The sequence below is a fragment of the Flavobacterium weaverense genome, assembly GCF_003688495.1.
Classification (GTDB): domain Bacteria; phylum Bacteroidota; class Bacteroidia; order Flavobacteriales; family Flavobacteriaceae; genus Flavobacterium; species Flavobacterium weaverense.
On record NZ_REFH01000008.1, the window covers coordinates 1 to 115,343 of the forward strand.

Consider the following 115,343-nt stretch of genomic DNA (forward strand, 5'->3'; position numbering starts at 1 on the left):
TAAATAAAATCTAAGCTAGTTATTATGCGACTCCAATTCTATCGGTTTTTTCAAATCTCTCAATTCTATTACTCTTATTCTTTTGTTCTAACATCTCTGTTAAAACGGCTGTCAATTCAATATGTCTAGGAACGTGTTCTTCTTAATTTTTTAAACTGAATTTATTTCAGTTTCTCGTCTCAATTAACACATATAATGTGTCTCTCAAGGCGGGTGCAAAAGTACAACCTCTTTTTAAATCTCACAAGGCTTTTTGAAAAGTTTTTAGAAAATAAATTTTATCCGCTTTTCAAGTGATAAGTTGATCGCTCCACTTCTCTACCTGCTCAATCTGTCTAAGAACTTGCAACCCGTTAGGGACGGCAAATGTAATTACTTCTTTTATTTCTGCCAAATCTTTTTTCTAAAACTTTCGCCTTAGTTTTGATTCGATTTCCATTAATTAAGTAAGAACGTCTGCGCTGTTGCGGGTGCAAAACTACAACGTTTATACCGTTATACAAGCTTTTTTGCGCACTTTTATTTAACAATTTAATACCGTTCTATTTAAATAGCTTAAAACGTGAAACTTGAATGGTGAAATATTTTACTGCAACTGTATTCTGATTGTAATATCTACTAGAAATTGAGGGTTTTCCCTATATTACTTTATATCATTACCGAAGCTTCAGATCCTAAATAGTGTCTACTACTACAAGTCAACCATAAAATAACCTTTGTTGTAAAAGCAGTGGATTATATAGGAGACGTTTTAACTACTATATATAAGGAAGCGTTTCAGTAATAATTTGACGAAACTACTATAAACGTTCAAAGTGGAGTATTATAAACAAACTATAATTATAAATTAAACACACCTTATATATAGGAGTGTTTAAAAGTCTTGATTCTAATTCTAGTCCGCGTTAGGGATAGCAGCGGATAGCCCACAGCAAAGTGAAGTGAAACAAAACTTTGCGAGGACTTGAAGCGAATAGCCCGACCCTTTATAAAAAAAGAGCCTGTTACCAGAAAAGGTAACAGGCTCTTTTTTTATAAAGGGTAACGCCCAAAAGAAAATCTAGCCGAGTGGAAATGTGTTTAAAATTGAATTTTAATAAATCTTCAAGAAGCAGTTATCAAAACGAAACTACAATTTTATAAAATTAGCTTCTCAATAACTACGACAGCATCAATCTTGTTTTTTAATTCAAAAGTATTAAAACAAAAAAAGTCTTTCTGTTACGAAAGACTTTTTTAAATACTGGCGGTCTGGACGGGACTCGAACCCGCGACCCCATGCGTGACAGGCATGTATTCTAACCAACTGAACTACCAAACCAATATTTTTAACCTAAACCCTTATACTGATGAAACTTAAATCTAATGGCCTCTAACTAATTATCACCTATTAAATGAAATTCCTTCTTCTTAAATCAAAAAAGCTATTCGCCGAAGCGAAAAGCTTTTCATTGGTCTAACTACTAAACCCGCTACGAGTTACAAATTCGCAGCAAACAACACAACTAACGTTAAAAACCTTATGGGGCAAAAAAGCCTTTCTGTTACGAAAGGCTTTCCCCAATATTGCGGTCTGGACGGGACTCGAACCCGCGACCCCATGCGTGACAGGCATGTATTCTAACCAACTGAACTACCAAACCTCTGCGTTATTGCGGTGGCAAAGATACAATAGATTTCCGTTTACGCAAGTGTTTATTTGAAAAATAATTAATAAATTTTTATTCTATTAGCCAAAGTTTTGTTTTTCAACCAAGTATGTTAAAAGTATTTTTTCAAAACTTTCATCCACACTTACCGGAACATACTTAATTCTATTTTGAGAACAGGTTAAAGCCAACTTTTTAAAGTATTTTTCAACTTCACTTTCGTATTCTTGCTTCACATTATCGGCAAAAACAGCGATTTCTTCACCAGTTTCTAAATCAATGAACTTTCTAGGCGCATTATCGAAGTCAAAATTCAGTTCCGTTTTAGCATCGACTACATGAAACAAAACCACTTTATGCTTATTATGCTTTAAATGTTGCAAGGCGTTAAATAGTTCTTCTTCCTTCTCTGCCTGAAACATATCAGTAAATAAAATGATCATCGAGCGACGGTGAATTTTTTCCGCTATTTGATGTATGAATGTAATTGTGTCTGTGAACTTTTGATTGTTAGTCTTTACTAACAATTCTTCAAGCGTATTCAAAATCATTCTATGATGGCGATCGCTACCTTTTTCAGGCGCATAGTATTCGTAAGTATTTGAAAAAACACTTAAACCCACCGCATCGCGTTGCTTTTTCAATAAATTCATTAATACTGCAGCTGCTAAAACAGAAAATCCAATCTTATTTTCAAAGAAATTTTGACCTTCTTTCAATTTAGGATAATGCATCGAGGAAGAATTGTCAATAATAATATGACAGCGTAAATTAGTCTCTTCTTCATATTTCTTAGTAAATAGACGATCCGTTTTGGCAAATAGCTTCCAATCGATATGTTTAGTGCTTTCGCCAAGATTATATACTTTATGCTCCGCAAATTCAGCTGAAAATCCATGAAATGGACTTTTATGCATTCCAGAAATGAAACCTTCAACAACTTGATTTGCTAATAATTCAAGATGCTGAAAACTCGATATTTTTTCTATTTGCGATTCTATTTTCATTCTGCTTCTTTTTTAATTATTTGAGCGCGTGATAAATTGTCGGTTGCTTGTAGCAATTTCCTTTTTAATATCGGACTGAAGTTAGGATTTTCTTTTAAAAAGTCAACCACTATTTCATACGCATCTACCGAAGAATATTTCCCCACACTGTTTACTAACCAACCTTTAGGAAAGAAAATATCTCCTGTAAGCTGAACCTCTTCAATCATTTCCAAGCCTTGTTTTAAATACTTCTTTGAAATTTCTTGGCGTAAAGGGTGATGAATGTTAGCTAAAGCTACTTGAACCCAGGCTTCCTTCTCTCTATTTTTCTGCGATTTTAGCGAAGTCATAAAATCATCTCTTACATTTATATCATTTGATATCGAAGGAAGTAAAAAATCAAAACGCTTTCGTTTATCAGCACTAGTTATAGATTCCCTCGTTTTTTTAAGAACCTCATCCGATTTATAATATTTATAAATCGCTAAATCCATAGCCATATTAATATAATCATCTTCATTTAATTTCAAATTAGGAATTGAAATCTCTTTACTCCAAATTTGGTATAACTTATCGCTAGCAGATTTAGAATAGGCCGTACTCTCAAACAAACCAAACAAAGTCTTTTTCACATTTGGAGGCAAACTTGATTCCAGTCTTTTATTAAGTAACAATTCTAATTCAGTTTGAGCGACAGCTTGCTGTTTAGGCGTTAGGAAATCCCAAAACAAAGAACTTATTTGATTAGAAAATAATCGTACAATTAATTCATTTTGCTCCTCGGCAATTCCTTTTAAAAAACTACTGAAAGCCACTACTGGAGGAATTTTACCTATTAATGTGTTTTCATAGACATTAATGTAACTATACGCCCTCGCTACTTCATCCTTTATATTAGGAATTTGCTCTAAATTATTAGCGTCAGTTGGAAAAACTCCATAGCCAAAACCATTATAATTATAAATAATTGAAATAGGTATCTCACTACCAATAGCATCAGTTACTTGAGTGCTTCGATCTTTAACATTAATTTTTATAGTTTTAACAGTATTTGGGTATACCAAACCTATTTCGAAAATTTGAGGCCATATATTCTTAGAGCCATCTTCTGCTTCTTGGTGAATTGTAAAGTTTGTAATTCGGTTTGCATCATCATACTTAATATCATCTGTAAATAGTGCTCGTCCTGATTGATTGACCCATACATCACTCCACTCCTTTATATTCACAGAAGTTTCCTTATCTAAAATCTCAACTAGATTTTCCCAATCGGCATTTGAATTTGCATAATTGTGAATGTATTTCCGAATTCCTTTTTGAAAATCAACCTTTCCCATCGTTGCTTCTAACTGTCGCATCATAATGGGAGCTTTATTATAAATTATATTCCCATAAAGAGAACCTGCATTTTTAAGATTTGCTAAATTCTGTCTAATTGGATGAGTACCCTTCGTACGATCTTCATCATAAGCACTTGAATAATGTGTTGCTAGGAACTGTAAATTGTGATTGATATCCGGAAACGCAGGATTCATTATTTTATCAGCCATAAAATTAGCAAACACTTCCTTCATCCAAACGTCGTTGAACCATTTCATAGTTACCAAATCACCAAACCACATATGAGAACTTTCATGTGCAATTAGTTTTCCTCTACTCAGCTTTTCGCTGTCAGTAGCGCTATTATCTAAAAACAACTTCGATTCTCGATACTGAATAGCACCTACATGCTCCATTCCTCCATACTGAAAAACTGGAATTGTAGCAAAATCTAATTTTTTAAATGGAAAAGGAAACTGAGTGTATTTTTCTAAAAAAGAGATTGATTGGCGGTGCAAATCGAAAATAGCATCCGTACTCTCGCTAATTTTTTCAACGTTATTTTCTCGATACAACATTGTCATCGGAAAGTTATTTACATTTTGAGAAACGCTCTTAAATTCACCCGCTACGAATGAAAATAAATACGTGCTCATCTTATCAGACTTTTCGAATTGATATGTAACATAATCTCCTTCACTCGTCTCTTTATACAATGGCGATCCTGCTAAAACTGACCATCCTTTTGGCGCCGATATTGAAAGTGTGTAAGTAGCTTTAATATCGGGCTGATCGAAACAAGGAAATAAAGTGCTAGCTCTATCTGGAACTAATAAGGTGTATAAAAAATCATCATTTCTATTTAAAGATAATTCTCCAGCGATGAAATTTACCTCAACAGAATTTTCTCCTTTATTCAAGTATTCTTTAGCAATAATTAAGTGCTCTTTTTCGTGTACTACTTTGATACTTGTGCCATTAACTACAACAGAATTTAGATTCTCTTTCTTTTCATTAAAATCTAAATATAAGGGTTGTTCAATATCTTGAAGAGTAACTTTTAACAGTAGCTTAGATAAGATAGGACTTTCTTTTTCTTTTGGAATAGCAAACGACAAATTATAGGATGCTTCAGTAATTTGACTTTTACGATACAAAGCCAGTTCTTGAGAAATTCCAGCTTCTAAAGCTACAGTCGTTTTCTTAACAGATTGACAAGAAAAAACAACCATAGTAAAACACAATAAATAGGAACTGATTTTCATTTGAATAAAGATTAATGTAGGCTAAAAATAAGAAAAGGCTTGACTTTCGCCAAACCTTTTTATACTATTATTGAGAGTACTTAGTTGATTAAAACTACAACAAAGCGTCTAAACTATCTGCGTAAGTTTGTTTAGGAGCAACTCCTACTTGTTTTCCTACTACTTCTCCGTTATGGAAAACTAAAACTGTAGGTATGTTTCTCACTCCGTATTTTGCAGCAAATTCTTGATTTGCATCAACATCAACTTTCCCTATAACAACTTTTCCTTCGTACTCGCTGCTTAGTTCGTCAATGATTGGACCAACCATTCTACAAGGTCCACACCATGCTGCCCAAAAATCTACCATTACCGGTTTGTCTGATTTCAAAACTACTTCTTCAAAAGTAGCATCTGTTATTGCTAATGCCATATTGTTTTATTTTAAGTTTAAAAGTTTTGATCATATTCAAAACGTAATTACAAATTTAGAAATTAAATACATATCAAACACCATTCAAAAATTAGTTTTAACTATAAATGTATTGACAATCTTTATAAATCAATTTTAATTTCTTTTTGATTTTATTTTAGGAGCTACTCCCGCTCTGCACTATATCTTTTATTTGCTTTTTGCTCGTTCCTCGCAATAAGCCATTAAAAGGATGCCGTTTCGATCAGGGCTAAAAAAAAGAGGCTGCCAATTAGACAACCTCTTTTTTTAATTGAAAAACGAAATGTTTACAAACTATATTTCAAACCTAAAGTTAATCCTAAACCACTAATTCCAACATATGAACTTAATTCGTCCATTGGTTTTGTGCTATCAAAACTTGCGTTTGTAGAAGCATTATTAGAGTTTACATTAATTTTATCTTGGTAATTAGTATGAATTTGCGCTTGAGTTCTAGTAGCAAGTGCATCATTCCCGTTTACAGTGTACTCAGTGGTTTCTTTAGTTTTACCGTGAACAGTAAAGTTACGGTACTCTAACTCAGCAAAAGCAGAAATATTTTTACCTAACTTATATGAAGTTCCTAAAGCTGACATAAAACCTAATGTTGGATTTGGTTTTACTTTATCAACGCTACGAACAGCCACAGTTGCAGGATTTGGAACACCAGTTGGTGCAATTGCATCAGTAGTAATTACTAAGTCACCATGAATAGGTACTAAAACACCAACTTTAGTATACGGCTCAAAACCTTTATGTTCTCCTAAAAACAACACTAAAGCAGGAGCTAAATCAAATGCTGTAATTTGACCTACAGATTTGAAATTAAATACAGGCTTACCTCCAGAAATAAAGATATTATCTGTCATTGTCTGCGCCATTGTTTTGTCGGTACTGTTGTAGTAGTTAACACCCATCTCAACACCTAAACGTTGATTAAAACGGTATCCTGCAGTAAATCCAGTTCTAAAACCTTCTCCAAAAGATCCAGTTACACTTTCTTCAGATATTAATTTTCCTCCTACATACACTTTGCTTAATGCAGCGTTACCTCCTACAGTAGGAAATTCAGTAGCAGCAGTCTGTGTAAAAAAAGATCCGCCTAATTTAAAATACCAGCTTTCGTTTTGGTCAGTTTGCCCCATCATAGTCATAGAGCAAGCCATAAATCCTAATAAAAAAAGATTCTTTTTCATAATAATGTTTTTTGTTTTACACAAATTTAAATGATTTCATCCACAGCTATACCTTATATTGTAAATAAAATAGCTCTAATTAGCTTGTTTTATATGCATGCATATAAAAATCAAGGCTTTACAAGTGAAAATTTAACATTTAGAAAATAAAAATTTCCGAATTAATCTAATTTAACTTGAAGTTTATTTGCATTTTTTCGAGCTCCATCAGCAATTCGTTCGAAATTTTAATTTTTAGTCTTCTACTCGGCATTGTTAATTTAGTGACCACTTTTATTTCCTCTACCTCTTCAACTTTTGCTTTAACCACTGATTCTGAACCCATCATTTCATCACCCTCTATATCTGAGTCTTCATTTTCATCAATAAATACCTCTTCTTCATTTTCAGATTCTATTGGCGCAACTTCAACTAAACGTTTTGTTTTTTCGATTTCCATAATTTCGAAAGCAACGGTATTATCCCCTTTATTTTCCTGAAAAAGATGACTTAACTTATGAATAAATTCTGCTTCTAAGTCACTTATATTAAGTAATAATATGAGTTTCTTAGCAAAAATACTCAAGACATCCTGCAGTTGCTTCGCGTCAGTAAATTGCATTCTAGGTTCTGATTTTTTACCCGTATCTCTATTTACCCATCCGTCTTTAATTAATATTTTAAAATAAACGAAATTATTAGGAAGCAAGAAGCGATGGAAATTTAAATACTCTTCATTGAATATTTTAAACTCAAAACTTTCGTCAAAACCTTCAAGGTTAAAAATCGCCCATTCCTTTCCATTCTTAGCAATTCTTCTTTGAACATTTGAAACAATACCACCAAAAGCGAGCGTTTTACCCACATGCGCTTCCATGTTTTTAAGTGCTTCTAACTTAGAATTACAGAAATACTTCATTTCAAATTTAAAATCGTCGAGCGGATGTCCAGAAATATAGATTCCCACAACCTCTTTTTCTTTGGCGAGTTTTTCCATCGTACTCCAATCTTCGCAGGGAGGAACGATTGGTTCAGCAATTTGGACATCACTACTTTCGCCAAATAAACTCACTTGAGACGAGTTTTCATTCTCTTGATATTTCGAACCATATCGAATCGCTTTTTCATAAAAAGTAATTCCGTCGCCATCATCATGAAAATATTGTGCTCTTGTGGTATTCCCAAAAGAATCAAATCCACCAGCTAAAGCTAAGTTTTCAATTGCTTTTTTATTGGCCGCACGCAAATCAATTCGCTTAGCCAAATCAAATATCGATTTATACTTTGTGTCTTTTCTATTCTCTACAATTGTTGCAACTGCGCCAGAACCAACACCTTTAATAGCTCCCATCCCAAAACGGACTGCATAATCATCATTTACAGTGAATTTATAAAAGGATTCATTTACATCAGGACCTAAAACTTGCAATCCCATTCGCTTGCATTCCTCCATAAAGAAGGAGACTTGCTTGATATCACTCATATTATTTGACAAAACCGCAGCCATATATTCCGCTGGATAATTCGCTTTTAAGTAGGCGGTTTGATACGCAATCCAAGCATAACATGTTGAGTGTGACTTATTAAATGCATATTCTGCAAATGCTTCCCAGTCTTTCCAGATTTTCTCTAATTTATCTTCAGCATGACCTTTGGCGGCAGCCTGATTAATAAATTTAGGTTTCATTTTATCTAAGACATCTTTTTGCTTTTTTCCCATCGCTTTACGCAAAACATCGGCGTCACCTTTAGAGAAATCTGCTAACTTTTGGGACAAAAGCATCACCTGCTCTTGGTAAACAGTAATTCCGTAAGTATCTTTTAGTAATTCTTCACAAGCATCAAGATCATAAATAATCTCTTCTTCACCATTTTTTCTCTTAACAAAACTCGGAATGTAAGCAATTGGACCTGGACGATACAATGCGTTCATCGCAATTAAATCAGGAAAAACCGTAGGTTTCAATTCCTTCATATACTTCTGCATTCCTGGACTTTCATATTGAAAAATACCAACTGTTTCTCCGCGTTGAAAAAGCTCATACGTCTTCACATCATCGATAGGAAACGCATCTGGATCGAGATCAATTCCACTTCTATATTTTACTAATTTTACGGTATCCTTAATTAACGTAAGAGTTTTTAAACCCAAGAAATCCATTTTTAATAAACCTGCACTTTCTACAACGGAGTTATCAAACTGCGTTACGTACAAATCTGAATCTTTGGCAGTAGCTACGGGAACAAAATCAGTAATGTCGCTAGGTGTAATAATCACACCACAAGCGTGAATACCAGTATTTCGTAAATTTCCTTCTAAAACTTTAGCTTGCTGAATGGTCTCTCCACCTAAATCATCTTCATTAGCAAGACTTATTAGTTCTTTGATATTAATATATTCCTCAGGACGAACAGCCTTTTTTATTAAGTCTTCTTTCTCATTTAAAAAACGCGCTAAATTCCATTTTGACGGCATCATGCCCGGAATCAATTTGGCAATTTTATCAGCTTCAAATAAAGGTAAATCTAATACTCTTGCAGTATCTCTAATGGCAGATTTAGTGGCCATTTTACCATAAGTGATAATTTGTGCTACTTGTTTTGAACCGTATTTTCTAATAACATAATCCATGACACTGCTGCGACCTTCATCATCAAAATCGATATCAATATCGGGAAGTGACACACGATCCGGATTCAAGAAACGCTCAAAAAGGAGATTGTATTTTAAAGGATCTATATTCGTAATCTTCAAACAATACGCCACTACAGAACCTGCTGCAGAACCCCTTCCTGGCCCAACAGAAACTCCCATGCTTCGAGCCTCAGCAATTAAATCTTGTACAATCAAGAAATATCCTGGATAACCAGAATTTGAAATTGTTAATAATTCAAAGTCCAGTCGTTCTTGAATTTCTTCAGTAATTTCAGGGTAACGTATATTGGCACCTTCAAAAGTTAGATGTCTCAAATAGGCGTTTTCTCCACGAACTCCTCCGTCGGCAGCATCTTCTGGAACTTCAAACTCAGTTGGAATTTCAAATTTGGGAAGTAATACTTCGCGCGCTAAGTCGTAAATTTCAATTTTATCTACAATCTCCGAAATATTCGAAATCGCTTCTGGTAAATTATTGAAAAGCTGCTTCATCTCGTCTCCCGATTTGAAGTAATATTCTTGATTTGGTAATCCGTAGCGATAACCACGACCTCGACCTATTGGCGTGGTTTGCTTTTCGCCATCGCGAACACAAAGCAAAATATCATGTGCATTCGAATTTTCTTTATCTATATAAAACGTATTATTAGTTGCTACAATTTTGACATCGTGTTTTCTTGCCAATGAAATCAAAGAGGCATTCACTCTATTTTCATCTTCTTGATTGTGGCGCATAACCTCAATGTAGAAATCACCTTTGAATTCGTTTTTCCACCAAATCAGTGCTTCTTCAGCTTGGTTTTCACCAATATTCAAAATCTTATTTGGTATTTCACCATAGAGATTTCCAGACAATACGATAATATCTTCTTTATACTTTTGAATTACTTTCCTATCAATTCTTGGTACGTAGTAAAACCCTTCTGTATATGCGATTGAAGACATTTTCGCCAAATTATGATATCCTTTTTTAGTTTTCGCCAAAAGTACTATTTGGTATCCGTTATCCTTAACCGACTTGTTTTTATGGTCTTCACATACAAAAAACTCACAACCTACAATAGGTTTCATAGTTACCTCAGTAGGTTCTTCTCCGCTTTCTACCGCTATTTTATTTTTGCCTTCAGCCGATTTATTATGATATAAAATATCGCGCACAAAATGAAAAGCACCCATTAAATTAGCATGATCCGTCATAGCAACTGCAGGCATTTTTTGCTGTGCCGCCGCTTTAACTAAAGCCGCAATACTAATGGTAGATTGCAATACCGAAAATTGTGTATGATTGTGTAAATGCACAAATTGGGTATCTACCAGTACTTTTTTATTATCGGAAAGCTCTTTCTTTGAAACTGCTGGCTCTTGCTTTTCCCCAAACTGCTGACGAATTTTCTCCGAAGCTGCCTTAAGATTAATATGTTTTAATCCAATAAGTTTAATCTCACTTGGATTCTTACTTTGGAACTCTTGAAAATAATTAGCAGGAACATCAAGCTCTTCTTTGGTAAAAATTTCTCTACGAATTAATTCTAAAAAACAACGCGTAGTTGCCTCCACATCGGCAGTTGCGTTGTGCGCTTCGCCAAAAGGTTTGTTAAATAAATAACTATGTAATTCTGTCAATGTAGGCAATTTGAATTTTCCTCCACGACCTCCAGGCAATTTCAATAAAGAAGCAGTAACCTCTGTACAAGTATCCAGAATTGGCATGGAGCTCATTTGGCTTTCCACTCCCATTCTGTAAAATTCACAGCCCATAATATTGATATCAAAACCTAAATTCTGACCTACAATATATTTGGTTTTACCTAATGCAATATTAAATTTCGCCAACACTTCGGCCAAAGAAATACCTTCTGCTTCGGATAATTCAGTAGAAATACCGTGAATTCTTTCGGCATCATACGGAATATTAAAGCCTTCTGGTTTTACCAAATAATCCTGATGCTCGACGAGTTTCCCCATATCATCATGCAGCTGCCATGCGATTTGAATACAACGTGGCCAGTTGTCAGTATCAGAAATAGGTGCGCCCCAACGCTTAGGTAATCCTGTGGTTTCAGTATCGAATATTAAGTACATATCTGGAATTGAAGTGTTTGTAATTATTTAAAATCACAAAAATTGAACTTCAAATTTAGGCTTTTTTTACACAAATAAGAACGCTTAGTTTTTAATATTGGAAAGAAAAACTACTACTCTTTTTTGTACAGCATTCTCCTATATTTTTAATCAGAAATCCTTAAAATTAATTTCGGTTTTCGAAATAAAAAGAATAGATCTACTTTTTTTCTAAATTTTGGATGTCGTAATATTTTGTAGAAATTTCTCTCGTTCATCCGACATTAATTAATATAATAATTAGTTTTAATGGGCCTAAAATGCTACTTCCAAATCGTAATTAAATGTGAGTCAAGCACTGCTACAATGAAAAATAATCAGATATTTTTCTTTTACATTTAATTATTCCTAAAATACACTACTAAATTTAACCTTATATTATGAATTTACTATAATTAATCAAATAACATATAAAACATCATTTCCACACTAACTTTAAAAATGTAATAAACTCAAAAGGCGTAACCACTACTAAAATGGCAAACCATATGACTACGCTACCATAAAAACTATTTGGGTATCGTATATAATCAATATTCGAAATTTTCTACTTTATCAATTTTTATAAATTTGCTTCGATTACTATTTTTCCAAAAAATAACTTGGATATTTAAAGAAGAAATACAATAAAAAAACTATTAAAATGAGTACTACATTATTTGACAAAGTATGGGATTCGCATGTTGTGCGTAAAATTGAAGATGGACCAGATGTGTTTTTTATTGACCGTCATTTCATTCATGAAGTTACGAGCCCTGTTGCTTTTTTAGGTTTAAAATCAAGAAATATTAAAGTTTTATATCCAGAACGCACATTTGCGACAGCGGATCATAATACACCAACGATAAATCAACATTTACCTGTTGAAGACCCTTTATCAGCTAATCAATTAAAAGCTTTAGAAGATAACGCTGCAGAATATGGAATTTCACATTGGGGTTTAGGCCATAAAAAAAATGGAATTGTACACGTGGTAGGTCCTGAAAATGGAATTACACTTCCAGGTGCAACAATAGTATGTGGTGATTCACATACTTCTACTCATGGTGCTTTTGGTGCAATTGCATTTGGGATTGGAACTTCTGAGGTAGAAATGGTAATGGCTACACAATGCATCATGCAGCCAAAGCCAAAGAAAATGCGTATCAACGTAAATGGCACATTGAGTAAAGGTGTTGGTCCAAAAGACGTTGCACTTTACATTATTTCCAAATTAACAACTTCTGGAGGAACTGGATATTTTGCTGAATATGCAGGAAATGTTTTTGAAGAAATGTCAATGGAAGGTCGTATGACTGTTTGTAACCTAAGTATCGAAATGGGTGCTCGTGGTGGAATGATTGCACCAGATCAAAAAACATTCGATTTCCTTGAGGGAAGATTATACGCTCCGAAAGGAGAAGCTTGGACTAAAGCGGTGGAATATTGGAAAACTTTAAAAACAGATACCGATGCGGTTTTTGATTCTGAATTAAATATTGATGCAGCTGATATCGAACCGATGATTACTTATGGTACAAATCCCGGAATGGGAATTGGTATTTCAAAAAGTATTCCCAGTGCGAACCAAGTTGAAGGCGGAGCTGAAACCTATAAAAAATCATTAGCCTACATGGGCTTTCAAGAAAATGACGTAATGATTGGTAAACCAATTGATTTTGTTTTCCTAGGAAGTTGTACTAATGGACGAATTGAAGATTTTAGAGCATTTACAGAAATTGTAAAAGGTCGAAAAAAAGCAGATAATGTTACGGCTTGGTTGGTTCCCGGTTCTCACGTTGTAGAAGCACAAATTAAAGAAGAAGGTTTGTTAGACATTCTAACTGAATCTGGATTTGTATTGCGTCAGCCAGGATGTTCGGCCTGTTTAGCGATGAATGATGATAAAGTTCCAGCTGGTAAATATGCGGTAAGTACATCAAATAGAAACTTTGAAGGCCGTCAAGGTCCAGGTTCTAGAACACTTTTAGCAAGTCCGATTATGGCTGCTGCTGCTGCCGTTACTGGAAAATTAACAGATCCTAGAGAGCTTTTTTAAAAGATTTAAGAATGTAGATCAACGATTTTTGACCCGAGCGCTAGCGAACTGGCGTCGCATTTCAGATTCCGTTAGAATACTAAATTTTTTATTAAAGTGACATTTTACAATATATTACATAAAAAAAATAGCGATTAAAAATAGGTCTCTTCGCAGAAATCAACAATCTAAAATCGTTAATCTAAAATCTAAAATTCCCATGGCATACGATAAATTTAATATCCTTACGAGTAGCGCGGTGCCGTTACCAATAGAAAACGTAGATACTGACCAAATTATTCCAGCTCGTTTCTTGAAAGCGACAGAGCGTGTTGGCTTTGGCGATAACCTTTTCCGTGACTGGAGATACAATGGAGATGATTCTCCAAAAGCAGATTTTGTTTTAAACAACCCAACCTATTCTGGAAAAATCTTGGTAGGTGGAAAAAACTTTGGGTCGGGATCCTCTCGTGAGCACGCAGCTTGGTCTGTTTATGATTATGGCTTTAGAGCGGTGGTTTCGTCTTTCTTTGCTGATATCTTTAAAGGAAACTGCTTAAATATTGGTGTTTTACCTGTTCAAGTAAGTGCAGAATTTTCAGATAAAATTTTTGCTGCAATCGAAGCTGATCCAAATACTGAACTAGAAATTAATCTCCCTGAGCAAACGATTACTTTAAAAGCTACTGGCGAGAAAGAATCTTTCGACATCAATGGTTACAAAAAGAATAACATGTTGAATGGATTTGATGACATAGACTATTTACAAAATATCAAAGAAGATATTATTGAATTTGCTGATAAGCTTCCTTATTAAAAAAATCTGTAAAAAATTAAATTACTTTTTTAGTTTCCTTCTCTTAAATAAATACATCGGTTTTACATTATAAAAATCGATAGCATCTTTACACTAATGAAAAAAAGAAAAATTGAAATAATGGATACGACGCTTCGCGATGGTGAACAAACCTCGGGAGTATCTTTTTCTGCTGCAGAAAAATTAACCATTGCACAATTACTCCTAGAGGAATTAAATATTGATCGAATAGAAATTGCATCTGCGCGTGTCAGTGAAGGTGAATTTCACGGTGTTAAAGGAATTATGGCTTGGGCCGAAGAGAAGGGATACAGCAAGAGAATTGAAGTTTTAACTTTCGTCGATGGAGGTCTTTCCATCGAATGGATGAAGAATACTGGTGCTAAAGTTCAAAATTTACTGACTAAAGGTTCGCTAAATCACTTGACGCACCAACTGAAGAAAACTCCACAACAACATTTTGATGAAATAGCACAAACAATTGCGTTAGCACAACAAAATAATATTGATACAAATGTCTATTTAGAAGATTGGAGTAACGGGATGCGAAATTCGCCAGAATATGTTTTCCAATATTTAGATTTTCTAACAAAACAACCGGTAAAAAGAATTCTGCTACCGGACACTTTAGGAGTTCTTATTCCTTCGGAAACATTTAATTTTATTTCCCAAATTACATCAAAATATCCTAATACGCATTTTGATTTCCATGCCCATAATGACTATGACCTAAGCATTGCTAATGTAATGGAATCAGTTAAAGCTGGAATTCATGGACTACATGTTACTGTGAACGGAATGGGAGAGCGCGCTGGTAATGCTCCTCTTGAAAGTACAGTCGCCGTTATTAATGATTTTATGCCAGAAATAGAAATGAACGTTAAAGAATCTTCACTATACTCAGTAAGTAAATTAGTCGAAACTTTTACAGGCTATAGAATTCCAGCAAATAAACCAATTGTAGGTGACAACGTTTTCACACAAACTGCGGGAATTCATGCAGACGGTGACAATAAAAATAATCTTTATTTTAACGATTTATTACCGGAGCGCTTTGGCAGAAAAAGACAATATGCTTTAGGCAAAACATCTGGCAAAGCCAATATTGAAAAAAACCTACAAGAATTAGGGCTGCAATTAAATCCTGAAGATTTAAAACTAGTTACGCAAAGAATCATTGAATTAGGTGATAAAAAAGAAACAGTTACTAAGGAAGATTTACCTTATATAATCTCAGATGTGTTGGACAGTCAATCTTATTTAGAAAAAATTGTGGTTGAATCGTACATTCTATCTCATGCAAAAGGAATGCGTCCCTCTACCACTCTATCTTTAAAAATAGATGGTGAAATTATTGAAGAGCATGCACAAGGCGACGGACAATTTGATGCTTTTATGAATGCATTAGCAAAAATTTATAAAACTAAAAATTTAGAGTTACCCAAATTGATTGACTACGCTGTGCGAATTCCCCCAGGAAGTAGTTCAGATGCACTGTGCGAGACGATAATTACTTGGACAAATAATGGAAAAGAATTTAAAACAAGAGGATTGGATTCTGATCAAACTGTAGCTGCTATTGTGGCAACACAAAAGATGTTAAATGTGATCCCCTCACCAACCCTCACCGAAGGGACGGGAGCCTAAATCAGTTAGACAAATAAAAAAAATACAAACATTATACTTTCCCATCTCGGCTCCCCCTCCTTCAGAGGAAGTCTGGTTAGGAATAAAACTATAAAACATGAAATACACTATTGCACTTTTAGCTGGAGACGGAATTGGACCAGAAGTAATTAACGAAGCTGTAAAAGTTTCGGATGCTATTGCAAAAAAATTTAATCACGAAATTACTTGGACTCCTGCGCTTACAGGAGCTTGTGCTATTGATGCGGTTGGCGTGCCTTATCCTGATGAAACGCATGAAATTTGTATGGCTGCAGATGCTGTATTATTCGGCGCAATTGGTCATCCCAAATATGATAATGATCCATTGGCACCAGTTCGCCCAGAGCAAGGTTTATTATTAATGCGTAAAAAATTAGGTTTGTTTGCTAACGTTCGACCTACATTCACTTTTCCTTCTTTGATTGATAACAGTCCGTTGAAAAGAGAAAGAATCGAAGGTACCGACTTAGTTTTCCTAAGAGAATTAACTGGCGGAATATATTTTGGAGAAAAAGGTAGAAGAGATGGTGGTGAAACCGCTTTTGACAACTGCGTATATACGAGAGCTGAAGTGCAACGCTTAGCTAAAAAAGGATTTGAATTAGCAATGACTAGAACTAAAAAGTTATGTTGCGTTGATAAAGCAAATGTTCTAGAGACATCACGACTATGGAGAGAAACAGTTCAAGCAATGGAGAAAGATTATCCTGAAGTTACTGTCTCTTATGAATTTGTCGATGCGGTTGCTATGCGTTTAGTTCAATGGCCAAATTCATATGACGTATTAATCACCGAAAATTTATTTGGAGATATATTAACTGACGAAGCGTCTGTGATTTCTGGTTCAATGGGATTAATGCCATCTGCATCTGTGGGAGAGCATACGTCTTTGTACGAGCCAATTCACGGTTCGTATCCACAAGCTACAGGATTAAATATTGCTAATCCACTTGCAACTGTATTATCAGCAGCAATGATGTTTGAGGATGCTTTTGGATTAAAAGAAGAAGCAGAAGCCATTAGAGCTGTAGTTAATAAATCATTACAACAAGGAATTGTAACCGAAGATTTAGTTGTTAAAGGAGCTAAAGCATATTCAACTAGTGATGTTGGAGACTGGTTAGTAGCTAATTTATAAACCAACGTACATATAATATTATGAAAACCATTCTATAAAAGGGATGGTTTTTTTATGATCAGCTATTATTAAACTATTAAATCAACTACTTAGATTCTACTAAACACAATTACAATCTTGCTAATCTAATAATCAATAATCAAAGTAGAAAAAGAAATGTATTCTTAAAGATAAAAAATTTAAGAAATTAGAAAAGCTTTATTATTTAAAACAAAAAAGGTGTCAATTTACATTGACACCTTTTCTTATAGTTGTAGAAAAAAATATTAATATCCTCCTCTGTTTCCACCACCACGGTTTTCTCCACCACGGCTGTTTCCACCACCATAACCACCGCGTGAATCTCCACCACGACTGTTATTGTTAAAACTTCTTCTTTCGCCTTCTGGTTTTGGCTCAGATTTGTTTACAACGATTGCACGTCCTTGAACAGTTGCACCGTTCAATTCGTCAATTGCTTTTTGAGCTTCGTCATCATTTGCCATTTCAACAAAACCAAATCCTTTACTTCTTCCAGTAAATTTATCAGTAATAATTTTAACTGAATCAACTGCTCCGTAAGCCTCGAAAGACTCTCTTAAATCTGCTTCCTCAATACTGAATGGAAGGCTTCCAACAAAAATATTCATATGTACTTATTTAAATAATACAACAAATGTAGTGCATTTATTTTGTAATCTACTATATATTAGCTTATTTATGATTTATAACGAAATTAGAATGCGGATAAAATCACTATTTTAATCATTTCATGCAATCGTAATAGCAATAGTTCCAGCGAATAAAGCATTTTACATTATAGTTATGCGAGATAAAATTTATTTAAGGAATTTGTAAACCCACCGGAATTTTATAAAAAACTCCTTGCTGCAAGCTTAATATAGGATCAACTAATTCAAACGCATCTATATTTTTCGCATTAAATTTAAAAGTTCCTGTAACAGTTTTATTAATTTCGTCGTATTTTTCGATGATAATTTGGCCTGCACCAATATCAGTTCCAGTTCTGTACATAACTTGATTCCCTTCTTTGGAAGACAAAAAAACTGCAGTTTCTAAATTATTTTGTCCTAATTGATAGAGATCTAAATTATTAGAAGAAGTTTTTAAAGTTAGAACTTCATTTGCTGTGTACGCTTCTATTAATAAAGATCCATCAGACAATAAAGTTGCCCTTGAATCTACTGCTCGCCAAAAAACATTGTTTTTCATTCCCTGAATAGAAGGATTATTAAACTTAACATCCTCCTCACATGAAAACAATGAAAAAAGCACTAATAACAAAAGAGTTGTTTTTTTCATACGACTGAATTTGAACAAACAAAAATAAACTATTTACCTATATAAATAGAATGCGATTTATAAAATGAAAACAGGCAAAGAATTGCTAAAGCATTACCCTTGATTAAAATAGATTTCACTGTAGTAGAAACCAATAAAAAATGTATCTTTGCACCCTTAATTAATCGAGGTCGAGTACCTCAAAATTTAATCACAAGATTATGTCAGTAAAAATTAGATTACAAAGACACGGTAAAAAAGGAAAACCTTTTTACTGGGTTGTAGCTGCAGATGCACGCTCAAAAAGAGATGGTAAATACCTAGAGAAAATTGGTACTTACAATCCAAACACAAACCCAGCAACTATCGACTTAAACCTTGATGCTGCAGTTAGATGGTTGCACAATGGTGCTCAACCAACTGATACTGCTAAAGCAATTCTTTCTTACAAAGGAGCTTTGTTGAAACATCACCTTGATGGAGGTATCCGTAAAGGAGCTTTAACTCAAGAGCAAGCTGATGCAAAATTAACAACTTGGTTAGATGCAAAATCTGGAAAAGTTGATGCTAAAAAAGATGGTTTAACTAAAGCGCAAGCTGATGTTAAAGCTAAAGCTTTTAAAGCAGAACAAGATGTAAACGCAAAACGTTTAGCTGCAGCTGCACAAGCTGAAGCAGATGCTATTGCTGCTGCAACTCCAGCTGTAGAAGAAGAAGTTGAAGCTTCGGCTGAAGAAACTCCTGCTGCAGAAGAAAATAACGAAACAACTGAAGCATAATTTTAATAGCGAGAAATGCGTAAAGAAGATTGTTTCTATTTAGGTAAAATCGCTAAAAAATTTAGTTTCAAAGGAGAAGTTCTTGCCTATTTAGACACGGACGAACCTGAGTTATACGAAAACTTGGAATCAGTGTTTGTTGAATGCAACAAACACTTGGTTCCTTTTTTTATTGAAAGCAGCTCGCTGCACAAAAATGATTTTCTTCGTATTCGTTTTGAAGATATCAATAATGAAGAAGATGCCGATGCTGTAATAGGTAATGACTTATATCTTCCTCTAAAAATGTTACCAAAACTTAGCGGTAACAAATTCTACTTTCATGAAGTAATTGGTTTTGAAGTTGAAGACAAGCGCCTTGGCATTGTTGGAAAAATAGAATCAATAAATGATACCACTGCTCAACCACTTTTTGAAGTTTTAAATGGTGAAGTAGAAATTCTTATTCCTATGATTGATCATTTTCTTGTTAAAATTGATCGGGAAAATAAAAAAGTCGTGATGGACTTGCCAGAAGGACTTATCGAAATGTATCATTAAGAAAAGTAATTCTTAGGCTCTTTTTAGTGATCAGATTTACAAAATCTAAAATGCTTCGGAAATTCTCTAATGCTCGAGTCACTATTTTTTAATCTTCAATTTTCAATCACTTTGTTTCAATTCAAACAATTTTCTGTAAATCAAGACCGCTGCGCGATGAAAATCGGGACTGATGGTGTTTTACTTGGCGCTTGGACTCCTATAAATAGTAATTCAATTAGTATTCTTGACATTGGATCAGGAACAGGAATCATTGCTCTAATGCTTGCGCAAAGAAGTAACGCTGAACAAATTGATGCGTTAGAAATTGATGAAGAAGCGTACGAACAATCAGTAGATAATTTTGAAAACTCTCCTTGGAGCGATCGTTTATTTTGCTTTCACGCTGGTTTAGACGAATTTATTGCTGAGCCTGAAGACGAATACGATCTGATAATATCAAATCCACCATTTTACACAGAAGATTACAAAACTGACAATAAACAAAGAGATTTAGCTCGTTTTGCTGACTCCATGCCTTTTGAAGACTTAATCGAAGCTGCTGATTTATTACTTTCTGAGAACGGAATTTTCTCTTTAATAATTCCTTTCAAGGAAGAGATTGTTTTTTTGGCTTTAGCCAAAGATTACGAATTATATCCAATAAAAATCACTCGCGTAAAAGGAACACCAACTAGCGAAATAAAGCGAAGTTTGTTAGCTTTCAGTAGATTTGAAAGCACTAATTTAGAGATAGATGAGCTAATTATTGAAACAGCGAGACATATTTATACTCCAGAATATATCGCCTTGACTAAGGATTTTTATTTAAAGATGTAATTGTAAACTCTATTCTAAAAAGACTTTATTTAATTAATAATCTTTTCCTTTTTCAATTCATTTTATTGTAGCTTAGTACATTAAATACTTTTATTATGCTTATTGGCTAAAAAAAATATTATAAATTATAAAAATATAACATTTGTTAATGCAATTGTTATATTTCTTTATGTAGATTTGTTCTATTAAAAATTAACAATCATGAAACCAGACTTATTTCAAGCCCCAGATTATTATAATTTAGATGATTTATTAACAGAAGAGCATAAATTAGTCCGTGACTCAGCACGTGCTTGGGTAAAACGAGAAGTATCTCCTATCATAGAAGAATACGCTCAAAGAGCTGAATTTCCAAAGCAAATCATAAAAGGTTTAGGAGAAATCGGTGGTTTTGGTCCTTATATTCCTGAAGAATATGGAGGAGCTGGATTAGACCAAATATCTTATGGATTAATCATGCAAGAAATAGAACGTGGTGATTCTGGTGTACGTTCTACCTCATCTGTACAGTCTTCTTTGGTAATGTATCCTATTTGGAAATATGGAAATGAAGAGCAAAGGGTAAAATATTTACCAAAATTAGCTACTGGAGAATTCATGGGTTGCTTTGGATTAACTGAACCTGATCATGGTTCAAATCCAAGTGGAATGACAACTAATTTTAAAGATATGGGTGACCACTATCTTTTGAACGGTGCTAAAATGTGGATTTCCAATGCGCCATTTGCTGATATTGCGATCGTTTGGGCAAAAAATGAAGAAGGTAGAATACACGGTTTGATTGTTGAAAGAGGAATGGAAGGATTTACTACTCCTGAAACACATAATAAATGGTCGCTTCGTGCGTCATCGACTGGAGAGTTGATATTTGATAATGTAAAAGTTCCTAAAGAAAATTTGTTGCCTAATAAATCTGGATTAGGTGCTCCACTTGGTTGCCTTGATTCAGCACGTTATGGAATCGCTTGGGGCGCTATTGGCGCTGCAATGGATTGTTACGATACTGCTTTGCGTTATGCTAAAGAAAGAATACAATTTGACAAACCTATTGCTGGAACACAATTACAACAAAAGAAATTAGCTGAAATGATTACTGAAATCACAAAAGCGCAATTGTTGACGTGGAGATTAGGTGTTTTAAGAAATGAAGGAAGAGCTACTACTGCTCAAATCTCAATGGCCAAGAGAAATAATGTTGATATGGCAATCCATATCGCTCGTGAAGCGAGACAAATGTTAGGCGGAATGGGAATTACTGGAGAATACTCTATCATGCGCCACATGATGAATTTAGAATCTGTAATTACATATGAAGGAACACACGACATTCATTTATTAATTACAGGAATGGACGTTACTGGAATACCAGCATTCAAATAATATAGTAAATAATTATAGTTTAAGTAAAGCTTCTTGGAAACAAGAAGCTTTTTCTTTTTATGGTAATTCTAGCATTTTTGTTGAGGAGGGAATTACTTTGAATTACTGAATAGTGATGTAATTCTAATTTCTACGTTTTAAAAAAATAACAAATTTAGAATTTGATCAATGAAAAATAATAGGTTGGTATTAGAGAATTTAATATTTTTATTAAAGTGTTGATTTCAAGAAATAGGCAGAACAAACTAAAAAATTTTGTTCTCTTATTTAAGCAACATCGTAATCGCTAAAAAAAGCATAATGAAAAATATAATTCAAGTAGTGACATTCCTATTGATAACATTAAGCATAACGAGCTGTAGTGTAGAAAATTCAATTATTGATACAAAACCTAATGCAAACAATAGCAATCAAACAATAGTAACAGCAATACCAGCGGTTAAAACGAGAGAACAGACTATCAATTATTTAGCGCTAGGTGATAGTTATACTTTTGGCGAAAGCGTTTGCGAAAAATGCACTTTTCCATTCCAATTAAAGACTGCATTACAAAATACTAATTTGAAAAATAATTTTAGTTCAAAAGTAATTGCGCAAACGGGTTGGACAACAACAAATCTTCTTGATGCAATAAATAATCAAAATTTAAATCCGACTTACGATCTAGTCACTTTATTGATTGGCGTTAACAATCAATTTCAGCGTCAGTCGTTTTCTCTGTATCAAGTAGAGTTTCCAGCATTAGTATCTAAAAGTATTGCACTTGCTAAAGGAGATAAATCAAATTTAATTGTAATTTCCATTCCTGATTATGCTTACACGCCTTCGAGTCAAGCATTAGGAAACATGGTGTCAATTTCATCCGAGATTGATAATTATAATAGATTTGCTAGAAATTATTGTCAAGATAATGGCATCCTCTTTATTGATATTACCGAAATAACAAGAGGTGGAATTATTGACAAAGATTTAGTTGCAATAGATGGATTACATCCCTCTGAAAAAGCGTATCGTTTGTTTGTGGAACGCATCGCACCAATTGCTGCAAATGTACTCAACAAATAAAAAAAGCGTCACTTGAGGTGACGCTATGATTTAATTCTCAGGAGCAAGTTCTAGTTCGAGTCCTTCAAGACTTTCAGTTATTGGGATTTGGCATCCCAATCGGCTATTTGACTTGACGTAAAATGCTTCTGAAAGCATTGCCTCTTCATCCTCTCCCATTTCTGGTAATTCCACGTCATTTAAGACGTAACATTGACAGGAAGCACACATTGCCATTCCGCCACAAGTTCCTTCAACAGGAAGTTCGTATGCTTTACACAATTCCATGATATTCATCGCCATATCAGTAGGCGCTTGTAATTCATGAACAACTCCTTCTCTATCTTTAATTTTTATTAATACATCCATCAATAGGTTGTGGTTTATAAGTTTTAAGACTTACTAAAAAGCAAATCATAACCTTGTATTATAGAATATTTACAACAGTTTCTATTTGTGGAGCAAACTTTTTAATAGTAGTTTCAACTCCTGCTCTTAATGTCATTTGATTTACACTACAGCTGGTACAAGCACCTTCAAGACGCACTTTTACATGTTTATCATCCTCAATAGAAATAAGCGTAATATCTCCACCATCTGAATTCAAAAAAGGTCTGATTTCTTCAAGTGCTTTTTGAACTTCTATCGTTAATTCTTCTGTTGTCATACTAATTTTATTATTGCTCGTCGTGACGCAGTTACTGGCCTTATTTTTTAACCGATGAACAACCCGCCATTGTTGTTATTTTAACCGCTTCGGTAGCTGGTAAGTTTTCATTTCTACTGATCACTTCTCGTACTACATTTCGCGTAATTTCTTCAAAAACATTTGCTGTAACTGAACCCGTTTGCATTGCTGCAGGACGTCCGTAATCACCAGCCTCGCGAATTGATTGTACTATTGGAACTTCGCCAAGGAATGGAACCTCTAAATCTTCTGCAAGATTTTTAGCACCTTCTTGTCCAAAGATGTAATATTTATTTTCAGGTAGTTCTTCAGGTGTAAAATAAGCCATGTTTTCAACAATTCCTAAAACAGGAACATTAATTGCATCAGACATGAACATCGCTACTCCTTTTTTGGCATCAGCCAAAGCTACAGCTTGAGGCGTACTTACAATTACAACTCCGGTAATAGGTAATGCTTGAACAATTGAAAGGTGAATATCTCCAGTTCCTGGAGGTAAATCTACCAACATGAAATCAAGTTCTCCCCAATCAGCATCAAATATCATCTGGTTCAACGCTTTAGAAGCCATAGGGCCTCTCCAGATAACCGCTTGACTTGGCGATGTGAAAAAACCAATTGAAAGTATTTTTACTTCATAACTTTCAACAGGTTTCATTTTTGATTTTCCATCAATCATAACAGAAACTGGTTTCTCGCTTTCTACGTCAAACATTATTGGCATTGACGGCCCGTAAATATCTGCATCAAGTATTCCAACAGAGAATCCCATTTTTGCTAATGAAACGGCTAAGTTTGCAGTAACAGTAGATTTCCCTACTCCACCTTTACCAGAAGCTACTCCAATAATATTTTTTATTCCTGGAATTGCTTTTCCTTTAATCTGATTTGGGTTTTCAGCAACTGCAGCTTCTACTTTAGTATTTACTTTTACTTTCGCATCAGGAGAAACTAAGTCGTGAATCGTCTTTTTAATATCTTCTTCTGCTCTTTTCTTGATGTGCATTGCAGGAGTGTGCAAAACTAAATCTACTACAACCTCATCGCCAAAAGTGATTACATTCGCCACTGCACCACTCTCCACCATATTTTTTCCTTCTCCAGCTACAGTTATTGTTTCTAAAGCTTTTAGAATATCTTTTCTATCTAATTTCATTTTTATTCAACTTTTTTCTATTGGTATTTTACACCAGAATATTATCTTTATTTAAACTGATTTCAGATTACAAAGATAGCTGATTAACTTCTTAAAATAAAGGAATTACATTGGATTTATTGATGCAAGAATTGCTCACTCTTATATGCTTATTTATTTAAATTATGACTATTAAAGTTGAATGATAACTATTGATATTTCTGTCGAATTCGAAAAAAGTGAAGTTTCAAATAACGAATTTAAAAAATCGCCTTATCGAAAGTTTTATGATTTAATCTCAATGCTTGTATTGGAATGAGTGAAATAAAGATTCTGCTTAAAAGCTAGTTAAAACTGTACTTCAGGTGCCCAGAAAATATTCTTGAAATCTTGCACTTGATTATCAGTGACCACAATGCCTTCATTTTCCAACAATTGTTGCATTAAATTTGTTCCGTCAAAATGAAGTTTTCCAGTCAATAATCCATTTCGATTAACAACTCGATGAGCTGGAACATCATCTAAAGAATGAGAAGCGTTCATCGCCCAGCCAACCATTCGAGCAGAACGAGCGGTTCCCAAAGCTTTTGCAATAGCTCCAAAAGAAGTTACTCTGCCATAAGGTATTTGCCTCACAACTGCATAAACTCTTTCGAAAAAACTCTCTTCAACCATGCCATTAATATTAAGGTTTAAAGATTTTAATTCAAGTAATATTTTATGATATTGATCAAAGTAATTACTGATATCAGTCCCGTTATGCTCCCAATGATAGTATTCATATTTCGCATGAAATAATCGGTTTTATCCTGAATTTTTTGGAAGAAAGTAATGTAAAGATAAAATACCAAAAAAGAACCTAAAACTACTCCGGCGACAAACACTAAAATATGCGTTAAATCAAAGTAGAATAAATTGTAAGAAGCTAAGGTTACACTAACAAAAACGTAATAAGGAATTGGAAAAAAATTCAATGCCGATAATAACATTCCAAGAAAAAATCGAGTTGTGGTACTCTTCTTTTTAATTTTTCCTTTCTTCTTTTTAGGCTTTTTTGCAATAAATAAGAAATAAATTGACAAAGCAGAAAAGATTGCAAAACCGATTTCACGCAGTATAACAATCACATTAGGATGCTCCTTTATAAACTGAGAAAATAAGATCGCCAAAGAAGCTTGGAAAAAAATTACTAAAACAGCACCTAAAACAAACCAGTACGCACTTCGCTTTCCTTCCTTTAGATTTACTTTAGCAGCTGTCATATTGATTAAGCCCGGAGGCGTAATCCCAATCATAGCTGTAATAAAACCCAATAACAAAGAAGTGATTAAATTCATAGTCAAAATGCACGTGTCAAAAAAAAGGGAACTTATTTCAAAAATAAACTACTGCTTAATTTTGAATCGAATATACGTAATTGCTTTGTTAAATTCCAAATATTGTTTTTCGTAAAAAGTTTGAAAAGCAGTCACTTCTTCAGGGCTTCCCTCGTTTACATAAACATTATGATTAGCATATAAAACTTCGTGTCCTTCTCCATGCAACAACCCTAAAGTATAACCATGCATGAATTCACTATCCGTTTTTAAGTTTACGACTCCGTCTTTTTTAATAATTTTTTTATACAATTGTAAAAACTCAGAATTAGTCATTCTATGTTTAGTGCGCTTGTATTTTATTTGTGGATCTGGAAAAGTAATCCAAATTTCATCTACTTCGTTTTCAGCAAAAATATGATTGATTAATTCAATTTGAGTTCGAATAAACGCAACATTATGCAATCCTGTCTCTACTGCAGTTTTAGCTCCACGCCAAAAACGGGCCCCTTTAATATCGATTCCGATAAAATTCTTGTTAGGATATCTTTCAGCTAAACCAACAGAATATTCACCTTTTCCACAGCCTAATTCTAAAACTAATGGATTATCGTTTTTAAAGAAATCAGTATTCCATTTCCCTCTTAAAGGAAATAAATCTCCCACTACTTCCTCTCTACTAGGTTGAAAAACATTAGTGAATGTCTCGTTTTCCTTAAATCTTTTTAATTTATTTTTGCTTCCCACTTTTTTAAAATATTTCGGCAAAATTAAGGAATTATATAAGACCGAACAGCTAACCGTCAAAAAACGTTTTTAAAATTTACAGATTGTCTATTATACACTAGTTTTTATTTCGAAAAATACATTTTTAAAAACGCTACTCTTTCACTTTCAATTAGTAAGCAACTGCGTTTCACTTTTTATCGAAAGAATAATTCTATATCTTTAGCAAAACATTCCAATTATGAAGAACTTTACTTTATCTATTTTACTATTATTATTTAGTTTTTCGAATGCACATGCTTATCAAACCAAAAGTAAGACTGCTGCATCAAAAACTACTGTTGCTACCAAAATCCCTTCATCAAGAAACACGGTTAAAATTGATAATGTAATTATTTATAAATTTTTAACTCAATATCCTAAGTTAAAAACATACCGCAATGATTTACTTTCTTTATATAAAAACAGAAGTTACACCTCCATCTGGCTTAAAGGTGGTCGAGTTATTGAATTTGCTGATTTATTATACTCCAAAACTACCGAATTAGAGCAGGAAGGTTTGAATTCCAAATTTGCTTATAAAGACAAAGTGGACAACATTTTTAGTCAGCAATTAAAAAAAATTCCCGCTACTACTAACAACGAATTATTGTTATCGTCAATGTATATTTTCTATGCTAAAAAAGTATATAAAGGAATTGACTCTGACAAAATAAAAGAAATTGGTTGGTTTTTACCGCAAAAAAATCTTTCATACAGTAGCTTATTAACAACATTGCTAGATGATCCTCAAGCATTAAATAAAGATGAAAAATTACTTTTTGATCAATATTATAAGTTACGTGATGTTTTACAGAAATATCGTGAAATAGAGAGAAATGGAACGTGGAACTTCATTAAAAGAGACTCTTTAATACGAGAATATAAGCCAGGAGATACTGCAAAGACAATCGGCCAAATCAGACAAAGACTTGCTGTAACCGGAGATTTACTTCAGGATTCTAAGAGTGACGTATACGATGAAGAATTAATAAAGGGAGTTCTAAACTATAAAAAGCGAAATGGTTATAATCAAGATCCTGTCGTGAATTTTAGTCAAATTAATAGAATGAATGTTCCTATTGCGCAGTACATAAAAACGATTTTAGTCAACATGGAGCGTTGCAGATGGATTGCTCCTGAACTAACAAAAGCTCCTGAATATATTATCGTCAATATTCCTTCTTATAAACTTTTCTACAAAAGAGATGGCATAACCGAATTAGAATCTAATGTTTTTGTCGGTGGTACAATGAACGAAACCGTTATTTTTAGTGGCGACATTAAATATTTAGTGTTTAGTCCATACTGGAATATTCCGACAAGTATTGTACAAAGCGAAATAAAAACTGCAATGCAAACGGATAAAAATTACTTGTCTTCAAATGATATGGAATGGAATAATGGCAACGTCAGACAAAAGCCAGGTCCAAAAAACCCATTAGGCAAAGTCAAGTTTATATTTCCAAATTCAAACGACATTTATTTACACGGAACACCTTCAAAGGATCTATTTGATTCTGAATATCGTGCTTACAGTCATGGATGCATCAACGTCAACAAATCAGAGGAATTAGCGTTTTTAATATTAAAAAATGATCCCGACTGGCCAGCGGAACGCATTAGAAGCGCAATGGACGGCGGAAAAGAAACCACTTGTTTCTTGAAGAATAAACTACCGGTGCACATGGGTTACTTTACGTCATGGGTTAATGATGCTGGAGAAGTAAGTTTCTTTCATGACATTTACGAGCGAGATGATCGCCTAGCTGAATTATTATATTCTGATGAAGTTAAATAAATTATTTGCTAGCTTTTAATTTTTCTATCAATGCATCTTCAGAAGCTTTAATTTTTATGGCTTCTGTTGAATTTCCGTTTGGAAAAGTCATTGATAGAACATAATGTTTAATTTTCCATTGACCCGCTACTTTTACAAGTACTCCTGATCCACGACAAATTTTCATCTGCGTATTTAGAAGTTCATCAAACCAGGCTGTCTCGCCAGATTTATCAACAAAGACATGGCGTTCTAAGGAAGTAAAACTCCAAGCTTTCCCTTTGTCAAAATGCGGTTTTGCATACGCTTGAAAGTCTTTCTTATTCCAATTTTCTGTAGCATCAGTGCCAATGAAAATAGCATCATCAGTCATTAAATTAAAATAAGCATTGTAATTAGCATTAGATGCTGCTTTATGCCAATCGTCAATCGTACTATTAATTTCGTTTTTAACCGTTGTTTCATTTAACATCATTGTTTTGCAACTTGATACGGCCAGCACAATAAGTGCGAAAATTATTTTTTTCATAATTTTAAATATTATTTATGGTTTTTATTCCACTTAATTTTTATTTCCCCTTGTTCATCAACGGCTAGTAAATGAAGAACAATTCCATTATACCGTTTTTCTAACTTCTCTTCCTCGTCTGTAATAAAACGATCTTTTTTAGGGTTTCGCAACGGAATTGTCATCGCTAAATTAGTTCCACTTCCAAAAGAATATACACCATCTACGTCTATATTTAAGATATTAGAACTTACTTTCAAATTATTAACATCTATTAAATCACCTTTAATTTTGAAATTTCCTGACAAGTCGCTGAATATAATATTATTTACATTTCTAAAAGGAAAAGCGAATTTACCAATATTCGTTATAGGTTTAAAGTCAATCAGCGCGCCTTTTTTTACATCAAATTTTGCAACACCAGAAAGAGAATTTGTTTTCAATTGTCCTCCAGAAAGCAAAGTTCCTTTAACGGAAGCAGAAGCCTTTAAAGAGCCTTTTATATCTTTAGGTTCGAAGGAAGTAATTCCAAAATTATTTAACGCTGTGAGGAATTGAGCAATATTCACATTATTAATTTGCGTGTTAGACTCTAGTGCATATTGCTTATTTACAGGAGCTAATTTACCATCAAATGAAATCGTTCCTCCTGAACTTTGCAATGCGCCGTTTTTTACAATTAATGTATTATTGGTCAGCAAAATTGCTGCTTTAAGATTTGTAGCTTGCAATTTGCTATATACCATTTTATCAGCTTTTACATTGAGGACAACTTGGCATTTGTCAATAACGGCATACAATTGCTGAGAGAAATCATCCTTTTTTTGCTGCTTAGTCTTAACTGCAGGAGCCGAAGTGGTAATAGCGCCAACAACCTTTTTAACATCTAAAAATGGTGCGTAAATATCCCAGTTAACAATCATTTTTTCGGGATTTTCATAATACAACGTCATAAAGTTATCAATTCTACCATCCATAAAAACTGAACTCCGTTCATCTTTAAAATTAATTTTCTTGATTAGTAAAGCCTCATCTGTAAAATCAAGTTGAACATCTGTTTTCAAAAATTTTAAATTTCGTGGTCCATAATTCACAATCGCATTTTTGACATAAGCATTACCCGTAAATAATGGTTTCGTAATCTTTAAATCCATAACATCAAATTTGAAATCTAAATTCAATGTAGCTTGGCCATTTGAAAAATGCATTAAATCTTTATTTATCAACTCGTTTAACTTCGATACAGCGAAATCAGCTTTAAAGCTCCCTGCCGCGCTCGTTTTTTCTAGATTAGAAATAATCCCTATTGGAATCGAAAATGGAATGGTTTTATATTGACCTGAAAAATCAGTTATACTTATAGTTGAATTTATATCATTGCACCCTTTTCCCTTTACATATTGATTCGTAAAAGTGGCCTTAAAAGTGCTATTCGTTATAATTCCATCTGGTATTTTGAGTTCGTTATCAACAGTTTTTGTAGAAACCACGATTTCAGGATCTCCAGTAGCGTTCATGTCACCTATTATTGTACAACCTACATTGATTGAGTTTTTTAAATCAAATTGATTGAGTTTTTCAGTAATATTAGCACTTAGTAATTCCGAAGCATTGCGCCATAAAATATCTGTTTTAATAGCTATTGAAAAAGGTGACTTTTTAGCATCTAAACTAAAATTAGCTTTTATATCAAAAGTTTCTTTACCAATTAACAGCTTTTCGGTTGCTACGTTAATTTGGTTTTTTACTTCCGAATAATCTACTTCAAGAACCCCTTCAACCATTTTATCTTTGATAAAACTACCGCGCTGCGTATTGAAGGCCATATTCTTCGCAAAAGTTTTTAGATATAATTTCGTCGTCCAGTTATTATTCTTGAATTTCACATTGCTTCGCAAGTCGTTAATATCAAAATCAAACAACTTATTTCCTTGTTGGTTTTCTGATATAAAATGCACTTTGTGCAACAAGATTTCATTAATAGTAGAAGTAGTCGTACTTTCTGAATTTGTGGTTTTAACTTTAGATTTAAAAATAGAGGTATTTACAATTCCATCTTTTCCTTTAAATAAATGCAAAGTCGCTTGACTGATTTCTATTTTATCAACACTTATTTCATTTACTAAAAGATCAAGTACCGCTATTCTGACTTCAATTTGTTCAGCTGTTAATAATGTACGCTTATGAACAGAGAACAAACTGTCTATTACTTCAACTTGGCTTAAAGCCAAAGTCATATTAGGAAAGCCCTTTAGGAATTTATAATTAATATCTCCTATCTTAACTGTGCCAACTATGTTTTCATTAATTTTAGAATTAATTTGGGATACAATTTTAGCTTTATTGTTGTTAAAATAAATTGCAAAAACAGCAGTCGAAACGAATAGCAATAAAATAATCCCCACAAAGAATAATCCAATTCTCTTGAGTATTTTCTTGAAACTTTCTGATTTGAAAAAGATTTTACTACGTTCCCAAGATTCGTTCATACATTCTACTTTGCTATTTAGATTACAAGGTAACTAAAATTATTACTTTTTAAATTTTGAAATAGAAAAAGAGAATATTATTTACTTTTTTAAAAAACTCATTTCAGCCATATTTCAGCATTAAAATTAGAGAATTACATTATAAAATATGAAGACCTTACAACACTGATAAACAATAATTTATAAAACAAATTACTCTTTGTATCTACTTACATAATAAAGCAGTTAAATTGTATAATTTTTGGATTGCAGCGAACTGATTTATCAAAGATAAGTTTCGAAATAACATAAAATAATTTTCCAAATTATTCATTATAAAGGCATTAACTCACGCCGCACTTTTTATTATATTTAATTGGCGCAACTTTTGTTTCTTAGTTGGTAAGCTGCTTGATTTTAGACTAGTAATAGAGCAACAGATTTGATGTATTTTTGTACGTGATTGATGAATTTATCACGATTTAAAACTTTAGCTATGAAAAAAATATTTACACCTTTATTACTTGTTAGCTTCATGCTTTTAATTGTGCTCATTTCTTGTAAAAAGAAAGTAGAAAGTCAGCCAACCATTTTGCCAACAAGTTTAAATACTATAGATGTAGCTTTTGACAGCACACAAGTACAAACTTTCTTCACCAAGTATCCAAAACTAAAAACATATCAAAGCGATGTGGAAAAGCTATATCGCAAGCATCAGTTTCATTATATATGGTTTGATAAAGACGGACTAAATGAGTTTTCTGGTTTATTATATAACAAGGTAAACAATTTAAGTTCAGAAGGTATTGAAACAGCAATCCCATATAAAGATAAACTAGACGCTATTTATGACAATGCTGAAAATCATCAAAAAGCAGATATCGAAACTGAATTATTGAGTTCGTCGCTTTACTTTTTTTATGCAAACAAGGTTTACGATGGAATTGATTCTCAAAAATCAAAAGAATTAGGTTGGTTTTTGCCAAGAAAAAAACAATCATACGTGCATTACTTAGATTCTTTACTTGTCAATCCTTCACTGATTAATAAAAAAGAAAAAGGATTGATCAAACAATATTACTTACTGAGAGACGAATTACAAAAATATCAAAAATTAGAAAAAAAAGAAGACTTTAAAACTATTGTCTTAGATCCTAAAATAAAATCACTGAAGCCCGGAGACAGCGCTACAGCAATTGCACAAATAAGAAAATATCTGTTTCTAACAGAAGCTATTTCTACTGATTCTAAAAGCAATGTTTATGATAGCGAATTAGAAACAGGAATATTGAATTTTAAAAAGAGTAGTGGAAATGCTGCTAACAATATAATTTTACCTTATCATATTAAGTATATGAACGTCCCTATTGCGAAGCGCATTAAAACTATTATGGTTAATATGGAGCGTTGCCGATGGATATCTAGTGATATTACTAAATCTAAAGAATTGATTGTCGTTAATATCCCCGCATATGAATTAACTTTTTTTAGAGATGGTAAACCAGAATTGCGCTCAAAGGTTGTTGTGGGTAAAGCGATGCATAAAACCGTGATTTTTAGCGCTCCTATGAAGCACATTGTTTTTAGACCATATTGGAATGTTCCGGCAAGTATATTGAAGAACGAAGTTCTTCCTGCAATAGCAAAAAACCCCAATTATCTAGCGCAGCATAATATGGAATGGAAAGATGATTTTGTAAGACAGCGACCTGGCGAAACTAATTCCCTAGGTTTAGTAAAGTTCCTTTTTCCAAATTCTAATGCTATTTATTTACACGACACACCATCAAAAAGCTTGTTTAACCGCGATGTACGCGCATTTAGTCATGGATGTATCAGAGTTGCTAAGCCAAGAGAACTTGCTGTGGCGATTATGAAAAATGATCCTAAATGGAATGCTGAAAAGATTAATGCAAAAATGGATAGTGGAGATGAATATTGGTATACACTTAAAGATAAAATTCCAGTTTACATAGGCTACTTTACGTCTTGGGTAAATAATGATGGTGTACTTCAATTTTATGATGATGTATATAAAAGAGATGATGCGCTTGCCACTTTATTATTTGAAAATAAAGAATTAAAATAGAAAAAACTACAAGTATCTTTAGTTCACAATTTTGAATTGAACACATAAAAAAATGACACTAACTTATTTAAAAGTTAGTGTCATTTTTTTTATAACTAAATCCGATTTAAAGAATTTCTAGTATGTTTTCTTCTTTTCGAAAGTAGTTTCTAGTACTTTTTTAATTTTGTCTAATGCACCATGAAATGCTTTCTCAGTAGTATCAGCATGATTAGTAACAGCAACAGGTTGCATGTTTATGGGACGAGCTTCAATAAGACATCTTTTGTCATTTACTCCTGATTTATCACTATTTTCATCTCCAAGATGCACTTCTAAACGAGTTATTTTATCTTCAAAACGAGCTAGAGCTGTTTGTAATTCTTCAGAAATATAAGATTTTAAACGTGCGTTACCTTCTACGTTATTGTCTGTGTTGATTTGTACTGTCATGTTATATTTATTTATTGATTGTCTCTCAAATTTAACCAAATCATTATCAAAAAACGACTGTATTAATAAAACATTGTGAAAAACAATTAGAGATAAAATAATGTAGGTGATTAGATATATTCAATAGTATTACTGCTGTTTTAGTACTTTTCAAAGCTCTATAATTTTAATAATCAGAACTATATAAAATTCTACATTACTAATACGCGGGTTTGATAAGGACAAAAAAAACGCTATCCTTTCGAACAGCGTTTTTTTGAAAATATTATATTTTACAAACCTTATTTTAAAATCAAGCTCTGCACTATTAGAAGAGAAAAACTACTCTAATTTAGGCAATATAACAACTCTCATATTATAGAATGTAAATGCTTGAATATCTACATTTTCCTGAATTGTTGCTGCAACAGATTTTCCAGCTCCGTGACCTGCATTAATGTCAATTCGAATTAAAACAGGATTTGCACCCGTTTGTTTTTCTTGCAATTCAGCAGCAAATTTAAAACTGTGTGCTGGTACAACTCTATCATCATGGTCTCCAGTTGTAATCATCGTTGCTGGATATTGAATCCCTTTTTGAATGTTATGTACTGGAGAATATGCTTTTAAATAATCAAACATTTCCATACTATCTTGAGCCGTTCCATAATCATAACCCCATCCTGCACCTGCAGTAAAAGTGTGGTAACGCAACATGTCTAAGACACCTACTGCTGGCAAAGCAACTTTCATCAATTCTGGACGTTGTGTCATTGTAGCTCCTACAAGAAGTCCACCATTTGAACCACCGCGAATAGCAAGATAATTAGGTGACGTATATTTTTCAGCAATCAAATATTCTGCAGCTGCGATGAAATCATCAAATACATTTTGCTTTTGCATTTTTGTTCCTGCATCATGCCATTTTTTACCATATTCTCCACCTCCACGTAAATTAGGCACTGCATAAACACCACCATTTTCCATCCATACTGCATTTGCAATACTGAAACTTGGCGTCAAGCTAATATTAAATCCACCATATCCATAAAGCATTGTTGGATTAGTTCCGTCTAAAGTTAATCCTTTCTTATGCGTAATAATCATTGGGATTTTAGTTCCATCCTTCGAAGTATAGAAAACTTGTTTTGATTCGTACTGCTCGCTATCAAAATCCACTTTTGGTTTTTGGTATACAGCTGAAGTTCCTGTTTCTGTCTCGAATGAAAAAGTAGAACCTGGCGTAATGTAGTTCGCAAAAGAATAATAAAGTGTTTTTTCTTTTTTCTTTCCACCAAAACCTGCTGCAGTTCCTATACCTGGTAATTCAATTTCACGAATCATTTTTCCAGAATAATCATATTGTTTAACTACGGAAACTGCATCTTGCATATAATTAGCAAAGAAGTAACCTCCACCAGTTGAAGGAGATAATACGTTTTCAGTTTCTGCGATGAAGTTTTTCCAACTTTGTGGCTTTGCATTATTTAAGTCAGCAGTAACGATACGCCTGTTTGGCGCATCTAAATCTGTTACAATAAACAACTTAGATCCTTCATTTTCAATCACACTGTTAGCACTATTAAAATTGTCTACAAGAGTAACAATAGGACTATTTGCTTTTGATAAATCTTTGATATATAGTTCATTCCCATAAGTGGAATTAGCTGCCGTAATTACTAAATAGCGATTATCATCCGTTACGCTTCCACCAACATATCTACGTTTTTTGTCTGCACCAAAAATTAGTTTATCAGTTTTCTGAGCTGTCCCTAATTTGTGGAAATATAATTTGTGCTGATCTGTTTTTGCAGATAGTTCGCTTCCTTCCGGTTTATCATAACTTGAGTAGTAAAAACCTTCATTTCCTTTCCAAGAAACACCACTAAATTTCACATCTACAATTGTGTCTTCAACAATTTTTTGAGAAACAGCATCCATGATAATTACTTTTCTCCAGTCGCTACCGCCTTCTGAAATGGCGTACGCAACTTTCGACCCATCTTTAGAAAAATCTAATCCTCCTAACGATGTAGTTCCATCTTTAGAAAAAGTATTTGGATCAAGGAAAATAGTTTCATTTCCTTGTGCATCTTTTCTATATAAAACCGATTGATTTTGCAAACCGTTGTTCTTGTAGTAATAGGTAAATTCTCCCTCTTTAAATGGTGCGCCTATTTTTTCGTAATTCCATAATTTTTCCATTCTAGCTTTAAGTACGTCTCTAAACGGGATTTGAGCTAAATAATCATAAGTGACTTTATTTTGGGCTTTAACCCAAGCACCTGTTTCAGCAGATTTATCATCTTCAAGCCAGCGATAGGGATCAGAAACTTTACTATTAAAATATACATCTACCGTTGTACCTTTATTGGTTTGCGGGTATTGAATCGAATTTGACTTTTGATCTTGAGCAAAAGTTGCTAATGTAGAAGTCACAGCCATTATTAAAAAAGTTTTTTTCATTAGATTCTGTTTTAGGTTATTACAAAAATAGACAAATAGTTAGCTCTCCTCCTATGTGGAGTCTTAAATAAAACTAAAAAGCATTACGCTATCACGTAGTGCTGTTTAGACAGTAATTTACAAATCAAAATTTACACCTAGAACGATGGTTCTTCCTATGTTAGGAATACCATCCGTTTTAAGACGGGAAAGATGCGCAATATATTTTTTATCCAATAAGTTATTGCCATTCACACTGATATCGAATACTGTTTTACCTAATTTCATCGTTCCTCCAAAACCTAAATTAAGTAAAGTGTAACCATTTGATGTTGTTTCAAAACCACTTACATTTTTTTGGTTGAAAGTGCTGGATACATTTAAAGTTGCATATCCATCTTCCAGTAAATTTTTAATTTTAAATTCTGTTCGAATAGTGTTATCCCAATTATTTGCTGGAATTAATGGCAAGTAATCATTGTTTTGTTTTTTCCCAGTTACGGTTTCAAAACTAGTTTCAAAATGCAACCAATCCAATGGATGTGGATGTAAATGCAAACCTACCTCGCCACCATACAATTTAGCGTTATCTTGAATATAATCAAAAACTAGATTTGTATTTATCGTTTCTCCAGTCGCCGAAGTGTAAATATAATTATTAATATGATTGTAAAATCCATTTACAAAAAACTCAAAATGACTGTTCTTATATTCTAAATTTAAATCGGTTTGAATGTTTTGCTCCGTTTTTAAGTTGGTATTTCCCACCTCATATCTATTAGTTCCTTCATGAACTCCATTTGAAGTTAACTCAGCTAAATTTGGAGCTCTAAATCCTGTCGCGATGTTTAGACGCAAAGTCAAATCATCCACTAAATTAGTTTTATAACCTAAAGCAGCGTTGAAACTATCAAATGATTTATCGACCGCTTCAAACGATCCTTCCTCGCCTGCAATTCCTTGAGCTTCTGTTTTAATATTTCTATTATCAAAACGCAGTCCTGCCTGCAACACATTGCGATTCCATTCATAATTAGCAGTTCCAAAAACACCAAAATCATTTGTTACTGCATCCGGAATTAGATATTCTTCTCCTGAATTTCTGTTGGTCTGATGCATTCCCTGAACTCCGACGATAGTTTCAATTTTTCCCGTTTTTGGTAAATGGTATTTTAAATTATAATTGAATGTTTTTAATTTCATGTGCAAGGCTGCGTCGTTACTATCTTCAAACTCGCTTCGATCATTTGCGATATACCCTAAATCCAGATCGATTTTTGAATTTTCTAAATAAAATATAGAGTTCAAACTTAGTAAATGATTAAAAATTCCTTGCTTTGGAAATTCTGTTTTTTTACTAGTGCTCTGTTCGGCAATTCCTTCCTCTGGAATTCCTAAATCTAATTTATTGTAATTGTAACGTAGAACTGAAGAAAATTTAGAGTTACTATAACCAATACCTGTTTTAAAATCAGTTTCGTTGTAACGCGTATTGGTAACTCTCTCACCATCAGCAATTTTATAATCAGAATGGGTGTTATAACTTCCACGAGTCATAAATTTCCAATTATCAGTTGATGTTTTCAATCCCAGTGAAGTGTTACTTCCGAGAGTATTTGAAAAATATTTTTGGCTAAAATTAGCTTTAAAGGTATTTGCATTAGCAAATTTCTCTGGGTTAAAATAGAGCACGCCACCCAAAGCATCCGAACCATATAGTAGCGAAGCGGGACCTTTGATAACCTCAACACTTTCTACTCCCGCATCATTTAACCCTAAACCGTGCTCATCACCAAACTGCTGATTTTCTATTCTAACACCTTGCGAATAAACTAAAACTCTGTTTCCACTCAAACCGCGTATAACTGGCTTGCCAATAGAAGCTCCGGTTGAAACTTGAGAAACCCCTGGAATAGTCGCTAATCCTTCGATTAAAGTTGAAGTTCCTTTTCTTTGTAAGTTTTTAATAGTTTCGTGTTCTACTTTCATCACGTTTTGTGATTGAATTTTATTAAAAGCGGTAGAAACAATTACCTCATCCATTTCAAAAATCGCTTCCTCAAGTAAAACGTTTAGAATAATTTCGTTAGATCCTATACTTACACTTTGATTCTGAGTTGCGAATCCTAGCATAGTAAAATTGATTTTCAAGGTTTTATTAGGCAAATTAGAAAACTGATATTTCCCATTTTCGTCTGTTGTAGTTCCTTTATGCAGTTCTGAAATTGATACGGAAACGCCTTTAACAGGTAGGTTAAACATATCAGTTACAGTACCTGAAATTGTATTTTGCGCTTGCAAAAGTGCAGATGTTCCCAAAAATAGGGCTATGATAAATTTTTTCATTGAAATGATTATAGTATTTCGCGTTTCGGCTTGAGCCAAAAAAAGATACCGTAAACGGAAATGTGATTTAAATACAGTAAGTGCTTCGCAAAATCAAAGACGTGAAATTGCGTAGAAAAAAAAATCTGAAATAAGCTGAAATAAATTTAGCTTAAAGTATTTATTGGAGGACCTCGAAGGGAATAAGAACTGCCAGAAAAAGTAATTACAATTTTCTGATCAATGCTAAAATAAGGTATTTCGGCATTAGATGAATATAGCTGATAGCTTACGTTTGTGGGTGTAATGTAGCTGCCAAGCGTAAAATGACATACATAACAATGATCAATATTATGATGTTCATGCGTAATTTCAGCACCTGAAACATTATACTGATGCTCGCAATGCTTTTCTGAAAGTTGCTTTGAAATATGCTCATACGTATGCAATGATTGAAACAGTATTGAGAACAATACCGTAAAAACCAAGGAAAGACTTAATATGAGCTTGTTGCTTTTCATGTTTGGCAAAGGTAGTAAAACAAAAAACTACAACTGTAAAAGTTGTAGTTTTTTAATTCTATGTAAATTCAATGAATTTAAACCAGTTTTGCAGCTACTAAATATTCTGCAATCTGTATAGTATTTGTCGCCGCTCCTTTTCGTAAATTATCTGCTACAATCCACATATTCAATGTGTTTTCTTGGCTTTCATCTCTACGGATTCTACCCACAAAAACATCATCTTTACCTTGTGCGTACATTGGCATTGGATACGTATAAGTATCATTATTGTCTTGAACAACTATTCCATCTGTGTGATGCAAGATGCTTCTCACTTCACTTAAGTCAAAATCATTCGAAAATTCAATATTTACCGCTTCGCTGTGACCACCTACTATTGGCACACGAACAGCAGTTGCAGTAACAGCTATCGTATTGTCACTTAATATTTTTTTAGTTTCACGAACTAATTTCATTTCCTCCTTAGTATATCCATTTTCTTCAAATGAGTCACATTGAGGAATTGCGTTTCTGTGAATTGGATATTTATAAGCCATTTCACCTTTTACTCCGGCGTACTCATTTTCTAATTGTGCAACCGCTTTTACACCAGTTCCAGTAATTGACTGATAAGTAGAAACGACAACGCGCTTAATATTATATTTTTTATGCAAAGGAGCTAGTACTAGAACCATTTGAATTGTAGAACAGTTTGGATTTGCTATAATTTTATCTGCCTTTGTTAATTCGTGAGCGTTAATTTCAGGAACAATCAGTTTTTTAGTTGGATCCATTCTCCAAGCAGATGAGTTATCAATAACTGTAGTTCCTGCTGCTGCAAATTTTGGAGCCCATTCTAATGAAGTATCTCCACCTGCAGAAAACAGAGCAATATCTGCTTTCATATCTACGGCAGTTTGTAAGCCAACAACGGTTAGCATTTTACCATCGAATTCAATTTGTTTACCAACTGATCTTTCAGAGGCTACGAGAATCAATTCGTCGTTAGCCGAAATAAATTTTCTTTCTGCTAATACTTTCAACATTACTTCGCCAACCATTCCGGTAGCACCAACAACTGCAATTTTCATAGTATATTTTTATTATTGAATATAAAATTTGAAAAACAAAAGTAAGTAATATTCAAAACAAAACAAGGTAGTTAACAAAAAATAACAAAATGTTTAAAATATAACAATTAATAATTAAGCTATGCTTACAAACTCATTAAATGAATATTATGCGTACAGAATTCAGTCAAAATAAAAAACTTAGTCCAATTGCTGATCATCAATTCATGTTGCAATTGAAATTATTCTAGTAAAACTTTTTCCTGCAACTTTAAATAAAACCCTAAATGTGATAAAAAAGAAAAACCGTCTCAATTACGAGACGGTTTAGATTAGAATATATAATGTAGCGGAAATTACTTCTTTAACAAATCTCTAATTTGGATAAGCAATTCTTCTTGTGTAGGTCCTACTGGCGCTACAACAACAACAGCCTCTTCTTTTTTCTTCGCTTTTTCAGCTGCTCTTAAAACAACAAAAATGAAGAAAGCAATAATTACAAAATTAATAATTGCTTGAACTAAATTTCCGTAAGTTATTACGGCAGCTCCTGCAGCTTTAGCAGCAGCTAGATCTGGATAAGAATTACCATCAAGTGTTATGAACTTTTGCGTAAAGTCTATACCTCCAGTAATCAAACCTACGATTGGCATGATTACATCATCAACTGCCGATCCGACAATTTTACCAAATGCTCCACCAATAACAACGGCAGTAGCTAAACTAATTACATCACCTTTCATTAAAGATGCTTTAAAATCACTAAAAAATCCCATAGTTTTCTTTTTTTTTGTTAGAACTGCTTTTTGTGTAAAAGCAAAAATAGTTAAAAAATTAACATTTGTATATCTAACATTAAAAAAAACTACTATTCTCTATAAAATACTCTTTTAACTCTTTGCGAAATACTCGTAAGCACTTCGTATGGAATCGTTTGAAGCTTACCAGCTATATAACTAACAGTTGGATTCCTACCAAAAATGATAACTGCATCACCTTCTTTACATTCAATTTCGGTACAATCGACCATTAACATATCCATACATATACTTCCTACTATTGTTGCTTTCTGATTTTTGATTGTTACAAATCCCACACTATTTCCCCAACCTCTAGAAATCCCATCAGCGTAACCTATAGGAATTGTTGCAATCTTTGTTGGTTTTTCAGCTATAAATTTTCTTCCATAACCTACACTTTCTCCCGCCGCAATAGTCCTGATTTGAGAAATTATCGATTTCAAAGTACCCACATTCTCTAGTTTTTTTTGCTCTTCACTATCGTTTGAAACTCCGTAAAGCCCAATTCCTAAACGGACCATGTCGTATTGCGAATCAACATTATTACTAATTCCTGATGTATTTAATATATGACGAATAGGCTTTATATCTAATTCACTAATTAATTGGCTAGATAACTTTTCGAATAAATCAATTTGTGATTTTGCAAAATCTTTGTGAATTAAATCATCACTAGTAGCTAAATGAGATAAGATACTTTTCACGTTTACGTTTTGATTTCCTTTTAAAGTAGCAATCAATTCATCAATCGTATTGGCTTCAAAACCCAGACGGTGCATTCCTGTATCCAATTTTATGTGAATAGGAAAATCCTGTAATCCTTTTTGAGCGGCCATTTTGAGAAACGCTTTAAGTCCTTTTAAACTATATATTTCAGGTTCTAATTGATATTGAATAATAGCGTTAAAGCTAGTGTTTTCAGGATTTAAAATCATTATTGGCAGCTGAATACCTAAACTTTTTAAAGCTATTCCTTCATCGGCGAAAGCCACACCTAAATAATCAACTTTATGGTGCTCGAGTAACTTAGCAATTTCGAAACCACCATTTCCATAGCCGAAAGCTTTTACCATTACCATAATTTTTACATTAGGTTTTAGTTTAGCTTTATAAAAATTTAAGTTATAAGTTATTGCGTTAAGATTTATTTCAAGAACAGTTTCATGTGTTTTCTCCTCTAGCAACCAGACAATTTCTTCAAATTCAAAAGAGCGAGCTCCTTTCACTAAAATAGTTTCATTTGAAAAGTCTATATTATCGTAATCACTAATAAATTCAGCTGTATTTTTATAAGTTACGCAATTTTGAAACTTATCTTTAAATTCAGAGATTGTTTCTCCTATTCCTATCACTCTACTAATATTATTAGACACGATTAATTCTGCAACTTTATCGTACAATTCTTCTTTATACAATCCACTTTGAAAGATGTCAGATAGAATAACTGTTTTATTATCCGATTGTTTCTGACTTTCGAGAAAATCTAAAGCTATTTTTAAAGACTGAAAGTCTGAACTATAGCTGTCATCAATAATACTGCAATTGTTAATTCCATTTTTAACTTTTAAACGCATTTCTACGGGATACAACATTTTCATCCTATTCTGAATAGTGAAATGGTCATAATTAAAATAAATTAAAACCATTAAACATGAAATTGCATTTTCTATCGAAGCCTCATCTTGAAAAGGTATATTAATTTTAAAATCTTCTTTATTGTAACAAACTTGTAATTCTGTTTGCTCTCTATCAGTTTTCTTTCCAATGAAAACATCTGCTTCCTGATTCGTAAAACTCCACGTAAAAGCATTTTGTCGTTGAGAAAGTATCGAAGTGATATTTTCATTAAATTGGTAAATGACAACTTCACAGCTTTGAAAAAGCGACATTTTCTCTTTTACTTTCTCTTCTAAATTTAGAAAACCTTCATCATGTGCAGAACCAATATTAGTAAGCACGCCAACAGTTGGTTTAATAATATTTTGTAATTTATTCATCTCAAATCTACTTGAGATTCCTGCCTCAAAGATTCCAAGATTATGCTGTTCATTAATCGCTATAACAGACAACGGAACTCCTACTTGGGAATTGTAACTCTTTGGACTTCTAATAACATTGTAGTCAGGACTCAGTAGAAAATTAAGCCACTCTTTTACTATTGTTTTACCATTACTTCCGGTAAGACCAATTACAGGAAAATCAAAAAGACTGCGGTACTGCGCTGCAAATTCTTGTAATGCAGTCAAGGTGTTCTCGACAATATAAAAATTTGCACGTTCTTCACAACCTTCTGGAATGTGACTGACAACAAAATTACGAACGTCATTTTCAATAAGATAAGAAATATAAATATGTGCATCAGTATGAACGCCTACCAATGCAAAAAATAAAGTCTGAGAACCGTTTTGTAGAGACCTACTATCAATAGAAACCGAATCTAAAGCTGTGTCAAATTGATTACCAACAAACTTTGCCGGTATACTTTGGATGCTATTGAAAATTTTTGGATTCATAAAATGAGAGTAGATAGAAATTAATTTTTTTCGAAATAAAATAGTGTTTTGGCCACCCTTTCGGGGCTTTAACTTTCGTAAAAATACCATTTCTTTTTACAAAGACGACCCCGATATTCAATTTATATAGTTAAAGGAAGTTCTATAAATCAACAAACAACTTCGATATGTTGCCTTAATTTTTACAGATTAGTTATATTTGTTTGCTTAAAGAAACTAATATTTTGAAAAAATTACTTCCTTCGTTTTCATATGTTTTCCATCCGATTTTTATTCCGGCCATAGCTACATTGTTTTATCTTTTCTATTACAATGCTGATTTTGTAGATCAAGAAAAAATATTCATTTTCTTTCAGGTTGCCATAGTAACTATAATAATTCCAATTTTAGTTTTTATACTATTGCGTGCCACTGGAAATGTTGATACCATAATGATTTCTAAAACATCTCAAAGAAAAATTCCATTAGTTGTCCACTGCTTTTTAATCATTTTATTACTTAGAAAAAGCATTAGTATTGATCGCTACTTCGAGTTACATTTTTTCTTTTTAGGAGCATTGATGAGCACTTTATTAGCTTTGATTTTATTATTTGGGAATATAAGAGCAAGCCTACACATGATGGCCATTAGTTCATTGACAGTTTTTGTAATAGGATTGAGTATTCATCTTCAAATGCAGAATATTGTCACTATTACAATATTAATTCTACTAAATGGTATTGTAGCATCCTCCCGCTTAGAGATGCAGGCGCATACGAATAAAGAACTCATGTTAGGATTTGTTTTAGGCGCTATTCCGCAAATACTTCTATTGTATATTTGGTTATAGAATATAGAATATAATCCCTAAATTCAATGCATTCATTTTGACAGGTTCTCCAGCAATTTTAGCCGACTTAAACAACGGATTTAAACCGTAATAAGCGTACAGATTTATGGTATTATAACCGGAAGAAATATAGGCTCCGTACTGAATTTTATCAAAATCTTTGTTTCCATTGATATGAGTTTTTCCCATACTACTATTGAAAGCTGACTTATCATATAGCAAGTAGCTGAACTTTATTCCAGTGTAAATACGCCAGAACTTATGGCTTTCGAAAGTGGATGTTCGCCATCTAAATTCTACAGGCACGTCAACAGAAAGTAGAGAGAATTTATTCTTAGAATATTTTGCATCAGCATCAATAATCGCATATTCATTCCCTGAAGGAGTTGAAGTAATGGACATGTTTTGATTGTAGTTATTATAAGAGAATCCAATACCAGAAGCAATGGCAACAGTTCGTTTCTTATTGATTGGCATATCTCTTAGAAACCCGCCTGAAAATCCTGAAGAAAATTTGCTTTGCGACAAACCTGCAGGCTTATCGCTAAGTGTGTTATACGTTATTGCAAAATAAAACTGATCTTCTCTATACAAGGAATCAATCTTTGCAAGAGGAACAATTTCAGGAGCTGTATTTTGCTGTGCAAAGACGTTGAACACAGTAAAAAAAAGAAAACAACTTAGAAATAATCGCATACCATTTTTGTTTATTAAATCATTAATTCAATTTGAATCCTTTTATAAAGCTACAAATATAAGATAATGGAGTTTTCAAATGCTTTTAATACTTGAATTTTAAATATACGGCTGATAAAAGATTATTTAGAAACGGTGGTCAAGGAGATTTGCCATCATCAAAATATAAGTTCCAGCAAAAAACTGAATATTCAAACAACTCCGATTTTCACGCTGTTAGCGTCCCTGCTATTGAGAATAACTCAAATTGATTTTCAAATAAATAAGACAAACTATTCCAATTGTCACGCTGGAAGCGTCCCTGCTTTTGAGAGTAACTCCAATTGATTTTCAAATAAATAGGATAAACTATTCTAATTGTCACGCTGGAAGCGTCCCGAACATTTATGTAATTTGAGAGTTTTTTTTGTGACATTTCAAAACTGATAAACATGTATTTAAATTGCGAATCTTTTCGAATATATTAGACACAACTCAATTAGGATTAACGCCGTTGATCCCCTGAAGATACGTCCCACAAAAAAATACTGCTTGGCATTTCATGCCTGATCCTTTTCGTTTTAAAGCTTAGCCAAACTAAAAAGTTTGACACGCCAAGTAAAGGATTAACGCCGTTGATCCCCTGAAGATACGTCCCACAAAAAAATACTGCTTGGCATTTCATGCCTGATCCTTTTCGTTTTAAAGCTTAGCCAAACTAAAAAGTTTGACACGCCAAGTAAAGGATTAACTCCGTTGATCCCGCAAAGGGGCGTCTCACAAAGAAATAATGCTCCCCTTTCAGGAAGCATTATTTCTTTGCAGAGAGGAAGGGATTCGAACCCTCGATATGTTGCCATATACACGCTTTCCAAGCGTGCGCCTTCAGCCACTCGGCCACCTCTCTATTTTATTACGGTTGCAAAGAACACTAAAAAAAATGAGTTAGAAAAGCAAAACCTTATTATTATATTATTTCTCCACGTAATGAAGTTTCAAATACTGATTTGAATTCGCTAGCCTCAATTTTTTGACTTAATAAAAACATTAATTTTGTTATTGCCGCTTCAGTAGTTATATCTTTTCCAGAAATAACTCCTATTTTTTTCATCCCTGTGCTTGTTTCATATTGTCCCATACTTACACTTCCGCCTGAGCATTGAGTTACATTAATAATATGTAAACCGGCAGCTATTCCTTTTTCTAGTAAGTTTAAAAACCAGTCTTCAGTAGGCGCATTTCCAGCTCCGTATGTTTCTAAAACAATTCCTTTTAGACTTGGTATATTTAAAATGGCAGATAATACAGCCTCGCTAATTCCTGGGAACATTTTGATAACCGCGACGTTCGTATCTAGATATTTATGAACTTTCAATACTTTCTCTGGACTATAAGGCAGAAACAATTCTGGACTCATTCTTAAATGCACGCCTGATTCTACTAAATCAGGATAATTGGGAGACGTAAATGCTTTAAAATGCTCGGCATTTATTTTTGTGGTTCTATTACCTCTGTATAATTTATATTCAAAATAAAGACAAACTTCACTTATTACTGGACGACCGTTTTCTCGAAGAGAAGCGATTTGAATAGCTGTAATTAGATTCTCTTTAGCATCGGTACGTAAGTCTCCAATAGGCAACTGCGAACCAGTGAAAATTACTGGTTTTGCTAAATTTTCGAGCATAAAACTCAATGCTGATGCGGAATATGACATCGTATCTGAGCCATGTAGTACTACAAAACCATCAAACGAACTATAATTTTCCTCAATGATTGTTGCGATTTTTGCCCACTCATCAGGATTCATGTTCGAAGAATCAATTGGATCTCCAAAAGAAATTGTTTCAATCTCGCAATCTAATTGCTTTAGTTCTGGTATGCGCTGCAATAATTTACTAAAATTGAAAGCTTTCAAAGCGCCAGTTTCAAAGTCTTTTTTCATACCAATGGTTCCACCAGTATAAATAAGAAGTATTTTAGCTTTATACGACATCGTGGTATTTCAATTTATTCACTACTGGATTTGCATACATTGCTAGAAACCCATCTAATGCTACTGGATTATCGTGATCAATTCGCATTTCTAAGCGGCGCTCAAATAATGATTTCTCATTTTCTGTGTATAAATGTGAATAACGCTCCGTTTTATTTACAATATCAAAAGCGATGAAATTTGTTGGCCATAAGTGATAATTGCTCAAAATTGCATCATCAATAACTTGTGCTAAAGACACAATTTGCTTATTTGAACTTTCATTATTCTCTTTTATTTCTTCAATTTCAGTGTCCAAAACTTTACCTACGTGAATATGAATTCCTTTCTTTTGACCTAGTGCACCACTAAGAATCGTCATGAAATCCTCGTTTTTATCTTTTACGTACACTTCATTGTTTGCTTCAGCCATTAATTGTGGCATTTTTAAAGCGTCCGTTGGATCGTACTCATAAGAAATAGAAACAGGTACAATTTTAATTTTCTTGAAATAGTCCATTAAATTCTTTTCATCAGAACCCATTCCAAGCATTTTCAAAATACCAGGATTAGTTTCATCTCTTCCATCTTTAGTTCTACCTTCTCGTTGTGCAATCCACACCGATCGGTTTTCATGCAACAATAAATGTCCTATATATTCTGATAGTAATTTTGAACTTTGCAGCATTTCCCTTGGCGTTAAGCCACGTTGCACTAAAAAGTTACGATTTAATTTAGCCAATGTATTTAAAAATGACATTTTAACTAAATTATCTCCAATAGCCGAAGCCGTCATTACTAAACCGTTTTCAAATAAAGCGGTATTTAGTAAGGTAGTATCCAATAAGATGTCACGATGATTCGAAACAAATAGATAAGAAGTATTAGGCTCCAAGTTTTCAAAACCTGAAGTTGTCAATCCATCAGAGCTTTTCTCTAATACTCTTTGAACAGATTGATATATAACATTACATTGAAAATCGCGGATAGAATGCGTTTTATGAAGTTGTTCTTTCCAAACTTCATCCGCAACATCTGGGAAAGTAAAATTCATCAATGCTTTCATCATAGGATGATTCACAACATTGTTAAGTGCTTCGTTTATTTCGGAATCATAAAAAGGCCGAATAGCGTCAAATCTCTGCATTTTGGTTCTGAATTATTTAATTGGCAAATGAACAAAAAAAATATGTAAATAATGTGAATTCTATTTTAAATACCAAAAACGGCTTTAGAATTCGCAGTCGTAATTTCGGCAATTTCTTCAACCGATAAATTATAAATTTCAGCTAGCTTCTCCGCCACAGCAACTAAATAACTGCTTTCGTTTCTTTTACCTCGATGCGGAATGGGAGCGAGATAAGGCGAATCTGTTTCTACGACAATATGCTGTAAATCAATTTGATGTAGAAACTGGTCGATTTTACCATTTTTAAAAGTGACAACTCCTCCTATTCCTAGTTTCATGTTGTAAGAAATCGCTTTTAAGGCTTGCTCGTACGTTCCAGTGAAACAGTGAAAAATACCAAACAATTCATCTGATTTTTCATCTTCTAAAATTTGGAAAATCTCATCAAATGCTTCTCGACAATGAATAACAATTGGTAAATTATACTTTTTAGCTAATCTTATTTGACTTCTAAAAGCAATTTGTTGCTCCTCTAAATGTGTTTTATCCCAATATAAATCTATTCCAATTTCACCTATTGCGTAAAACTTTCTTTTCTCTAGTTCACATTCTACATGCAACAATTCTTGCAAATAATTATCCTTAACATACGTTGGGTGCAAACCCATCATTAAAAAAACATTCTCAGGATAATTTTTCTCTAATTCATACATACTATCTGTGCTCGAAGAATCAATTGCTGGAATAAAGAAACGTGAAACACCAGCATCAATAGCTCTTTGAATCATCTCATTTCTATCTTGGTCAAATTCTTCGCTGTAAAGATGCGTGTGTGTATCGGTTATTATCATTAGTTGTCAAGAATATTAACTTGCAAAATTACAACTATTACATAAAGATTCCCAAAGTAATTTTGTCCAAATATTTTCCGTTTATTGTTATACAAAATTAAAAAGGCGCTGATCTCTTATCGAAATCAACGCCTCTATATGTCAGATTCTTACTTGGTAAAAATTATTTCAGATAATTATTAATTTAATTCTTTAAGTAGTTTTTGAACAGCATCGTAATTCTCATAATCCGATGGAATTGTCAAAAGAATTTCTTTACACGACTTATATTCTTCTTGCTTTAATTTGGCTAAAGCCAAGCCATAAGTAGCTTTATTTTTATAGATTGAATTTCCAGACTGCAGTGCTAAAAAAGCAACTTCAGCTTCTTTAATTTTATTGTTTTCTAATAACGATACACCATAATAATACTGAATCTCAGCGGTTTTATTCTCATTTAAAATTAATTCAAATAACGGAATTGCTTCAACATAATTTTTTGCATTGAAAGCATCTTCCGCTTGTTTCAGATAATCACTTTGCTCGCCTCTTTCTATAAAATGAGCTTCATCAAATTGATTAAAATCCTCAAAATTTGGTTTCGAATTTGCATCAAAAAGAAATAATCCTACCAGCAGAAGCACCGATGCGGCAACCAAATAAAACACTGGTTTGAAATTTATTACTTTTTTATCTTTTAAATTGGAATTTTGCTGAGCGATAGCTTTTAAATTTTCGGTGAATGCGTTACGTTCTTCTTCAAGTGTAAATTTATTTTCTAATTGCGCTTGTACATCCTTATATATCTCAAAGTTAGATGCTACTTCTTGATCTTCTTGCAATAGCTTTTCAAAATTTTCTTTCTCAATTGCAGTTAGCTCGTTTTGAAGATATTGGTCGAATAATATATAGTTTTCCTCGTTCATGGCTAGGTGATTTTTAATGATTTAAAACGGCTATTTTCGCGAATCCACTGTGTTAACTGTCCTGTACATAATGATTTTTTCTTACGAACATATCCATAGGTTACTTGGAGTTTTTCAGCAACTTCCTCCATCGATTTTAAAGTAAAACTTAACTTCAAAACTTCTTGGCATTTATCACCTAATTTTTGAAACATCAAATCAAATAATTCCTGCTTCTCTTCAAAAATTTCAGTTTGTGTAACCATTTCCTCAGTGGGTTCATTATTAGATGTATACTCATCATTAATTGTTACCCCTTTATTAGAAGCTTTTTTTAATTCATTTAACCATTTCCTTTTACATAGTAAAAAAAAGTAAGCATCAAAAGGACAACTGAGTTGCAGTTTATTGGCTTTAGCCTGATTAAACAGTAAAATCATAATTTCCTGAACAACATCCTGAGCTTGATCCTCATCGCCAGAGTTGTTTCTAATGTAAGAAATCACTTTAGGAACAAACTTTTTATAAATAGACTGAATGATAGCCGAGTCATTATTAGCAATTCCTTCTATATAAATTTGATCGCTATGAATAATTTGAGTAGCCATAAAAAAACTTTTTATTGGCTAAAGTAAAAAAAAGAAAGTAAAACAAATGAAAATCAGTAATCTGAAATAGCCCAAAAGAATAAATAGAAAAAAGTTTTAAAAATAGGGGTAACAATTTTAAAGCAAAATTGATATTAAGAAAACAAGAGACACTTAACCTTTAAATAAAGTAGCAATGAGAAGTCATCAATTAAACAGCCAAGCCGATTTTGATAAATTCCAGCAAAGACTTTCTAATAAAATTCAATCTGGTTTTAGAATCATCGAGCAAAATAACAAATTGCCGTACGTGGTTTTATGTCGAGAAAGAAAAAATATTGATCACTCTTATTATCTTTTTCTTTCTTGTATTACAGTTGGAATGTGGCTCCTTGTTTGGGTTTATGTTTTAATCAATGATTCGCAAAAAAATCAAATCCTAATTGCACTAGATGAAGACGGGAATGTTTTTGAAGATAAATGTTTACCACTAAAAAGTTAATAATTAAAAATTAGAAATCATGAAAAAAAATAATCAAAACGGAATTTTTTTATTGATAAATAAAAAGTTCACATACCTCTTAGCTTTAATCTTCGCATCTACTTTATTTTTTAGTTGCGATACAGATGATGAACTACCTACAAGTTGCCCAAATGTTGAAATTTTAGGATATAATATTGAGCAAGGAGCATTGACGGGCAATTTTGGCACTTCATTAAATTCTTTAAGTATTCCTAATTTTACAGTTCTTACTGCAGTTCCACAACCAGTAAGCTTTCAATCATCAGGGACGAACAATGCAGTTTTTAATCCTTCTACAAATGAATACGTACTCGTTTCTGCTGAAAGAGGACTCGTAACAAAAGTAAATACACTAACAAATGTTTCTACTGTAATTCCAATTCCAGCGTACTCTTCAACTTCGGTATTATACAGAGTCGTAAATGCGCCTGTAATTGTTGGCGGAAATCTGTATTATGGTTGTTATGATTTTACAAATCAATTGTTTTCGCTTTTAGATTCTAATTTCAATATAATTCCAGCGTCAACAACTGCTATTGCTCAAACTACCTTAGAAGGTTATAATTCGCAAACATTTACTGCTGCAACTAACGGAATCAATACGATTTACTTTTTAATGGGTAACCGCATTATTAGATACAACACCGCAACAATAGGAGCTGCAATTGTCTCAGCGGCTATTACGCCACCGACAGGAAGTAGCATTGGGCTCTCTTATATTTCGCTCGAATTTAAACAAGGAAATACCCTCTATGCAATGATGGAAGATGCTGGAGTTTCAAATTCGAAACTAGTGGAACTAAATGTTTCAAACCCGCTAATAATAACAAAGACCGACATTTTAACTTTAGGATTTGAAGTGAATCCTGAATTTTACAGCTCTGTTTACGATGACTGCAACAAGGTTTTTTATGTCTCAACATTACAAGGAATATCTGGCTATCCTAACGGACAAATCAGTAAAATAGATCTTTCAGGAACGCCTACTCTTGTAGGTACAACACTCACAACTTTCGTTGAGCTAGGTCTAACCTTAAAAGAGTAAATATTCAGGGCTGATAAATAAACAACGTGATTAATATATTATTGAAATAAAAAAAATTAAAAATAGGGTAACAATTTTAAACACAAATTGATATAGACATATAAACACAAAAGGAGTCTTTAAAACAACTCAAACTAAAAACAATCTAAAAACTAGAAACCATGAAAACAAATTTAAAAAACATCGGATTATTATTCTTAGCAACAATTCTTTTCAGCAGTTGTAATGATGAAAATGATATCACTACTGCACCACCTTCAGCATCAGAATTTAAAGCAGTGAGAAAAGAAGCATTAGATAGAATGACACAGAAATTTACTTTGACCGCAGGAGCTGGACTTGTGACACTAACTTCTTCAAACGGAGTAAAAATAGGAATTAATGGAAGCTGCTTAACTAAAAACGGAAATCCGGTTACCGGAATAGTAGACATTGAATACGTTGAAATATTCAAAAAAGGAAATATGTTAGTTACTAACAAACCTACGATGGGAATTATGCCAAACGGCGATCGAGCATTACTAATTTCAGGAGGAGAATTTTTTATCAAAGCCACTCAAGGTGGACAAGACCTGGGAATTAGTTGTAATATGACTTTACAAGTGCCAACAAACTTAACAGGCGGTCTTGATGCTGCAATGATATTATGGAATGGTATTATTGATGCAAATGGAGACTTGGCATGGCAAAATGCGATGGATCCGACAGGTGCAAACGGTGACAAAGGTGGCGTAAAAGGGGAACAAAATAACTATTTCGTAAGTTTTGGAAAATTTGGATGGACTAACGTTGACCGTTTTTATAGTGATCCAAGACCTAAAACATCGCTTCTTGTTGCTGCGCCACAAGGTTACAATAATACAAATAGTGCCGTATATTTATCTTACGATGGCGAAGGTCAAAATGCATTAGCACAATTAGATACGTACACTGCAGCAGGTTTATTTAGCGAACATTATGGTCAAATTCCAATAGGTTTAGCTTGTCACGTAATCTTTGCTACGGAACAAAACGGACAATGGAGATATGCAATAAAAGGCGTAACCGTTCAAGCAAATGATGTCTACACCTTCACATTAGCAGATACAACAGTAGGAACTGAAGCTCAATTAATCGCTGCGATCAATGCAATTCAATAGCAGACTTGGAGATAATTTTAGAAAAGTGGTGATTTGCTCACCACTTTTTTTTACATTTAAATGATTTTGATTATGTTAGAAGTCATTTTATCAATAAATTAGCTAATATTCTGGAGCTAATCCTGCTATCCGTTACAATCTTTTAATCATAAAATTAATTCAGTGGCCTGAACTAATTTTCTAATAAAAAGGATTTTCACTACTATCAGGACTAAAAAAAAACTGATTATGAGAACACTTCTAGTAATTTTAATCTGCTTTACGGCAACAAACATCTTTTCGCAGAAAAAAATAAATGATACGATAACTCGACGAGCTACTATCACTTATAATCAAAACGGAAATGCCGTTTCTTATAAACCAGAAACACCGCCGCTTATTCCTATTGCTGGCGCACCAAAACCTAGTTTTTCCTATTTATGGGAACTTGGTGATGGTAACTACAGCAAAGAAACAGAACCTAAACATACTTATAAAAATAAAGGAACTTATACAGCTCGATTAACGGTAACTAACAATTACGACAATGGGAAACCACCTGCGACACGACCAAAAAAAGTAGTTATAAACGAGATTTCAAATACCCTATACAAAGACATTGCATCAATTGAAGACCAAAACGGATTCAACATTCAAAAGAATTGTGATCCTATTCCAGAACAAGAGATTGTAGTTGTTTTGAGTTATCAAAACTTAGAAAGCTATGTTACAAACGGAAAATTATATCTTTTCTACAATGAAAAACAATTTAAAAATAAAAACTTCGAATTAGTTGATTACCGCGCACACGCTAGCGAAAGAGAAATTAAGGAAAATACAATCGCCTCAATAAACGATCTTGATAATTCCAACTCATATTTAGCTTTAAGTGAAAATTTGGCTCCAGCCAAAAACTATAGAAACACTACAACTGAGGAGGACTTAGATGCTACTTTAAAAACTGCGAAAGAAACATTTTCAGATGTATCCATTTTGGAATTTGATGAATGCAACCCATCAGAAACTAGAAACATATTTTACACTTTTAAAACCACTCCTGAAATGATTAAAGACACAAGCGCAACGGTAACAATGCGCGGTATATTTATTCCGAACAGAAGTTTTAAAAATCATAAAATAAAGAATTTAGAAATGGAAATCGTTACTTCTCATGATCCAAATAAAATGGGCTCAAATGGGAGCTTTATGAATTATAGATTAGTGCGCTTCAAACGGGTAAATTTCAAAACTCGATTTCAAAACAATGGTGAAGGTCCAGCGAGAATGATTCGTTTAGAAACTGATATTCCGGATATGTTTGACAAGAAAACATTTAAAATCGAGGATATGTATCCCAAATGTCCAATATGTCCCAAAGATGAAATTCCAACTACAAGCTGTTTAGACACTATTATAAAACAAAAACAAATATTTTTTACTTTTAAGAACATTTACTTGCCCGGAAGTAACCAAAAAAATGTTAAGGAAATCGATAGCACTAAAGGATTTGTAAAGTACTCGATGAAATTTAGTGATGACTTTCACAAAATAAAAACAAAGAGTAGAACAGCTATAATCTTTGATAAAAATGAACCCATAATAACAAATTACGCAACCACACGATTCCTTCCCGGTATTTCTATAGGAGCTAAAGCGGGCTATAATCTTTACCCTAATTTAGTGGATTCTAAAAGTTATTTTGTGGGAGCAACTATTTCTCCATTTAAATCATATCGCTATTACTGGCAAGCAGAATTCATAAATAGTTTACACAATTATAGTAATAAAACAGCCATCTCAGAAGAGATTTTAGATACAGCTGCTGGAGTACGACAACTGCAACGCACCACAACCGAAACGAGAAATGAAAATATAAATTGGGAAATCCCTATTTTAATTCGGTATAACATTAATAATTATATAGGAGTTGGCGCTGGAATACAAGGAAATATTAATGTATCAGAAAAACAAAATAATGATTTAAAAATCGAAACTTTTGAAAGTGTGAAAGACACTTTTCTAATCAGCACAAAAAATGAAAAATCAGCAGATACAAATTCCTTTAGCACAATTAAAACTGGAATACTTCTCGATTTCACCATAGGTGCGGCGAGAATAGGACCTAGTTTAGGAGCAAGATATGTCTTGAATTTTAAAGATAATTTTAATTATTTTCAGTTTTATGGAATATGGAAGTTTTAAAATTGCTACAATTTGATAGAAATCTGCCTCTGCACGAAAAAAATGTTTTCTATGAATGGAAAGCCTTATTTAATGGAAGTTTAACTTACTTTAAGAATAGTTTTATTTTAATAGTTCTCATTTTTTCAGGTTCAATTTCGGCGCAAAATTCAAATATTTTTGAAGAAAAGATCAATTTAAATGTTGATCGTTTTACGGAAAATCCAACTGCAGAAAATTTAAAAAAATTAGAAGGATTTGATAAAAATATATCTCATTCGATCAATGGTTTAAAAGACAAAAGCGAACTACTCGCTTTTGTAATACTAAAATCAAATCTTGGTTATTATCAAAATCAATTTAACAAAAAACAACAGGCGATTTCTAGCTATGAAAAAGCATGGCAGCTCTATCAGAAGAATCGATTATCAAATTACGATATTATTGAGTATTGCTTAAAACCACTTGGTAATCTTTACACAATAATTGGCGACTTTGATAATGCTGAAAATATAATCAAGCAATATTATTACATCGCTACTCAAACCAATAATTTGCAACAGCAATATGCTGCAGTACTTAATTTATCAAACGTCTATCAAAATACTGGCCGAATAAATGACGCCATTGCTCTACTTGAAAAAACCATTCGATCACAAAATTTAACTGATTTACAAAAAGGAAATTTATATAATAATTTAGGTACTAATTATTTCTTGACTACCAAGTTTAATAAAATGATTCCCTATGCTTACGAAAATGCTGAGAAGGCATTTTTAAAGGCGATTTCATTATTAGAAAAAGATAAATCACAACATATGGCTTTGGCCAATACCTATCGCAACTTATCAAAGTTAAAATTACAGCGAAATGATGCAAAAATGGCTTTAGTATATTTTGAAAAAGCAAGAAATCTGTTTAATAAAAATTCAAGCAACGATCCGCGAAACAAGTCAGAATTCCTTTTTGATGAAGCTAATCTATTTTTCAAAACTGGAAAACTTAAAGAATCAGCGGTACTAATTACGCAAATATTTAAAAATTTAATTCCGTCATTTGATAACAAAAACGCAGAATTACCTAATAAAAATTTACTGTATGCAGATACAATGCTATTAGACGCATTTGACTTACAAGCTGCTATTTACACTATTCAAAATCAGCCTAAAAAGGCCCTAGAATGTTACGGACTTTCTTTTCACATTGAAGAATTATTTCAATCTCTATTAGTCTATGAGAATTCTAAAATAATTAGCCAACTAAGAAATAGAAATCGTACTGAAAAATGTATTGCTATCTATGAATCTTTATATCAAAAAGACAATCAAATCACCCATCTTGAAAATGCATTTTTACTAGCCGAAAAAACAAAGTCAGCAGTTTTAAAGCAAGCTTTAATAAATTCATCGAAACAGTCAACGCTGCAGAAAAAAATTGCTCAACAACTACAAAATGAAAGCAACCTCATTTTAAAAGAACAGCAAAAAGGTGCTTTAGCAGATATAGTTAAAATAAATAATTCTATTAAAAAACAGAATGAATTGATGCTGCAATTAAAGCAATCAGCGTCAGCGACGGAAAGTAATCCAAATAGCGGTATTATTTTGAGTGATCTCTATGCTAAGCTCGAAAAAGATAATGCAATAATGGTAGAATATTTTTCTGGTATTAATAAAATGTATTCCTTCACTATTGTAAGTAACAAAATCTATCTAAATTCCTTTAATAATAATACTCACGCTTCAGTTAAAATCGTTCAGTTTATAGATTTCTTTAATGATGCTTATACGATTACAAACTCGCCAGCTGACTACAATAAGTATAGTAACATGGCCTACAAATTACTAAAACTACCGGTGAACTCAGCTTACAAAAATTTATTAATTGTATCCGATGGACTTTTAAACTTTCTTCCTTTTGAAGCTTTAATCACAAAAGAATCAGCAACTACTAATTTTGCTAAAATGAATTATCTACTTAATGATTACAACATTGGTTATCAAAATTCAGCACAATTTTATTTAGAGGCTAACCGAGCTAAAAGAAATTCTGTTGCAACAGTTCTAGGTATTTTTCCAATATTCGAAAAAACTCCTTTTGAATTGACGTTCTCAAAAGACGAGATGCAATCGATTAAAGAAAAATTTAAAGGAAAGTATTTTGATAATAGTGGTGCGACATTCGGCAATTTTAAAAATAATGCAAACCTCTATTCTATTTTACATTTATCCACACATGCTTCTTCAGGTGATATTGACAGTCCAGCGAGCATTAAATTTTCCGATCAAGAAGTCATGTATTCAGAACTTTATCATTTAAACATTCATCCAGATTTGGTAGTTTTAAGTGCATGTGAAACCGGAATTGGAAAATTATTCAAATCCGAAGGTGCGATGAGTATAGCCAGAGGATTTCAATTTGCAGGAGCACAAAATTTACTGTTTTCATTGTGGAAAGTAAACGATTATACCACTTCAGTATTCATGGATTTGTTCTACAAAAACATCAAAGAAAATCAATCTTATATCGAAGCAAATGCAAATGCAAAGAGAGATTTTTTAAAAAATAAAAATATTTCAAATGCTAAAAAATCTCCTTATTACTGGAGTGCATTTGTTTATTACGGAAACATTGAAAATCCGCCGAGTACTAACTATTTACTTTATGGATTAATACTCTTACTCGGAATTGGATTATTTATTGGCTTAAAATTATTTCTTTCGAAAAAGAAAAGACGGAGTTAAGACATTTAAATATCAAATATTCTTGCGGTATCTTTGTTTTCTAAACTAGATAGACATTCGATAATTGTTACACCAATGAAAGACCTACACGAGATTCTCAAAAAAGAAAATTATAAAAAAGTAAAATTCAAAATCACCAAAACGCAACATCTTTTGGTAAAAGCAAAGGTAAATGGTGTTGAGGGAAATTTTATTTTGGATACCGGTGCTTCTAGTAGTTGTATTGGATTTGAAAGTGTTGCCTTCTTTTTATTGGAAGCTAAGAAATCAAAAACTAAAGCTTCTGGAGCTGGTGCAACAGGAATGTTTACCCAAATAGCAACTCAGAATCTATTACAACTGGGAAACTGGAAAGATTACGCTTTTGATTTAGTAATCTTTGATTTATCACACGTAAACGAAGCATTGACACAACATAAAGCTAAGCCAGTTCACGGAATTATTGGTGCTGATATTTTAATGAAAGGAAAGGCTATTGTGGACTACTATAATCACTATTTATATTTGATGAAATAAAAAAAATCCCACTGAACAGGTACTGTCAAATGGGATTTTTACATTATAAAAAACAATTATTACAATTCGAATGCTTTTTTAGGATTGTTATCCAATAATAATTCCATTGGGTTTTCTAAAGCTTCTTTTACAGCAACCAAAAAACCAACAGACTCACGACCATCAATAATTCTGTGGTCATAAGATAGCGCTACATACATCATTGGGTGAATTTCCACTTTGCCGTTTACAGCAATAGGACGTTCAATAATGTTATGCATTCCAAGGATTCCAGATTGTGGAGGATTGATAATAGGAGTAGACAACATAGAACCAAATACACCACCATTAGTGATTGTAAAAGTTCCACCAGTCATATCATCAACAGTGATTTGTCCATCACGTGCTTTTATTGCTAATCGTTTGATATCAGCTTCTACACCACGGAAAGTCAAATTCTCTGCATTGCGAACTACAGGAACCATCAAACCTTTTGGTCCTGACACTGCAATTGAAATATCGCAAAAATCGAAAGCAATCTTATGATCACCGTCCATCATTGAGTTTACATCTGGATACAATTGTAACGCTCTTGTAACGGCTTTAGTGAAGAAAGACATGTATCCTAAACCTACTCCGTTATGTTTTGCTTTAAACGCATCTTTATATTCATTACGAATCATATTGATTGGCGTCATGTTTACTTCATTAAAAGTAGTCAACATTGCTGTTTCATTCTTAGCAGCAACTAATCTTTCTGCTACTTTACGACGTAACATTGATAATTTAGTTCTTTCAGATCCACGTGATCCTCCAGTAGGAGTTCCCATAGAAGGTACTGCATTTACAGCATCATCTTTAGTTACTCTTCCTGCTTTTCCAGTTCCTGTTACTGAACTAGCTTCTATATTTTTCTCGTCTAATATTTTTCTCGCAGCTGGAGATGGTGTTCCTGACGCATAAGTTGTCGCTGGTGCTGGAGCCGCTTTTGGCGCTTCCGCTTTAACTTCAGCTTTTGGTGCTTCCACTGTTTTTGTAGCTTCAACAGCAGGTGCTCCCGCAGCTGGTCTTGCTCCATCAGTATCAATATGGCAAACTACTGCTCCTACTGCTACAGCATCGCCTTCTTCTGCTTTTAACGTAATGATTCCACTTGCTTCTGCAGGTAATTCTAGTGTTGCTTTATCAGAATCAACCTCAGCAATCGCCTGGTCTTTCTCAACATAGTCTCCGTCTTTTACTAACCAAGTTGCAATTTCAACTTCTTTGATTGATTCCCCTGGTGATGGGACTTTCATTTCTAAAATCATGTTCTATTATTTTAAATTATGAATTTTAATTTTATATAACTGTTGTAAAACAACGTGTATTTCTCTTTTTTCTTTTTTAGCCCTAATAATAGCTCTTAAAAAATAATATATTGAGATTGCTTCGTTCCTCGCAATTACTATCTAAATAAATCTCTATCAAATACCATTTGAATGGCATCTGCATGACGGCGTTTTGCTCGTGTGTAACTTCCTGATGCAGGAGCTGCATACGCTTTTAATGAAGCTAATCTCCATTTCACTAAATCAAAGTTCATTAACATAAAGCTGTAAGCTCCCATGTTTTTAGGTTCTTCTTGTGCCCAAACGTAATCATCAGCATTTGGATATTTAGCGATTATCTCTTTTAATTGCTCTACTGGAAGTGGAAACAATTGCTCGATTCTTACTACAGCAACATCAATACGGCCATTAATTTCTCTTTCAGCAGTGATGTCATAATAAAATTTACCGGTACAAAAAACTAATGTTTTCACATCGTTTTTATTCACAGTTTCGTCATCAATAGTCTCTTGGAAAGCACCATTTGTAAAATCTTCTATTGGAGATACACATCTAGGATCACGCAATAAACTTTTTGGTGTAAACACAATTAGTGGTTTACGAAACGTTGTTTTCATTTGTCTTCTCAGCAAGTGAAAGAAGTTCGCTGGCGTTGTACAATCTGCAACATACATATTGTGTCTCGCACAAAGCTGTAAATATCTTTCCATTCTCGCAGACGAGTGTTCTGCTCCTTGACCTTCATAACCATGAGGTAATAGTAAAACTATTCCGTTTTGATTATTCCATTTATCTTCTCCACAAGAGATATATTGGTCAATCATAATTTGAGCTCCATTAGAGAAATCTCCAAATTGTGCTTCCCAAATAGTCAATGCATTAGGGTTTGTCAATGCATAACCGTAGTCAAAACCAAGTACTCCGTACTCTGATAATAACGAGTTAAACACATTAAATTTCCCTTTTTTACCTTCTAAATTATTGATTAAAACAACTTCTTCTTCTGAATCTTCAACCTTAACAACAGCGTGACGGTGCGAGAAAGTACCACGTTCTACATCTTGTCCTGAAATACGAACATCGTAACCTTCTTGCAATAACGATCCGTAAGCAAGGTGTTCTGCCATTCCCCAATCTAACTTATTACTTTCGAAAAACATAGTTTTTCTGTCATTGATAAGTTTTTGGATTTTATTGATAAACTTTTTATCTGCTGGTAAATTACAAACTGCATTAGCTACTGCTGTAAGACCTTCTTTACTATAAGAAGTATCTACTTTTTTAAGCATCTCATCATTAGAAACTCTGTTAAAACCTTGCCATTCATTTTGCATAAATGGAGTAATAACAGTCAAATCTTTTTTACGAGATTCTTCAAGATTTACTTCTAAGTTAGACTTGTATTCTTTCTCTAATCCATTTACATAAGTCAAATCTATGACTCCTTCTGATAATAGTTTTTCAGCATAAATATCTCTAGGGTTTGAATGCTTTGCAATCAATTTATATAATACAGGTTGTGTGAAACGAGGTTCATCTCCTTCATTGTGTCCGTACTTTCTATATCCTAATAAATCAATAAATACATCACGTCCAAATTGCATTCTAAAATCTAAAGCAAATGACATTGCGTGAACAACAGCTTCTGCATCATCAGCGTTAACGTGTAATACTGGTGACAATGTCACTTTTGCAACATCTGTACAATATTTAGAAGAACGTGCGTCAAGATAATTAGTTGTAAAACCAACTTGATTATTAATAACAATATGAATCGTTCCTCCTGTTTTGTATCCATCTAATTGTGCCATTTGCACAATTTCATACAAAATTCCTTGACCAGCGATTGCAGCATCTCCGTGAACGGCGATAGGCAACACTTTAGAGAAATCGTTAGGGAAGTATTTATCTTGTTTAGCTCTTGTAATTCCTTCAATTACTGCACCTACAGTTTCTAAGTGCGAAGGATTAGGAGCTAAATTTATATTTATATTTTTACCAGACTGCGTTACTTTATCAGCTGTAAGCCCTAAGTGATACTTTACATCACCATCAAAATATTCCTGATCGTAATCTTTACCATCAAATTCTCCAAAGATATCTTGAGTGGATTTTCCGAAAATATTTGCTAAAACGTTCAAACGACCACGGTGTGCCATTCCCATAACAAATTTCTCCACTCCTTTTTCAGCTGCTTTTTCAATTAAAGCATCTAATGCAGGAATAATAGATTCTCCACCTTCAAGAGAAAAACGCTTTTGACCCACATATTTAGTGTGCAAAAAGTTCTCAAAAGAAACGGCTTGGTTTAATTTATTTAAAATTGATTTCTTCTCATCAGCAGAAAAATTAGGTTGGTTGTCATTAACTCCTATTTTTTTCTGAATCCATTGTACAATTTCTGGGTTACGGATGTACATGTACTCCACCCCAATATGCTGACAATAAATACTATCTAAGTGTCTAATAATTTCTTGAAGACTACAAGCTGGGATATTAATGGCTTTTGCCGCATCAAAAACAGTATTTAAATCTGCTGCTGAAAGTCCAAAGTTTGAAAGTTCAAGTGTTGGCGATGCAGTTCTTCTCTCTCTTACTGGATTTGTTTTAGTAAACAAATGTCCGCGAGAACGATATCCATCAATTAATTTTAATACGTTAAATTCTTTTTGAAGTTGATTTGAAACCAAACTACAATCGGTGTTAGTTGAAGCAAAATTTGCAATTTGCTCTACTTTATTTTCCTCATTGTACGTTTCCATTCCAAAATCGAAACCTTGAAAAAAGCTTCTCCAACTTGGCTCAACGCTATCTGGATTTTCTAAATATTGGTCGTATAATTGAGCAAAAAACTCTGTGTGTGCTGCGTTTAAAAATGAAAACCTATCCATAATATTTATTGAATATATTCTTTTTGTTAAATAGTTTAGCAAAAGTACAACAATACAATAAATTTCTAATTTATTTTAGGATACATTTACATTGAATATCGTTAAAAATTAAAAACTCATGAAAAAGAATTACTTTTTGAATGATTGTAAATCATTTTTAGTCATATTAACCGTGTTTCTTTCAAATTTTATGTTTGCACAACGAAATAGTTTACCACCGCCAGTGGAAAATCAATTTTGGAAAAACGTACAATTTGGAGGTGGATTGGGTCTTGGTTTTGGATCTGGTTATACAGACATTTCAATAGCTCCTAGTGCTATTTACAACTTTAATGAATATGCTGCTTTGGGATTAGGTGCTCAGTACAAATATCTAAAGCAAAAAGATTTTTACGCGTCAAACCTATATGGCGGCAGTATCATAGGATTGCTTAATCCTATTCGTGCCATACAAATTTCAGCAGAATTAGAGCAATTGCGAGTTAATGTAAATCTCGAAGGTTCTAATAGCAATTCACAAGATTACTGGAACACCGCTTTATTTATTGGAGCAGGATATCGATCTGGGAGCGCGACTATTGGAGCTCGCTATAATGTCTTAGACGATAAAAATAGCATTTACGGTAGTGCTTTTATGCCTTTTGTTAGGGTATATTTCTAAGTCAGTTATATATTAAAGCGCTACTTGTTTAAGGAATTTTTGAGTTCTAGCGGTATTTATTTCTAAACCATACTTTTTGCCATTCTCTCTTTAAAACCAAGAATGAAACTTGTTCTGCTAGAATAACAAGATCGGAACCATCAAGTTTTTTTATTTCATCCTCAGACACATCGATGATGTATAATAAATTGAGATATTCAGCAAATTTATACTGGATAAGTCGGTATATTTTTTCGTGGAGTTGAATTTTTAATTCGTTAGGTGTAATACTTAATGGAAAATCAACTGCTTCGTTAGCAAGATTGAAATCCTTATTTAGCTGTTCCACCAACTTAAGATATAAGGTTTCTTTTTCCGCTTCTGAAAGCAATGAATCCGTATTAATTGGAGCTATATACATGATTGATTTAAATTAAAAACGAATTCAAATTTGCGCATTTTAATACATTTTTCAAGAGTAAGTTCTAATAAGCAACTTGTGACGGAGAATAATTACTTCTTATTTGAAATAAGATATAAATATTTAAACCATTCTACCCATTAAGTTCTCACCAAAATCTTTCAAAATTTCTTTTTTATCAGCGCTAATATTCATCTTTTCTAAGGTTTGAAAAGCTTTATAAGTAAAATCGTGAATAGCATCTTGTGTCGCTTTAGAAGCACCTGAAGTGTTAAAAAGTTCTTTTACAACCTCTATTTTTTCTGTACTATCTTCAGGATGAATCGAAAATAATCTACTCAATTCAGCTGCATCTTTTTCATTAGAAAAAGCCATTGCCTTTAAATATAAATACGTTTTTTTATTTTCGATGATATCACCTCCAACTTGTTTGCCAAAAGTTTCTGGATCACCAAAAGCATCTAAATAATCATCTTGCAACTGGAAAGCTAAACCTAAATTCAATCCGAAATCATAAATTAAATTTGCGTTTTCTGTCGAAGCATCAGCAATAATTGCACCCATTTTCATAGCTGCGGCAACTAATACAGCAGTTTTGTACTGTATCATTTTAAGGTATTCTGGAATGGTAACATCTGTACGACTTTCAAAATCTACATCCCACTGTTGGCCTTCACAAACCTCAAGAGCAGTTTTACTAAACAATTTTGCTAAATCTCTAAAAATAGCAGGTTCATATTGTTCAAAATATTGATATGCTAATATCAACATGGCATCTCCAGATAAAATACCAGTGTTTAAATCCCATTTTTCATGTACTGTTTCTTTACCTCTTCGCAATGGTGCATCATCCATTATATCATCATGCACTAATGAAAAATTATGGAATACTTCAACTGCTAACGCTGCTGGCAATGCTCTTTTATAATCGGCATCAAATATCTCAGCAGTCATCAAAGTAAGTACTGGACGAATTCTTTTTCCTCCAAGATCTAAAATATAATGAATGGGCTCATATAAATTCCTAGGTTCTTTTGATTCGTACTGTGATTGTAAATAATCTGAAAGAAATTCTTGATACTGAAATATGCTGTGCATTTTGTTTTATTTAAAGTTTAAAGTTTAAAAAGGTTGAAACTGAATGACTTTTTTCACTTTATCTACTGCAAAGAAACTCAAAAAACTTCAAACTTTAAACTTTAAAATTTGAGAAATGTTAAAATTAAAAAAATACGTTGGAAACTTCTTTGGTATTCAAAGTTTCCTAATTACATTTGCAGAAAATTTTAACAATTGGGGTAATAGCTTTTTATTTCGAATAGCATTCAACCCATTATATTCTTAACGTAACAATCATATTATGAAAACGAAGTGGACAATTGATTCAAGCCAATCAGACGTTCTGATCAAAATGAGACATTCAATAATAGCCTATTTAGCCGGAACAATTAATAAATTTGATGGTCACATTGATATTGACAACAATGAAATAGCAGACGCTTCGATTCAGTTTTCATTAGACGTGAATAATAAAGACACCAAATTAGAGCAAATAGACAGCCATTTAAAAATGAATGATTTGTTTGACGTTAATGAATACCCTATAATCAGTTTTAAGTCTACTTCATTCGAAAAGATAAATAAGAACATCAATTTTCTAAAAGGAAATCTAACGATAAAAAACATTACTGGACCAATTGAGCTTGATGCCGAATTCATGGGAATAAATGCGTACGATGGCGATGCTAAAGCAGCTTTTGAAATTACAGGTAAAATAAACAGGAAAGATTTTGGTCTTACTTATAATTCTTTTAATCAAAATGGAGGATTAGCATTAGGACAAGATATTAAGCTGATTGCCAATTTAGAATTTACTGCTTAAAAAATCAACATTAATCAAATGTTAAATAATTACAAAATAAAAGGAAACTATTTTAGTGTTTAAAGTTTCCTTCTTACATTTGCACCCAATTTAACAACCATTTGCCATAAATTTTAACTCAATTTAAAAATACTGATATTATTTCAGGACAAAAAAAATGAAAGAAAAAATTATATCTAAAGCAAGCGAAATGTTTTTAAAACTCGGTTTTAAGAGCGTTACCATGGATGATATTGCTGGTGAAATGTGTATTTCTAAAAAAACAATTTATAAATATTTTTGTAACAAAGAATTACTTATTGAAGAAAGCACCACAACAGTTCACAAGGAAATCCATGAAATTATCAATACTATAATTTCAAAAAATTATAATGCAATTGAAGAGAATTTTGAAATTAGAAAAATGTTTAAAGAGATGTTCCAATCATCAGATGACTCTCCTATTTATCAATTAAAAAAACATTATCCTGAAATTTACGAAATTGTTATTGCAAGAGAAATTAATGAGTGCAATACGACGTTTGAGCAAAACATCATAAAAGGAATTCAACAAGGATATTACCGCGAAAACATAAATATCAAAAATTACATTCAGTTTTATTACAATCTTGTTTTCACGATAAAGGAAAACATAAGTTCCGAAAAAGAAGGACAGCAAATAGAACTTGAAGTTTTAGAATACCACACTAGAGCAATGGCTACGCCAGCTGGAGTCATCGAATTAGAAAAACAATTACTAAACTATACTAAATAATGAAGAGAATAATTTTAATCGCAATTCTGACATTAGGCCTATCGGTCCAATCTCAAAATTTGAGCAACACTGGATCAGGTCCAGCAAAAACGTTGACATTAAAGGACGCAATCAACTATGCCTTAGAAAACAAAGCTGATGCTAAAAAATCTAAATTACAAGTTGAAAATAGTGAATACCAAATTCAAGAAGTTCGCTCTAGAGCTTTGCCTCAAATTTCTGCTAATGGAAGTTTGACTTACAATCCAGTATTGCAAACTACAGTAATTGATGGATCAGCTTTTGGTCAGCCAGGAACAACTATTCAAGCTTCTTTTGGACAAAAATGGAGTTCTACTGCTGGTGTGTCTTTAACACAAGCTATATTCGATCAGTCTGTTTTTACAGGTTTGAAAGCCGCAAGATCAACTAGAGAATTTTATCTTATAAATAATCAGTTAACTGAGGAGCAAGTAATCGAGCGAGTAGCAAATAATTATTACCAAGTTTATGTTCAAAGACAAAAACTAACTGTTATTGATAGCACGTTTAAAAACACTACTAAAGTTAAGGACATCATCAAAGGACAATTTGACAATGGTCTAGCTAAGAAAATTGATTTAGACAGAATATTGGTTAAAATTTCAAATATCAATACGATGCGTCAGCAAGTATTGAATGCAGTACAAATACAAGAAAATGCATTGAAATTTTACATGGGAATGCCAATCGAAATACAAATCGAAATTCCACAAACTGCATTTGAAGTAAGTCCGCAATCTCTATCTGAGATTCCAGATACTACTAATAGAACTGAATATTTGTTGATGAAAAAACAAGAAGAGCTTTTGACCTATCAGAAAAAAGCAATTGAAGCAGGTTACTATCCTACTCTATCATTAAGTGCTGGATACAATTACATAGGTCAAGGTCCAAAAATGCCAATTGGTGCAAAACCATCAGATGGGGTTTATTGGTCTGATTTCTCTTCTATTGGTTTAAACTTGAGAGTTCCCATTTTTACTGGTTTCAGCACTCGTGCTAAAGTAAGACAAGCAGATGTGGATTTAAGATCTCTTAAAGTTGGTATTGATGACACAAAATTAGCGCTTGATTTGGCGTTCGCCAATGCTAAAACGCAAATTGACAACAGTTTGATTACTATAAACAATCAAAAAGATAATGCACAATTAGCTAAGGAAGTTTTAGACAATACAAGAAACAACTATATACAAGGATTAGCTTCATTAACAGATTTATTGGATGCAGAGAATTCATTAACAGAAGCACAAAACAATTATACCTCTGCAATACTAGAGTACAAACTAGCAGAAATTCAATTAATCAAATCTAAAGGAGAATTAAAATCATTATTAAATAACTAAGAACATGAAAAAAATTATAATAACCGTAGTAATTATTGCAGTAACTCTTGGAGCTATAGCTTTAGTTTTAACAAATAACAAAAAAGAAAACGAAGCGAAAATAGCTGTTGTTGCAGAGAAAAATGCTGCTGTATCGGTTAGAATTGATACCGTGAAGACACAAGAAATTTCTCTGGATTTCTCTTCTAATGGAAATTTTGAGCCAGTACAAGAATTAAAATTCTCTGCTGAAAAATCCGGTAAAATAACAAAGGTTTTAGTTAAAGAAGGTGATTATGTTTCAGTAGGGCAAACGCTAGCAATTGTAAGAAGCGATGCTATCAATGTAAGTGCACAAAATGCAAATGCTGTATATCAAAACGCTGCTTCAGATTATAGCCGATTTGAAAATGCTTTTAAAACAGGTGGTGTTACTAAACAGCAATTAGACCAAGCTAAACTAGCAATGGTAAACGCTAAATCTAATTTAACTCAAGCTAATATCAACGTAGGAGATACAAGAATTAAAGCTCCAATAAGTGGTTACATCAATGCTAAGTATATTGAAGTAGGATCTATTGTAACAGGAATGCCTGCGACTCAATTATTTGACATTGTAAATGTTTCTAGATTAAAACTAAAAGTAAATGTTAGCGAAAGCCAAGTTGCAAGTTTGAAAGTAGGAAGCGCAACTAATGTAAAAGCGAGTGTTTACCCAGATAAAACTTTTTCAGGTAAAATTACCTTTATTGCTTCAAAAGCAGATGAGAGTTTAAATTTTCCAGTTGAAATTGAAATCGCAAACAATTCTTCAGCAGACTTAAAAGCAGGAATGTATGGAACTGCAGAATTTGCATCAAACAGACAAAAACAATCATTGAAAATTGTACCAAGAAATGCATTTGTAGGTAGTGTAAGTAGCAACCAAGTTTTTGTGATCGAAAATGGAACTGCTAAACTAAAAACTGTAACTGCTGGTAGAATCCTGGGTGACCAAGTTGAGATTCTAGATGGATTAAATGATGGTGAAACTGTAATTATTACAGGTCAAATTAACCTTCAAGACGGAACGAAAGTGGAAATTATAAAATAATTCATAAAGTCAAAAGTCTTAAAGAAACCGCTTAGATCCTAAAGCTCTAAGCTTAAAGCAAAATATAAATATGAAATTAGCAGAAATATCCATAAAACGTCCGTCGTTAATAATTGTATTATTTACAATATTAACACTTGGTGGGTTGTACAGTTACAGCAATTTGGGTTACGAATTGATTCCGAAATTTGAAACTAACGTAATTTCGATTGCCACTATTTATCCGGGTGCTTCACCAAATGAGGTAGAGAGCTCGGTGACTAAAAAGATTGAAGATGCAATTGCTTCATTGGAAAACATTAAAAAAATAGATTCTAAATCATACGAGAGTTTATCTACAGTTGCCATTACATTGACTTCTTCAGCTGATGTAAACGTTTCGATGAATGATGCGCAACGTAAAATTAACGCTATTATTAGTGATTTACCGGATGATGTGGAGACACCTTCTTTGAGTAAATTCTCATTGAGTGATTTACCAATTATGACTTTAGGCGCCTATGGAAAAATGGACGAAGCTGCTTTTTACGATTTGATCGATAAAAAGTTAGTTCCCGTTATTTCCCGTGTGCAAGGAGTTGCGCAAGTAAACATCATTGGAGGTCAAGAAAGAGAAATTCAAGTCAATCTTGATGCAGCAAAAATGCAAGCTTATGGACTTTCAGTTTTACAGGTACAGCAAAATGTTTTATCCTCTAACTTAGATTTCCCAACAGGAAATATTCAAACGAGAGAGCAAAAAATATTAATTCGTTTAGCTGGAAAATATAAAAGTGTTGACGAGTTAAGAAACCTTATCGTTTCGTCTAAAAACGGAATTCAAATCCGTCTTAAAGACATTGCTGATGTTCAAGATACACAGAAGATCACTGAAAAAATAGCGCGTGTAAACCAAAAAAGCGCAATAGTTTTACAAATCATCAAACAATCGGATGCCAATGCGGTTGCAGTAAGTGAAGAGGTAATCAAAACAATTGCTAAACTAGAAAATGAATACAAAGCGAATAGTTTAAAGCTTGAAGTAGCCAAGGACAGTACTGTTTTTACGTTAATGGCTGCTGATGCGGTTGTACACGATTTACTTATTGCAGTTCTTTTAGTAGCTCTAGTAATGTTGTTTTTCTTGCACAGTATTAGAAACTCGTTGATTGTAATGATTACGATTCCAGCTTCGTTAGTTGCGACTTTTATTGGAATTTACTTGATGGGTTATACTTTGAACTTAATGAGTCTATTAGGACTATCGCTCGTTGTAGGTATTCTGGTGGATGATGCCATTGTAGTATTGGAAAACATTTACAGGCACATGGAAATGGGCAAGAACAAAGTGCGTGCTGCTTATGATGGAACAGCAGAAATTGGTGGAACCGTAGTTTCGATTACTTTAGTAATTGTCGTAGTGTTTTTACCTATTGCATTGAGTACAGGATTAGTTTCAAACATTATCACGCAGTTTTGTGTTACTGTAATTATATCAACATTACTATCTTTATTAGCTTCGTTTACGATCATTCCTTGGTTGTCTTCACGATATGGTAAATTAGAACATATTCAGGGTAAAAATCTTTTTGGACGTGTTATTCTTGGATTCGAAAGTTATTTAACTCGTTTTACAAACTGGATTTCTGGATTGTTAACGTGGTGTCTAGACCATTATATTAAAACTATTTTAGTGGTATTAGTATTATTCTTTGGTTCTACTATCGGTTTATTAGGTGGTGGTTTTATTGGTGGTGAATTCTTTGCTGCGTCAGATAGTGGTGAGTTCTTAGTTCAAATTGAAATGCCAAAAGACGCTTCACTAGAACAAACCAACTTCATGACTCAAAAAGCAGAAGCTTTTTTAAGCAATGAAGAATATGTAGCAAGCCAAATTGCAACCGTAGGTCAAACTAGTGGTGGACTTGGAGCTGCTCAAGCAACAGCTTACAAATCTGAAATCAACGTGAAGATGGTTGAATTAGACAAACGCAGCGAGCCTGCAAATGTTTATGCAGCCAAAACGAAACGTAAATTAGAAAAATTATTAGTAGGTGCTAAAGTTAAAACGGTTCCAGTTGGTATTTTAGGAACTGCTGAAGATGCGACTTTGAATTTAATTGTAACGGGTACAGATGTTGCTAGCGCAATGAAATTTGCGAAACTAGCAGAAAAAGAATTATATACAATTCCAGGAGCAACAGAGATTGAATTATCAGTTGAAGATGGAAACCCAGAAGTAAACGTAAAAGTAGATAGAGATAAAATGGCTGCACTTGGATTAAGTCTTCAAAGTGTGGGTATGACAATGCAAACTGCTTTTAGCGGAAATACTGATGGACGTTATAGAGCTGGAGAATATGAATATGAAATTAACATTAAGTACAATGCTTTCGATAGAAAAAGTATTACTGATGTTAGTAATTTAATTTTCATTAATGAGTTAGGTCAACAAATCAAACTAAATCAATTTGCTACAGTAACTGAAGGTTCAGGTCCAAGTAACTTAGAACGAAGAGATAAATCGGCATCTGTTACTGTAAAAGGTCAGAATGTAGGTGTTGCATCGGGAACAATTGTTGCGCAATGGCAAGAGAAAATTGATAAACTTGAAAAACCAGCTGGAGTAAATTACATTTGGGGTGGTGATCAAGAAAATCAATCAGAAGGTTTTGGAACACTTGGAATTGCTTTATTAGCAGCTATTATTTTAGTTTACTTGGTAATGGTATCTTTGTATGACAGTTTTGTGCATCCATTCGTAGTATTGTTTGCTATACCGCTTTCGTTTATTGGAGCGATGTTAGCTTTGGCTTTGACCAATAATACATTGAATATCTTTACCATTCTTGGTATCATTATGCTAATTGGTCTGGTTTGTAAAAATGCGATTATGCTTGTGGATTATACCAATCAACGACGTAAAGCTGGTGAGACAATTAGAACAGCGCTAATTCAAGCGAATCACGCTAGGTTACGTCCTATTTTGATGACTACTATTGCGATGGTTTTTGGAATGGTACCTATTGCATTAGCATCAGGAGCTGGAGCGGAATGGAAAAATGGATTGGCTTGGGTAATTATCGGTGGATTAATTTCCTCTTTATTCTTAACGCTGATTATTGTTCCGGTTATTTACGAAATCATGGAGAAAATTATTGCTAAATTCTCTAAAGGTGAAAAAGTAGATTACGATGTCGAAATGATTGCTGATTACGAGCACAGAGAGTTAAGTGAAGATGGGTTTACACCAAAACATTAATTTCTAATTATAATACTATAAACGACCTATTCATTAATTTGAATAGGTCGTTTATTTTACAAGACATTTTAGTATCTAAAAAATCAAAGTGATATTAATGAAGCGATTTTATAGTACAGAAGTAATCAGTTTAGCTGAATTATTAAAAGAAAATAACGCCTTGCTTTTACTAATTAAATCTTAAATAAAGAATTTAAAAACTTTTAATAAATTTAATAAACAACTGATTTTCAATATTGTAAATGATAGTATTACATTCTTATGATCTAAGCACAGAAACTATGAACTTTTTTATGGCACGCTACTTGAATATGGCTTATCAAATAAGTTGAAAAGCGTAAGCCGAAAAGCTAAAGAGTAGGCAAACATTCAAAATACTTTTATCATGAAAAAAATTACTTTATTAGTAGCTAGTATTTTCCTTTTTGGAGGTAGTGTAGCTAACGCAGCAGAGAGAATCGATTTCTCTGTAATTAAAAAATCTTCAGTAGATTTTAGAAATTCGGAGCCAATTGTATTCACAGAGAGAGGAGTTGAATTCTTCATCTTTCCTGACGGACAACTAGACTTTAACACGCGACCTTCAAACGGACGTGATCACTATTACAAATCAAATAGTAGAGGTGATGTTAATAGAACTTATGGAGCACCTCACAACTCTAAAAACAAAAATTATGGCGTAAAGGTTTTACACGATAATTCTGGTAGAGTTAGACAAGTAGGTAATGTTTTTATTAACTACGATTCTAATGATAGAGTTAAACGTGTAGGTTCTGTTTACATGGCGTACAGCCGTTACGCTTTAGAACAAGTGGGTGGTTTACAAATCATGTACAACCGTAAAGGTCAAATCGTGAATACTATTGGAAGTGTAAATTGCGGTAAAGCGTACGCTTACAATCAAAACAACTATGGTAATAACGATTACGCTAATGACAGAAACAATAATGATGACAACTACTATTACAGAACGGCTAGTCCAAAACTGGTAGGAAATGCAGACATTACAATTATCAAAAGATAGCATGACTAGTAAGCACAGTTAAATAATAGTTTTGAATTAGTTATTAGAATTATTAAAAAAATTCCCGCTGGTATAACAACCAACGGGAATTTTTACATTTAGATCAGTTTATATAGAAATTAATCGCAACCATCAATACCGCAACTATCGCCTTGAGTTTTATTAATTAATGTAACTTTTGATTCAAACTTTCCTTCCTGCCATACTTTTTCAAGTGTTTCTAAAAACGCAGTGGCTGGTTGTGCACCTGAAACAGCATATTTATTATCGAACACGAAGAACGGAACGCCTTGTACACCTATTTCTTGCGCAGTACTAATATCTTTCTTTACATCATCTGAAAAAGCATCTGAGCTTAAAACTTCATCAATGCTTTCAGGATTTAAGCCCACTGAAATTCCTAATTCCTTTAAAGTATCCTTATCGTTGATGTTTTTACCTTCAGTCAAATAGGCTTTAAATAAAAGTTCCTCTAATTCATCAGATAGTGAATGCTTTTTAGCTAAATGTAGCAATCGATGCGCATCAAACGAATTTGCAAGAACAGCTTTTTCAAAATAGAAGTCTAATCCTGCAGTTTTAGCATTTTGAGTCATATTGTCAAGCATGCCTTGAGCCCAGTCAATCCCTTTTCCGTACTTATCAGCAAGATGAGTAACCATATTATCCTCCTTAGAAGCTACGAAACTTGGATCTAACTGATAACTTTTCCATTCAATTTCCACCGCATTTTTATGTTCGAAAAGGCTAAGAGCTTCTTCAATTCTTCTTTTTCCTATATAGCAAAACGGACACATAATATCCGACCAAATTTGAACTTTTAATTTATTTTCCATGTTTATGTCTTTTATCAAAATTAGGATTATTTCTCGAATACAAAATTAACTAATTCCATTTTGAGAGTCTTTGATTTTAGGTTTATATTAGGATAATTTGAAGTGAAACGCTTGAGAATTTAGGCTTATCTTGAGTCTCTTGCTAATCTATAAATGAAATCAAAAATAGGATTAATTAAATTTTACCTACAATTTTGTCCATAACCCAAGCTGTATGAGACGCTGTATTTCCATTAGAAGGATGAATTTCATTTCCGATAAGGTGCACTCGCATATTTTCGACATGATATAATTGTATGTTTTCTGGATTATCAATGAACAAATCAGTTCTACCCTCCTCATTGGATAGCACAACAGACTCCTCATTAAAAACCGAAAAACTAATTTTACCTTTACTCCCAAAGATCTCGACCGTATCTTCACGCATGCTGCAACCAAAATTCCAACTACCTGAACCCGTCACGCCACATTCGTGCAACCAGCAAGCACTTATAGCGTCTTTAGAGGTGTATAATCTTTGTTGGTTTAAACTTATTCCTTTAGCCTCTTTTACATCGCCTAAGAGATGAATAAACAAGTCTAATCCATGACTTGCTAAATCATCAAAATAACCCGCAGTAGCGATAGACTTATCTGTGCGCCAATTGTATTCTCCGGATAAATCTTGAGAGTTTGCCGGTTTACTTAAATGCCATCTTATATGACGTAACTCCCCTATAGCATTACTATCAAGCCATGTTTTAATTTGTTTAAAGCGAGGTAATGATCGGCGATAGTAAGAAACAAACAAAGGGATTTCTTTACTCTTAAAAGCCTCGTAAATATCCAAGCAATCTTGATAACTTGGTGCTAATGGTTTTTCTATGCAGCATATTTTTCCAGCTGCTGCGACTTTAAGTCCATAGAATTTATGAGTATCCGGTGGTGTAGCTATATAAACCGCATCTACTTCGTCATCATTAATCAAATCATCTGCGTTACTGTAATATTTTCTAATCCCATGTCGTTGAGCATAATCTTTTGCTTTACTTTCATCTCTTCTCATTACTGCAACAACTTCAAAACCTTTTGTTTTTTGATAGGCTGGACCACTTTTAACTTCTGTGACTTTACCGCACCCTAAAATACCCCAGCGTATTATTTTCGTATCGTTATCTTCTAGTCTCATGATCAATATATTTTATGTATTACACATTAAAGTAAAAATAGAGTTATTTATTAATTGTTTAACAATAAAACTAGGCTAAAAAGTTTAAAGCCAGAAGCCGACTATTTTACAGAAAATTATAATCCTATTGTTTATTTCTGGTTATACTAAAAAACTACTTCTGAAATTTTTTCGAATTAAGAGATTTCTCCTAAGCACTATAAATCAAGACTATTTAGAAAAGCAAAAAACCATCAAGATTAAACTTGATGGTTTTTTTAAAATTTTAAAATTCAAATTACACCAATAAATCCAACACTGTTGAAGGGAACAGACCTAAAGCGATATTCAATACAATTGCAACAACTGCTACTGCATAAATAACGAATGGTGTTGCTTTTCTTTCTTCGTTTGGCTCTTTAGTGTACATTGCCAAAATTAGTTTGAAATAATAGCCAACACTAATAATAGAGTTTACAACTGCTACTATCACAAGAACTAAGTAACCTGATTCAATTGTATCACTAAACAAGACTAATTTAGCAAAAAATCCTGCAAAAATAGGGATACCAGCCATTGAAAGTAACGAACCAGTTAGTATCGCAGCTAATAAAGGATTGTTTTTTCCTAAACCGTGAAAGTTTACAATATCTTCATTATCTCTATTTTTACAAACGTAAATGATTACGCTAAACGCAGCAATTCCTGATAATGCATACGCAGAAGCATAGTACAACAAACTTCCAGCTGAAGTTGATAAACTCAATAAAGTCATCAGCATAAAACCAGCGTGAGATACACCTGAAAAAGCAAGCATACGTTTTACATTCACTTGGCGCAATGCCATAATATTTCCAACAGTCATGGAAGCCATAGATATAACTACAACAACAATTTTGAACGATTCTGAAATATCAGCGTTCATTACAGATAGTAATTTGTACAAGGAAGCCATAGCAACTACTTTTACTAATGTGCTCATCAATGCAGTAGTTATTGTTGGAGAACCTTCATATACATCTGGTGCCCAAAAGTGAAAAGGAACAGCAGCAACTTTGAATAACATTCCTATTGTCAATAATACAATTCCTATTGGGAACCAAATAGGTAACTCAGCTGATTGGGACATTGCAGCAATATCGCTAACATTAAAACTTCCCATTGCACCGTAAATCATACAGATACCAAAAAGAATAATTCCTGAAGCAAATGAACCCATTAGGAAATATTTCATTCCTGCTTCATTACTTTTTAAATTTAAACGATCACTTGCCGCAAGCACGTACAATGCAATTGACAATATTTCAATTCCTAAAAAGAACATCGCTAAGTTTCCAAAAGAAACCATTGCTACCGCTCCCGAAAGTAAAAATATTTTTATGGCAATGTAATCTGAGATTTTGGATTGATGCTTTTCATAAAAGTTATGACTTAAAGAAACTAAGAAAATAGTAAGGACGATAAACAACGAGGAAAATGCAGTAGAAAATTTACTTACAACAATCATATCGTTATAGTAACTCTCGGTAGAATTAAACTCAGATATAGTTAAACCAAGAACGGCTAACAACCCAACGATTGTTAAAGGCACAATGGCTTTAGTCAAATTGAAAATTTCAAGTAAAAGGCATAAAACACCTAATCCTATTATAGCTATTAATGTATTCATTTTTTTATCTGACTAGTTAATTCTATTAATTTGATTTAAGATTTCTTCTAGACTTGGTGTGATCAAATCTATTATTGGTTTTGGATACATCCCAAAAAACAATAAAACGGCGATAATTGCCACCAATGTAATTCCTTCATTCATACTTACATCAGCAAAAACTTTAGAATTCGTTTCTCCTAACATTGAGTGTTGGAACATCCTTAACATATAGTAAGCTCCTAAGATAATTGTTGTACCTCCTAAAATAGCAAACCAAACATTCACTTGTGATAAGCTATATAATACTGTAAATTCTCCAACGAAGTTAAAAGTAGCCGGCAAAGAAATAGAAGCCATAACTAATATTAAAAACATCGACGTGAATTTTGGAGTTTGAGAACGAATTCCTCCCATTTCAGCAATTACTCTAGTTTCATATCTTCTATATATAATTTCAGCAGTATAAAACAAACCAACTACTACAAATCCGTGCGCAATCATTTGCAAAACTGCACCACGCAATCCATCAAGAGTTAACGTATAAGTTCCAGCTGCAATCAAACCTACGTGTGCAAGTGAAGAATATGCTAGTAATTTCTTCAAGTCCTTTTGTCTCAAAGCTACTATAGAACCATAAATTACTCCTGCAATTCCAATGGCTATAAAAATATATTTATATTCTGAAGCTGCTAATGGAGTAATCGGTAATTGCCAACGGATGATGCTATACAATCCCATTTTAAGCATGATACCAGACAAAAGCATAGTTCCAACAGTTGGTGCTTTTTGATACACATTTGCTTGCCAAGTGTGAAATGGAATTAAAGGAATCTTAATAGCATACGCTAAGAAGAACGCTAAGAAAATCCAAAACTGCTCTGTTGCTGATAAAGTAACTTTATATAAATCTTCAATAAGGAAGCTTCCTGCTTTTTGGTACAAATAAACAAATGCGATTAGCATGAATAATGAACCTGCAAGGGTATAAATAAAGAATTTTACCACTGCCTTTCTACGTTCTTCTACATCTCCATTACCCCAAACTAATGCAATGAAGTAAATAGGAATAAGAGATAACTCCCAGAAAATATAATATAAAAGTCCATCGCTAGCTAAGAATGTTCCCACCATAGCAAACGACATGAAAAGAATTAATGCATAAAATGATTTTGCATTTTTATAATCATTCCCAAAAGAAGAGAAAGTAATAATTGCTGTCAAAACCGTTGTCAATAAAACCATCGCTAATGAGAGTCCATCTGCTTTCAGCGCAAAAGAAACATTAGGTTTTGAAATCCACTGACTGATAAAACTGATGTTTTCACCAAGGTTAAAATGGTTTAATAGTACGATTGAACAACCTGCGGCAGCCAACCCAAAGAACAATGCTACTTTTGAAGCTAGTTTATCGCCCGCTAGAAATGTGACTAACGCACCAACAAAAAGTATAATTAATATTAGAGATACATTCATAGTATAAATTATTGAGCTAAAAATAAATAAGAAATAATGGCACAAAGCCCAATCACAAAAGCAAAAAGATAAAGTCCAATACTTCCGGACTGCAATTTCTTACCTTGAAAACTTATTTCGTTAGTAACTTTCCCAAGTCCAAAAACTAGAGAAGATAAACTTGTTTCTATAGTGTCTCTAAAAAATCCTGACAAAACATTGATTGGTTTAACAATTATAGCGTCATAGAATTCGTCCACGTAATATTTATTATAAAGCACTTTTGAGAATCCAGTAATAGCAGCATCTTCTGCGGGAATAGAATCTTGCTTAATGTATTTGGCGTAAGCCAAACCAATACCAATTAATCCACCAACAACTGCAATAGCCATTAAGATATATTCAGTAGTTCCTAAATGATGAGCCGCTGTTGCTAATTTTGGTAGAATAGGAGTTAAATATTCATTCAACCAGCTGTTTCCAGGTAAGCTAATCAAACCACCTACTGTTGCTAAAATCGCTAAAACAATTAAGGGAAGAGTGATTAGTGATGGGCTTTCATGTAAATGATGTTTTTGCTCTGCAGTTCCTCTAAATTCTTTGAAGAAAGTTAGGAACATCAATCTAAACATATAGAAAGCTGTCATTATCGAAGCTATAGAACCAATTAACCATAAAGGAATGTTGCTGTGAAATGCCACTAACAAGATTTCATCTTTCGAGAAAAAACCTGAAAATAATGGAACTCCTGAAATAGCTAGAGAAGCAATAAGCATTGTTCCAAATGTAATTGGCATTGCTTTTTTCAACCCACCCATATTGCGCATATCTTGTTCGCCTCCCAAAGCATGAATAACAGAACCAGAACCTAAGAACAAACAAGCTTTAAAGAAAGCGTGTGTTATTACATGGAAAACGGCAACTTCATAAGCGCCTAATCCCAACGCTAAGAACATTAATCCTAATTGCGAAACGGTAGAATAAGCTAATACTTTTTTAATGTCATTTTGAACTAATCCAATAGTTGCAGCTACTAAAGCAGTAATCGCTCCAACAACAGCTATTATAGATTGAACATCTGGCGTTAAATCAAACAAGAAATTCATTCTCGTGATCATAAAAATTCCTGCAGTTACCATCGTAGCTGCGTGAATTAATGCTGAAACTGGTGTTGGACCTGCCATTGCATCCGGTAACCAAGTGTATAATGGTATTTGCGCTGATTTACCACAAGCTCCAATGAATAGTGCAAACGCAGCAGCTGAAAGCCAATACATATTTAAATCTGTAGCTCCAGAAATTCCTATTTTTAAAGTAGAGAAATCTAAAGTGTTGAATAACATTCCCAGAATGAAAATCCCAATTAGCAATCCTAAATCTCCAATTCTGTTCATGATAAATGCTTTCTTAGCCGCATCATTGAATTCTTGGTTTTTATACCAAAACCCAATCAATAAGTAAGAACAAAGACCTACGCCTTCCCAACCAATGAACATTACTAATAAGTTACTTCCTATTACAAGTGTAATCATGAAAAACACAAACAGATTCAAATAGGCAAAAAAGGTATGCATCTTTTCATCGTCATGCATGTAACTAATAGAATAAAGGTGAATCAAAGATCCTATTCCAGTTACAAAAAGCAACCATAAAATAGATAATTGGTCTAATAGAAAACCAAAGTCTACTTTAAAATTACTGATTTGGATCCAATCAAATAATTGAATTTGAATTGGTTCTTTTGAAGCGGTTATTTGTCCAAAGAAATAAAGTGAAACAGCGAATGAAACTGCAACAGTTAATGTCCCAATTATTCCAGCTACTGTTTTTCCTAAACTTTTCCCGAAGAAAATATTAATTAAAAACCCTAAAAAAGGAGCTAATAATAAGAGTAAAGATAAATTTGTATTCATTATAGTTTATCCTTTTAAGTTTTTTAAATTGTCTATTGTAATCGAGCCAACATTCCTAAAGATAGAAACTAGAATTGCCAATCCTACTGCAACCTCTGCCGCAGCTACCGCCATAGAGAAGAAAACAAAAACTTGTCCTTCTGCATCTTGATGATAAGTTGAAAATGCTACGAATAATAAACTCACTGCATTCAACATAATTTCTATTGACATAAATACGATAATGGCATTTCGTCTATATAAAACTCCAAAAACACCAATACAAAAAAGTATTACGCTTAGGAATATATAATTTTCAATACCAATTTGGTTTAAAATATTATTCATATTACTTTTCTAATTTTTCTTTTTTAGACAATAAAACACTTCCTATCATTGCTACTAAAAGTAATACAGAAGCAAATTCAAATGGAACCATATATTCATTAAGGAGTACTTTCCCTAATACCTTTATAGATTGATAATCTTCACCCGTTGAAGTGTATTCACCCACAATCGGTTTTGAATTGATGAAAATGGCAATTAAAATCAAACTAATTAAAACAAAAGAAACAATTGCTCCTAGTCTTGTAATCCTAGGTCTGTGAACTTCTTTTTTCTCATTCAAATTCATCAACATTATGGTGAACAAGAATAAAATCATAATGGCACCAGAATAAACTATGATGTGAACTATTGCTAAAAATTGAGCATTCAGTAAGAAATAGTGTCCTGCGATAGAGAAAAAACAAATCACTAGGTAAATAGCACTGTGAATTGGGTTTCTACTGTAAATAGTTAAAAATGCAGTTAATAATGTTATAAATGCTAATACACAAAATATAATTTGAACAGCAGATGCATTTGCAAAATCAGGAATATTGATCATTATTTAGCGTTTTTTAATTGAGCATTTTTCATTGCGATATCTAATGGCATGACCAATTTATCTTTTCCAAAAATAAAATCTTCTCTATCATAACTTGAGGGTACAAGCAATTTAGAAGTCGTCAAGTAAATAGCATCTTTTGGACATGCTTCTTCGCATAATCCACAGAAAATACAACGCAACATATTTATCTCATATATTGAAGCATATTTTTCTTCTCTGTACAAGTGCTTTTCGTCTGGCTTGCGTTCCTCAGCTTTCATTGTGATTGCTTCGGCAGGACATGACAAAGCACACAATCCGCAGGCAGTACAATTTTCTCTACCTAATTCATCACGCTTTAATTGGTGTTGACCTCGATAAACCGGACTCATTTCACGTACTTGCTCTGGATACAAAATCGTAACCTTTCTAGTAAATAAATGCTTGATTGTGATTATCATTCCTTTGACAATCGCAAGGAGATACATTCTTTCTAAAAAAGACATCTCTTTATTAGAGACTACTTTTTTTCTTCCCGATAAGGATATACTTTCTATTGACATTTTTTATTTTTATTTGAAGCTTATTCCTGCTCCCGATGCTTCGGGAAGTTTCAATCTTTATTTCGCTATCGCTAACATAAAGGATTTCCACTTCTATCAGGGCTACTGCTTTTTGGTGCTAATTAAAATCCTAAATAAGCAAAAATTTCTGCTCTCAAAATTACTATTCCAGTTATCATGATATTTACAATCGCTAATGGAATTAAGATTCTCCAACCCAAATGCATCAATTGATCATATCTAAATCTTGGTATCGTCCAACGAACCCACATGTAAAGGAAAATGAAACCACATATTTTAACAAATAGAGCCCCTATTCCTATTACATTGGCAATATTTACACCCCAGTTTTCTACTGCCCAACTCATTCCTGGATAGTTGTAACCACCAAAGAATAAAACAGCGAGAATAGTAGAGGAGATAAACATATTTGCATATTCAGCAAATAAATAGAAACCCATTTTCATCGAAGAATATTCTGTATGATATCCACCAACTAATTCTGTTTCACATTCCGCTAAATCAAAAGGAGTTCTGTTTGTCTCTGCAAAAGCACAGATTAAGAAAATAAAGAAGGATAATGGTTGGTAAAAAACATTCCAGTTCAATCCAGCCTGTTGTGCTGAAATCTCTCTTAAACTTAAAGTACCAGTCATCATTAATAAAGCAATCAATGAAAGTCCCATTGCTACCTCATAAGAAATCATTTGAGAAGCGGCACGAACTGCACCAATCAATGAGAATTTATTATTAGAAGCCCATCCACCAATCATGATTCCGTAAACACCTATTGACATTACACCAATAAGATATAATAATGCAACATCGATATCGGTTGCTTGAAGAATAATATCTCTTCCAAAAAGGTGAAATTTGTCTCCCCAAGGAATAACGGCACTAGTCATTAATGCTGTTGTCATTGCAAGAGCAGGTCCCGTAAAAAACAAAAAGCGGTTAGGGGTATCAGGCTCAAATTCTTCTTTAGCAAACAATTTTAAACCATCAGCAAGTGGCTGTAATATTCCACCTTTTCCAGCTCTGTTAGGACCGATACGATCTTGAAGCCAAGCGGCTACTTTTCTCTCAGCTAATGTAGAGTACATCGCCATTAACATTGTAATTGCAAAAACAACTAAAATGATAACGCTTTTCTCTATAATTAAAGTACTATCCATTTTTTAAATGTTACCATGTTTAAAATCTTCCTCTTCATTTTTATCCAAAGGGATAGCTGGCATGCTTATTTTTTTACGGTCTTGCTCTCTACCTAAAAGGATTTGATCTTCAGTAGCGATTTCAACAGTTTCTAATTTTCTAGTATAATTATTTTGATTGATAACAGAGTCTTTTTCAAATTCTCTTGGTCCTTCAATAATCCAATCTGAAACTTCTTTGTGATCAAAACGACATCCATTACAAATAAATTCTTCTACTTCATGGAATTCATCTTTTCTACCAGTTACACGTTGGATTTCATCACCAAACATCCAAACTGTAGTTTTACCACAACATTTATCGCAATCTCTATGTGCATTGTAAGGCTTGTTGAACCACACTCTAGATTTAAATCTAAATGTTTTATCAGTCAATGCTCCTACTGGACACACGTCAATCATATTTCCTGAAAACTCATTATCAATTGCTTTAGAAATACAAGTAGAAATGTTTGAATGATCACCTCTATCCATAACCCCGTGAACACGATCATCAGTCAATTGATCTGCAACCATTACACAACGGTAGCAAAGAATACAACGATTCATGTGCAATTGAATATTCTCACCTATATTCTCTGGTTCAAATGTTCTTTTTTCTTCGATAAAACGACTTTGCGATTTTCCGTGTTCGAAACTTAAATTTTGCAGATCACATTCACCAGCTTGGTCACATACTGGACAATCAAGTGGGTGATTAATCAATAAAAATTCAGTTACTGATTTTCTAGCTTCTTGAACTCTCTCAGAAGATTTGCTATTCACTTCCATTCCGTCCATACAACCTGTTACACAAGAGGCCATTAATTTTGGCATTGGTCTTGGATCAGCTTCACTTCCTTTAGCAACTTCTACTAAGCAGCAACGGCATTTTCCACCGCTCCCTTTTAGTTTAGAATAATAGCACATTGCTGGCGGAACAACTTCCCCACCTATCATACGTGCCGCTTGCAGGATCGTTGTTCCTGGTTCTACTTCTATCGACTGTCCGTCTATTGTTACTTTCATTTATCTTTTTGTTTTTTTAGTTTAAGATTTAAATATTTACCTTTTACGATAAAAATAAAATCTTAAAACTTGAAACTAATTTAAACTGTTTGAATACCCACTAAATGCTTAACTGTAGAAAAAGGTTCAGCAACAAAGTGATCTCTATTTTTTATTTTCTCTGGGAAACGAATGTGGTATTCGAACTCATCTCTAAAATGACGAATTGCTGCTGCTACTGGCCAAGCTGCTGCATCACCTAAAGGACAAATTGTGTTACCTTCAATTTTACTTTGAATACTCAATAGCAAATCGATATCTTCTTCACGTCCATGACCGTTCTCAATTCTATGTAATACTTTTTCCATCCATCCTGTACCTTCACGGCAAGGAGAACATTGACCACAACTTTCATGGTGATAGAAACGAGAAAAATTCCATGTATTACGCACAATGCAAGAAGTATCATTATAAACGATAAATCCTCCTGAACCTAGCATAGAACCTGTTGCAAATCCTCCATCACTTAATGACTCATAGGTCATTAAACGATCTTCACCATTTGCTGTTTTGTAAATTAAATTTGCTGGTAATACTGGAACAGAACTTCCTCCAGGAACAAATGCTTTTAATGGTCTATCAGAACTCATTCCTCCTAAATACTCATCAGAATTCATGAACTCGTAAACACTTAATCCTAATTCGATTTCGTAAACACCCGGATTTTTAACATGTCCAGAAGCTGAAATTAATTTAGTACCCGTTGAACGACCAATACCAATTTTAGCGTAGTCAGCACCTGAATTATTAATAATCCACGGCACAGCTGCAATCGTTTCAACGTTATTTACAACAGTAGGATTAGACCAAAGTCCAGAGATTGCTGGAAACGGTGGTTTGATACGAGGGTTTCCTCTTTTTCCTTCTAATGATTCAATTAATGCAGTTTCTTCACCACAAATATAAGCTCCGGCTCCACAATGAACGTAAAGTTCTAAATCAAATCCTGAGCCTAATATATTTTTACCCAAAAATCCAGCAGCTTTTGCTTCGTTAATGGCTCTTTCTAATATTTTATAAACCCACATATATTCTCCACGAATGTAGATATAGGATAAGTTCGCCCCCAAAGCATAGCTCGAAGTAATCATACCTTCGATCAATAAATGAGGAATAAATTCCATCAAATAACGATCCTTAAAAGTTCCCGGCTCTGACTCATCAGCGTTACAAACTAGATGTCTTGGCTTTCCTGATTTTTTATCAATAAAACTCCATTTCATTCCAGCAGGGAAACCCGCACCACCACGACCACGTAATCCCGAAGTTTTCACTTCTTCAACTACTTCGTCAGGAGTTAAGGTTTTTAATGCTTTTTCTACTGAAGCATAACCTCCGTTTGCACGGTAAACATCATAGGTCTTTATACCTGGAACGTTTATTTTATCTAATAATATTTTTTGTGACATATTATTTATCGTGTAATATTATTTTATCATTTTTACAATCAGCAATTAATAGGTCGATTTTCTCTTTATTCAAATGTTCCTTGTAAAAATCCCCTAACTGCATCATTGGAGCATAACCACAGGCACCTAAACACTGAACACCAACTACAGTAAAATTACCATCAGCTGTAGTTTCTCCTGGCTCAACTCCTAATTTCTCACAAGTGTAATCCATTAAATCCTCTGCTCCATTCAAACAACATGGTGATGTTGTACAGAATTCAAACATATATTTTCCAACTGGCTTTTGATTGTACATAGTGTAAAATGAAACTACTTCATAAACCTCAATTGGTTTAATTTGGATAATTTCAGCTACTTTATTCATCAATTCAAGACTCAACCAGTTATCATGTGCATCTTGAACTTCATGCAAAACCGGCAATAAAGCTGATTTTCTTTTATCTTCAGGATAATGACTGATTAATTCATTGATGCGATTCATCAATGACTCAGTAATATTTATTTCTTGTGGGTGAAAGGTTCTTTCCATTTTTATTGTTTTTGCCAAAAAGGCGAAAAGTCACAAAGTTTTATAATTTATCAGATTAAATAAATCTGAAATCAATCCCGAGACTTCGGGACGTTTATCTAAAATCTCAAATTCTTTTTAAGCGTCTAATTCTCCTGCAATTACATTTAAACTTGACAAAATTACAATCGCATCTGATAGCAATGATCCTTTTATCATTTCTGGATAGGCTTGGTAATAAATAAAACAAGGTCTGCGGAAATGTAATCTATAAGGAGTACGACTTCCATCTGTTACTAAATAAAAACCTAACTCTCCATTTCCACCTTCAACAGGATGGTATATTTCTGCAACTGGAACTGGAACTTCACCCATCACGATTTTGAAGTGATAAATCAAGGATTCCATGCTTGTGTAAACATCTTCTTTTGGCGGAAGGTAATAATCTGGAACGTCAGCGTGGAAATCATTTCCTTCTGGCATTTTATCTAAAGCTTGACGAATAATACTCAAACTCTCCCAAACTTCGGCATTACGAACGCAAAAACGATCGTAAGTATCTCCAGTTTTTCCAACAGGAATTATAAAATCAAAATCTTCGTACGAACTATAAGGTTGAGCAACACGAACGTCATAATCAACTCCTGTAGCACGTAAATTAGGACCTGTAAATCCATATGAAATTGCTTGTTCAGCAGTTATAGGACCAACATCAATAGTACGATCCATAAAAATTCTATTTCTTACAAATAGATTTTCAAATTCTTGCCAAGCAACTGGAAATTCTTCTAAAAATAAATCTAATTTTCTGAAAGCTTCAGGAGACCAATCTCTTTCAAAACCACCTATTCTACCCATATTTGTAGTCAATCGAGCACCACAAATTTCTTCATAGATTTCGTAAACTCTTTCTCTAAATTGGAAAACATAAAGAAATCCAGTAAAAGCACCAGTATCAACTCCTAAAATAGAATTACAAATAATATGATCCGTAATTCTTGCTAACTCCATTACAATAACTCTCAAATATTGAGCACGTTTAGGCACCTCAATATCTAATAATTTTTCTAATGTCATCCACCAACCCATATTGTTTATAGGCGATGAACAATAGTTCATACGGTCTGTAAGCGGTGTTATTTGGTAAAAAGGACGATTTTCAGCAATTTTTTCAAAAGCTCTATGAATGTAACCAATAGTTGGTTCAGCCTCTAAAATACGCTCCCCGTCCATCAACAATACATTCTGGAAAATTCCGTGTGTTGCTGGGTGAGTAGGACCTAAATTCAAGATAGAAAGCTCGCTTCCATCATCATTTAGCTGCTCCTTCATTTTCTTAGCATAGCGATGCTCTGGTGGTAATAATAGTTCTGACATTTATAGAATGTGAAAAATTATATATTGTGTTTTTAGCAATTGTCTATTGTTCTTCCAAAGAAACGGTCATCTTTATCTGTTCTTCCACCATCTTCCATTGGAAACTCTTTACGCATAGGAAATGAAATCATTTCGTCCATGTTTAAAATACGTTTCAATTGAGGGTGACCTATAAAGTCTACTCCGTAAAAATCGAATGTTTCTCTTTCCATCCAATTGGTACAAAGAAAAATGTTTGATATTGTTTTTATCTCCGGTTTATCGCCGTTAATAAAAGCTTTTATTTTGATGCGTTTGTTGTCGTACCAATTGTGCATGTGATACACAATCGCAAACTGTCTGTCCACTTCATTATCTGGATAATGTATCCCACACAAATCAGTTAAAAACTGAAAACGCAATACCGGATCATTTTTCAAAAAAAGAACTAGCGCTGTAATTTTGTCAGATGCTACTTCGAACGAAAAAATATCTTTTTCTTCATTAAAACGAAAAACATTCTCGCCGAACGCTTCTGTTAATTTATCTTGAATAGCTGTGTTTTCTAATGCCATGTCTTTATTTGATATTATAAGAGGCCAATAATGCTTCGTATTCTGGAGAGCTTCTTCTTCTCACTGATTCCGATTTAACCAATTCTTGCAATTTCATAACTCCTTCTAATATTTGCTCTGGTCTTGGTGGGCAACCTGGAACATAAACGTCTACAGGAATTACTTTGTCTATTCCTTGAAGCACGGAATACGTATCAAAAATACCACCTGAAGAAGCACAAGCTCCAACAGCAATAACCCATTTAGGCTCTGACATTTGCTCATATACTTGACGTAAAACTGGAGCCATTTTTTTTGAAATAGTTCCCATCACTAAAAGCATATCAGACTGACGTGGAGAAAAGCTTAAACGCTCTGATCCAAAACGTGCAATATCATAATGCGCACCCATAGTAGCCATGAATTCAATACCACAACAAGAAGTCGCAAAAGGCAATGGCCAAAGTGAATTAGCTCGAGCTAAACCTACAACATCATTCAATTTTGTTGCGAAGAAACCTTCTCCAACAAAACCTTCTGGTGCTTCAGCCATTTTTATATTTGAATTACTCATCTTTTTTATTTTGTATTTGAAAATTTGAATTTAGAAACAGAAACTGCCAGAAATTCAAGATTTAAAACAATTTTTTATTCCCACTCTAAAGCTTTCTTTTTGATGATATAGAAGAAACCAACTAAAAGCAAAAGCATGAATATTATCATCTTTACCATACCTTCCATACCTAATTCCTTAAAGTTTACTGCCCAAGGATAAAGAAAAACTACTTCAATATCAAAAAGTACGAATAAAATCGCAACAAGAAAATATTTTACAGAAAATGGAATACGCGCATTTCCTATACCTTCAACACCACATTCAAAGTTTCTGTCTTTAATTGCTGATTTTCTTTTAGGCCCTAATTTGCCAGAAACAAGAATTGTCCCCACTACAAACCCAGCAGCCAGTAAAAACTGCATTAAAATAGGGATATAATTTAATTGATCAGATTGCATATTGCGTATTTTTTTGAATGAGAATAAGCTACAAAGATAGGTTTCAAGTATGTAAAACACAAGTTTAAAACAATGATAAATTTAAAGCGAATTAGAATTACAGACTAATTTTTATTGATTATAAATAAGTGAATCGGTTTCGAATTTTAAAAGTGAGAATTTTCAGTTTTGAGCAAAAAAAAACGCTTCGAACTAAATCGAAACGTTTTATCAAAAAATAAATCTTTTGATTAGATAACTGCTACTTTCGCAGCAACTTTCCCTTTTCTTCCTTCTTCTTCTTCGTAGCTTACTCTATCACCTTCGCGTAATTCTTCCGCGTTGATTCCTGATGCATGAACAAAAATGTCTTTTCCTGTTTCTTCGTCTGTGATGAATCCGTAACCTTTAGATTCATTGAAAAATTTAACTGTACCTGTACGCATTGTAATTGTAATAATAATTTATAATGAGGCAAATGTAATATTTAATATAATACGAAATACCAACTTGTGTTTTTATTTTGTAAAATTATTGATATTCAATGCATTCTATCAAAATAGATATGCAAAAAATGACTATAAAAGATTAATATGAAGCTCTTTTAATTGCGACGGATCAATTTTAGATGGAGCATCGATCATCACATCTCTACCAGAGTTGTTTTTTGGGAAAGCAATAAAATCACGAATCGTTTCTTGTCCGCCCAAAATTGCAACTAATCTATCCAGTCCAAATGCAAGTCCACCGTGTGGTGGTGCACCAAACTGAAAAGCGTCCATTAAAAATCCGAATTGCGCTTTAGCTTCTTCTTCAGTGAAACCTAAATATTTAAACATTAATTGTTGTGTAGCTTTATCGTGAATACGAATTGAACCTCCACCGATCTCATTTCCGTTTAAAACCATGTCATACGCATTTGCACGAACTTTTCCTGGATCAGTTTCTAATAAGTGCATATCCTCTGGTTTTGGAGATGTAAATGGGTGATGCATCGCATGATAACGACCACTTTCATCATCAAACTCTAATAAAGGAAAGTCTACAACCCAAAGAGGTGCAAATTCAGCTGGATTTCTTAAACCTAATCGTGTCGCTACTTCCATACGAAGTGCTGATAGTTGCGCACGAGTTTTATCAGCTGGTCCAGAAAGAACAAAAATCATATCACCAACTTTAGCTCCAGTAATTTTTGCCCAATTTCCTAAATCTTCTTGATCGTAAAATTTATCTACAGATGATTTATAAGTACCGTCTTCATTACATTTTGCATAAACCATTCCTGAGGCTCCAACTTGCGGACGTTTAACCCAATCAATTAAAGCATCAATTTCCTTACGTGTATACACTCCTGCACCTGGAACAGCAATTCCCACAACTAATTCAGCAGCATTGAATACTGGAAACTCTTTATGTTTTGCGAATTCATTTAATTCACCAAACTCCATTCCAAAACGAATGTCTGGTTTATCATTACCGTAGGTTTTCATAGCATGATCGTAAGTCATTCTTGGGAATTTATCTACTTCAATACCTTTTATTTCTTTCAGTAAATGTGTCGTTAAGCCTTCGAACACATTTAAAATATCTTCTTGCTCCACAAAAGCCATTTCGCAATCAATTTGTGTAAACTCTGGTTGTCTATCGGCACGTAAATCTTCATCACGGAAACATTTCACGATTTGGAAATACTTATCCATTCCGCCCACCATCAATAATTGCTTAAAAGTTTGAGGAGATTGTGGCAAAGCATAAAACTGCCCTGCGTTCATTCGTGAAGGAACAACGAAATCCCTCGCTCCCTCTGGAGTTGATTTTATTAAGTAAGGTGTTTCTACTTCGCAAAAATCTAAATCAGAAAGATACTTGCGCACTTCCATTGCCACTTTATGACGAAAAAGCAAACTGTTTTTCACTGGATTTCTTCTAATATCCAAATAACGATATTTCATTCTAATATCTTCACCACCGTCTGTTTCATCTTCAATCGTAAAAGGAGGTGTAAGTGATGCGTTCAAAATATTTAGTTCGGTCACTAAAATTTCTATCTCACCAGTACTGATATTTTTGTTTTTAGCTTCACGCTCAATAACAGTTCCTTTTACTTGGATAACGAATTCACGTCCTAAAGTTTTTGCTAATTCAAAAACTTCTTTATTCGAACGCCCTTCGTCAAAAATCAATTGTGTTATTCCATAACGGTCGCGCAAATCAACCCAATTCATAAATCCTTTATCACGAGATTTTTGAACCCAACCAGCAAGTGTAACTTCTTGAGATATATTTTTGGCGGTTAGTTCTCCGCAGGAATGACTTCTATACATGGCTAAAAAATTTTTGCAAAAATAGTGTTTTGTTTTAAATTACTACCTTTTAAAGACTCAATAAAAGAAAAGGTGCAATTCAAAGCAGTTTCCCTCCTCTCATTTATATGTTATATACACTGCGAAAATTAGATAAAAAAGCTAACTCAGCTATGTAGAAAATAGTAAAAGACTATTAATGAAAATTACTTAAAGCTAATTTCAAATATAATTTCTACTACAGGAAACTTGTAATGCCACACCAACAATATTAAGGGTGATTTCTCTATTCAATACATAATGACGATCCGATTTGCATGGAACAACTTTCCTTACTAGTGATAATAGCTAAAAAGATGCTTGAAACGATAAAAAAATATTATTTGATTACAGACATTAATCGTAAGTATTTAATAACGTAATCTTTAATGCAATTAAATCCCAATGTTAAGCTTTCACTCAATGTTACTAAATTGTTAAGCTAAAGTTTTTTTAATGTAAATGCTTTTATAAATTTGGTAAGAAATCTAAAAACACACTGCTATGAAAAAATACATAATAATGACCGCTCTACTACTATCAGGAATTGCTTTTGCTCAAGATAACAACGTCAAACTAGAAGCTGTTGGTGATTTAGTAAAAACTACGTATTATTTTGATAATGGAAAAACACAGCAAGAAGGTTTCTATAAAAATGGAAAATTAGAAGGAATTTGGACTTCATACGATATAAATGGCGCCAAAACAGCTGTTGCTACCTATAAAGGTGGAGAAAAAGTTGGAAAATGGTTCTTCTGGAATAATGAAGTACTACATGAAGTGGATTATTCACAAAGTAAAATAGCTGCAGTTAAAACATGGAAAAAAGATAGTGTAGCTAACAATTAGAAAAATTTATAAAATATAGAAAGCCTTTGATAATTCAGAGGCTTTTTTTTGTGTGAATTTGTAATTTTAATTCAAAAAAAAGGATTTAATCACTCGTTTTATAAAGTTGTTTTAGCAAATAGTTAATGGACAAACTTACTGGCTAGAGGAAATTTTATCGTAGAAAATGATAAAATTTTATAAATTAAGTTTCAATATTTTAGATTCATTACGACAAGGAATCAGAGAGGCATAAAATCAAAAAAACCGCTTCTTTCGAAGCGGTTTTTGTACCCGGAGCCGGAGTCGAACCGGCACGGTTTCCCACAGGTGTTTGAGACCAGCGCGTCTACCAATTCCGCCATCCGGGCTTAGCAGACATGAAATAACAACAGTCATTTCAACGCAATAAAAGATGTGATTGTGTTTAAATCAACCATCAATTCCTTTAACACGCTGCAAATGTAAAAAATAATATTAAATGTTCAACTAAAAATACTTAATTATTTCCTTTCAGAGTTAAATAAATTTTATAAATTTGCACCTCGTTAAAAACGAAATACACAACTAACTACAAAACAACAAATTAAATGTCACACCTAGAACCGGAAGCTAAAATTTTTGCTTGTTCGCAAAGTGTCTATCTAGCTGAAAAAATAGCGAAAGAATACGGAATCCCATTAGGGAAAATCACAACGTCAAAGTACAGCGACGGTGAATTCCAGCCTTCTTATGAAGAGTCAATCAGAGGGTTACGCGTTTTTATTGTTTGTTCCACATTCCCATCAGCAGATAATTTGATGGAATTGTTATTAATGATTGACGCCGCAAAGCGTGCATCAGCAAGACATATAACAGCAGTAATTCCTTATTTTGGTTGGGCAAGACAAGATAGAAAAGACAAACCAAGAGTTCCGATTGGAGCTAAGCTAGTAGCTAATTTATTAGATGCTGCTGGAGCAACAAGAGTAATGACTATGGATTTGCATGCTGATCAAATTCAAGGTTTCTTTGAGAAACCAGTAGATCATCTTTTTGCATCCACTATCTTTTTACCATATGTAAAAAGCTTAGGATTAGACAATTTAACAATTGCCTCTCCAGACATGGGAGGTTCTAAAAGAGCTTATGCGTATTCTAAATTCTTAGAGTCAGACGTAGTTATTTGTTACAAACAAAGAAAAGAAGCTAATATTATCGACACCATGGAATTGATTGGTGACGTTAAAGGTAAAAATGTAATCTTAGTTGATGACATGATTGATACCGGAGGCACTTTGGCGAAAGCCGCTGATTTAATGATAGAAAAAGGAGCATTAAGTGTAAGAGCAATATGTACGCATGCCATTTTATCAGGAGATGCTTACGAGAAAATAGAAAATTCTAAATTGTTAGAATTAATTGTTACTGATTCTATTCCTTTAAAGAAAGAGTCAAAGAAAATTAGAGTATTGAGTTGCGCACCACTTTTTGCTGAAGTAATGCACATGGTTCACCATAACAATTCAATAAGCGGAAAGTTTATAATGTAAATTAGAAACTTCTCGTAGATAGACAAACAAATAGTAGAGTTTTTAGATAATGCAATACTGTTAATCTACTACTACTACTTATTGTCTATATAAAAAGTATAATATTAATAACTATAATAAATTTACAATGAAATCGATTACAATTAAAGGATCAGAAAGAGAAAGCGTGGGTAAAGTTGCGACTAAAGCCCTACGTAATGCTGGATTGGTTCCTTGCGTTTTATACGGAGGAAATCAGGCAGTTCATTTCTCAGCAGAAGTTATGGCTTTCAGAAGCTTGGTTTACACCCCAAACGCTCACACAGTTGAGATCGATCTTGGAAACGGAAAATCATTCAATGCAGTTTTACAAGACATCCAGGTTCACCCGGTATCTGACAAAATTCTACACATTGACTTTTTCCAATTATTTGATGACAAAGAAATCACTATTGAAGTTCCAGTGAAAATTGTTGGAAAATCAAAAGGAGTTATGGCTGGTGGAGATTTACGTTTGAACACACGTAAACTTAAAGTAAAAGCTTTACCTAAAAATCTTCCAGATTTTATCGAAGCTGATATTACTCCATTAGACATGGGTAACAAATTATATGTTACTAAAGTAGCTTCTCCTGACTACAAAATCATGCACCCAGACAACACTGTTATCTGTCAAGTGAAGATTTCTCGTGCAGCGATGAAAGCAGCTCAAGAAGCAGCAAAAGCAGCAAAAGCTCCAGTAAAAGGAAAGAAAAAATAATATTTTTTCAAGAATATTTAAAAGCATCAGTTGTAAAACTGGTGCTTTTTTTGTTTTATTCCTTTTTTATATAATTAGGAGCAATCGTTTTTATTTTCAGTACAATAATTGTCCCGCTTTACATTACAATCTTTTTGCGCGCCTGGTACGCTCACAAAAAGGATTTTCATTGCAATCGGGGCTACTTTACACAATTTACTTCCGTAAAAAATCCGTGCTCAAATTTTAATTGTACATCAAATGAACCGAGAAATTATAAACCAAACATTTATTAGAAATTATCCAATTAAGTTTACTTTTGCAATATGATAAAATGGATCAAAAAACTGTTTTTATCAACAAAAACAGAAGATAATAACCCTGAAATGAAGAAATTTTTAATAGTAGGACTTGGCAATATAGGTGCAGAATATGTCAATACACGCCACAACATCGGCTTTAAAATAGTAGATTTTTTAGCTCGTAAAGAAGGCGTTTCTTTTGAAACTGTAAAATTAGGCGCATTAGCTGAATACAAATTCAAAGGAAGGACTTTTTTATTATTAAAGCCGAACACCTATATGAACCTCAGCGGAAAAGCAGTTCAATATTGGATGGAGAAAGAAAAAATAGCATTAGAAAACATCTTTGTTATTACTGATGATTTAAATCTGTCGTTTGGAAGTATAAGAATTCGTCCTAAAGGTAGTGATGGCGGTCACAACGGATTAAAAAATATTAATTTGGTTTTGAACACTCAAAACTATGCCCGATTCCGTTTTGGTATAAGCGATGAATTTAAAAAAGGAAAACAAGTAGATTACGTGCTTGGAGACTGGGACGATGCTGAAAAAGTTGCGCTTCCTGAACGACTAGAAATGGCTTCTGAAATCATAAAATCTTTTGGAACAGCAGGTTTAGAAAACACTATGACTGCATTCAACGGAAAATAAAAAGATAACTACCGTAATCAGACAAAAAAAGCTCTAATTTTAAACAATGGTAACTTTTTTACAAATAAAGAATTTGTAAATAAAGTGCGATTAAGGTTTTAAAATTTACGTATTACGTTGAAAAAATAAAACTATGAAAAAAATTACTTTTCTATTATTATTATGTCTTGCTTTTATGGCTAACCATAGTGTTGCGCAAGTAAATAATATGCAAAAGGTCGAGCTTTTTGGTAAGAAAAAATTAATAAATAATGGATCAGTTATTCGATGTGCTACAACTGAATATGAAGAGTATTTAAAATCAAAAAACAGCAACCGACCTTCAATTAATCAATTTGAAAAGTGGATTGCTCCAAAGATTGTTTTAGAAAAAAAGAAGAATTTGAACGCTTCAAAAACACAGCGAACTAATGCTATTATCACCATACCGGTAGTAGTGCACGTTATTCATAGTGGAGACTTAATAGGAACTGACGAAAATATTAGCAATGGCCAAGTGCAAAGTCAGATTCAAGTACTAAATGAGGATTTTAGAAGAAAACTTAACACACCTGGCTTTAATACGAATCCAGTTGGCGCCGATGTAGAAATTGAATTTGTTTTGGCAAAAAGAGATCCGGCAGGAGTAACATCTAACGGAATAAATCGTGTCAATTTGTTACAAGGAAATTGGTCAACAGAAGACATAGATAATTTTGTTAAACCGCAAACGCAATGGGATCCTGAAAAATATTTAAATATATGGGTAGTTAAATTTGCAAATACGGAGCTCCTTGGATACGCTCAGTTTCCAAGTCAGTCTGGACTAACTGGACTAAATTCTAATGAGGGATCAGCACTTACAGATGGAGTAGTAATAGGATACAAATTTTTTGGATCAACTACTTATTTCCCTGGCGGAACTTACTTTCCAGTATTTGACAAGGGAAGAACAACAACACATGAAGTAGGACACTGGCTTGGTTTAAGACATATTTGGGGTGACGGAGATTCATCAAGTGGATGCTCAGTAGATGATTTTTGTAATGACACTCCTAATACAGCGAAAGAAAATGAAGGATGTCCAGAAAATGTTGATTCTTGTCCAGCATCACCAGGCAACGATATGATTCAAAACTATATGGATTATACTAATGATGCGTGCATGAATATATTCACAAATGATCAAAAATTACGTATGATCACTGTTATGAATAATTCACCACGAAGAGTCGCACTAAAAACTTCTGACGCTCTAGAACCTGGATTTATTTATGTTAATGATGGTGCTATATCTATTGTAAGTTTAAATTTAAATTCCTGTACTACCACATTTAGTCCTACTGTTAAATTAACAAATAAAGGATCTGCAATTTTAACCTCTGCTACTATTACCTACAGCGTAGATAATGTGAACGTGAGAACAATCACTTGGACAGGCAATCTTTCTAATAGTGCGTCAGCAGAAATCACATTGGATGCCATAACAGGAAGTGGAGGTAAACGTAATTTTAAAATAGAAATAAACAATGTAAATTCAACAACAGATCAAAATATAAAAAACAATGTAAGTTCTATCGATTTTGATCTTATAAAAAGTTACTCTAGTAACACAGTCACTTTAACTTTGCAGTTAGACGAATATGGTTCTGAGACTGAATGGCAATTAACTAATTCAGCTGGAACTATAGTATATGAAGGCGGTCCGTACAATGATACAACCACTTTACCTGCTGTAATTACTAAGGTTTTTAACCTTCCAAATGATGAATGCTACACCTTTAAAATTTTTGACTCTGCGGACGACGGAATTTGCTGTGAAAATGGTATTGGTTTTTATAACTTAAAAACCGCTACGGAAGACACAATAGTATCAAACCTACGTTTTGAATCTGAGAAATCAACAAGTTTTCATATAGGATCAGTTTCAAAAAATGAAGATAGTAATTTACGCAATTCCATCGTCTATCCGAACCCAGCACAATCAGTTCTAAAAATTATTACAGAAAATAAATTGGAAATCCCTAACTCCTACACTATTTTCAATTTATCAGGCCAAATAATAGAATCTAAAAAATTGAATACAGCAGAAAATCAACAAATAAATGTTACGAATCTATCTCAAGGCATCTATTTATTGAAATTATTCAAAAACGATGTACGAACAACTACAATTCGATTCATTAAAAAGTAAAAATTTCTGTTATGTCATCTAAAAAGGGCTGAAGTTTTCAGTCCTTTTTTAATTATATCAATTGTATACATTAAATTTGCACCATCATAAAACCCTTGCTTTGAAGATTTTTCATTCTATAAACGATTTCAGTTCTACTAAAAAAACTATTATAACATTAGGCACATTTGACGGTGTTCATATTGGTCATAAAAAAATACTAGAAAGAGTAATCCAAAACACTGACAACGAAAAGTACGAGAGTTTAGTTTTGACCTTTTTCCCTCATCCTCGAATGGTTTTGCAAGAGGACTGTGACATTGAATTACTTAATACAATTGACGAGAAAATATATTTGTTAGACGAAATCGGACTTGAGAATTTAGTCATTCATCCGTTTGATGAAATGTTCTCAAGATTAACCGCGGAAGAATTCGTCAAAACTGTACTTGTAGATCGATTTGATATCCACAAAATAATTATTGGACATGATCATCGCTTCGGTAGAAATCGCACTGCAAACATAGATGACCTCATCGCCTACGGTGAGCAATATAATTTTGAAGTAGAACAAATATCAGTTCAGGAAATTAATGAAATTTCAGTGAGCTCAACTAAGATTAGACAAGCTTTAGTCGAAGGAAATATGACTTTAGCAAATGATTATTTAGGGTACGAATATTTTCTTACTGGTAACGTTGTCCAAGGCAAACAACTAGGAAGGACCATTGATTTTCCAACAGCAAATATTGAAGTAAAAGAAAACTATAAATTGATTCCGCAAAATGGAGTCTATATCGTAAAGAGTATCATTGTAGATAAAGTAATATTTGGAATGATGAACATTGGTTTTAACCCTACCGTTAATGGCGAAAACCGATCAATTGAAGTACATTATTTTGATTTTAATGCCGACTTATACCATCAAAATGTTCGAGTATCTATTTTGAAGCGCATTCGTTCTGAACAAAAATTCTCATCAGTTGATGCCCTTAAAACACAGCTTGAGACCGATAAAAAAGAAGCGCTTAGCTGTTTAAACAATTTATAAATAAGTCTTAAAATAATTTTATTACTCAGGATGCGCAACTTTTTGTTGTAGCTTTGAAATTATTGCATTATTATTCAACTACTTATAATTTTAAAAGCTGCATCATGAAAATACCTAGAGAATTAGTTAACGGATTGATTATAGTAATTGGAATTGGAATCTATTTCCTAATCATGGAGCTTTTAGGTTTAGCGGATATATATTTACTCCGTGTATTCAACGTGCTGTTTATTTTTTACGGGACTAATAGAACTTTAAAATCTAATTTCTTAGAAGGAAAAAAGGGCTTAGGAACAAATGGAATTTCTGCGCTGTCAACAGCATTAGTAGGAGTTTTTCTTAGTGTCGTAGCATTAGTTGTTTATAGTTATATAAAAGGAGGAACCGATTACATTGGAACGTTATCTAAAACTTTCCTTTTCGGTGGCGAACCATCGATCATGACTTATTCTATTTCTTTATTGTTTGAAGGATTTAGTTCAGCGGTAATCGTTACATTTATTTTAATGTTAGTTTGGGATACCCGTTATAAATCTGATAAACACAGCGTTAAAGTATAATTAACTTTCTTAATTTTCTCGCTTAAAATCAAGCGTAACGTGCTAATTAAATACTGAAAACAGTGGTTTAATAGAAATTTAATTTTTAAGTTTTCCAACGATAATTCATCCACCTATTACTAGTAATTAATTTTCTTAGAAATGACTTTGCCACTTTGTAATGTCACTTTTACGATAGCTATTTGGTTAACTAAACTGATACTAGAAGAAGTAAACGTAGTCGTGTGTAAATCACTATTTTGATATACTTTTCTACCTTGAAGATCGAATACAGTAACGCTTATTATAGTTTCAACTTCAGATTTAATTTTTAATATTCTTTTATTCTTTGATATCACAAGTTGACTATCTTCACTATCGAATGTAGTATTTCCTAGTGTTTTATCTTTATAGCGCAGAGCAAAACGTTTATCGAAAGTTCCTATTTGAGTTGTAAAAGAGTATGAAGATTGGTTCAAGTTATGCACTACATCTAACATTTTATCTTCAAGATAAATATTTTGAGTTTCGAATAATCCATCTTTTTGATCAGTAGAAATATTATAAACACCACCAAATTTAGATTTGTTTCCTAATGGTACAATATCAGTTTTATCAAATGGTATAGCGCGACCTTGAATCACTAAATTCTTATCATTATTAATACTGTAAAAATCTATAAATTCATTTCCATTAAAAGTTCCACCGTCAAAAGCATTATCATAATCATTTGTTGCGTCAGTAATATAACCGACTAAAGTTTGCTTGAAAGCGCCTTGATCATTTGACAGGTTTAACCAAACACGGTTATTATCAGCTTTTGTTTCCCTACTAATGTTTGCGTTGAATCTATAAAACTGAGAATTATTACCTGGTATTCCCCCTACACCAAATCGCATACTATTATCAAAAACTAAATTTCCTCCTGCGAAACTAGCATAAGCAAAAAATCCTTGTCCAGAAGCAATTTTCCCTGATGGAGCAACACCACCTGCTGACGATGCGTAAGTAGCCACACCTCCGCTCCTATTATAAGCAGCATAATCGTTAGACGTGTAATTATAAATAGCATCTCCAGCAACAGCTTTATTTGGCTTAGAATTATGAGTCCAAAAGTAGAGAGTCCCTTGTAACTTTTTTGAATTTACATCAAGAAATGTATTTGCATCTAACGCTGATGGATAGGGATTACCTAGTAAGTATAATGTATTCCCAGTTAAAATTTTATTTATTACACCATTGTTCGGAACTCCTATAAATGTTGGAGCAGTATCAACTTTAGCTACATCAATATCATAAGATTGCGGTGCTCTAACCAAATAACCATCTCCTTTCACCATTGTAAAATTTCCTCTATAATAAATTTCATATTTATTACTATTTGGATTGTAGCTATAATATTTATCACTTAATGTATCTGGTGATGAAAGCTTTAATGTTTGCTCTAATACTGGTGATGACCAATAGGTGAAATCATACCGTTTTACTGGAGCAGTATTTCTTTTATAAGATATATCTCCCTCATTTACTGCGTCGTCGTCTACTTGCACTAAACTTGCATTATTTTCAAATATGAAGGAGCCATTTAAATTATTTACTGTAATATTGTTATCAACTGTTACTACAACTCCACTATTTACTGTTACCGTTCCTTTCTTTATTGAAAGTTCATTATTAACTATAACATTGGTATAAACGCTATACCCGCCATTTCCTGAAAAGATTAAATCATTATAAGTACCTCCAGCAACAGTTTTTCCTGAACCGTTATATTCAACGGTTCCAGATGGTACAGCTTTTCCATTTGACGTACCTGAAAACCGAATAATTCCATCCATACTACTGATCGTTGTGTAGACCAAAGTACCAACTCCCATGTCTATCACTGCCTCTGGAGCAGTAATATTAAAAGTACTAACATTTAAATTGAAACCATTCATTTTAAAAATAGTATTGCCATTAGCAATATACAATTTATCATTAATCAATATATTGCCAAAGGCTGTTTGAACTCCTGACGCGTTTTCAAGAGACAATGACTCATAAACACCTGGCACAACTTTTTGACCTCCAGTTAGTGCGTTATAAACAATTAAATTTGTCCAATTTTTTCCAGATGGAATAGGAGTAGATGATATATTTGCTGTTTTTATTTGTCCTAAACCAATATTAGAAAACGTGCCACTTAAAATATAATTACTCATATCAAGCACCGACGTAGCATATTCATTATTTAAAACTCCTTTTACAGCAATTGTAGAAGTGGCTTTTACTGAAGCATCTCTATTTGAAATAGTCAAATTATTAAATTCATTTACTCCTATACCACCAATAGACTGGAGACCATTGCCATTCAAATCAATTGTGCCTGTAGAGCTCAATGTAACATTATTGATCCAGTTCCCGCTAACTTTTAATGTGCCATTTCTGATTAACGATGATCCTAAGGAAATGGTAATATTACGACAAACAGCCCCTTCTGAACCTACTTTCGGTATATTGGGAGTTTGATCTATTATAACATTAGTGCTGGCTAAAGGTATTTGTCCTAAGCACCATTTATTAGTATTTTGCCAATCTTCATTACTTTGACCCAGCCATGTTCCAATTGTGCACGCTAAATTTACGTTTAGAATTCCAGTTGTGGTTTCACCAAACCAATCAGCTCTCTGAATCGTTGCATTATTTGCTAACGTTCCTCTCCAAGAAGTTGAAGTTTGCAATATGCTATTAAATGTAAGCGTATGCGAATTTGAAGTTGAACCATTAGAAAGAATAGCTTTAACATTACCTTTTAAAGCTAATTCGCCCAATATACTTGTTGCACCAACAAATGTTTTTTTTCCTGAATTGCTTAAAGATAAGTTTCCGTAATTCTGAACCGCCACAGTTTGTTCCATACCTCTATAATCTACAGTACTTTCTAGCGCTAAAGTATTAAGAGCAAAACTTGAAGGAAATGTACTATTGCCGCTTAAATACAAGTTAGCATCATTAGCTAAAGCAAAAACGCTACCTCCGGAAATATTGAAACCACCATTATCTAAGCCACCTCCACTATCATTAACGATAGAAAGCGATACGGATATACCAAGAGCTTTGTCGCTATTAATAGTAATAATTCCCGAATTAATAATACTTATGCCTCCCTTCGCTTCAAATACCGGAATCCACTCAGCTCCGCTTATCTGAGGCAATTCTCTCTTATACTGTAGTTTAGCATTAGGGCCATATGTTGGTATTATAGCTACTGTAAAAATCCCTTCCATCGAAAGAATGCCATATATTACAGGTGAAGCAGAGAAATTCTTACTTACAGATCCAGAAAGCGTTAGATTATAATAATTCGTAGCTTTACAATTTTGCCCTCCAAATCCTAATCCTAAGCGATTATAAATTACTGTATTACCTATCGCATTTCCATCAATTGTAGCAATTCCTGAATTTTTTCCAACAGTAAGCGTTTTATTTGCACCATTAGTTAAAGAACCAGTAGCACCAGAAAGGTTATTTGTTACAGCAAAAAAATCAATATTATTTGTATAACTGCCAGTGATTGTCCAGTTATAAATAGTAATAGAAGGAGTAGTACCACCAATCGTTTTGCCCGCTCCGCTAAAAGTAAAAGCTTTAGTACTAGAACTGATCAACTTTCCATTCACTAATAAATTTCCGCTTATCCCGACTGTCTTACTATTATTTTTAAAAATTGCATTTGAATTTACCGTCAAATCAGCCATTACAGTTGAGCCAGAATTAGTGACTGTGTTTGCACTAAAGCCATTTCCTATCAAAACGTTAGGTCTAATCCCCGTGCTTGAAAGCCGATTTAAATTAGTCGTTCCTGTAAAAAGTATATTGCCAGGCCCGTTTACCCCATTAACTCCTGTGCCAAGATTCAAAAAAGTTCCCGCAACCGTTAGAGTAGTACCTAAATTAAGTTCTATTTTACCTGAATTTGCTTTTATTTCAAAATTAATTATACTTGCGTCAAAAGTTAATGTCAATGTTGTACCTGTAACGATAACAACATTATCACTCACTCCAGGAATAGATTATGCTGTAACACAACCATTAGCTAAAGACCACGTGTTCGTATCATTCCATATTCCAGAAGCTCTAGAATAATAAGTAGTTTGCCCAATACAAAGAGAAGAAATCAAAATAGCTAATAAAATGTACGTGTTTTTAAATGGTATGTAATTTTTTTTCATTGCAGAAGTTTTATGTTTGCAAAAACAGTAGACATTATAACTATCAATTATTTTTAATAGTAATTAAGGTGAAAATTTATATTTAAACACAATATTTAACAAAAAAAATAACAATTTTAAACAAAATCGATGATTAGTATAAATGTCTGTTTAAACACACTTTTCTAACTTATTTTAAAACTAATTACTAACTATTTGAAAAATTCGATATGCTGAAAAAGTTTCGATTAAATAATTAGATTTTTTTTAAAATATTAACCCTTTATACTTTAGCAATAAAGTCGTAAATTTCTACCTACATTAAACCAGCAAAATGAAAGACTTTTTCACCATAAAACAAGCCACACAAAAATTAGAACATTACTGTGCTTACCAAGATCGCTGTCATGAGGAAGTAGTTCAGAAATTACGAACTATGAAAATGGATGCTGATGAAATTGATACTATTATAGTCCAACTGATTGCTGATAACTTCCTAAATGAAGAACGTTTTGCTTGTACTTATGCCAGAGGAAAACACCGAATTAAGCATTGGGGAAAAATCAGAATTGTAAATGAATTAAAATTTAGAAAAATTTCTGCGACACTAATAAAAATCGCTTTAAAAGAAATTAATGATATAGAATATTTCGAAATGTTTGACGAATTAACAGAGAAGCATTGGCAAACTATCGTTGAGAAAAATGTTTTGAAAAAACGAAAGAAATTCTGCGATTATTTTCTTCGAAAAGGCTGGGAAAATAATTTGATTTATCAGAAGGTAAAGGAGCTGGAGAATGCGTAAATTTCCGATTATAATTTAAATGCTGTAAAATGTGGAAAGTAATTTCAATATAATAAAAAAAGACATTGCCTTGAATTAACAAAGCGATGTCTTTAATAATTTGTTTTTTCAAATTCATGACTCGCTACGCTGAACTGTATAAAAAAACCTACCACAGATTAAATTAATTACCACAAATTGAATCCTATTAATCTTTAAAATCTGTGGCAAAAAAATTATGATTTACTGAGGTCAAAATGATTTAAGATTTTAGTAGAGTAATTTTTTTGCTGTATTTACAAGCTAAATGCAAAAGCCTTTCGCTATTTAAAGGTATATTTCACTCCAAACAAAAAATTACCTTTTGGCATTGGAATCAAGCTACTTTCAGAATATTCAGTATTAAAAATATTATTGGCATAAACTGAAAGCTCTAGCTCTTGAATTTTATAAGCTGCACTTAAATCAACCACATTATAACTCACCCCGGAAGTTCTTTCCATATAGCGATAAGCAATCGAATTACTAAAATTTTTGAACCATTGCATTTGGTACGAAACAACCATTTGATGCATTAATGAATTGATTGAATATCTTGATTCGACAGCAGCAGTTTTCTTAATTTCATCATCACTAAAAGTGTAACCAAAATTAATTTTTTGATCTAGATTATTAAATTTAAAATTGTAATCGAATTGTATTTCAAATCCTTTTGTATTCACATCTTGTATATTCTGTGGAGAAAAAACAAGATCTGTACTGTTTACCCTTACGTAGTCAATCAAATTATGCGAATTTCTATTAAAACCAACTAACGAAAGTCTGAAACGATTCGTGTTCCATCTCATTCCCACTTCTTGTGCTAATGCATCTTCAGCTTGTAAATTTGGATTTCCTACTGCTTGTGGCCCTATATAATATAAATCAGTATACGTTGGGACGCGATAGGTATAGCCAATATTTCCATACACGCGAACTTCATCATTTATCTTAAATCCTCCATCAATTCCTGGAAACAATTTGTTATCAAAATCAGAAAAATAAGACGCTGCAATTCCTGGCGTAATATCGAATTTATCATCCATAAATTGAAAACGATGCTCTAAAAATAGGGTGGCAATTTCTCGTTGATTATCACCTAAACGATTACTACTTATAAAATACTTTGAGAATTCCAAACCAAAACCAGTGACACCAATAGAGGACGAATAAGAACCGTTCAACTCTGCGGCTACTTTATTAGTCAAGTGTAAATTTCTATATGAAGAAGGATTTTCCCTAACGTATATATATTCATCTTGATTTCTTCTCCAATATACTCTGGGTTTCCAAGTAAAATTTCCCTTTTCTATAACGGTTGAAAAGCCAACTAAAGAAGCCTGCGTTTCTTCGTATTGTCTTGTTGCCGATGGAATTCCGTAAAATCCATTCGCTCCAAATTTCTTTTCAGAATGACTAGCAATTAAATTTATCGGTAGTTTATTTTTATTAAACTGACTTTTTACAAATATGTTTACATTATCAAAATCTGTATTTTCTCTGTAGCCTTCAGAAAAATTCTTGCTAAAGTGAACAATGTGACTACTATTCTCTAAATTAATTGACCCTGTGGCTTCTGCCAAAAATTGTCCATAGGAACCTGTTTGTAACTTAGTTACCACTGTATTTTGAGGCGCATTTTTAGTAACAATATTTACCGCTCCAGAAAATGCATTTTGACCAAAAATACGCGCCGCTGGTCCTTTTATAATTTCGATTCTTTCTATCACTTCGATAGGCAAAGCTAAGTTTAGAGTGTGATGGCCTGTTTGCGCATCATCTACTTTAATACCGTCAATCAACAAAAGTGTTTGGTCAAAACTTCCACCTCTTATGTATAAATCGGCTTGCATTCCGTTAACGCCTTGGCGTCGTACGTCAACACCGGCTACTTGCTGTAATGCATCAGCGACATTTGTTACTCCTGATTTTTTTATGTCACTTGCAGTAACAATTTGAATAGTTCTAGAATTTTTATCAAAAGGTAAATCGATTCTTGAGGAAGTCACTATAACTTCTTTTAGTGAATCTGTTTGTTGCTGGGTTTGCTGTGCTTTTGCTGCTAAAGTAAAAAGTACTAAAGAAGCCAATGCCATCGTGTTTTTCATAATTAATTTTATTGTTCATTTTTAAAACGCTGCAAAAGTCGTAACTTTCCGGACCAGTAATCTAGTCCACCTTTTAAATTATGAATAGTCCGGTTGAAGCGCTCTTAAAACAAATAATTCTATTTGAAAAAAATACATCAACAGCAGTATTTATTCAAATTTCTCATCAAATTATAGACGCTATACAGCGCGGTTATTTAACTCAAGGAATTGCTTTGCCTGGAACACGATCTCTTAGTCAATTAGTACAAATCCATAGGAATACTGTAGTCGCCGTATATGACGAATTAGCAGCGCAAGGTTGGGTAGAAATCATACCAAACAAAGGAACATTTGTTATTGTTCCAGAACAAAAAACAGCTTCAATTAAAGCTATTACTTATCCTGAAAATCGAGATAAAGAATATACCGAAAAAACGGGATTTGATTTTAAGTCCTCTTTTCACTTAGCTTCTACTGTTGAAAAAAGGCAGACCAAATACACGATTAATGACGGGCAACCAGATTTAAGACTACATCCAACGCATCAATTTTCAAAGTGGTATAGTGCTACCATGAAACGAAAAGCAGTGCTTTCAAAATGGAATCAAATAGAAAACAGTAATTACTCTACTTATGAAAAGCAGTTATGTAACTATTTGAATGCTACTCGCGGCTTTCATATCGATCCTAAAAATTTAATGAGCACTAGAAGTACAGAAATGAGTTTATACATCGTTTCACAGCTTTTAGTAAAGCCTAAGGATGTGGTTTTGGTTGGAAACTGGAGTAATTATGCAGCCAATATGATTTTTCAGCAAGTTGGCGCAACTATCCGTACTGTTCCAATTGATGAAGATGGTTTAGATATAGACTTTATAAGAAAGCAGTACAGCAAAAAGTCAATACGTTGTGTATACGTGTGTGCACACCGGCATTATCCAACGACTTGGACGCTCAGTGCAAAACGAAGATTAGAACTATTAGAATTAGCAAAAGAATATGAATTTGCCATTATAGAAGATGATTTCGATTATGACTTTCAGTTTGAAGGTTCAGCAATGTTACCAATGGCAAGTTCGGACTCTAATGGTAATGTTATCTACTTAGGGAAATTAGGACAATCTTTTTTTCCTAGTTTCCAAACCGGTTTTGTAGTTGCGCCAACTACTTTAATTCAAGAAGCTAAGAATTACCTGCAAATGCTAGACAAACAGGGCGATGTGATTCAAGAGCAAATGCTTTCTGAATTAATTCATGAAGGCGAAATTCATCGTTTAATTAAAAAAAATATTATCAATTATAAGCAAAGGCGTGATCACTTGTCGCAAATGCTAGAATACTATTTTAAAGAAACAGTTCGATGGAAAACACCTAGTGGTGGATTAGCACTTTGGTTAGAATTCGAACCAAAAATATCATTAGTTCAATTAGCCGATGAAGCATATAAAAATGATTTATCGCTACCAAAAACTATTCTCTATCAAGATAAGAACACTTGCGCGATACGATTTGGTTTTGGTCATCTAAATGAAGATGAGATTGAAATCGTAATTAACAAGTTGAAAATCGCTTATGATGCTGTTGTTGGGAAGTAAATTTATAATTTATAATTTTTAAAAATAAAGATAGTATTGCCTGAAATACAAAAGCCACCCCACCCTACGGGCACCCCTCCAGCGGAGGGGAATAAAATAGAAGTGAAAAAGAAGTGGATTATGGGGCAATAAAAAAAGCCTAACGTTTCCGCTAGGCTTAAGTTTTTTATTCGAAATCACTTTAGTCAACTAAAACAATAACTTTGTTGTCTTTCATTTCAATTGTACCTGAATTGATAGATAATGTATAATTTTGATCATCCAACTTTGTGAACTTAGCTGCTACTTCTTTGTCGAAAGTAAAACTAGAAGCTGTAATTTTCACTTCACCTTTTTCTAAAATAGAAACAACTGGTGCGTGATTATTCAAAATTTGAAAACTTCCATTAACTCCAGGTAAGGTAACGGATGTTACTTGTGCTGAAAATAATTTTGCTTCTGGTGAAACTATTTCTAAAATCATAATTTTTTAGTGTTCAGTGTTCAGCTTTCAGTGTTCAGTTGTAAACCGAACACTAAGTACTAATAACTATTTTTATGCTTCTGCTAACATTTTTTCTCCAGCTTCGATAGCTTCTTCGATAGTACCTTTAAGGTTAAAAGCTGATTCTGGCAAGTGATCTAATTCACCATCAATAATCATATTAAATCCTTTGATAGTATCTTTAATATCAACTAAAACACCTTTTAATCCTGTAAATTGCTCAGCAACGTGGAAAGGTTGTGATAAGAAACGTTGTACACGACGTGCTCTTGAAACAGATAATTTATCTTCTTCAGATAATTCTTCCATACCAAGAATCGCAATGATATCTTGAAGTTGTTTGTATTTTTGTAAAATTTCTTTAACTCTTTGAGCACAGTCATAATGCTCATCACCTAAAATTTGTGGAGTAAGGATTCTTGAGGTTGAATCCAATGGATCAACTGCAGGATAAATACCTAACTCAGCAATTTTACGAGACAATACTGTTGTAGCATCTAAGTGAGCAAAAGTTGTAGCTGGTGCTGGATCCGTTAAATCATCTGCAGGAACGTAAACCGCCTGTACAGATGTAATAGATCCTTTATTTGTAGATGTGATACGCTCTTGCATCGCTCCCATTTCAGTTGCCAATGTTGGTTGGTAACCTACTGCAGATGGCATACGACCTAAAAGTGCCGAAACCTCAGAACCTGCTTGTGTAAAACGGAAGATATTATCAACGAAAAACAATACATCTTTACCTTGATCGCTTCCTGCTCCATCACGGAAATATTCAGCAATAGATAATCCAGAAAGTGCTACACGAGCACGAGCTCCTGGTGGCTCATTCATTTGTCCGAAAACGAAAGTAGCTTTAGACTCTCTCATTCCTGGCATATCAACTTTAGATAAATCCCATCCTCCATTTTCCATAGAGTGCATGAATTCATCACCATATTTTATAATTCCTGACTCTAACATCTCACGAAGTAAGTCATTCCCTTCACGTGTTCTTTCTCCTACTCCTGCGAATACTGAAAGTCCACCGTGACCTTTTGCAATATTGTTAATCAATTCCTGAATTAATACTGTTTTACCAACACCAGCACCACCGAACAATCCAATTTTACCCCCTTTTGAGTAAGGCTCAATTAAATCAATTACTTTAATACCTGTGAATAAAACTTCAGAAGATGTAGATAAATCTTCAAAACGTGGAGCTTGACGGTGAATTGACATTCCGTTTTCGCCTGTTTTTGGTAAGTTTCCTAAACCATCAATTGCATCACCAATCACGTTGAATAAACGACCGTAAACGTCTGCACCAACTGGCATTTGGATCGGATTTCCTGTTCCAACTACTTCATAACCTCTACTCAAACCATCTGTTGAGTCCATCGAAATAGTACGAACTGTATTTTCACCGATGTGAGATTGTACTTCAAGTACTAGTAAAGTACCATCTTTTTTTGTGATTTCTAACGAATCATAAATTTTTGGAAGTTCAACATCCTTACCGTTGAAAACTACGTCAACTACTGGTCCAATGATTTGGGCAACTTTTCCTATTACTTTTGACATTACTTATGTATTTATTAAATAGCTATTTAGGTTTATGAATTAGTATCAACCGAAATGTATCGATTACATGCTTTTTTCAGTTTGCAAAGATAATTTTTTAATATAAAAAATCAACATCTTTTAGGATAAAAAAACGAAAATTTAAACGATTCTTAAAAAACAGATTTAAAACAAACGAAAGGCTATGATAGATAATAAAATTAAAAAACCACCGCGTCATTAAAACGGGTGGTTTTAGTAAAAAAAAACAATTTATTATATTATAATGAAGCAGGGTATAAAATTCTATATAATCCTACATTCACCTTTTTAAAGTTCGAATTGTATTTTGTATTAATCGCCTCAGTAAATAGATTACCTATTATAGCATAACCCCTTGGACTCGGGTGAACTCCATCTAAAGAGAACATTCCGCCTGTTACAAAAGTAGATGTTGTAGTGAATCCATTATAAACAATTCCACCACTTGCTAACTGATCTGTAACTCCTTTTAATTCGACGAATGCTAAACCTTTAGCATCTGCGATTGTTTTAATTGTTAAATTATAAGCATCTGTTGCCACTTTAACTTCTGCAATTTCAGCTTTTGTTAGAACATCTTTATCCTGCATTGGATATGTAATCCCAAATTTGTCTAAAGGCGCAGGAATTCCTTGTGGAGATGAACCTATAACGGACTGAGCAGTTAAAACCACTAAGTCATCTTTAGTAGCTTGTCTTGCTTTCCCAAAAATAACACCATAAGCAGTTGCTGTTGCTACTCCCAGATCTGCAGTAAAAGCAGCTTTTAATTGAAGAGATAAATCAGGAAGTGATTCGTCAATAATTAAAAGTGGATTCGGTGCTGTTGCAGATAATAAATTAAGACGGCCTCCAGCGCCAAACGCCGTTAAAGCTTGCTTCAAAGGTCCATACAACTGTGCATTTAAAGCCGCAATAGTTCCTTGACCTACAGCTATGTTTCCACCTCCTAAAACTGAAACAGTCAAAGGATTGTAAGGAACTGTTGTAAAATAAGGTAATGCTGTTACATAAGGTAAATTAGCCACTACACCTTTTGCACCTTTAGCAGTCATTGCATTAACGATTGCTGTGTAAGTGGAAGCAAAAACAGTAGGGTCAGTAATATCAGTACTTCCGTATGTCGCAGGATTAAGATTTCCTGTTTGATTTGTCCCAGAACCCCCAGAAGTTGCATATCCTAAAATATCATTACCACCTATCCATAAAGAAAAGAAGGTAGCATCTTGAGCAACTGCATCAGCCACAATTGTCGTAGAAGGAGTTGAAGCAAATCTAACAAAATAAGGATTAGCTGTCCCGCCACCTATTCCAGCAACATTTCCATAATTTGGAGCTAATAAGTGGTAACTTTTAGCACCAGGAACTCCTAAATTATTAAATGGGCCTGCAAGTTTATTGGTTACTTCAGTAGTTGGTCTTCCAGATACAGGAACTGGCGCAGTTCCATTAAAAAATAATCTAGGCCCTAAAATCACATTTCCTCCTAAAAGTAATCCACCAACATTGTCAGCCATTAAAGGTGTTTTAAAATCACCCCCTCCTGCTAATGAAAATTGTTGAGCGATAACATTAGCATAAGATCCCTCTTGTGCTAATTTAAATAAAGCATTGTCACTAAAACCCGCTGCATAAGAGTCACCTAATGCAACGTATTTTGTAACAACAGCCGTTCCTGAAGTTAATGGCTTACCATCTGAAGAGGTGGCATCAATCATTACTTCATCATCATTATTATTACATGCTACAAATGCTAAGGAAGCAAATAGTATCCATTTGAAATTTTTTATCATTGTCTTTTGATTTTATAATTAATGATTATTACGGATTGATTGTCCAAGACGCAAAATATTGTTGTCCTATAAGCCCTGCTCCTAAAACTTGACCATACTCTTTACCTCCAATATTTGAAGCACCTATTTTAAATGTAGATTTTAAAGATGGAAAATCATAGTTTATTTGCGCATCAACTACAGTTGCTGAAGCTATCACTCCATCAGCAAAAGAAGACTGCCATAAGTACTCAGAATTCCATCTAGCACTTACATTAAACCCTAAATTAGCAATCAATTTCTCGTTACCAATAGACGCTTTTACGCGGTGTTTCGGTGTGTTAAAGCCTGCTTCAAAACTAGCATCTTTAGACTGGTCAAAATCAAATTGAGCGTAATTATAGTTCACACCGAATTCAAATTCTTTGTATACTTTTCTTGATAATCCAATTCCAAAACCTAAAGATTTAATTTCTAAGTCTGTATTTGTGTACAATTGAAAAGCTCTCGAATTACCATTTGCAAGTGCATGTAATGCTTGTTGACCATCTGCACTGGTTAATCCACCTCCGTCTAAAGCTTTACCGTATAATGGAGTTACTACATTTAAATTACCAATGAAGTTGTTGTAGATATTGTAATACCCATTAACATCAATCGACGTTTTATTAATGAAAGAGCGATATCCTAATTCAAATGCCTTTACTTCTTCTGGTTTTACTAAATCAACGTTTGTTTTTAGTAAAAGAGCTGGGTTTCCAGCTGCTGCAAATGCTGTAGCCGATGCAGCTGTAAATGAATTTTCATATGCATTAGCACCCGTAATCGTAACTGTATTTCCTTGAGCAAAAGCTTGTCCAACTGCAGTAGCGATAGGTAAAGTTTCAACAAATCTAGCTAAGTTATCTTTAGCTGAACCTAACAAAATAGCACTTCCAACATTAAAACCAATGTATTGGTCTTGTGTAGAAGGATTTCTAAAACCTGTTTGAAACGAACCTCTAAAATTATGCTTTCTGCTTTCTCCACCTGAATAAACTAACGATACTCTTGGTGATACGTTACCTTCAAAGTTTTGTGCTTTATCATAACGAACAGAACCTGTAAATTTCAAACGATCGTCCAATAATTTTTTCATTACTTGAGTGTACGCTCCATATTCGTCATAACGAATTGGTCCATCGCCGTCTGTGTAAATACGACCAAATGAATTCAATTCATATTGTCTGTATGATCCACCAACTTGAATTTCAGCAAACTCAATAAGATCTTTGAAATTGTAATTAGCATCTGCGTGGTAGATTTTTGAGTTATCCACTAACTTTGATCCTTTTAATACATCTGGATCATTAATAACTTGATTAAATGCATTTTTAAACGCAGCAGTTCCAGGAATTAATCTACCAGTGTCAGCTACATCTCTTGCACGGGAGTGCGCTTGAGTTGGGGTAAGTCCAGCTAATGTAGATTGAACATAAGTTCCAGCGTATTGACCAAACCATGTTTTATCATCTTTCCACTTTCTATTTACATTAATACCTGTAAATAACATGTCGTATGATTGACCACCATCTTCAGTAGTTGTATATCCTCTCAAGAAAAAGTTTTTACCTTTAAATTCGATTTTATGTTGTTGCATAAAAAAGTTATTCAAGTAATAACGGTTTGCTCCTTGATAAACAGTGTTACCAAATCCAAATTTACTCTGTACAATTACCTCTAACTTTTCATCGCCAAATGGACGGAAATGAAGTGATAAATCGATCTTAGTATTAGAAACTTTATTGTCAGTTAAATCTACTTCGTTATAACCTGTTCTACTAACATTTGTGCTAGGCAATAAGTTAACTGCAGATGCTGGAATTAATCCTTGTGCTGCTAACGCTGAACCAACACCTTTTAGGTTAGTTGCTACCTCATCACCATACACATTTATTCCATCATAGTTGATAGTACCTCTATCAATACCTTGACGTGTTTTATCATCATAATTTACTGCATTCCATTCTGTACCTCTCATGTAAGCGAAGTTTGCTTTACCTGCAAAGTATTTATTGAAAGCTTTACCCATTCGAACACCATAATCTACATAATCATTTGTTCCTGCAGCTTTTTGGCTTGTCTGTCCAAATTTTGCATATGCTCTAATTCCTTCGCTTGTAAATGGACTTTTACTAGTCATGAACAAAATTCCGTTAAAAGCATTAGCACCATATAAAGCAGAAGATGCTCCAGGTAACAACTCAACACTTTGAACATCAATTTCAGAAACTCCAATTAGATTTCCTAATACAAAATTTAATAATGGAGATGAATTATCCATTCCATCAACTAATTGCATAAATCGAGTATTTGCTACAGAAGCAAATCCACGAGTATTTATCGATTTAAAAGACATACTTGAAGTGTTCATTTGTACTTCTTTCAAGTTTTCTAATCCATCATAAAACGAAGGAGAAGCTGTTTTTTTAATCTCAGCAATTCCCATTCTTTCAATAGTTACAGGCGATTCTAAAACTCTTTCAGGAGTTCTTGAAGCTGAAACTACGATTTCATTCAACAATGTTTCTTCATCAACCAATTTCACAGATACTTTTTGGCTATTAGAGGTAACAGAAATTTTCTGAGACTCGTAACCCACGCTTGTAACGCTAATCGTATACGGTGGCTTTCTCGAAGATTGCAACATAAAAGTTCCATCAACATCGGTAACCGTACTGGCGCTTTCACCAACAATCATTACGTTGGCTCCAGGAATAGGTTGGTTGCTACTGTCTGTAACAATACCTGAAATTGAATTTTGAGCGAAAGTTATCCCGCAAAAAAACAATGACAAAAAAAGTAAATACACTCTCATTTGGTTAAAATTTGTTGGTTTATGAAGCCAAAGTACAATTATTTTTGACATTATTAAAAAACAGCTTTAAATATTTCATATTCAGCAGTTATTTTGCCTCATTTATGCATATCCTACAATTGAAAATTATAATTTTATATTCTTAAATATGTCAAAATATCAAAAAATAACTATGCATGCATACGATTTATGAACATATATCAAAAAACTAATTAATTACTAGATATTTGATAAAAGTGCACTTATTTGGATAATTAACATACATTTCTCTTTTCAAATGGTAAATTTTGTTATCAAGTCATAATTAACAACAGGCCATAAAAAAAGCCTCGAGAAATTTCTCGAGGCTTTTTTATGATAAAGTAAAACTGAATTTACTCTACAGTAACTGATTTTGCTAGATTACGTGGTTGATCCACATTACATCCGCGCATTACAGCAATATGATAGGATAAAAGCTGTAAAGGAATTGTAGTAATTAATGGTGATAAAGCATCTGATGTTTCAGGGATTTCAATAATGTAATCCGCTAATTCGCGTACTTGTGTATCTCCTTTAGTAACAACTGCAATAATCTTTCCGCTTCTAGATTTTATTTCTTGAATATTACTTACGATTTTATCGTAATGTCCTTGCTTAGGTGCAATAACGATAACTGGCATATGTTCGTCAATTAATGCAATAGGTCCGTGCTTCATTTCTGCAGCAGGATATCCTTCAGCATGAATATATGAAATTTCTTTTAATTTTAAAGCACCTTCTAAAGCTAC

At 33.3% G+C, this 115,343-nt stretch carries 92 protein-coding genes and 4 tRNA genes (1 of these 96 running past the window's edge); 34 read left to right on the forward strand and 62 right to left on the reverse strand.

Translation table 11 applies throughout. The annotated features are described in order from the left end of the window. Window positions 1–1,244: 1,244 nt before the first annotated feature. The 7 genes from BC961_RS03685 to dnaE all read right to left on the reverse strand — a co-directional run bounded on the left by BC961_RS03685 (window position 1,245) and on the right by dnaE (window position 11,569). Window positions 1,245–1,321 (reverse strand) — tRNA-Asp (locus BC961_RS03685). Window positions 1,322–1,569: 248 nt separating this feature from the next. Next, window positions 1,570–1,643 (reverse strand) — tRNA-Asp (locus BC961_RS03690). 86 nt (window positions 1,644–1,729) lie between these two features. Then, the gene (locus BC961_RS03695) at window positions 1,730–2,656 is read right to left on the reverse strand and encodes a DUF58 domain-containing protein (protein ID WP_121924522.1); all 927 of its coding nucleotides are present in this window, start codon (window positions 2,654–2,656) and stop codon (window positions 1,730–1,732) included. Next, window positions 2,653–5,223 (reverse strand): M1 family metallopeptidase, encoded by a 2,571-nt coding sequence (locus BC961_RS03700; RefSeq protein ID WP_121924523.1) that lies wholly within the window; start codon window positions 5,221–5,223, stop codon window positions 2,653–2,655. Before BC961_RS03700 ends, BC961_RS03695 begins: the two co-directional genes overlap by 4 nt. Window positions 5,224–5,317: 94 nt before the next feature. Continuing rightward, window positions 5,318–5,635: a thioredoxin gene (trxA, locus tag BC961_RS03705; RefSeq protein WP_073205221.1), complete on the reverse strand. Its 318-nt coding sequence runs from the start codon at window positions 5,633–5,635 to the stop codon at window positions 5,318–5,320. Between the two features lie 308 nt (window positions 5,636–5,943). Next, complete coding sequence (locus BC961_RS03710) at window positions 5,944–6,852, reverse strand: outer membrane beta-barrel protein (protein ID WP_121924524.1); 909 nt, start codon at window positions 6,850–6,852, stop codon at window positions 5,944–5,946. 166 nt (window positions 6,853–7,018) lie between these two features. Then, window positions 7,019–11,569, reverse strand: a complete 4,551-nt coding sequence (gene dnaE, locus BC961_RS03715; protein ID WP_121924525.1) for a DNA polymerase III subunit alpha — start codon at window positions 11,567–11,569, stop codon at window positions 7,019–7,021. 682 nt (window positions 11,570–12,251) lie between these two features. Between dnaE and leuC the strand changes: the two genes are divergently transcribed. The 4 genes from leuC to leuB all read left to right on the forward strand — a co-directional run bounded on the left by leuC (window position 12,252) and on the right by leuB (window position 17,248). Beyond that, window positions 12,252–13,646 (forward strand): 3-isopropylmalate dehydratase large subunit, encoded by a 1,395-nt coding sequence (gene leuC, locus BC961_RS03720; RefSeq protein ID WP_121924526.1) that lies wholly within the window; start codon window positions 12,252–12,254, stop codon window positions 13,644–13,646. A gap of 199 nt (window positions 13,647–13,845) precedes the next feature. Further along, complete coding sequence (gene leuD, locus BC961_RS03725; protein WP_121924527.1) at window positions 13,846–14,442, forward strand: 3-isopropylmalate dehydratase small subunit; 597 nt, start codon at window positions 13,846–13,848, stop codon at window positions 14,440–14,442. Between the two features lie 96 nt (window positions 14,443–14,538). Next, window positions 14,539–16,089 (forward strand): alpha-isopropylmalate synthase regulatory domain-containing protein, encoded by a 1,551-nt coding sequence (locus BC961_RS03730; RefSeq protein ID WP_121924528.1) that lies wholly within the window; start codon window positions 14,539–14,541, stop codon window positions 16,087–16,089. Window positions 16,090–16,186: 97 nt separating this feature from the next. Continuing rightward, window positions 16,187–17,248 carry a 3-isopropylmalate dehydrogenase gene (gene leuB, locus BC961_RS03735; protein ID WP_121924529.1) on the forward strand — a complete coding sequence of 354 codons (1,062 nt, stop codon included), beginning with the start codon at window positions 16,187–16,189 and terminating at the stop codon, window positions 17,246–17,248. 266 nt (window positions 17,249–17,514) lie between these two features. Here leuB and BC961_RS03740 read toward each other — a convergent pair whose 3' ends face one another. Together BC961_RS03740 and BC961_RS03745 are read right to left on the reverse strand one after the other, a co-directional pair. Then, a complete protein-coding gene (locus tag BC961_RS03740; RefSeq protein WP_121924530.1) occupies window positions 17,515–17,877 on the reverse strand; it encodes an RNA recognition motif domain-containing protein in 363 nt (120 codons plus the stop codon). 193 nt (window positions 17,878–18,070) lie between these two features. After that, a complete protein-coding gene (locus tag BC961_RS03745) occupies window positions 18,071–18,550 on the reverse strand; it encodes a DUF6252 family protein (RefSeq protein WP_121924531.1) in 480 nt (159 codons plus the stop codon). Window positions 18,551–18,750: 200 nt separating this feature from the next. Between BC961_RS03745 and BC961_RS03750 the strand changes: the two genes are divergently transcribed. From BC961_RS03750 to BC961_RS03770, 5 genes are all read left to right on the forward strand, one after another. After that, window positions 18,751–19,308 (forward strand): 30S ribosomal protein S16, encoded by a 558-nt coding sequence (locus BC961_RS03750; RefSeq protein ID WP_121924532.1) that lies wholly within the window; start codon window positions 18,751–18,753, stop codon window positions 19,306–19,308. Window positions 19,309–19,323: 15 nt separating this feature from the next. Continuing rightward, complete coding sequence (gene rimM / locus BC961_RS03755; RefSeq protein ID WP_121924533.1) at window positions 19,324–19,848, forward strand: ribosome maturation factor RimM; 525 nt, start codon at window positions 19,324–19,326, stop codon at window positions 19,846–19,848. Window positions 19,849–19,959: 111 nt separating this feature from the next. Then, window positions 19,960–20,667, forward strand: coding sequence for a tRNA1(Val) (adenine(37)-N6)-methyltransferase (locus BC961_RS03760; RefSeq protein WP_121925085.1), 708 nt, complete (start codon window positions 19,960–19,962; stop codon window positions 20,665–20,667). A 201-nt stretch (window positions 20,668–20,868) separates the two neighbouring features. Next, on the forward strand, window positions 20,869–22,047 hold the full coding sequence (locus tag BC961_RS03765; protein WP_121924534.1) for an acyl-CoA dehydrogenase family protein: 1,179 nt from the start codon (window positions 20,869–20,871) through the stop codon (window positions 22,045–22,047). A 300-nt stretch (window positions 22,048–22,347) separates the two neighbouring features. Continuing rightward, the gene (locus tag BC961_RS03770; RefSeq protein WP_121924535.1) at window positions 22,348–23,112 is read left to right on the forward strand and encodes an SGNH/GDSL hydrolase family protein; all 765 of its coding nucleotides are present in this window, start codon (window positions 22,348–22,350) and stop codon (window positions 23,110–23,112) included. 30 nt (window positions 23,113–23,142) lie between these two features. Here the strand turns inward: BC961_RS03770 and BC961_RS03775 are convergent, their stop codons facing one another. The 6 genes from BC961_RS03775 to trmB all read right to left on the reverse strand — a co-directional run bounded on the left by BC961_RS03775 (window position 23,143) and on the right by trmB (window position 26,977). Next, the gene (locus tag BC961_RS03775; protein WP_121924536.1) at window positions 23,143–23,460 is read right to left on the reverse strand and encodes a 2Fe-2S iron-sulfur cluster-binding family protein; all 318 of its coding nucleotides are present in this window, start codon (window positions 23,458–23,460) and stop codon (window positions 23,143–23,145) included. 58 nt (window positions 23,461–23,518) lie between these two features. Continuing rightward, window positions 23,519–23,758, reverse strand: coding sequence for a NifU family protein (locus tag BC961_RS03780; protein ID WP_073205171.1), 240 nt, complete (start codon window positions 23,756–23,758; stop codon window positions 23,519–23,521). A 40-nt stretch (window positions 23,759–23,798) separates the two neighbouring features. Then, window positions 23,799–24,935, reverse strand: a complete 1,137-nt coding sequence (locus BC961_RS03785) for an Mrp/NBP35 family ATP-binding protein (protein WP_121924537.1) — start codon at window positions 24,933–24,935, stop codon at window positions 23,799–23,801. 327 nt (window positions 24,936–25,262) lie between these two features. Continuing rightward, window positions 25,263–25,589: an MGMT family protein gene (locus BC961_RS03790; protein ID WP_121924538.1), complete on the reverse strand. Its 327-nt coding sequence runs from the start codon at window positions 25,587–25,589 to the stop codon at window positions 25,263–25,265. Window positions 25,590–25,615: 26 nt separating this feature from the next. After that, window positions 25,616–26,251 carry a LysE family transporter gene (locus tag BC961_RS03795; RefSeq protein ID WP_121924539.1) on the reverse strand — a complete coding sequence of 212 codons (636 nt, stop codon included), beginning with the start codon at window positions 26,249–26,251 and terminating at the stop codon, window positions 25,616–25,618. Window positions 26,252–26,299: 48 nt separating this feature from the next. Next, a complete protein-coding gene (gene trmB / locus BC961_RS03800; RefSeq protein WP_121924540.1) occupies window positions 26,300–26,977 on the reverse strand; it encodes a tRNA (guanosine(46)-N7)-methyltransferase TrmB in 678 nt (225 codons plus the stop codon). A gap of 220 nt (window positions 26,978–27,197) precedes the next feature. On the opposite strand from trmB, the gene BC961_RS03805 reads away from it, so the two are divergent. Next, on the forward strand, window positions 27,198–28,796 hold the full coding sequence (locus tag BC961_RS03805; RefSeq protein ID WP_121924541.1) for a L,D-transpeptidase family protein: 1,599 nt from the start codon (window positions 27,198–27,200) through the stop codon (window positions 28,794–28,796). Between the two features lies 1 nt (window position 28,797). Here BC961_RS03805 and BC961_RS03810 read toward each other — a convergent pair whose 3' ends face one another. Both BC961_RS03810 and BC961_RS03815 read right to left on the reverse strand, forming a co-directional pair. Next, on the reverse strand, window positions 28,798–29,304 hold the full coding sequence (locus BC961_RS03810; RefSeq protein WP_121924542.1) for a nuclear transport factor 2 family protein: 507 nt from the start codon (window positions 29,302–29,304) through the stop codon (window positions 28,798–28,800). 11 nt (window positions 29,305–29,315) lie between these two features. Then, a complete protein-coding gene (locus BC961_RS03815) occupies window positions 29,316–31,772 on the reverse strand; it encodes an AsmA family protein (RefSeq protein WP_121924543.1) in 2,457 nt (818 codons plus the stop codon). Window positions 31,773–32,247: 475 nt separating this feature from the next. Between BC961_RS03815 and BC961_RS03820 the strand changes: the two genes are divergently transcribed. Then, window positions 32,248–33,840 carry a L,D-transpeptidase family protein gene (locus tag BC961_RS03820; protein WP_121925086.1) on the forward strand — a complete coding sequence of 531 codons (1,593 nt, stop codon included), beginning with the start codon at window positions 32,248–32,250 and terminating at the stop codon, window positions 33,838–33,840. A gap of 117 nt (window positions 33,841–33,957) precedes the next feature. Here the strand turns inward: BC961_RS03820 and BC961_RS03825 are convergent, their stop codons facing one another. The 7 genes from BC961_RS03825 to BC961_RS03855 all read right to left on the reverse strand — a co-directional run bounded on the left by BC961_RS03825 (window position 33,958) and on the right by BC961_RS03855 (window position 43,907). Then, window positions 33,958–34,272 (reverse strand): HPF/RaiA family ribosome-associated protein, encoded by a 315-nt coding sequence (locus tag BC961_RS03825; protein WP_121924544.1) that lies wholly within the window; start codon window positions 34,270–34,272, stop codon window positions 33,958–33,960. A gap of 321 nt (window positions 34,273–34,593) precedes the next feature. Continuing rightward, on the reverse strand, window positions 34,594–36,696 hold the full coding sequence (locus BC961_RS03830) for a prolyl oligopeptidase family serine peptidase (protein WP_394345439.1): 2,103 nt from the start codon (window positions 36,694–36,696) through the stop codon (window positions 34,594–34,596). 138 nt (window positions 36,697–36,834) lie between these two features. Then, window positions 36,835–39,042: a TonB-dependent receptor gene (locus tag BC961_RS03835; RefSeq protein WP_121925087.1), complete on the reverse strand. Its 2,208-nt coding sequence runs from the start codon at window positions 39,040–39,042 to the stop codon at window positions 36,835–36,837. Between the two features lie 146 nt (window positions 39,043–39,188). Further along, window positions 39,189–39,542, reverse strand: a complete 354-nt coding sequence (locus tag BC961_RS03840) for a hypothetical protein (RefSeq protein WP_121924546.1) — start codon at window positions 39,540–39,542, stop codon at window positions 39,189–39,191. A gap of 77 nt (window positions 39,543–39,619) precedes the next feature. Further along, the gene (locus tag BC961_RS03845; protein ID WP_121924547.1) at window positions 39,620–40,615 is read right to left on the reverse strand and encodes an aspartate-semialdehyde dehydrogenase; all 996 of its coding nucleotides are present in this window, start codon (window positions 40,613–40,615) and stop codon (window positions 39,620–39,622) included. Window positions 40,616–40,950: 335 nt separating this feature from the next. Further along, entirely contained in the window at window positions 40,951–41,370 is a 420-nt protein-coding gene (gene mscL / locus BC961_RS03850; protein ID WP_121924548.1) for a large conductance mechanosensitive channel protein MscL, read from the reverse strand. Window positions 41,371–41,462: 92 nt separating this feature from the next. Then, window positions 41,463–43,907 carry a bifunctional UDP-N-acetylmuramoyl-tripeptide:D-alanyl-D-alanine ligase/alanine racemase gene (locus tag BC961_RS03855; protein WP_121925088.1) on the reverse strand — a complete coding sequence of 815 codons (2,445 nt, stop codon included), beginning with the start codon at window positions 43,905–43,907 and terminating at the stop codon, window positions 41,463–41,465. A gap of 224 nt (window positions 43,908–44,131) precedes the next feature. On the opposite strand from BC961_RS03855, the gene BC961_RS03860 reads away from it, so the two are divergent. Beyond that, a complete protein-coding gene (locus BC961_RS03860; RefSeq protein ID WP_121925089.1) occupies window positions 44,132–44,737 on the forward strand; it encodes a hypothetical protein in 606 nt (201 codons plus the stop codon). On the opposite strand, the gene BC961_RS03865 is transcribed toward BC961_RS03860, so the two are convergent. The 7 genes from BC961_RS03865 to BC961_RS03895 all read right to left on the reverse strand — a co-directional run bounded on the left by BC961_RS03865 (window position 44,732) and on the right by BC961_RS03895 (window position 50,859). Next, window positions 44,732–45,433 (reverse strand): porin family protein, encoded by a 702-nt coding sequence (locus tag BC961_RS03865; RefSeq protein ID WP_121924549.1) that lies wholly within the window; start codon window positions 45,431–45,433, stop codon window positions 44,732–44,734. The genes BC961_RS03860 and BC961_RS03865 overlap by 6 nt on opposite strands. Window positions 45,434–46,234: 801 nt before the next feature. Next, window positions 46,235–46,319, reverse strand: a tRNA-Ser gene (locus BC961_RS03870). A gap of 60 nt (window positions 46,320–46,379) precedes the next feature. After that, window positions 46,380–47,408 (reverse strand): asparaginase, encoded by a 1,029-nt coding sequence (locus BC961_RS03875; RefSeq protein WP_121924550.1) that lies wholly within the window; start codon window positions 47,406–47,408, stop codon window positions 46,380–46,382. Next, window positions 47,398–48,534 carry a 1-acyl-sn-glycerol-3-phosphate acyltransferase gene (locus tag BC961_RS03880; protein WP_121924551.1) on the reverse strand — a complete coding sequence of 379 codons (1,137 nt, stop codon included), beginning with the start codon at window positions 48,532–48,534 and terminating at the stop codon, window positions 47,398–47,400. Before BC961_RS03880 ends, BC961_RS03875 begins: the two co-directional genes overlap by 11 nt. Window positions 48,535–48,599: 65 nt before the next feature. Then, a complete protein-coding gene (locus tag BC961_RS03885; RefSeq protein WP_121924552.1) occupies window positions 48,600–49,367 on the reverse strand; it encodes a TatD family hydrolase in 768 nt (255 codons plus the stop codon). A gap of 179 nt (window positions 49,368–49,546) precedes the next feature. Beyond that, window positions 49,547–50,272 (reverse strand): tetratricopeptide repeat protein, encoded by a 726-nt coding sequence (locus tag BC961_RS03890; protein ID WP_121924553.1) that lies wholly within the window; start codon window positions 50,270–50,272, stop codon window positions 49,547–49,549. 2 nt (window positions 50,273–50,274) lie between these two features. Then, a complete protein-coding gene (locus BC961_RS03895) occupies window positions 50,275–50,859 on the reverse strand; it encodes an RNA polymerase sigma factor (protein ID WP_121924554.1) in 585 nt (194 codons plus the stop codon). A 175-nt stretch (window positions 50,860–51,034) separates the two neighbouring features. Here BC961_RS03895 and BC961_RS03900 point away from each other — a divergent pair, with 175 nt between their 5' ends. The 6 genes from BC961_RS03900 to BC961_RS03925 all read left to right on the forward strand — a co-directional run bounded on the left by BC961_RS03900 (window position 51,035) and on the right by BC961_RS03925 (window position 58,965). Next, window positions 51,035–51,340, forward strand: coding sequence for a hypothetical protein (locus BC961_RS03900; protein ID WP_121924555.1), 306 nt, complete (start codon window positions 51,035–51,037; stop codon window positions 51,338–51,340). Between the two features lie 19 nt (window positions 51,341–51,359). Further along, on the forward strand, window positions 51,360–52,406 hold the full coding sequence (locus BC961_RS03905) for a hypothetical protein (protein ID WP_121924556.1): 1,047 nt from the start codon (window positions 51,360–51,362) through the stop codon (window positions 52,404–52,406). 161 nt (window positions 52,407–52,567) lie between these two features. Continuing rightward, window positions 52,568–53,545 (forward strand): hypothetical protein, encoded by a 978-nt coding sequence (locus BC961_RS03910; protein WP_121924557.1) that lies wholly within the window; start codon window positions 52,568–52,570, stop codon window positions 53,543–53,545. A gap of 228 nt (window positions 53,546–53,773) precedes the next feature. After that, window positions 53,774–55,726 (forward strand): PKD domain-containing protein, encoded by a 1,953-nt coding sequence (locus BC961_RS03915; protein ID WP_121924558.1) that lies wholly within the window; start codon window positions 53,774–53,776, stop codon window positions 55,724–55,726. Further along, a complete protein-coding gene (locus tag BC961_RS03920; RefSeq protein WP_121924559.1) occupies window positions 55,714–58,449 on the forward strand; it encodes a CHAT domain-containing protein in 2,736 nt (911 codons plus the stop codon). The genes BC961_RS03915 and BC961_RS03920 overlap by 13 nt, the downstream gene beginning before the upstream one ends. Window positions 58,450–58,524: 75 nt before the next feature. Continuing rightward, the gene (locus BC961_RS03925; RefSeq protein WP_121924560.1) at window positions 58,525–58,965 is read left to right on the forward strand and encodes a retropepsin-like aspartic protease; all 441 of its coding nucleotides are present in this window, start codon (window positions 58,525–58,527) and stop codon (window positions 58,963–58,965) included. Window positions 58,966–59,024: 59 nt separating this feature from the next. Here BC961_RS03925 and odhB read toward each other — a convergent pair whose 3' ends face one another. Next, window positions 59,025–60,254, reverse strand: a complete 1,230-nt coding sequence (gene odhB, locus BC961_RS03930) for a 2-oxoglutarate dehydrogenase complex dihydrolipoyllysine-residue succinyltransferase (protein ID WP_121924561.1) — start codon at window positions 60,252–60,254, stop codon at window positions 59,025–59,027. Between the two features lie 137 nt (window positions 60,255–60,391). Next, window positions 60,392–63,166, reverse strand: coding sequence for a 2-oxoglutarate dehydrogenase E1 component (locus BC961_RS03935; protein WP_121924562.1), 2,775 nt, complete (start codon window positions 63,164–63,166; stop codon window positions 60,392–60,394). 118 nt (window positions 63,167–63,284) lie between these two features. On the opposite strand from BC961_RS03935, the gene BC961_RS03940 reads away from it, so the two are divergent. Further along, window positions 63,285–63,827 carry a hypothetical protein gene (locus BC961_RS03940; protein ID WP_121924563.1) on the forward strand — a complete coding sequence of 181 codons (543 nt, stop codon included), beginning with the start codon at window positions 63,285–63,287 and terminating at the stop codon, window positions 63,825–63,827. A gap of 46 nt (window positions 63,828–63,873) precedes the next feature. Here the strand turns inward: BC961_RS03940 and BC961_RS03945 are convergent, their stop codons facing one another. Both BC961_RS03945 and BC961_RS03950 read right to left on the reverse strand, forming a co-directional pair. Further along, window positions 63,874–64,227, reverse strand: a complete 354-nt coding sequence (locus BC961_RS03945; protein WP_170151283.1) for a hypothetical protein — start codon at window positions 64,225–64,227, stop codon at window positions 63,874–63,876. Between the two features lie 123 nt (window positions 64,228–64,350). Continuing rightward, a complete protein-coding gene (locus tag BC961_RS03950) occupies window positions 64,351–65,325 on the reverse strand; it encodes a polyprenyl synthetase family protein (protein ID WP_121924565.1) in 975 nt (324 codons plus the stop codon). A gap of 262 nt (window positions 65,326–65,587) precedes the next feature. Between BC961_RS03950 and BC961_RS03955 the strand changes: the two genes are divergently transcribed. From BC961_RS03955 to BC961_RS03980, 6 genes are all read left to right on the forward strand, one after another. Beyond that, window positions 65,588–66,109 carry a YceI family protein gene (locus BC961_RS03955; RefSeq protein ID WP_121924566.1) on the forward strand — a complete coding sequence of 174 codons (522 nt, stop codon included), beginning with the start codon at window positions 65,588–65,590 and terminating at the stop codon, window positions 66,107–66,109. A 157-nt stretch (window positions 66,110–66,266) separates the two neighbouring features. Next, window positions 66,267–66,863, forward strand: coding sequence for a TetR/AcrR family transcriptional regulator (locus tag BC961_RS03960; RefSeq protein ID WP_121924567.1), 597 nt, complete (start codon window positions 66,267–66,269; stop codon window positions 66,861–66,863). Next, complete coding sequence (locus BC961_RS03965; RefSeq protein WP_121924568.1) at window positions 66,863–68,227, forward strand: TolC family protein; 1,365 nt, start codon at window positions 66,863–66,865, stop codon at window positions 68,225–68,227. Before BC961_RS03960 ends, BC961_RS03965 begins: the two co-directional genes overlap by 1 nt. 4 nt (window positions 68,228–68,231) lie before the next feature. Beyond that, window positions 68,232–69,299, forward strand: a complete 1,068-nt coding sequence (locus tag BC961_RS03970) for an efflux RND transporter periplasmic adaptor subunit (protein WP_121924569.1) — start codon at window positions 68,232–68,234, stop codon at window positions 69,297–69,299. Window positions 69,300–69,369: 70 nt separating this feature from the next. Continuing rightward, window positions 69,370–72,540, forward strand: a complete 3,171-nt coding sequence (locus BC961_RS03975; RefSeq protein ID WP_121924570.1) for an efflux RND transporter permease subunit — start codon at window positions 69,370–69,372, stop codon at window positions 72,538–72,540. A gap of 385 nt (window positions 72,541–72,925) precedes the next feature. Next, window positions 72,926–73,564: a hypothetical protein gene (locus BC961_RS03980; RefSeq protein WP_121924571.1), complete on the forward strand. Its 639-nt coding sequence runs from the start codon at window positions 72,926–72,928 to the stop codon at window positions 73,562–73,564. 119 nt (window positions 73,565–73,683) lie between these two features. Here BC961_RS03980 and BC961_RS03985 read toward each other — a convergent pair whose 3' ends face one another. The 18 genes from BC961_RS03985 to aspS all read right to left on the reverse strand — a co-directional run bounded on the left by BC961_RS03985 (window position 73,684) and on the right by aspS (window position 91,384). Continuing rightward, entirely contained in the window at window positions 73,684–74,400 is a 717-nt protein-coding gene (locus BC961_RS03985; protein ID WP_121924572.1) for a DsbA family oxidoreductase, read from the reverse strand. Window positions 74,401–74,575: 175 nt separating this feature from the next. After that, window positions 74,576–75,568: a Gfo/Idh/MocA family protein gene (locus tag BC961_RS03990; RefSeq protein ID WP_121924573.1), complete on the reverse strand. Its 993-nt coding sequence runs from the start codon at window positions 75,566–75,568 to the stop codon at window positions 74,576–74,578. Between the two features lie 277 nt (window positions 75,569–75,845). Further along, on the reverse strand, window positions 75,846–77,216 hold the full coding sequence (locus tag BC961_RS03995) for an NADH-quinone oxidoreductase subunit N (protein ID WP_121924574.1): 1,371 nt from the start codon (window positions 77,214–77,216) through the stop codon (window positions 75,846–75,848). Between the two features lie 12 nt (window positions 77,217–77,228). Next, window positions 77,229–78,671 (reverse strand): complex I subunit 4 family protein, encoded by a 1,443-nt coding sequence (locus BC961_RS04000; protein ID WP_121924575.1) that lies wholly within the window; start codon window positions 78,669–78,671, stop codon window positions 77,229–77,231. Between the two features lie 8 nt (window positions 78,672–78,679). Then, the gene (gene nuoL, locus BC961_RS04005) at window positions 78,680–80,563 is read right to left on the reverse strand and encodes an NADH-quinone oxidoreductase subunit L (protein ID WP_121924576.1); all 1,884 of its coding nucleotides are present in this window, start codon (window positions 80,561–80,563) and stop codon (window positions 78,680–78,682) included. Between the two features lie 6 nt (window positions 80,564–80,569). After that, a complete protein-coding gene (gene nuoK, locus BC961_RS04010) occupies window positions 80,570–80,890 on the reverse strand; it encodes an NADH-quinone oxidoreductase subunit NuoK (RefSeq protein WP_121924577.1) in 321 nt (106 codons plus the stop codon). A 1-nt stretch (window position 80,891) separates the two neighbouring features. After that, a complete protein-coding gene (locus BC961_RS04015) occupies window positions 80,892–81,431 on the reverse strand; it encodes an NADH-quinone oxidoreductase subunit J family protein (RefSeq protein WP_121924578.1) in 540 nt (179 codons plus the stop codon). After that, on the reverse strand, window positions 81,431–81,976 hold the full coding sequence (locus BC961_RS04020; protein WP_121924579.1) for a NuoI/complex I 23 kDa subunit family protein: 546 nt from the start codon (window positions 81,974–81,976) through the stop codon (window positions 81,431–81,433). Before BC961_RS04020 ends, BC961_RS04015 begins: the two co-directional genes overlap by 1 nt. Window positions 81,977–82,098: 122 nt before the next feature. After that, window positions 82,099–83,151, reverse strand: a complete 1,053-nt coding sequence (nuoH, locus tag BC961_RS04025; RefSeq protein ID WP_121924580.1) for an NADH-quinone oxidoreductase subunit NuoH — start codon at window positions 83,149–83,151, stop codon at window positions 82,099–82,101. Between the two features lie 3 nt (window positions 83,152–83,154). Continuing rightward, entirely contained in the window at window positions 83,155–84,198 is a 1,044-nt protein-coding gene (locus tag BC961_RS04030) for a 2Fe-2S iron-sulfur cluster-binding protein (RefSeq protein ID WP_121924581.1), read from the reverse strand. Window positions 84,199–84,278: 80 nt separating this feature from the next. Then, complete coding sequence (nuoF, locus tag BC961_RS04035; RefSeq protein ID WP_121924582.1) at window positions 84,279–85,646, reverse strand: NADH-quinone oxidoreductase subunit NuoF; 1,368 nt, start codon at window positions 85,644–85,646, stop codon at window positions 84,279–84,281. A 1-nt stretch (window position 85,647) separates the two neighbouring features. Continuing rightward, window positions 85,648–86,178, reverse strand: a complete 531-nt coding sequence (locus tag BC961_RS04040; RefSeq protein ID WP_121924583.1) for a complex I 24 kDa subunit family protein — start codon at window positions 86,176–86,178, stop codon at window positions 85,648–85,650. Between the two features lie 117 nt (window positions 86,179–86,295). Then, entirely contained in the window at window positions 86,296–87,534 is a 1,239-nt protein-coding gene (locus BC961_RS04045; RefSeq protein ID WP_121924584.1) for an NADH-quinone oxidoreductase subunit D, read from the reverse strand. Window positions 87,535–87,566: 32 nt separating this feature from the next. Then, entirely contained in the window at window positions 87,567–88,088 is a 522-nt protein-coding gene (locus BC961_RS04050) for an NADH-quinone oxidoreductase subunit C (RefSeq protein WP_121924585.1), read from the reverse strand. Window positions 88,089–88,092: 4 nt separating this feature from the next. Continuing rightward, window positions 88,093–88,641 (reverse strand): NADH-quinone oxidoreductase subunit B, encoded by a 549-nt coding sequence (locus BC961_RS04055; RefSeq protein WP_121924586.1) that lies wholly within the window; start codon window positions 88,639–88,641, stop codon window positions 88,093–88,095. 74 nt (window positions 88,642–88,715) lie between these two features. After that, complete coding sequence (locus BC961_RS04060; RefSeq protein WP_121924587.1) at window positions 88,716–89,081, reverse strand: NADH-quinone oxidoreductase subunit A; 366 nt, start codon at window positions 89,079–89,081, stop codon at window positions 88,716–88,718. Between the two features lie 230 nt (window positions 89,082–89,311). Then, window positions 89,312–89,506 (reverse strand): cold-shock protein, encoded by a 195-nt coding sequence (locus tag BC961_RS04065; RefSeq protein WP_007137066.1) that lies wholly within the window; start codon window positions 89,504–89,506, stop codon window positions 89,312–89,314. A gap of 132 nt (window positions 89,507–89,638) precedes the next feature. Beyond that, window positions 89,639–91,384: an aspartate--tRNA ligase gene (gene aspS / locus BC961_RS04070; RefSeq protein WP_121924588.1), complete on the reverse strand. Its 1,746-nt coding sequence runs from the start codon at window positions 91,382–91,384 to the stop codon at window positions 89,639–89,641. Window positions 91,385–91,906: 522 nt separating this feature from the next. On the opposite strand from aspS, the gene BC961_RS04075 reads away from it, so the two are divergent. After that, window positions 91,907–92,251 (forward strand): toxin-antitoxin system YwqK family antitoxin, encoded by a 345-nt coding sequence (locus BC961_RS04075; protein WP_121924589.1) that lies wholly within the window; start codon window positions 91,907–91,909, stop codon window positions 92,249–92,251. Between the two features lie 270 nt (window positions 92,252–92,521). Here the strand turns inward: BC961_RS04075 and BC961_RS04080 are convergent. Beyond that, window positions 92,522–92,601: transfer RNA gene (locus BC961_RS04080), tRNA-Leu, on the reverse strand. A gap of 219 nt (window positions 92,602–92,820) precedes the next feature. On the opposite strand from BC961_RS04080, the gene BC961_RS04085 reads away from it, so the two are divergent. The 6 genes from BC961_RS04085 (at window position 92,821) to BC961_RS04110 (ending at window position 99,196) form a co-directional block, all read left to right on the forward strand. Next, complete coding sequence (locus tag BC961_RS04085; protein ID WP_121924590.1) at window positions 92,821–93,762, forward strand: ribose-phosphate pyrophosphokinase; 942 nt, start codon at window positions 92,821–92,823, stop codon at window positions 93,760–93,762. Between the two features lie 127 nt (window positions 93,763–93,889). Continuing rightward, window positions 93,890–94,501 (forward strand): 50S ribosomal protein L25/general stress protein Ctc, encoded by a 612-nt coding sequence (locus BC961_RS04090; RefSeq protein WP_121924591.1) that lies wholly within the window; start codon window positions 93,890–93,892, stop codon window positions 94,499–94,501. A gap of 305 nt (window positions 94,502–94,806) precedes the next feature. Beyond that, window positions 94,807–95,433 carry an aminoacyl-tRNA hydrolase gene (pth, locus tag BC961_RS04095; protein WP_121924592.1) on the forward strand — a complete coding sequence of 209 codons (627 nt, stop codon included), beginning with the start codon at window positions 94,807–94,809 and terminating at the stop codon, window positions 95,431–95,433. A gap of 133 nt (window positions 95,434–95,566) precedes the next feature. Further along, complete coding sequence (locus BC961_RS04100) at window positions 95,567–97,606, forward strand: M43 family zinc metalloprotease (protein WP_121924593.1); 2,040 nt, start codon at window positions 95,567–95,569, stop codon at window positions 97,604–97,606. Window positions 97,607–97,706: 100 nt separating this feature from the next. Then, window positions 97,707–98,636 carry a bifunctional riboflavin kinase/FAD synthetase gene (locus tag BC961_RS04105; RefSeq protein ID WP_121924594.1) on the forward strand — a complete coding sequence of 310 codons (930 nt, stop codon included), beginning with the start codon at window positions 97,707–97,709 and terminating at the stop codon, window positions 98,634–98,636. Window positions 98,637–98,740: 104 nt separating this feature from the next. Next, window positions 98,741–99,196 (forward strand): hypothetical protein, encoded by a 456-nt coding sequence (locus BC961_RS04110; RefSeq protein ID WP_121924595.1) that lies wholly within the window; start codon window positions 98,741–98,743, stop codon window positions 99,194–99,196. A gap of 119 nt (window positions 99,197–99,315) precedes the next feature. Here BC961_RS04110 and BC961_RS04115 read toward each other — a convergent pair whose 3' ends face one another. Further along, the gene (locus BC961_RS04115; protein ID WP_121924596.1) at window positions 99,316–103,218 is read right to left on the reverse strand and encodes a T9SS sorting signal type C domain-containing protein; all 3,903 of its coding nucleotides are present in this window, start codon (window positions 103,216–103,218) and stop codon (window positions 99,316–99,318) included. A gap of 12 nt (window positions 103,219–103,230) precedes the next feature. Further along, window positions 103,231–103,389 (reverse strand): hypothetical protein, encoded by a 159-nt coding sequence (locus BC961_RS14685; protein ID WP_170151284.1) that lies wholly within the window; start codon window positions 103,387–103,389, stop codon window positions 103,231–103,233. A gap of 313 nt (window positions 103,390–103,702) precedes the next feature. Here BC961_RS14685 and BC961_RS04120 point away from each other — a divergent pair, with 313 nt between their 5' ends. Continuing rightward, window positions 103,703–104,173, forward strand: a complete 471-nt coding sequence (locus tag BC961_RS04120) for a regulatory protein RecX (RefSeq protein ID WP_121924597.1) — start codon at window positions 103,703–103,705, stop codon at window positions 104,171–104,173. 302 nt (window positions 104,174–104,475) lie between these two features. Here BC961_RS04120 and BC961_RS04125 read toward each other — a convergent pair whose 3' ends face one another. Next, window positions 104,476–106,299, reverse strand: a complete 1,824-nt coding sequence (locus BC961_RS04125) for a TonB-dependent receptor plug domain-containing protein (protein WP_121924598.1) — start codon at window positions 106,297–106,299, stop codon at window positions 104,476–104,478. Between the two features lie 80 nt (window positions 106,300–106,379). Here BC961_RS04125 and BC961_RS04130 point away from each other — a divergent pair, with 80 nt between their 5' ends. After that, window positions 106,380–107,876: an aminotransferase-like domain-containing protein gene (locus tag BC961_RS04130; RefSeq protein WP_211331304.1), complete on the forward strand. Its 1,497-nt coding sequence runs from the start codon at window positions 106,380–106,382 to the stop codon at window positions 107,874–107,876. A gap of 181 nt (window positions 107,877–108,057) precedes the next feature. Here BC961_RS04130 and BC961_RS04135 read toward each other — a convergent pair whose 3' ends face one another. The 5 genes from BC961_RS04135 to glmS all read right to left on the reverse strand — a co-directional run. Next, window positions 108,058–108,339 carry a FoF1 ATP synthase subunit delta/epsilon gene (locus BC961_RS04135; protein WP_121924600.1) on the reverse strand — a complete coding sequence of 94 codons (282 nt, stop codon included), beginning with the start codon at window positions 108,337–108,339 and terminating at the stop codon, window positions 108,058–108,060. A 72-nt stretch (window positions 108,340–108,411) separates the two neighbouring features. After that, complete coding sequence (atpD, locus tag BC961_RS04140; protein ID WP_121924601.1) at window positions 108,412–109,923, reverse strand: F0F1 ATP synthase subunit beta; 1,512 nt, start codon at window positions 109,921–109,923, stop codon at window positions 108,412–108,414. 260 nt (window positions 109,924–110,183) lie between these two features. Next, window positions 110,184–111,737, reverse strand: coding sequence for an SGNH/GDSL hydrolase family protein (locus BC961_RS04145; RefSeq protein ID WP_121924602.1), 1,554 nt, complete (start codon window positions 111,735–111,737; stop codon window positions 110,184–110,186). Between the two features lie 28 nt (window positions 111,738–111,765). Next, window positions 111,766–114,573, reverse strand: a complete 2,808-nt coding sequence (locus BC961_RS04150; RefSeq protein WP_121925090.1) for a TonB-dependent receptor domain-containing protein — start codon at window positions 114,571–114,573, stop codon at window positions 111,766–111,768. 374 nt (window positions 114,574–114,947) lie between these two features. Beyond that, window positions 114,948–115,343, reverse strand: the 3' end of a protein-coding gene (glmS, locus tag BC961_RS04155; RefSeq protein ID WP_121924603.1) for a glutamine--fructose-6-phosphate transaminase (isomerizing). It continues 1,452 nt past the right edge of the window; the window shows 396 of its 1,848 coding nt (coding positions 1,453–1,848); its start codon lies off the right edge, out of view; the stop codon is at window positions 114,948–114,950.

Bases quoted from the DNA above. Each gene is read 5' to 3' on its own strand.
- BC961_RS04120 (WP_121924597.1), top strand. From the start codon at position 103,703: ATGAAAGACTTTTTCACCATAAAACAAGCCACACAAAAATTAGAACAT.
- BC961_RS03795 (WP_121924539.1), bottom strand. From the start codon at position 26,251: ATGAATTTAATCACTTCTTTGTTATTGGGTTTTATTACAGCTATGATT.
- BC961_RS04090 (WP_121924591.1), top strand. From the start codon at position 93,890: ATGAAATCGATTACAATTAAAGGATCAGAAAGAGAAAGCGTGGGTAAA.
- BC961_RS03765 (WP_121924534.1), top strand. From the start codon at position 20,869: ATGAAACCAGACTTATTTCAAGCCCCAGATTATTATAATTTAGATGAT.
- BC961_RS03945 (WP_170151283.1), bottom strand. From the start codon at position 64,227: ATGTATATAGCTCCAATTAATACGGATTCATTGCTTTCAGAAGCGGAA.
- nuoF (WP_121924582.1), bottom strand. From the start codon at position 85,646: ATGTCACAAAAAATATTATTAGATAAAATAAACGTTCCAGGTATAAAG.
- BC961_RS03935 (WP_121924562.1), bottom strand. From the start codon at position 63,166: ATGGATAGGTTTTCATTTTTAAACGCAGCACACACAGAGTTTTTTGCT.
- BC961_RS04075 (WP_121924589.1), top strand. From the start codon at position 91,907: ATGAAAAAATACATAATAATGACCGCTCTACTACTATCAGGAATTGCT.
- BC961_RS03940 (WP_121924563.1), top strand. From the start codon at position 63,285: ATGAAAAAGAATTACTTTTTGAATGATTGTAAATCATTTTTAGTCATA.
- BC961_RS03835 (WP_121925087.1), bottom strand. From the start codon at position 39,042: ATGAAAAAATTTATCATAGCCCTATTTTTGGGAACATCTGCACTTTTG.
- BC961_RS03895 (WP_121924554.1), bottom strand. From the start codon at position 50,859: ATGGCTACTCAAATTATTCATAGCGATCAAATTTATATAGAAGGAATT.
- BC961_RS03785 (WP_121924537.1), bottom strand. From the start codon at position 24,935: ATGAAATTAGATAGAAAAGATATTCTAAAAGCTTTAGAAACAATAACT.
- BC961_RS14685 (WP_170151284.1), bottom strand. From the start codon at position 103,389: ATGAAAAAAAATTACATACCATTTAAAAACACGTACATTTTATTAGCT.
- BC961_RS03995 (WP_121924574.1), bottom strand. From the start codon at position 77,216: ATGAATACATTAATAGCTATAATAGGATTAGGTGTTTTATGCCTTTTA.
- BC961_RS03970 (WP_121924569.1), top strand. From the start codon at position 68,232: ATGAAAAAAATTATAATAACCGTAGTAATTATTGCAGTAACTCTTGGA.
- BC961_RS03730 (WP_121924528.1), top strand. From the start codon at position 14,539: ATGAAAAAAAGAAAAATTGAAATAATGGATACGACGCTTCGCGATGGT.
- BC961_RS03820 (WP_121925086.1), top strand. From the start codon at position 32,248: ATGAAAAAAATATTTACACCTTTATTACTTGTTAGCTTCATGCTTTTA.
- BC961_RS03980 (WP_121924571.1), top strand. From the start codon at position 72,926: ATGAAAAAAATTACTTTATTAGTAGCTAGTATTTTCCTTTTTGGAGGT.
- leuB (WP_121924529.1), top strand. From the start codon at position 16,187: ATGAAATACACTATTGCACTTTTAGCTGGAGACGGAATTGGACCAGAA.
- BC961_RS03880 (WP_121924551.1), bottom strand. From the start codon at position 48,534: ATGCAGAGATTTGACGCTATTCGGCCTTTTTATGATTCCGAAATAAAC.
- BC961_RS04060 (WP_121924587.1), bottom strand. From the start codon at position 89,081: ATGCAATCTGATCAATTAAATTATATCCCTATTTTAATGCAGTTTTTA.
- mscL (WP_121924548.1), bottom strand. From the start codon at position 41,370: ATGGGATTTTTTAGTGATTTTAAAGCATCTTTAATGAAAGGTGATGTA.
- trxA (WP_073205221.1), bottom strand. From the start codon at position 5,635: ATGGCATTAGCAATAACAGATGCTACTTTTGAAGAAGTAGTTTTGAAA.
- BC961_RS03915 (WP_121924558.1), top strand. From the start codon at position 53,774: ATGAGAACACTTCTAGTAATTTTAATCTGCTTTACGGCAACAAACATC.
- BC961_RS03855 (WP_121925088.1), bottom strand. From the start codon at position 43,907: ATGAATCCAAAAATTTTCAATAGCATCCAAAGTATACCGGCAAAGTTT.
- BC961_RS03780 (WP_073205171.1), bottom strand. From the start codon at position 23,758: ATGACAACAGAAGAATTAACGATAGAAGTTCAAAAAGCACTTGAAGAA.
- BC961_RS04000 (WP_121924575.1), bottom strand. From the start codon at position 78,671: ATGAATGTATCTCTAATATTAATTATACTTTTTGTTGGTGCGTTAGTC.
- BC961_RS04110 (WP_121924595.1), top strand. From the start codon at position 98,741: ATGAAAATACCTAGAGAATTAGTTAACGGATTGATTATAGTAATTGGA.
- BC961_RS04085 (WP_121924590.1), top strand. From the start codon at position 92,821: ATGTCACACCTAGAACCGGAAGCTAAAATTTTTGCTTGTTCGCAAAGT.
- BC961_RS04030 (WP_121924581.1), bottom strand. From the start codon at position 84,198: ATGAAAGTAACAATAGACGGACAGTCGATAGAAGTAGAACCAGGAACA.
- BC961_RS03830 (WP_394345439.1), bottom strand. From the start codon at position 36,696: ATGGCTGTGACTTCTACATTAGCAACTTTTGCTCAAGATCAAAAGTCA.
- BC961_RS04050 (WP_121924585.1), bottom strand. From the start codon at position 88,088: ATGGCATTAGAAAACACAGCTATTCAAGATAAATTAACAGAAGCGTTC.
- pth (WP_121924592.1), top strand. From the start codon at position 94,807: ATGATAAAATGGATCAAAAAACTGTTTTTATCAACAAAAACAGAAGAT.
- BC961_RS03950 (WP_121924565.1), bottom strand. From the start codon at position 65,325: ATGCACAGCATATTTCAGTATCAAGAATTTCTTTCAGATTATTTACAA.
- BC961_RS03955 (WP_121924566.1), top strand. From the start codon at position 65,588: ATGAAAACGAAGTGGACAATTGATTCAAGCCAATCAGACGTTCTGATC.
- BC961_RS04045 (WP_121924584.1), bottom strand. From the start codon at position 87,534: ATGTCAGAACTATTATTACCACCAGAGCATCGCTATGCTAAGAAAATG.
- BC961_RS03990 (WP_121924573.1), bottom strand. From the start codon at position 75,568: ATGAGACTAGAAGATAACGATACGAAAATAATACGCTGGGGTATTTTA.
- BC961_RS03750 (WP_121924532.1), top strand. From the start codon at position 18,751: ATGTCAGTAAAAATTAGATTACAAAGACACGGTAAAAAAGGAAAACCT.
- BC961_RS03975 (WP_121924570.1), top strand. From the start codon at position 69,370: ATGAAATTAGCAGAAATATCCATAAAACGTCCGTCGTTAATAATTGTA.
- BC961_RS03985 (WP_121924572.1), bottom strand. From the start codon at position 74,400: ATGGAAAATAAATTAAAAGTTCAAATTTGGTCGGATATTATGTGTCCG.
- BC961_RS03875 (WP_121924550.1), bottom strand. From the start codon at position 47,408: ATGTCGTATAAAGCTAAAATACTTCTTATTTATACTGGTGGAACCATT.
- BC961_RS04020 (WP_121924579.1), bottom strand. From the start codon at position 81,976: ATGTCAATAGAAAGTATATCCTTATCGGGAAGAAAAAAAGTAGTCTCT.
- BC961_RS03910 (WP_121924557.1), top strand. From the start codon at position 52,568: ATGAAAACAAATTTAAAAAACATCGGATTATTATTCTTAGCAACAATT.
- BC961_RS04150 (WP_121925090.1), bottom strand. From the start codon at position 114,573: ATGAGAGTGTATTTACTTTTTTTGTCATTGTTTTTTTGCGGGATAACT.
- dnaE (WP_121924525.1), bottom strand. From the start codon at position 11,569: ATGTACTTAATATTCGATACTGAAACCACAGGATTACCTAAGCGTTGG.
- nuoL (WP_121924576.1), bottom strand. From the start codon at position 80,563: ATGAATACAAATTTATCTTTACTCTTATTATTAGCTCCTTTTTTAGGG.
- leuC (WP_121924526.1), top strand. From the start codon at position 12,252: ATGAGTACTACATTATTTGACAAAGTATGGGATTCGCATGTTGTGCGT.
- BC961_RS03925 (WP_121924560.1), top strand. From the start codon at position 58,525: ATGAAAGACCTACACGAGATTCTCAAAAAAGAAAATTATAAAAAAGTA.
- BC961_RS03900 (WP_121924555.1), top strand. From the start codon at position 51,035: ATGAGAAGTCATCAATTAAACAGCCAAGCCGATTTTGATAAATTCCAG.
- BC961_RS03695 (WP_121924522.1), bottom strand. From the start codon at position 2,656: ATGAAAATAGAATCGCAAATAGAAAAAATATCGAGTTTTCAGCATCTT.
- BC961_RS03960 (WP_121924567.1), top strand. From the start codon at position 66,267: ATGAAAGAAAAAATTATATCTAAAGCAAGCGAAATGTTTTTAAAACTC.
- BC961_RS03865 (WP_121924549.1), bottom strand. From the start codon at position 45,433: ATGCGATTATTTCTAAGTTGTTTTCTTTTTTTTACTGTGTTCAACGTC.
- BC961_RS03710 (WP_121924524.1), bottom strand. From the start codon at position 6,852: ATGAAAAAGAATCTTTTTTTATTAGGATTTATGGCTTGCTCTATGACT.
- BC961_RS03815 (WP_121924543.1), bottom strand. From the start codon at position 31,772: ATGAACGAATCTTGGGAACGTAGTAAAATCTTTTTCAAATCAGAAAGT.
- BC961_RS04015 (WP_121924578.1), bottom strand. From the start codon at position 81,431: ATGATCAATATTCCTGATTTTGCAAATGCATCTGCTGTTCAAATTATA.
- BC961_RS03775 (WP_121924536.1), bottom strand. From the start codon at position 23,460: ATGGATGTATTAATAAAAATTAAAGATAGAGAAGGAGTTGTTCATGAA.
- BC961_RS03890 (WP_121924553.1), bottom strand. From the start codon at position 50,272: ATGAACGAGGAAAACTATATATTATTCGACCAATATCTTCAAAACGAG.
- BC961_RS04065 (WP_007137066.1), bottom strand. From the start codon at position 89,506: ATGCGTACAGGTACAGTTAAATTTTTCAATGAATCTAAAGGTTACGGA.
- rimM (WP_121924533.1), top strand. From the start codon at position 19,324: ATGCGTAAAGAAGATTGTTTCTATTTAGGTAAAATCGCTAAAAAATTT.
- BC961_RS03905 (WP_121924556.1), top strand. From the start codon at position 51,360: ATGAAAAAAAATAATCAAAACGGAATTTTTTTATTGATAAATAAAAAG.
- BC961_RS03840 (WP_121924546.1), bottom strand. From the start codon at position 39,542: ATGAAAAGCAACAAGCTCATATTAAGTCTTTCCTTGGTTTTTACGGTA.
- BC961_RS03965 (WP_121924568.1), top strand. From the start codon at position 66,863: ATGAAGAGAATAATTTTAATCGCAATTCTGACATTAGGCCTATCGGTC.
- BC961_RS03810 (WP_121924542.1), bottom strand. From the start codon at position 29,304: ATGAAAAAAATAATTTTCGCACTTATTGTGCTGGCCGTATCAAGTTGC.
- BC961_RS04145 (WP_121924602.1), bottom strand. From the start codon at position 111,737: ATGATAAAAAATTTCAAATGGATACTATTTGCTTCCTTAGCATTTGTA.
- BC961_RS03700 (WP_121924523.1), bottom strand. From the start codon at position 5,223: ATGAAAATCAGTTCCTATTTATTGTGTTTTACTATGGTTGTTTTTTCT.
- BC961_RS03745 (WP_121924531.1), bottom strand. From the start codon at position 18,550: ATGAAAAAAACAACTCTTTTGTTATTAGTGCTTTTTTCATTGTTTTCA.
- leuD (WP_121924527.1), top strand. From the start codon at position 13,846: ATGGCATACGATAAATTTAATATCCTTACGAGTAGCGCGGTGCCGTTA.
- BC961_RS04125 (WP_121924598.1), bottom strand. From the start codon at position 106,299: ATGAAAAACACGATGGCATTGGCTTCTTTAGTACTTTTTACTTTAGCA.
- BC961_RS03920 (WP_121924559.1), top strand. From the start codon at position 55,714: ATGGAAGTTTTAAAATTGCTACAATTTGATAGAAATCTGCCTCTGCAC.
- odhB (WP_121924561.1), bottom strand. From the start codon at position 60,254: ATGATTTTAGAAATGAAAGTCCCATCACCAGGGGAATCAATCAAAGAA.
- BC961_RS04135 (WP_121924600.1), bottom strand. From the start codon at position 108,339: ATGATTTTAGAAATAGTTTCACCAGAAGCAAAATTATTTTCAGCACAA.
- BC961_RS04055 (WP_121924586.1), bottom strand. From the start codon at position 88,641: ATGAGTAATTCAAATATAAAAATGGCTGAAGCACCAGAAGGTTTTGTT.
- BC961_RS04130 (WP_211331304.1), top strand. From the start codon at position 106,380: ATGAATAGTCCGGTTGAAGCGCTCTTAAAACAAATAATTCTATTTGAA.
- BC961_RS04100 (WP_121924593.1), top strand. From the start codon at position 95,567: ATGAAAAAAATTACTTTTCTATTATTATTATGTCTTGCTTTTATGGCT.
- aspS (WP_121924588.1), bottom strand. From the start codon at position 91,384: ATGTATAGAAGTCATTCCTGCGGAGAACTAACCGCCAAAAATATATCT.
- BC961_RS03770 (WP_121924535.1), top strand. From the start codon at position 22,348: ATGAAAAATATAATTCAAGTAGTGACATTCCTATTGATAACATTAAGC.
- BC961_RS03825 (WP_121924544.1), bottom strand. From the start codon at position 34,272: ATGACAGTACAAATCAACACAGACAATAACGTAGAAGGTAACGCACGT.
- BC961_RS03805 (WP_121924541.1), top strand. From the start codon at position 27,198: ATGAAGAACTTTACTTTATCTATTTTACTATTATTATTTAGTTTTTCG.
- BC961_RS03885 (WP_121924552.1), bottom strand. From the start codon at position 49,367: ATGATAATAACCGATACACACACGCATCTTTACAGCGAAGAATTTGAC.
- BC961_RS04040 (WP_121924583.1), bottom strand. From the start codon at position 86,178: ATGGAAAGAACCTTTCACCCACAAGAAATAAATATTACTGAGTCATTG.
- BC961_RS03845 (WP_121924547.1), bottom strand. From the start codon at position 40,615: ATGAAAATTGCAGTTGTTGGTGCTACCGGAATGGTTGGCGAAGTAATG.
- BC961_RS03790 (WP_121924538.1), bottom strand. From the start codon at position 25,589: ATGGTTGAAGAGAGTTTTTTCGAAAGAGTTTATGCAGTTGTGAGGCAA.
- nuoH (WP_121924580.1), bottom strand. From the start codon at position 83,151: ATGGATAGTACTTTAATTATAGAGAAAAGCGTTATCATTTTAGTTGTT.
- BC961_RS03740 (WP_121924530.1), bottom strand. From the start codon at position 17,877: ATGAATATTTTTGTTGGAAGCCTTCCATTCAGTATTGAGGAAGCAGAT.
- nuoK (WP_121924577.1), bottom strand. From the start codon at position 80,890: ATGAATAATATTTTAAACCAAATTGGTATTGAAAATTATATATTCCTA.
- atpD (WP_121924601.1), bottom strand. From the start codon at position 109,923: ATGTCAAAAGTAATAGGAAAAGTTGCCCAAATCATTGGACCAGTAGTT.